We start from the raw sequence: 84267 nt of genomic DNA, 5'->3' as shown, positions 1-84267 counted from the left end.
ATATATTCAGTGGTGTTCAAAATATTATATCGGGCAATGTCCTTGAAACCATAAATTTAGTATCTAACAACGAAAGATAGCATCTGACGATGCTCCTTTCTAACCATTAGCAACCATACAAATTTGAATTAAAATGAGAAAGTATAAGTACACCAAAGAAACATTGGATGTCGCACTGGAAGAATTACAATCTGAAAGTGTAGTGCAACGAAAGAAATGTGTAAAATTTATATCTATGGCATCTCGTAGCGAGTTGTTCGGAAAGACATGTGACACATTAAGTGCGCAAACGTGGTTTTTATCTCCGGATAACCGAGAAAAGTTAATTCGGGTTTTACATCAAGAAACCGAAGAAAAGTTACTTTGGGAGTATTTACTAATATTGCTTATGGTGTGTGAAAGATATATAGATCACGCCTGTTATGACAAAGATTTTGCAAAAGAATCCTCTTGTGTTGAATTTAAGCAACGAGCTTATGAGATTGCAAAACAATATGCACATCATTCAAGTGCGATAGTCCGTCAAATGTCAGGTTCTATAATGGGATATATGGGGGATAATGATGTATGGGACATATTCTGTAATGTAATGTCAAAGAAAAGAGATCGACTTACTATAAGTCACATTACATTGGGGATAAGAAGGTATTGCACCAGAGTTGCTAATGGTGACAATCTTTTCTTTGGTGGTACTATGACAGAAAATCAACGAATGGATATTCTAAACAGTTTGCGTTTAGTCTATCAGAAATCCTCAAACAAAAGCATTAAAGGAATGTGTTTGAGAACTATTGAAGAATTGGAAAATACAAAAGAGGTAGCTAACAAAGCGTGATAACACCTAACGGTGTTTCCCGCCAAACCATTACCAACAAATAGCGTACATATATGAATAATACAACAAAAGTAAGAATTGTATATGAATGTAGCATAATAGGCATTGTTTTGCTGACATTCTTAAAAAGTATGTTCCCATACATGGGGGCATGGTGGCAAGTAGCTATTATCGCTTCACTTGTAGGGCTATGGTTCTCGTTGTCTTATCTGAAACGTCATAATTATAAATGGGGTTTCAGCTACATAGAAAATCACTTATACATTGACCTGTTATTGAAAGTACAGAAATGGTTTCAGAACGCTACAATCATAGCCCTATTGATACCTGTCTTCTTAACAGACCTCATGTATAATCATTTTTGTTTTGTAGCATATATATTGCTTGTAGGCATGTTCTTAGGTGTGAAGCTGGCTACTTACACTGTAGAGTACGCCATATATAAAAGCAAATTCATTGGAAACAAAGGAAGATAACCCCTGAACGGGTGTTCCTTTCCAAGCCATTATCGTCAATATGCATAAAATATGAAAGATGAAATACAACAATATATAGACAACAACATTGTTGAAAATCCAAATATTGACTTAAGCAAGTTGTCTGTATTAACACAACCTGACGAACTACACTACCTCGCAAGTGTTGTGAATTGGGATATTCACATGCCAATATTAGAATGGATTGTGAAGCAAGCTATATGTAGCGAAGCCACTGCTTTAATGATTTTTTGGCAGGCACAACCGCAAGACTTTACTGTTTATAGGTGGAATGAAACCCCAATAAAAGAGGACATCACTGTGTTCCACCTTATAAAGATTATCATCATCAACTATACTAATGGATTTTATCTTAAAACAGATATACATTACAATCCGGCAAACGACAAAAAGGATATTTTTGTTATTCCCAATTTTATGTATAAAGACGTTAAAGGAGAAGAACCATATAGTATTTATGATGAACAAGACGTGAAGTCTTGGTTTGGCGAATATCTGTATAAGCAGATAAATTCTTGTTCATCAACTATGGATTTATATGGTATAGCTTGTAATCTTCCCATTCTTGGAAATATAGATACAGTCTTTCATATTTTAAGGCATCCATTATGTGATAAAGGTATAGCTTTTATGTTGTTTTGGCGATTTGAGCCTATTGTCAGTGAAGATATTCTCAAACAATTTATTTCAGAAATCTGCCAAAAGAATTATCCCGAAATAATTGAATACAAACATGATTGGAATAATTCAAAAGCTATGTGGAATATTCCTGAAATAATGATGAAACCTGTATAATATGACGATAACAAGCACCTGTGCCGCCTAACGGCAGCAAGCTGCATCCCATTAACATCAAAAAGCAGTGTACCATAATGGAAACAAGAGATAAACTTTTTACAGAAGAACAGTATTTGAAGCAACTGAAAATGTATGATGAAGATATTAGTTATTATGAACAAATGCATCTTTCAGGAAAACATATAGGTTACGATTCTTTGTTCAATTATAGGCTTCGTTATTTATTAGTACAGTATTCTATGGGACAGGATATTGATAAGCTGAAAAACAATTATGTGAAAGCCCTCAAAACAATGCCGAGATTTTGGACGGACAACGGATTTTATATTGAAATGTTGTGGCTTCTGTCAATAGGCATTATGTTGGATTACGAAGACGACCTTATACATGGTCTGGTGCAACTGATAAAAGACAGAGAAGCTAAAGACTATATTTATGATACATTGATTAGATACAGATTTCCTGATTGGGAAAGGACAACAAACCAAGTATTATATCCGTCACCCTATCGAATTGCTATCACTGTTACAGAGTTGGCTGAACAAGACAAAGCAGAAGCGGTGAAACGATTGGAAAAATACCTCAAAAAAGAATGGTATCGAGGACATTCTGATTTATCTTGGCATGACGACCATAAATATGGTATCAACCATGACGGTTATTGGTGTTTTGAAAGCGGTGCATTGGTCAAGGTCTTGGGGCTGGATGATAGCAGCCTGAAAGGGTTGCCCTACTATCCATACGACATGGTACACTGGAATGATAATATTAAATGAAGAAAAGGTATGAGTTACTCTGTTTGTGCATATTTGACAGAAGCCGATAAGGTAAAGTCTGTTTATGGAACTTGTGATAATCAGCTTATAAACCAATTAAAGGTTGCGTTGAAGCAGGAACTTGACACTCTGAACGATTATTTCAGCGATAGTCTGAACACGGATAAAGATGCTTATGCAGCGTTGGCAGATATAGTGAACGGAGAAATCCGTTATCCCGAAATTGCTTTCATGTACGGGTATGTATATGAAAAGATTTGCAACCATTATGGAACGCAAATCTACTGTGCGGAAAACCTTTGGCAATTGGATAGCCAAAGTACATTCATCCCTATTCCATTGAGCAGTGATTTTCCCTATATCATCAGCATACCCGTTTCAGACTTGGAGAGCAAGCGGACGGAATACACCTCACTACAAGAGGGTAACGGTATCGGAGATTATGATTACGAGCAGGAAATGGACGACTTGAATTTCATTTTCGATGAAGCCGTTGAAGCGCAAAAAGACCTTGTTATTATGGTGTATTGATATGGTACACTGGACTGAGAATAAAATATGATGTTAACGAAGCAGGATAACGGACAAGCCGTTCCCTGCTGAACCATTAGTCGCAATTAATTGACTTAAAAATGAAAGAATATGAGCAAGAAGAACATTACTTATTTCGGTGAAGTAGATAATAAGGAAGAAGACTATTTTGAAGGTCATGTAATGATTTGTAACAAGGATGCCGAATTGGATTTGGACTTCTGCAATTATGAAGGCAACCCCAAGGATTGGTCGGCAGAACTGGAAGGCTATCTTTCCAACCTTCTTAAATACAAGACAGAAATAGATAAATCCATATTAAAGGATTATGAAGATGGTGGCACAACGAATGAATATGTCCGTTGGCATCTTGACGAATGGGGTGATAATGTTGATGATTTATTGCCAAATGCTGATTCCACAAAAACAAGGGAAGAACAGTTTCTATCCTTGTTGCTACAGAGGGTGGAGAGAATTAGTTTTTATCCCGGCGATAATCACTATGCTGTTTGGGATTACATGATTGATAGTGAAAATTCCGATGAAATAGTCGTAGTACATACAGACAATAAAGGAAAAATATTAGATATTACTTGGGAAAGTTAAATATGCGACTAACATGCACCTGTGCCGCCTATAACGGCGGCAAGCTGCATCCCATTACCGATAACGACTAAAGTTATAGATATGAAGCGTCTACAATTCATAACAATGGTGTGCATACTTTATGTAACCGCAAGTTGTACAACGCAAAAGCCTGTATATAGAGAACGGCTTGAAGAAGCAAAAGGATATGCCCTTTATGCTTGTATCGCACACATGAACAAGTTTGTTGATAGTACGTCAGTTATCAACAAAGATTATTCCGGCGAATATTTTGTTCAATTAAGCAGCTTATCGCCGGAAGAAGTCATTACAATTAAGAATTATGTAGATAAAGAATGTATGAATTACTGGAGTGTATCTCAAAATCCAGAAGGTAATATGATTGCATATTCATCATGGAAATTCTATAAGTCCAAAGAATTAGATAACTTTATTCGTAAGACATTAAGAAAAAATACCGGTAACGACGAAAGATAGCATCTGACGATGCTCCTTTCTAACCATTAGTATAAAGACATGAGAATATTTGTATTATATAGTTTGCTCCTTTTCCCACTTTGCTGTGTTATAGCGAAAAACGGCTATGTGGAACAAAATCCAGCCAAGTATAGTTCTTTGACTGAACAAGATACCCTTTATATAGAAACAGAAGAAACAGAATTTGAAATTCTATATAGGCTGTGTTTTAATCAACAAGGTAAAAAGCGTGTTGTTTTTGAGTTAGAAGCGGTAGATGATAGCAGTATTGACTTTATGCAAAGCTATACAATCAATGGAGTAAGAAAGTTTGATTGCTTTGCCGTGTATGATAATGTGGCAGACGGAAATCGCTTCTTATTCTTTGATTATGAAAGTCAAATTGCTTACATAACGTCCACTTGTTTTTCCGGTTTCTATCCGATATACAGTTCTGTGGACTTTTCAAAAGCGGAAGTCTTGTTGCGAAATGAGCATTCCCATTTGAAGCAGCTAAGTGATACGTTAAGTATTGATAGCAAGGTGGATTATGTGCCATTTAACTGTAATAATCAAATTATAAAGGCAACTTTTGTTCCATGCTCCCAAGTGGGAAAGGACAATAAATATCTAACAACGAAAGATAGCATCTGACGATGCTCCTTTCTAACCATAAGTTGCAATATGAGAATGATAATAATACTTCATATTTTATTCTTGCTTTCACCTTATACTTTTGCACAAAACTATAAGGAAACTATTCAAGCAGAGATTGATGCAATAAACGAGATGTCTTTGTGGATTGCATACCTTGTTCCTTTGGATAGTCTGGGAGAAGTGATAAGTGATGAATATATGGATTTTAATCAAGTTCATTCGTATAAAATTTTAGATGATGGTCAAATAAAGAATGCCAATATATTGTTCACTATGTATTTCGATAGAGATAATAAAATAAGAAAAATATTTAAGCGATGGGCTGACGGAGGTGACTTGCATAGTATTGCATATTATAATTCCGATGGGCGATTAATATATGGAGTATATAATAAAGGCGATGAAACTCACGGAAAATTGTATGCTGACGCTTCTGGTTTTCATATCGAGCATTTTCCTAAAGAGAATGAATGTAAGGATTGTTTTGAAGCATACTTATTCCCATCTACTAAATGCATAGAAACACAATATGATATAATGTTACAGAGTCCCCAAAATGCTAAAAGGACGAACTTTACGCCACAAGTTGGAGATAATGCCATACTATGCAGCACCCACGTTTATTCTTTACCTAATGGAGAAAAAACTACCAAAGGTGAAGATGGCGTAGCAGTCCGATTTGGAATGCCTGTTGTCATAAGTGCATTAACAAATGGTTGGTGCAGAGTAAATTCTATTTTCAATGCTCCTTTTGGTTATATACCTATTCAAGACATTGAAGTCATTAAGTAAATTAAGTAACTTACAATAGTTGAATGCTATTCTTCACCAACCCGCTTAGCCATCAAAATCATGCTAAAGTTATTGGAGAAATATTACAATATAAATTATTACTGCACTTATAAGCTGCTGTTTTTCATTTTCGAGAGGATGCTAAACCCTTTCTATTGGCTAAGCCTCTCGAAATGGGACAACCGCTATATAAAACGGGGCATTTCGATGGCTCAGAAACAAGAAGCAGCCGAAATGCATAAAGGCATCAATGGTTCTATCATAATTTGGTCGACTAACACCCCATGCATCATCAGCTTTTGGATGCTCTGTCTTGTCTGCCTTGCCTGCATCAAGATTTTCAGGGTGGAATTATTGAGCGTTTTGAATATGATTGTTGGGAACATCTTCCTCTGTATTTTGTGTTTCGCAATCATCGTGCTGTTCTTGTATTATGCCAATCGTATATTCCTGTTCAAGAACGACAAATACAAGAAGTATTTCGCCAAGTTTGACAAAGAGAAAAAGTATCTGCTCTATTACGGCATCTATGTCGTTTCTCTGATAGTCCAGTTCGCGACTTTCTACCTGCTGCTAAGTAGCGCATGAGGCGATGGCGAGATAACGCTTATATCAGACTGAAACATAACCCATAACGCAGGATAAGGTCGAACTGTTTCCTGCTGAATCATTGGCAACCAAAATGGAGAATATGACTATCCGATTGAAACAACATAAAGGATTGGTAAAGACAATAGCCGTTATAGCTGCCCTTGTGCTGTCGGGGTGGCTATATCGTGAGCTTCATCCGACCATTATCTTCCATACTCCACAAGAGAGCAAGTATTTGGGAAAAATAGTTTGCACGGCAGATGGGGATTTGGAGAAACTGTATATCGAAAATCATACTGTCCGCTACAGGTTGCCCTACCTTTGGAGTTGGAAAGAGGAGGACGAGGTGGCTGTTTTCATAGATAACTACGGCGATGTCATCCGCAAAGAGGATTTGGACTTTTGGAAGTTGGATATTTATTTAGATGAAGATAATTGCTACCAGAGCCACAGCAAGACGGAATACCGTTGGGGCTTATGGCATATCTTACAATCAAAGACTGATAAATAAGTTGATATGTATGCTAAACCCAAGTTGCCCATGAAAAAGCGAACCATACTTATCCTGACCATCCTCGCAGCAGGGTTGCTGATGTGGAAATGGCTGGCTTGCGGGTACAATCCTGACAAACCGACGGAGTTTTATCCGATTCTCACAAGACTGAACGATGGCATGAAACACGAAGCCTTTGTAGTAAGCAATGCTCCGTGCGACACCTGCGAGTTGCGCAAGGTGGTGGAGAAATACGACATTGAGACATTGCCGCTGGACACTTTGGAGAAATACGAATCCATATCCCGCACCTATTATAAAGAAACAAAGTATATGACGAAGAATTTCAAGGAGGGCGAGGAATACGACCCGGTGTTCTCCACTTGGGACAACATCCAAGATTTCAGGAACCACATTGACGACATTTTAATGGAAACGCACCACTATTCGGTGGACACGAACCAGAAATACCACACGGTTTGGGTACATTGGGATTGGGACTACAAGAAAGGCAACAAATATGTGAACCGCATCAAAGAACTTTTCCAGGATTGGAATTCTTTTGTCTGCGCCAAAAAGAAGCTGTACGGTATTGAATGACATGAAAATACTTGTCCCTGTCATATTGAATATAATCTGCTGTGCGGCATATTGCGTATGCCTCAATCAAATCAATGTATGCAAACCGATTGCGCACATGGACGTTTCGATAGGCATCCTCTTCCGGTTCAGCATTGTCATCCTGTTCTTGACTTTGCTGGCGGGCATGTTCATCCTACGGCTTACCCGAAGAAAATTCCTGATAGCACTCCCGGTGATAATGCCTGTGCTGCTATGGAGCAATCATCTGGATATATTCCCTCATCGGGCATTTGTCTATATGGGATTGTCTATTGTAATTTATGGAATCTACCTATTCATTTGCGGGTATTTAACCAATCGGTATGGATAATTCATAAAAAAATCCGGCCGTATGGTCAGTCTCTCCATTATTTTCCGTAATTTTAGACGGTGGATTAGGATTGCCAACTTGAAATACAAATTCAATGAGAAAAGCCAATGCTATAAAGTTCACGATATACTTCTTGCTTTTCGCTGTCATTCTATACTTTGAATATTATGCAATAGAAATGCAAGAGGGGGAATGGATTGTCCATGACGACCGCAGACCTTTGACAAGCATGATGGCACTAATTGGCATTTGTCCCATTTATATATTGTATGATATAGCGATACGCAATACGTTGTGTCGGTTGTCCGCTCTTCTGCTGCAAGCTGTTTTTAACCTTTGGAGCCTATTATGGTTTAGCGCACTGCCGACACTTGGCACCTACGAAGCGGAATATGAACGCACAGGGGTACTGCCGGAGAATATGATACCGTCTGATGAAAACAACTTCTACTTTTGTTGGATTGTTGGTGCAATCATCATGACTTATCTTACGGTGGTAATGATTATTTCTTATGCTATGAAACTGTATGCCGGCAGCAAACGGCTTAATCACCCCAATAGTGATTAGTTGCCGGATATTATAAATTGGGACAAATGATTCATTGGCAAAAGATAGCAAGGACGATATGGGCGTTATGCTGCCTGTAGATGCTATGGGCAGGCATCAGTAATTACTTGCAGTTCACGAGGCATACGGAACTCTATCCCATAGGCGAAGGCTTCGGATGGATTTACGAATCCTCCTGCAATTACATCGTTTCCTGTTGGATAATCGTCTGTTGGGCAGTTGTCGGTATAGGCATATCTGCTTTATATCGGATGAGATATAATACGGTCTGCCTTTGGGCACACATCATCCTGACCGCCCTGACGATAATATATCGTTTTTTTTTCCATAATGTAAAGCAAGCATGAAAGCAATCAGACTGATAAAATTCTTCTTCGATGCAATGTATTATCAATTCTTCATATTCAACCGGGACAAATTTCGGTTGGAAAACCCGCATGAAAGAACTGTGATGCTATTTTGCGGACTATTATTTTTACCTGCAATAGTGTTGATTTATCCATTGGTCAAAGATAACTTCGATTATGATTTGCCGTTTATTTTCTTCATCCTAATCTATTGCATCATGTATCATTTCATGAGCAGGCATTACATCAAAAAGAAAAGGGGAATTGAAATAATGCGGGAAAAGCCATTGCTGTTTGGCAGTCAAAGGTTCTCCTGCATCATGTCCTGGGTGATTTATCCTCTTTGGGTCATATTGATTTATTTCATCATAACGCATCGCCATTGGCTGAGAATTGTATAACAGAGAATTCAGTAGTTGGCAGCAGAAAGACAGCATCTTACAATGCTCCTTTCAAAGTATTGCAGGGAATCGGATTTCGGAATATACGAAAGGAATGTACAGTTGAAAGATTTAAGCCGTATGTTGAGAAGGCATCAACGGCACGTAGGGTGTCGGTAGATTTCAATGCTGAATATCAGGCGATTTACACAAAGAGGCTTCATTTCCTTTGCTCTTTACTGAAGGTCTGAAAGCAGATTTCCGGTAAAAACCATATCCGTAAATCATCCTTCTTATAAGTTTTAACACAATAAAACAGACCGGTCAGTTTGTTTTTGCAATCCTTTTGCTATATTTGCGCATATGAATTTAGTTTCGGCAACATGGATAAGATTCAGAAACAAAGAGGAAGCATCCTTCTGTACATGGAAGAAAAACATGATGCGTATTACATCCGGATAGAGCATCCGGGAATGGCCTGCTGTGTGTTCCGGGCAGGTCGGTCAGAATGTGTCGAATACCGGAAGACCCGAAAGCGAAGTACCGGCACTATTCCGATTGCAGGAGGAATCGTATGAGCGAACGGATATATCAAAATGCCTTTTATGATGGCTGCTGTCAAGAACAGCTACATCGAGGCTCTGGCATGAAAATCAAATTTTCGTAAAATCACGCCGGAAGATACAGAAATACTTCGTATGCGGAGGTGCTTCAACCCAATGGCGTTTCTACAAACAATATATATATGAATAATACAACAAAAGTAAGAATAGTCTATGAATGCAGCATCATTGGCATTGTTCTGCTGACATTCTTAAAAAGCATGTTCCCATACATGGATGCATGGTGGTATGTAGCCCTTATCGCTTCACTTACAGGACTATGGTTCTCGTTGTCTTACCTGAAACGACATAATTACAGATGGGGGTTCAGCTACATAGAGAATCACTTGTACATTGACCTGTTATTGAAAGTACAGAAATGGTTTCAGAACGCTACAATCACGGCCCTGCTGATACCTATATTCTTGACAGACCTCCTGTATAATCATTTTTGTTTTGTAGCATATATATTGCTTGTTGGCATGTTCTTAGGCGTGAAACTGGCTGTTTATACGGTAGAGTATGCCATATACAAAAGCAAGTTCATCGGCTGCAAGGAAAGGTAGCCCCAACCGGTGTTCCTTTTCAAACCATAAAACTCATTCTCAAATAACACTTAAAACAAGAACAATGAATCATATCAAGAAGCTGGCAATTGCTTTATTGGGAAGAAAAAGAGAATATGCGATAAAAGGCTTGGGAGTTTTTCATTCCAAAGTTTGCGATTGGTGGCCGAACGAGCGATGCGGCTGGTGGTGTACATTACAGTTGCCATCATATTCGGCTGAAACAGTGATTTGGCTGGATGGAGACACTTCGGCTCCATTACCCCGGCAGATATTAGATTTACAGGTGTTGATGGAAAACTGGAAATCAGTGAATGAGCGAGTGGGAAGCCGCTTGCCTGATGAAAGCCGGTTGGCACATAAGGAAGAAATATATGCCTCGTGGCAAAACAGATTCTATCCTGAAGAAATCAAATTATCCGAGAAATACAACAATAGTTGGGAAATCACCTTCACCACATATGATTTGGATTATAGCTTCAGCTTTATATGGAAAAATAATACAATACAGTATTTAATCTTAGATCATTAAATCAACAAAATGTGGCAGGCAGCATGGCTACTTAATAAAAGTCATTTATAAATTCCAATAAACTTTCTGATATGACACAGTTTGCAAATACCCCAGGCATACCTAAAGAAGATGCGGACAAGCTGTTCGCTGCAGGAGTTTCATTCCTAAGCAACAAAGCTTTTTCTTCCGCCTATGTATGCTTTGACCGTCTTCCGGTCAAGGATTTCAGGCTACTGTACAACAAAGCCCTCTGCTGTTTCATGGTGGGATGGTACGATGAGTGCCATAGGCTGCTTTGTGAAGCCGAACGCCTTGTGCCCATGAATGCCGACCACGGCACGGAGAGACTCCCCGAAGCGTTTCTCCGTTACCTGCATGATGAAGAATCTCCCTGCTGTCCCATGCCGCAGGGGACTCCGGAACATCTGGCATACATCCGGATTCTGCGACTCAAGGCGGAAGCCGCTTGCAAACAGCATCTGTACGGAGAACTTAAGGCCATTTCCTTCCGGCTGGGCGGGAAATACAAACATATTGAAACGTTAATCAATACTTCATGCAACAATGATGACCAATAAAGAAATCTACAATCTGCACACTTCCCATGATTCGGAACCTTCCGAATTATACGAAGCATACCAGGATGTCCCGCTTGACAGCCTGGACGAAAGCCGCAAGAACAATACCCCTCTGCATACGGCCTGCCATTTTGCAGACATGACAGCCGTAGGTATCCTGCTGGACAGGGGCGCGGACCCCAATGTGAAAAACGATGACGGCGACACGCCGCTGTGCGTCATGGCGCGGCGCGGTCCCCGACCGGACGATGCCGACATTGCCGGCCTGCTCCTGTCCAAAGGGGCGAGAGTGCCCCGTTCCGGCAAAGACACGACCGCCCTCATCGAAGCCGTGCGCAACCGCAATTTCCAGATGGCCGATGCCCTTCTGACGACGGGGAACCGCATTGATTCTACAGACAGGAGCGGCAGAAACGTGCTGCACGTCATCTGCTTGTCTGCCGGACTTATTGCGGACGATATCAGGCGCACGGAAGGACGGATAGCAGATTTTTCCCAGCGGTGGTACTCGGACAAATCCAAGCAGGAAGCGTATGCCGAACTGGAAAACCTGCGGGAATCGGACAGACAGTGCTGCCACACCGCAAAGCTCATTCTGGAAAGCGGACAGATAGACCCTGAAGAAAAGGACAGCATCGGGAAAACCGCCTTTGACATAGCCGTGGAAAGCGGTGCGCGTAAAATCGGGGCATTGCTGTCGGGACAGGACCCCGAAACGGACGGTCTGGCCGCCCTCGCCGGAGGGCTGGACATCTTCCAGGCATTATGGCACAATGACATGACAGCCCTGGATGCCCTGTTGCGTTCCGGAGTAGATACCCAAAGCATCTGCGAGGATAAAAACATGACCGACTTCAAGGGCAAATCCCCGTTGGGTTGCGCCCTTGCATGGGAGAACTTCACCGCAGCGGAAATGCTGCTCAGAGGTGGTGCCGACCCGAATTTCGGGGATGCTGAAGAACGGACGGCCTTTGCCGTATGGATGAGCAACAGAGGACACGAGCACGAGGACAAGGAAGAATGTCTGCATTTCCTTCAATGCCTGACGGAATGTGGATGGGACCCGGAAAGCCCTGCCGACAAAGAGGGGAACACGGCCCTGTCCGTTGCCTGCCGCGGGGCAGGATATGATACGGGTATCTGGGCTGTACGTTATCTTGTGGAGAACGGGGCGGATGTAAATGCCGCCAACATGCAGGGACAGACCCCTGCGATGAATCTCTACGGGGGACGGTACTGGGACGGCAACATACCGCGTTTCGCGGCCATGCCGAGGTCATATCCATACGACGGGCGTTCCTGCACGGAACAGGATGCAGAGACACTTGAAATACTGCTTGAAGCCGGAGCGGACATCAACGCCAGGGACAAATGGGGCAATACCCTGCTGCATTACATCGCAGCCAGCTCGATGAGAGGCTCGAAGGAAGCCGCCGCCCTCGTGATGGACTTCGGTACCCCGGACGTGAACGCCGTGAACAATGAGGGGCTGACAGCCCTGGACATTGCGGCGAAGAAGAACGACGAATCCCTTGTGAAATTTTTATTGAAATACAGCTGAGAATCGTATGGACAACAACATGACTTTTTTGAATGCCTGCCGGAACGGACAGAAAGGCATCGTGCTGATATTCCTGAAGAAAGGCGGCATCGACGTGAACAAGCGGGACGCCGAGGGCAATACGCCGCTGCATTACGCTTGTCTGAAAGGTTACAGGGACATCGTGAACCTGCTGCTTGACAGCGAGGCGGATGCGACCATCGCCAACAACCTGTCGGAAACACCCTTGCACGCCGCTTCCCGGAGCGGGAACAAGGAGATAATCGGGAAACTGTTACAATACGGAGCGGACATTGATGCAACGGACAGCGATGGCCGTACCCCGTTGATCCGTCTGCTTGACAACAGGCGTACAGACGCCGCCCTGTTCCTGATAGAACAGGGAGCGGACACGGAAATAGCCGACAACACGGGGCACAAGGCGATAGACTACGCCACTGCACAAGGATTGCGTACAGTGGTGGAACGTCTGTCCGTAGAAAGCACGACCGATACACATGGCAACACACCGCTTCATCAGGCGGCTTTCAACGGCCAGTCGGAAATCGTCCGCTCGCTACTTTCTGCATACCCCGACATGATAGATACGGCGAACGACGTAGGGGAAACCCCGTTAATCATCGCCTGCATGAAAGGAAACCTTGCCGTTGCCAGGCTTCTGATCGGTGCCGGAGCTGATGTAAACAAGGCCCAATTGGACGGAAACAGCTCGCTACATTTTGCCGCATGGTCCGGGAACAAGTTTATCGGCAACGACCTGATAGCAGCCCACGCACAGGCAGATGCGCAGAACGGGAACGGGGAAACGCCCCTAATCCTTGCCGCCAGAGAAGGGAACAACGAATTTGTCTCACTCCTTGTGGAGCATGGGGCGAACGTGAACCTTGCGGACAATCTCCAGCATACGGCATTGTATTATGCCAGTGAGCGGGGTTACAACGAAATAACGGAAATCCTGCTGACGGCAGGAGCCGAAGGATAGAGTATCACATTTTTAATAATCAAGATGATATGACAAAAGAAAAAGCAAATCCTCAAAGTCCGGAGGAAATGGCAAAGGCGGCACAGGAAGCCGCAGTAAAGGCGGCAATGGAACAGGCACAGTCCATGTTCGGGAATATCCCGGGATTCCAGATGCCCGGCGGCATGGAGGAACAACTCATGGCACAGATGGGCGCGGGAATGCCCGACATGGCAGCAGCACAGGCACAGCAGGAAGCTATGCTGAAAGCGGCGGGCATAGACCCGGAGACGGTGGCGCAGGCAGGCCGTCAGAACATGGCATACGCCCAGCAGATGATGCAGGGAATGATGGACGGCACACTCGGAGAGGAACTGTCCTCATCCGATGCAATGGCACAGATGATGGACGCCTTCGGTAGTGATGGGTGGACCATTAACAAAGCCGACGACGGCAAACTGGATACGGCACAGCTCCGGCTGCTGGCTTTCGGTGCGCCCATGTTAGTGTATAATGACGAGAATGTGGATTCGATTGACTGTCCTGAGGAAGATGTCGAAAGCATCAGGAGCACGATTGAGAGCTGGTGGAATGTGACTGACCGCGAGAGTACACTGGAGATTGTGAAGTGGCTGCTTGAAGAAGGGCATCATGCCGAGGCCGACGAAGCCCTTGAAAAAGTCCGGAAACGGGGAATCGAAAACATATCACAGGAAGAGCGAGACGACGAGGAAAGCAAGATAGGAGATGTCTGCCTGATAGCGGAGAGCATGGAAGAAAACGGATGGTGTCCCGGAGGGAAGATGCCGGGCAGCGTCATCGCATGGGATCTGGTGCGTCTGGTAAACCTCGGACGCTGGGCATACCTTTGCGGCTATGTGAACGAGGGTGAAATGTGGCAAATCATGCAGGCGGCGGCAGATACGGCACTTGAGCATTTCTCTTCATGGGAGGAATACGGAATGAGTTTCGTCATGGGCAGGGGCGTATGGCACGGTGACCCGGATGACAGTGAAACGGCATACGAGATAGTAAGCCTGCTGCTGGAGGATGACGAATCACCCTGGAAAAAATCAAATTTCAATATAGGATAAAAAAACAGAGAAAAATGAAACTGGAAGAAGAAAAAATTATGGATGAGGGAAAACATTTTCCCAGCCATTTCGGAGAGGTCTATGATGCCATGCCGGAGAAATTCGAGAAACGGAAAGACAAAGTAAAACCGATGATTTACTGGGGACTGACGGCAGTATGTGTGCTGCTTGTCATTTTTCCCGGGTGGCTGCCATTCATCCCCTCATGGCTGGTACGGACAGCCGGTGTTATCGGGGCGGTTTTCTGTGTCCTTACCGCGTTGGCCGCAGGCCTTAAAATCTATAACCGTACAAGTGGCGGCGAGGTGAAGCGTTACAAGACCAAGAAGTTCATCAGCAGCATGACAGACAAGGACGACATAGTAGCAGCCTTCAACCGCCATGATTTCGAGTACCTGTGCGATTTACCCAGCGGCAACGACCAACCGGTGCAGTTGCAAGTGGAAAAGGATGAAAAAGGGCGTGAGCTTTATTGCATCCTGGTTACATATACCAAGGGGTACAAGATTGTAGGGCTTGCAGACCCCGTTATCCTCACCGGGGTGGAATACGAGAAGAACGAGGCATTTATCCGGCACATGTGCGATAACGACGCCGACTGACAACCGGCAAGGTTCAAGGACCGATAATCTTTGATGTTGGGACACAGGAAACGGATTTACTGTGTCCCAACCTGTTCAGTACAAACTCATATCCACCAAACATAACCTGGAATATATTATAAAATGGAGTGCTAATATGGTATTCAACAACGATATATGACAAAAAGAACAAGTAAAACAAAATACTGCTTCATCAGAAGCCGAATGTTCGTCTGCCTGTTATTGCTATCTGCATTTTTGCCGGTAGCCCATACGCATGCTTCGGAGACTGCAGACTCCGTATATTTTCATGCGGAGCTTGATACGGTTGGCGGTCTCCGTGTCGGGCGGGTACTGCGGCTGACGTATGCACTGGTTAATTCCCGATTCGACACGGCTTCCTACCCAGTGTTCAATGACAGCATTAAAGTGTTGAACGGTCCGAAGCCGCATAAGAGAGAGAGCTGTTCCATTATAAACGGTGTGAAAAGCAATAGCTATGAAACAGGTTTCTATTATCTTGTACAGTTCAAAAACAGTGGGGAAGCCAGAATCCCTGTCGCATCCGTGACGGCCGATGGCAAGACATATACCACGCCGGAATACCGGGTGTCCGTACATCCTACCGAAGTGGACATGAGCAAGTTGGAATGTCATCTGGAGGTGGAGCAACTGAAGAGCGATTACGTCAAGTACCGTGCAATACTGACTTGCAACGCCCGTCCCGACCAGAATCCCCCCTTGTTGACCATTAACGGGAAAACGGTACCGCCAAACAGCAACTCATATTCGAGTTCCAAGAACAAGGAGGAATACACTTACACTTATTACTTTACCAGCGAGGGTTATGATGTGTCCTGCGAGGAACTGACCTTTGGCGGGGTTCCTTATTCCATCAAACCCAGGGAGAGCAAGCTGGACGAAGCGGATTATATTGTTGCAATCCTGATTATAGGTGCATTGTTCGAACTGATATGGTGGCTTGCCTACCGGATTCGCTACCGTGAGGAAAAGAATGCTCCCCTTGCCGCCTTTGTATTGGAAAAGAAGACGCTTCCCCTGATTATCAGCTGGGCGTACACCCACTACGGCGCATCGCATATGTTGATGCTTTATGCCGCAATGTTTATTTCCATAAGCGGAGTGATGCATTATTCGAGCAATATTGATATAGAGGGTCTTTTATGGCTCGGTATCATTCCCGGACTGCTTGCCTTTATACTTTACCGGCACCAACGGCGCAAGCTGGATTTCCAGAGCATACCGACCTCATTGGACAAACAGGCGATTTATGACCAGATATACAAGTTGTCGGTAACTTATGACTGGGACGTAGACCATTACGGCGAGGACTGCATCGTGGCTCATACCAATCCTTCCCTTTGGGGTATGACATGGGGAGAACAGATTTTTGTCGTGTTCGACAAAGGTCAGGTATGGGTCAATAGCGTAAACGACCTGAACAAGCGTACCTCGATATGTTCTTTCGGACATAACAAACGGAATATTCGAAGAATAAGGGAGGCACTTGCCGGTGCTGCCGGGCAAGAAGGGCATCTTTTTGCCGGGGGTGAATGCACATCCGGACAATCTGCTAATTGGGGTAAGGTCAGGTATAATCAGGAAAAAACCATATCAACTGTCCATACTGTTGATACAGATGATACAGAGAGAAAGAATAACCCTGCAGGCTCTGAGGAATATAACTTTCCTGTCGATAAGGAGACAAATGGAAAGGATAACAAAGATCTGTCATTCTGGTCACTAATAACTCCAAGAAAAGGAAATATCGCAACCCCCTTACTTATTTATATAAATGTGGCATTGTTTATAGTGATGTCTATATGTGGGGTAAGCCTTATAGAACCGACAGGCATTTCTTTGATGAAATGGGGTGCAGATTTTGGCCCGCTCACACTTACCGGTGATTGGTGGAGAACCGTGACCTGCAATTTTATCCATATCGGGATAATCCATTTGCTGATGAATATGTATGCTCTATTATACATCGGGATATTCTTGGAACAGATTATCGGAAGCAGAAAGTTGATGACCGCCTATCTCCTGACCGGATTATTCTCGGCATTGGCAAGCCTTACTGCTCATCCCGAAACGATAAGCGCAGGGGCTTCCGGTTCTATTTTCGGACTTTACGGCATCTTCCTTTCTTACCTGATCTTCAATCACAAGATAGAAAAACACCAGCGAAAATCTCTTTTGTTTAGCATAGGTTTCTTTGTAATCTACAATCTTTTGCTTGGAACTAAGGAAGAAGGAATAGATAATGCGGCACATATAGGAGGCCTTGTCTCAGGAGTTATATTGGGTATAACTTATCTTTTGGCAGACAAGTATAGCTCTAAAAGGGCCTCACGATATATCGCATATATTGCTGAAATGACATTTCTGATAATGTTCGCATTCCTTTTTACGGGACTGACAAAATCCGTACCTTCGGATTTTAGGGAAATAAGGAACATGTGGGAATACGGTACATTAGAGAAATACGCACAGGAAAGTGAATCTGAAGGCAGAATACAGGAAAGTGAAACAGATCATACCAATTATATACCCAACCAAGGGGATAATCCTGCAACATTTAGCGGCAGCGATGAAAGCATAGGAGACGGCAGGAGAGAGTATGTGAATAAAGCATGCGGACTGAGGTGTACATATCCCACAGGATGGAATGCTGTAGTAAAATCAGATGACAACTGTGTTTTACAGCTTATGGGCAATGCCGGTAATACCATTGTCTTCAACTACAAAAAGTTCTCTTCGACCGAGGAAATCGACAATGCACGCAATCTGTTGTTGAAATCTATGAGCGGGACCGCTCCCGAAAGTGTAAATATCAACGGAATACCGTTTGAACGGATTTCGGGCAGAAGGGAATATCCATTGGAAAGAGGTGGCAGCATGAACTTTAATCAGAGTATAATTTTTTATCTGAATAAAAAGGCGTTGGACGGTTTCATTATCGTTTCAATGACAGCGACCGAGACCCATGAATCCGAAGCCCATGATATAATCGGTTCTGTCAGAATATTACCATCCAACTCACAATGAAAATAAAAGAATACGCTACCGATGAGCTTTTGATGATGGCCAACAATGTAACCGGAGAATATACGGACAAGGAAGTGAGACAGGCCAAGCTGGAACTGTACAGACGCGGTGTAAACTACAAGTTGATAGCCGACATCATGGAAGAAAAGGAGGAAACCTTCATGAGAAGACTGGATGCCGCAGCCCGTGCTGAGCAGGAACGCCTTGACAAGGAGAGAGAGAAGAACAGGAACGTGAGTTACCGGTGGTGGGAACTGATACCGATGTTCCTGTTCGCCCCATTTTACATGTTCGGAGAAATGAGGTATTTTGTAGGCTCTATCATTTTGCTGCCTGTCCACCTGCTAAGCCGGACTCCCGTTGACTTCAGTTATATGTTCAGGGAACTGCGAAGGCTGAAGGAGGAAAAGTGTGACCTGAAATTCAAACAGCGGCTTACTGTCTTGATTGCCGGAGATCTGTTTTATCTATCGGTATGCTGGTATAACTTTTTGAGATTCTGTTTCTAACGGGAATGAAGTACGATATATTTTTGGAAACATACATAATTGCATCTATGAAGGCAACATTCAAAAAATTATCCTGTACCTGTCGGCTATCCTGTTCCTGCCGGCATTGCACGCCCCAACAAGGGCATATATTTCCAAGGAAACAGGCTCTGTTTGCCAGTACCCTGCGGACTGGAAGCATTGCACGGCAAATGAATATCCGGAAATGCGGGATAAAGGCCTGCTGGTTTTTGTGAAATCATTAACATACAAGTTGATTTTATATAGCAATGAAAAAAACAACGAATTTACCCAAGTTTAATAGCCAGGACGGGCGCTGTTACTGGATGAAGCCCGAGGTACAGGAGGAATTGCAGCCGCTCTTTGACCAGTGCATCCAGGATGCTATTGACGGGAGAATCACGCGGCTTGATTCTCTCTGGCCGCCGGTAGTGGTCAGCAGTCAAGGTGCGCCCTTTGAGGTGTGGCAACTGCTTAGGGCGTGGACCGAAATACAGCGGGCCGAGACCCTGGATGCGGAACAGGCCATCGCCTTCAGCGAAAACCTGCGCCGCCAGAGCCGGTGGGGTGAAATTGACCACCATCTACTTGATATGCTCAAACGGGAGCTGCAGGAAAAGTATTTTGTTGCAACAGACAATGAAGATGATCGCTTCTGGAATCGGGAGTATTCCCTGAAACCAGGTATCCATGCAGAGCAAGTTCCGGAGCCGCTGCTGCGCTTTGCCTGCTATGTGGCGGTAAACTATAAGGTATATGGCATGAGCTTCCAGTATTTGGACACCAATTACCTGTTGGGATTGGTCGGGAAAGTCCGACCGGATATAGTGGAAAAGCTGAAGGAAAACGGAACCGGCAGGTTGCCGTTCAACCTGCAAAAGAGAAAAACAGTGCACTTCACCGCATCGGCCAACGATGCCTTTGCCGTCATCCGTATTACTGCCAGGGATAATACGGAGGAATGCTGTCATGAAGTGCTGAACTACCTGTGTGAGCTTCTGGAGCAGGATGATTTTCCCCGCAGCTATGCTGTGGAGTTCAAAGGACCGGAAAAGAAGTATCTGCCCATTACAGGACTGCCCCAAAAGGGAGTAAACCAACTTTTTGCCTGTGCCGTGCAATACCCCAGCCTCCACCACTTGATGGAACGGTACGCCCGGCTTGCCATGCGGCAATATGAACAATACACCAATCTCAGCGATGAGCTGTGTGCCCTTCCCGGCAGTTTTGCCGTGTTTGCCTTGGGAATGCTGGGGCAAGAGTGGCGGCAGTTGGTGTGGGATTATCTTGACCTCTGCGATGATGAGCACTCCCGCTTACAGGAAAAATTCCTCCGGGAGTATGTGAAACAGTTCGGCTTTACCGCCGATACAGTCCCCGTTTTTGTCCGGGGGGTGCTGTCCATGCAGGACATGAAATATTCCAAGGACTATGCCGCATGGATGGCAAACGCCGAAAGCCTGGGTGCTCTGCTGGAGACAAAATCCCGTCTGTCTGAAATCGTCCCAAGCGGTTTTTCCTCCGACGAGGATGATGACGAGGATGATACCCCCAGTCAGGAAACAGAAGCCAGCCCGGAAGAAGTGCTGCAATACGCATGGGAAACAGTTTGCTATGTAATATGGGGCAAAAACAGCGCCAAGGGTGGTCAGAAAGTGGTGGACGCAGCTCCGGAGGAACTGAAAGAGATGTATCGACAAGTTTTCATTAACATAAAAAAAGAGAGAATACAGAGAAAATGATAAAAGAAACCATAGAGAAACTGAAAGGCATTATCGCCCAAAGTGACACGGGGCACCTGCCGCTGTCCTGCCGTATCGAACTGATGAAACAGGTCGGCGATGTACTCACCGTGCAGAAAATCATGTGCGAATGCTGCAAGAAAGCCTGTTCTGTCACGGGGCGACAGATTATGGACAATGTACATCTGCTTTCCCGCATAAACGAGCATCTTTACAGAAAGCCGGACTCGGTGGAAGACATCGAGAAGGAGTCGGGCGAACTGTGGCTTCATGTGCAGAACAATCCTGACGAGGCGACCACAACCGTGAGCTGGGCCATCGCCAGCCTCGGGTATTTTGTCTGCGGTGATGCGGCCTCCATGCTGAACCCGGAAGATTACGAAGGAGAGGATGATGACAGTTTTGACCCTGAGAGCATGGACATCGATTTCATAGTGTCGCTGGTCTGCTCCGGTGGAAGTCCCTTTTCCGATAACTGGAAAGGTGACGTGGAAAAACGTAGGGAGTATTGGAACTGGTACCTGGACATGACTCTCGCCATGTATGAAAACCCGCAGCAGGAGGTCATACCCTTCCATGCAGTCAACGACCGTAACACACTCCACATACCTGTGCCGCCCGGGTGCGACCCGGCATTGTCCGGAAAGATAGAGCGGCTGAACTCCGCCCTCGATTCATACATCCATGCTCCCACGAACAGGAAAGAGACGGAGCGGATGAAACCTTATGCGGAGGACAGCTCCCTTGTCCGTATCGTGGCCGATGTCATCCGGGGGTATTCCTGCATACCCTCCACACCGCAGGAAAAGGAGGATTACCGCATAACCGGAATCTACAACTATGATGTCATCCGGTTCTGGTACTGCGTGGCCCTGCTCGCCCAGTCCCCGGACGAATGTGCGGTTGCCTGCCTGTCGGGACTTGCCCGTACCCTCATGGAGCAGGGACCGGGAGAACTTGGCATATTGTACCGCATCCTGCTTCTGCTGCCGGAGCGGGAACACCTGCACGGGCTGACAGACGAGCTTGCTAACTACTACCGGAAAATCATCCCAGACCTTGAAGCGGCGAAATGGCTTGCAGAGGCAGGCATCCCGTACCCAGACACTTTCGAGTGGTCCGTATCGTTCCGTTTCACTTCCAACGGGGAAACGGTCCTCCTGTCGGGGAACGAAACGGAAAGGAAAGCGTGGTTCACGCTGAGTGTCGAACTGTTCGGCCCTCAGGCTTTATACGGCGACTACACGAGGTTCACGAGCTACCACATCCATGTACGCAACGGGGACAACTACGTTCACGGGCATTGGAATGAAAAGGACGGCTATCTCCTGCGTGATAACGAATACCTGATAAAAGATGAACACTACACTCCCAGACAGCTTGTCATACTGATGCACAAACTTTCGGGGGTAGGTATCCGTTTTTCAAAAGTCCCGGCCGGTGTTTCCGCTTCTAAAGGAATATCCGGCAAAGCCGTGAAGGAATGGATAAGGGAGATGATGGAGGCATACGAGCATGACTGCATGGAGGAGGTACGGGATCAGGCCCTCGACATACGCAAGGACGAGGGGGATGTTGGCGACACACTCAACGAGATAAGGAAAAAATGGGGAGAAGAGATACCGGTATTGAAAGAGGGCCGTTTCGACGAAGTCGTGATGCAGTATTCCTGCTTCTCGCACGAAATGGGCATTACAGCCCTGGGACAGGAACTTTCCTCATACGGGTACGCATTATATGACCTGAACGGAGATGACATTTACCTGTTGGCATTGGTTCCGCAGGCGGAAATGCAGGCTTTTGAGGAGAAATGCCGCAAGTACGGGCAGTATTGCAAACTGCTGAAACAATCCCGCTATGACTTCGGCATGAAGGCAAGAACCATAAAACTGCGAAGGCAGATGCCCCGTGAAAGGATGGCATGGCCTGATGACGGGAACAGATATATCACAAGAGGTTTTGCGGGTTATTTCGCTTATGGGGAATGGCGACAGGCGGATGTTGAGAAATGGCAGGGTACATTCGTTGCGGATCTACGTGTCACACCGCTTCAGCCGGTGAAGATGAAGACGAAAAAAATCCACCATTTCATATACTCGGAAGAACTGGATTTCTATGCGGCATTGTACCCGATCTCTTTGGGAGAAATGGTCATAGGAGGCAAGAATCCGTTGGAGGCGGAAAAATGGCCGCGCATGTGCAATATGGCCGTTGACGAAAAGTATGAGTTCCGGTGGTGCGGGCGTTATCTGTGTCTGGGCGATGTCCATAGCGCCATCATACACACCATGACACCACGGGGTGTGAAACATGTAAGCCGGCTCATACTGCCTGATAACCTGATGTATGCCCCCAGTTTCGGTACAGACGGCAAAGGAACGCTGTATATCATTCCGGGAGAGTTTTGCAATTCTCCGGTTATCCGTTATGACGGCAACGGGAAATATTACGGAATGCCGTTCAAAATGTCCGGACATGACAGATTCGATGAAGGCTGTATTCCTGTGCCGGACACATCCCGCCTCCTTCTGTTGGGAAGCTACACGGCAAGAAGCTGCAGCGGGATATGGATAGAACCGGGTCTGCTCGACCTGGACATGGCGACACAGAATTGCCGCATCGCCCCGCTCCGCATAGGGGACGGCTCTTTCCGTTTGCGTGTGTTCTACAAGGAGTGGGTGCTGGTGGAGAGCCAATCGAACGGCAACCGAACCGACTATGCCCGTCTCTGGAACCGGAAGACGGACGAAGTGCTACGCCTCCGTCCCGGCGTGTTGGGCAACGAATCCTTCAAATCCATCCATGCGATGCCTGACGGAACTGTCATCGTGAATACCCTTAATAAAGGAGATGCATTGTACCGGGCGGAAGATTTCTGGAATTTCCTGCGCACGTCAAGCCGAGCGAAGAAACTGGGATACTGGCTCAACTATCCGAAGCCTTACCCGGACAGGGAATACGAGCTGCCTCCCTTGTCGGAAGACGTGACCCTGATGTTTGCACCTCCGTTCGTTGAATCTCAGCCAACCATTTCTCCTGTTGCAAAGCCGCAACCGACAAGAAGCGTCAAAACAGGACCTGCAGAAGCCTCCGAGACACAAGCCACAGACGGAGTAGAAATTACAGAGGGCCGGTTGAAAATAAACGGCCGGCAGATGTCCATGCCTTTATCCTACACGGTTATGGTGCAGATTTTTGGCAAGGAGAGAATTGTGATCACCCATAAGACTATGCAGGATGACAGAGGCAGGACCATACAATACGACAGACGGAGTTTCCTCGTGTGGGACGATGCCGGAGTGACTGCTGTCCGGAACGAAGAGAATGCCTATAATATTTCGGCCATTTATTTACAGGTAAAAGAAAACAAGGAGCCGGTATCAGCCATTCCCGCACCAACCGGAATATACGGCAGTGAAATCATAGTGGATGGCATCATGTGGGACAGGACATCCGACATGACTGTATGCAGCGGAGAATTGGAAATAGCGTCATCTGCATCCGGCGGCTATATGGAAATCACATTCGCAGGCAGCCGTGACAGGAGAGACACATGGCAGCACTACCGTGACATCATGGCTGAAAATATGCAGGCCGCACTCGTGGAAAGAGACCGTGTAAGGCTGATGGCAAGAAACCATCCTGCGGGCAAGCCCTCGGACGACCAACCGGATAGCGCCACTTCACTGGCTCAATCCTGCGAATCATTCCTTACCTATTCAGTCAATGCCCTCCATGCCGGTTATTCTATGGGCAGAAGCGTGCGTTATCTGAAAACCAACCTGCTCCCGCTTTTGACAGAGGCAGCGGAAAAGTGCAGCGAATACGGTTCCGTCAGGTTTTCAGATCTGCTGTCCGTATATTCCGGATGCGTGCTTCTCGGCTATGAAAAGGTAAATATGAAGCGGTTTTGCGAAAAGCTGGTTAAAAACGGTATCCGTGATTTCGTGTTCGATACCCTCACACGGTGTCTCGTCCCCGAATGGGATCTCACGGAAGACACGGTGTTTCCGAAAATAAAGGAGTGGATTGTTTCCCGGCATGGAAACACAATCGCGCCGGAAGCAGTGACTGCATTAAAAGAATTATCCAGCATATCCGGAAATGTCCTGATTTTAGATGCGATAATGAAAAGCATCCCAAATTAATAATCCGTAAAGGAGAATGCCGGAAATCAGGCAAAAACGGCTCTGAACCTGTAACATGAATAAGCCCCGAAGGTCTTTGCCTGACCTCCGGGGTTATCCTTTTCCCCTATGTCTTTATTTGTACCATCTGAGCGACATCGCCGTCTGTTCGCAGAAACGGGCATATTCCTCCTTGTCCGTCCCGCTTTCGATGCGGCGGTCAATTAGCTCTCCCAGTTCATCGAAACAGACTTCATCACTGATGCACTCCACCCCCGTACCGTCCCGAAGATACACCTCGTAATAGTCCGAGCCGTTCAGACATATAAGCACATCGCCCTGAAATAGTCTTCCGTTCACATGGAATTTCAGACCCGGCAAATCCTTGAATATGGCAGGCGTGAATTGTCCGATACCCCAAGACATGAGGATTTCCATGCGGGTCGTTGCTATCAGTTGTTCTCTAACGGTCTGTGCGACCTGTACCACATATTTTTTGTCCATCATCTTGATTTTTGATTGATTTATACTCTTTTCATTCGAACCAATCCGGGTTGCTTTCCTTCAAGACTTCAATCAGTTCCTTGTCCGGCAGAAGAAGATTCTGCGGTTCTGTAAAGTAGAATACCTCGTCGTATAGGTCTTCCGCTTCCTTACTGGCAAAACCTTCGTTCACATCCTCGAAACTGCCCGGCTGCAAGGCGTCAAGCAGTTCGGTTGAACCAATCAACAATTCTTCTCCGTCAATTGAATCGACGATACGGCAGATGTATGTCTTGCCGTCAAATTCCAATTCTTTTGTTCTCATATTCGATTTATTTTAATGGTATATACTTTCCGTGTTCATTGAGATATTCCATGATGCACTTCGCCTCCTCATGCGATGCCCTGTTGCGGTCATCGTAACGGCGGCTGTCGTCTGCCATGACCTTGATGCACTCCCGGATAAGCCGGTAAAGGCTCTGCTGATTTGTCGGGTGCATGCCCGGGATAGCCGCAGCGAATTTTCTGGGGTCGAAACTGTAGCTGTTCACCGCCATCTCCCACTCCTTTGCGAGTCTGTACTCTTTCGATTCCTGAATATTTCTGTCCATAGTTTTGATTTTTAATAATTCTCATTACATATCCCATCAAGTTCCTTGACTATGCTTGATACACTTTCTCCTGTCAATCCTTCAATGTCATACAGCAAATCCAACAGAAAGCGATATGCCTTGTCTCCAGCTTCTGTAAATTCTCCTGTACTGTCGAATGCGTCACCGACACATCCAAGCTCTTGTAACAATTCTTCCAATGTTTTCATCTTTTTGAATTTAAGTTTTTTCTTTTCCCTCTGTTCGGCATCCTGCAACCGGAGCCGCTTCGGGTTTTACGGTGCAGGGAGAGGCCGCCGGATAAGCCATTCCCGATGTTTTTTCCTGCCAATTACTCTTGCCCCGGCAAGGAAGAATTTGCAGGAAATGCACTTCAAAACGGAGGGGACAGGCGCGGCAGCCTACATTCGCACCGTAGAAAACCTGCGGCGGTGACGGCATGGAGGCGGAAACATGGGAAGCCCCCAAACGGTATAAAGGGAATGAGCCTTGTGAGGCAAGGCTTTGGAAAAGGTCGGCAGGCGGTTAGAAAGGGATAGCAGCGGCATGGTGCCGCCGTCGCACCTTGTGGCTTTCACTAAAAAAGGCATGACCGACGCACCACATAACACAACAGTATGCAGGACGGATTTCTCCGCCCTGCTTCTGAACTGAATTATGGAAAGGTCAAGCCGCTACATCTTCGGCTTGTGGCGTTTCATCGGGTTGCGGTTCTTCCTGCTGCTCCGCTTCCTGCCTGGCCTTGTCCTGCACCATGAGGACTGCTTTCTTTTCCTCGATGCGCTGGTGGCGTTTCTCATAGACTTCATCATAACCCTTTCGGATTTCGGCAAGCGTTTCGGGCATGTGCTTCTCCGCAAATCGGAGCAAGAGGGTGGCTGCGGCATCGCTGGCCGGTGCGTCTTGGAACTCGGAAATCAAGAAGTCCCTGCGGATAACGGCTTTCGCCTTGCCATTCAGGTTTTCAATGATGCGCAACTTGTCCTTGTCGGAAAGGTAGTACACATTCTCGTCCTCAATGCCTACGGCTGCGTAATGCTCCCTGCGGAGATATGAAAGGAGGAAGTAATAAATCATCTTGTCCTCGTCAGCTCCGAACTTGGTTTCGGCGGTGTCCACCTCTAATATCCGCTTCTTGGTGTCCGCAACCGTCTTTTCAAGGGCGATTTCCTTATTGCGCTTGTCCTGCTTTTCCAGTTTCTCAAGCGGAGTAAGTTCTTTCTCCTTTGTCGATAACGTGCCGTTTGCCGTATTCGTTGCGGAGTTCTCCACATAACCGAGAAAGAGGTCTTTGTTACCGATAAGAACATAGAGCGATATTTCCCCCTCTTCACTTCGTCGTAATATGTCCTCGCATTCAGCCTTGTAATCTTCCTGCTCCTGCTCGAAGTCCCTTTGGGCTTCTTCGTATTCTTCCGTGGTCTCGTAATCTGCCGCTTCGGGTGCTTCGGGCAGTTCGGGATAGTCCTCATGGCGGCATGATAATCTCTCCACCTCGTAGCCAAGTTCCTCAAGCCGCTTGACAGTCGTGTCGTTGTAGGTGTAAAAGATAGAATAAGCAAGCGAAGCGGTAGGATGGTCTGCCAACATCTGCATGGCCTTTTCCACAAGATAGGCTGCATTCATGTCCTCAAGGCATTTCCTGTTGGCACACTTTCCGCAACTGCCCTCACAGAACAACATCATGTTGTTGGTGTTGTGCGGGCAGGACTTGCAGAGGGTCTTGTCAAAGGAATAGCGGTCAAGGTCAGTCGTATAATCACTTTCTATGCGTTTCGCCACATCTACGGCTTTCATGCCACGCCAACTGCCGTATATGACTCCCTCTTTCAGATGCCTGCCGTACACCTCACTCTGTATGTCCTCACCATATCGGCAGATTTCACTTGCCACACTGATTGTGATTTCGTCCGTTTCCAAAAGGGCTGCGATTTCGGGAATCAAAGTCGTGAATTTGAGCCGTGTGCGAATATAGTCTTCCGACTTGCCGAACTGAACAGCCAATGAATGCACATCGTGCCGTCCGCTCTCTATCAGTTTCTGATAGGCGTTTGCTTCCTCTATGGGTGTAACGTCCTTGCGCTGCAGGTTCTCCGTGACCGCCATTTCCTCGGCTACCTCGTCCGACACTTCGTATATGACTGCCGGAACGGTTTCCAGTCCTGCCATGAGCGATGCACGGTATCTGCGTTCGCCAAAGACAACCTCGAAGCGGTTTTCATCAATGGAGCGTACACCTATGGGCTGCAAGACACCCTGTTGCCGTATGCTCTCGGCAAGTTCGGCAAGGCTCGCCTCGTCAAAGGTCTTGCGAGGGTTGTAGTTACTCGGCTGAATGTCTGCCAATGCTACCGATGCGATGTTCTTCTCTACTGACTTCATGTTTGTTGCTTCCATAATTCAAAAAAATTAATTTGTTAATAACTTGTTTTTTTATTTTCCCTCTTGTCGGTTCTTTTCTGCCGAACCGCCTTTGGGGTTTTATGGATGCAGGTTCCGGCCGTCGGAACAGCTTCATACGGCGGCTTTTCTTGCCAAATTACTCTTTCACGGAAAGGAAGAATTTTGCAAGAAATGCACTTCAAGCCGACGGATCAAGCGCGACTGCCGACCTTTGCATCTGATAAAACCAATGGCCGGTGACAGCAGGAATGACCAGGAGAGGATAAAGGCCCGGCCGTATAGAAAAGGGAAACGGGTTTGCCGGAGATGGAAACGGTGTGGATGAACGCTATAAATGGGTATAAAAGAATGTGATATTTGACAAATACAAAAGGTAAATTTTCCACAAATCGTATAAAAGGATTGGCGGAACAGGCAGCATATCGGGCAACTCCGATATGCCACCTGAAGAAAATCACAGCGGCGACAGTTCCGCTGCGAATACTTCCGCCTCCGAATAGCCCGAGGCTATCAAAATGATACTGTCCTCTTCGATTTCCTCCGGGACATCCACCACCTGATACACACCGTCCGACAAACCGCCGTCCGGGTCATGCCAGAAAACCTTGCTTCCAGCCTTTATAAAATCGTAATTACTCATATCTCTATCATTTCGGGTCGTTCTTATTTCTGTCTGTGGTGTAAACTGAAACCGGCATACACCATACCGGCAGCGGGTCGATCCCCCTGACTGCCGGATACGGCATATACCATAGTCCAGTCCATACCGTCACCGGTGATGCCTTTGTCAGAACGGCAGGTCGTCCTTGTCGTCCTGCGGCATATCGGCAGGGAGTACGGGTGTGCTGTCCGTTGTGGCCGCCATGTTGTCCGGGCTGCCAGCCGAGCTGTCCTTCTTGCCTGTATTGATGAATGCGATGCTCTCCGCCGTAATGGAAAGCTGAATCTGGCTCTCCCCGTTTTTGTCCGTCCACAGGGAAGATGAGAGCGTGCCTTCAACAAGCACCAGCCGTCCTTTGGTGAGGTATTCAGCCAACCGGATGTGGTTCTCCTTGTTGCTTCTTACCTTTACCCATGTGGTGACGTTCTGTCCCTTTGCATAATCGTCAACGGCTATGTTCATGGCCATGAATGAGCCGTGGGCTCCTGCAATCACCTGGCAGTCTTTGCCGATGCGTCCGATAGTGTGTACATGTAACATAATATAAAATGTTTTGTGGCAAGGTGGTTGGTCCTGCCGTTACCTTTTTTTATTTTCCCTCTTTTCGGTTCCTTTCTGTCTGAACCGCTGTCGGGATTTTATGCTGCAACCAAAGGCTGTCGGCAAAGCCGCACACGTCGTTTTTTTTGCCAATTACTCTTGTCAGCCCCGGCTGTCAAGGAAGAATTTGCAAGAAATGCACTTCAAAACGTAAGGGACAGGCGCGACGGCCTATATTTGCAGCGGTAAAACCAGACCGGTGACTGCCAGAAAGCATCCGGAGAAAGCATAAAGTCGCACCGATTATAACTGTACGGACGGCCCTGCCGGGGATAAAAGCAGAGGGAAAGGGTGATATAACGGGAGAAACGGCTTGGGCGGGTAGAGAGCAGTGGTCTGCCGGGCAAACAGAAAGGGGACTCTTTCCGCCTTGAGATCTGCCGGAATATATGGAGGCCGGCGCAAAGCGGGATGTGTCACCGTTTGCCCATGACACTGACGGCCCGGAAAGAAAAGATACGGATTAAAGGCGGAATGTGCCAGAGCAAGATCCGGCAGGAAGCCTTGCATAGCGGAATACCGTGTTGTTTCGACATCCGTCGAAGCTCCGGCATGGAGCGGCATGAAGCGGACTGCCGTTGCTCCGGCACAGCCTTCCGTACCTTGGATTGCAGAGCGGACTGTGGCACAGACCTCCTACCTTGCTTCATGGGCGGGAAAAGCCGGGTAGAAAAGGGATGAAATGCCGGGACGGTATGCCATAAAAAGGGAATTGCCGGCAATGAAGGCAGCCCAATATGACTGCCCTCCCCTGCCTGTCAGCCGACGAAGTTGAAATGCCTGTCGCAAAATTCTTTCTGACGCATGAAGCGCTCGCTCCGGTAGAAGTCCACTTCGGGATACATGCAATGGCCGGAAGCGGCGTATCTGCCAGTCGGTACACCTAACTCATAAAGCACGAGCCAGTCCAGCACCGCTTCTCCGTTGTTGTTCGTGTCGATGAACTGGCAGCCGGCATTACGCTCCACGCCCGGAAGATTGACGGTTATGACTGCTTCCGGCTCGAAACCGTTGCTGTCTTCTTTATATTCAAGCAATTCCAGACAGATTGGGCTGCCCAGTCCGTGCTGGTAGTAGGTAACAAACGGGAAGACCCATTTTTCATCCTTACGCAGAAGTTTTAACGTCAAACCGTCAACGACCACTTTTTTCTCACTGTTTTTTTCCATACTTCAAATTTTTAATTTCGTTTTTTTATTTTCCCTGCGTTCGGTCCTTAAAGACCTTCGCCGGATTTATTTTTCCGCACCACGAAAGTGATAACGGCAACCGGACAAATCTGGCGACAGAAATACGCTTCTCCCCGAGAAGGAAGATTTCCGTCGGCCACCGCAGGCCGTGAGGATTTGCAAGGTGCAGCTGTTATCCGTTACTTTCGCGGAACAATAAGCCGGAAGGTCAGGACGGACTGCAAGGACAAAGATATAAAAGGATTGAAAGACAGATATAAAGGGAGACGATAAAAAGGCTCTCAAACCTATACATTCAAGAAATATCATAAAATTTCTAATCATTGATAATGTCAATGCAAAATTGCGTCAGGAAGTTGCCAAGCGTGATAAAGAAATTGATGAATTAAAAGTTAAGATGCAACAAATGCAGAAACAGCACGGAAAACAGATACGCGATCTTTAAGAATACACAGTCAAGAGCTTGAAGCCAAAGACAGGGAAATTTCCTGGCTGAACTCTCTTTATTTGAAAAAACGCATAAATGGTTTTCTCATGTTCAAAGAACAGTTTGATAAATTACGGCATAGTTTACGAAGACCGACAGAAGAGCCAAGCAAAAGTAGAGAATTTAAGTTATAAATCCGTTCTATATAATACTCAAACATCAATATAATAACTAATTTTGTATTCGGATAGAGGTAACTCTTCCCAAGACATAAGAAAAAAGAAGCGTTATGCTCATCTTGTAATTTGTGAACGTAGGAATTTCAGAAACTGATGCAAGAATAGAATAGTGACTATTACGCACATAGCGTGGGTTATTATTGTCACATTTGTATCAAAGGTTTCCTACAAACTAAGTGTTGCGTTGCAGTCCACGCTTCTGCATTTAATAATCCGCTCTGTTGGGCTGAGGAGCGAGATAAACAATAGAATATGAGCAACGAGATTCTTTTGCGATTAAGAAAATTCCATCCTGATGATGCAAATATTATTGCCGGATGGCTGAAAAGCGAGTATCAAATGCGTCAATGGTGTGCCGACAGGTATTCGCGTTATCCTGTCACAGCAGATGATATTAACTCACATCATGACAAATACATAGACGGACATTCATCAATTGCTCTTACTATGGTTGATGCTGCGGAAGTCATTGGTTATATAACACTCAGAAAGCCAACCCCTGAAAATTCAGAATGGCGACTTGGATTCGTAATAGTTGATGATGAAAAGCGAGGTCTCGGTCTGGGCAAAAAGCTTGTCGGTATGGCTATTGATTATGCCCACAAAGAATTAGGCGCAACTAAAGTAACGCTTGGTGTATTTGAAAATAATCCATCTGCAATACATTGTTATGAAGCCGCAGGGCTCAAGCAAGTTCAAAGAGAAGAGACAGAAAGCTACACTTGCCTCGGTGAGATTTGGAATTGCATAGAAATGGAGTTAATCATATGATGGATTCAAAAACAGTATATTACCATGTGCCCGCCATACGCAGAGGATGGTTTTAAGAATCGGTGGAAATAATAAAACACTCAACTTAACATTCTTGGATGTAAAACAGGGTGATTCTCTTGCAATTTGATGATTTTCAGTGCTTATTACAGATAAAAAGGGAAAAGGAGGATAAAAAAGGCAGATGCCGGCCTATAAAGGCAGGGCGGGCCGCACAGGGCATACCATACAGAAAAACCTGCCCGGCCATCACGACCGGACAGGGAGTAAAGGTTAAAATATGAATTACGGTCAGGCAGCTTTGTCGATGTCCTCCTGTGCCGGATGCGGTTTCTGTTCCGCTTCCTTGAGGGCTTCGTCTATCCGCCGCTGCAAGTCCCTGCATTCCTGCCGGAGCCTTGCCAGTTCGTCCGACTTGCTCCACTTGCGGCTGACGATTTCCTGCAAGGTGGGAAGCTCGCTTTGCAGTTTTTCGATTTTCTTGCGCTGATTGTCGATGATGCCCGGCAGTTTGTCTAATGTGGTTTTGGGATATTGCGCCGACTCGACAAACCCCAGCGGCAACGCACCCGACACGCCGCAACGGTATTTCAATCCGCTTCTGCCCTCGACATAGAACGTGTTGCGGTCGAATGTCCCGGAAAAGTCGTATTCGCTGCGTACCAGCAGGTTCATCCCCATATAGCTGCCAATGGTGGCGTATGCCTCGCTGCGGTATGTTTTCGCCATGCGGTGCAGTTCACGCCCGGTTTCTTCTGCCGTGGCTTGCGGCAGGTTCAACAGCAGGGTCGTCCGCTCTCCGGTGTAAGCCGTGATGTATTTCCTATCGGCATTGACCTGGGCGATGAACCGTTCCGCCTTTTCGATGTCCTGCCTGTTGGCGGAAATCTTGTGCTCGGCACGGATGCGCTCTTTCTTGAAAATCGCCTGTTCCTTTTCCAACTGCATAATCCTGTTGTCGAGTTTCGCCTTGTTCAACAGGTCGGTATTCCCGGAAAGGATGGCCACGAACTCTGCGAAGTTCATGCCGTTGTCCTCGTCTATGCTGTCCTCGTCAATGCGGCGCACGGCAATCGTGCCGTTGTTAATCTGATTGATGAACATCTGTTTGTTACGCAAGAGGTTGAACTTGTAGGCATCCAACGTCTTCTCCGTGCCGTAGATGACTATATCCACCACATTGCCGCCCCAGAGCTTGACGGTGTTTCCCTTGCGTACCGCCCTGCCGTTGCGCTGTTCCAAGTCAGCAGGCCTCCAGGGAACCTCAAGATGATGCACCGCTACCGCCCGTTGCTGGGCGTTCACACCTGTGCCGAGCATGGAAGTCGAGCCGAACAGCACACGCACCCTGCCGCTGTTCATGTCCGCAAAGAGCTTCTTTCTCGCCCTCTCGGTCTGGGCGCACTGGATAAACTGTATCTCGTCCGCCGGAATACCGAGCCGCACCAGTTTGTCCTTGATGTCGGTGTAGATGTTCCACTCATTCGGCTTGTAGGTGGAAAGGTCGCTGAATATGAACTGCGTACCACGGTTGGCATTGGAACGCACATAATAGTCATATACCGTCCTTGCACAGACAGAAGCCTTGTTGTCCGCATCGTCATGGAACTTGTCTCCGAGCAGTCTCATGTCGAGAGCCATCTTGCGTGCCACATTGGTAGCAACGAGCATCTTCGCTTTGTCGAGGTTGTCCGGTTCGGGGATGTCAAGTCCCAAATCCTCCCATTGTCCGCTATGCGCAAAGGAGACCAGCCGCCCAATCATTTCCTCCTGCTCGATGGTCGGGGCGTATGACAGGAAACGCACATTCTTTTGCGGCACATCGAGGTTAATCATGTCGGCGGTGCGGAAGTCGGTAATCTCACGCAGGAACATCGCCAGTTCCGGTACCTTGATATAGGTACGGAAACGCTCTTTGCGCTTGATTGAGCCTGTCACGTTCAGCTCGTAATCAGCGGTTTTCTTCGTGAATATCGCCGCCCACGCATCAAAACAACTGATGGACTGCCGTCTCAACTCATGAGGACGCAGGTACTTGAACATCACATACAGCTCGGTAAGCGCATTGACGACCACCGTGCCGGAGAGGAATGTCGCACCGAGGTCATGGCCTGTACGGTGCTGTATGTCACGGATGGCAAAAAGCAAATTCATCGCCCTTTGCGAGCCTTTGGTGTTGCCGATGCCCGCTACCCTCGTGTGCCGTGTCTGAAACATGAGGTTCTTGAACATGTGCGATTCGTCCACAAAAATATGGTCTATGCCCATTGAATGGAAATCCACGGTATCATCTTTCCGCTCATTGATTTTCATCCGCAATTCGGCGAGTTTCGCTTTCAGATTCTCCTGCCGCTTCTCCAGTCCTTTCTGCATCTGCCTGCTGCGGTAGCGCATGGTGGAGTTCTCCAATACCTCAAGGCTGCGCTCCACATCGGCAAGTTCTTCGGAGAAAATCTCCATCATGGTTATTTCCGACTGCGGTATCTTTGCGAACTGGTCGTGTGTCAGGATGATGCAGTCCCAGTTATTGTTTTTGATTTTAGCAAACACCTCTTTCCGGTTGGCAGGCGTGAAGTCCTCCTTGCCCGGATAGAGTAGTTTGGCAGACGGATAAGCCTTGCGGAACGTGTCGGCTATCTCGTGCACGTTGGCTTTCAATCCGACAATAAGCGGCTTCCTAATTAGTCCGAGACGCTTCATTTCGTAAGCCGCCACGCACATTATCATCGTCTTGCCCGTGCCCACCTCGTGCCAGCAGATACCGCCGCCATTCTGCTTAATCATCCAGATAGCATCTTTCTGCGAGGGATAAAGCTCCTTGTAGGCGAAGTGCTCGAATGAAAGCCCCGGAAAGGTCTGCGCCGAACCGTCATAGTGCGGCCTTACAAAACAGTTGAAACGCTCGTTATAGACCCTTACCAGTTCGTCCCGGACTTCCAACGGTTGCCTGTCGAGCCATTCGTTGAACCGCTCCCTAATCTCCTGTATCTTGGTGGCGGCTTCCTGTATGGCTTCCTCGTCCGGCACACGCACCTTGTCGCCGTTGCGATCAATCTCTTTCGTTATCTCCGGCACGGTATCGTGCAAGGCATGGACGAACAGGTCTTCACCGTTGTAATTCCGCACGGAATAGGTGTTGTACGCCGCCGGAGAATAGCCTTTCAGCCTCACAAGGTAGGTGTCGTTCACATCGAAATACATCACCTCGGCTTCCACGCCGAACAGCTCCGCCGCAAAATCGGCGTATATCTTTGTGTCAATCCACCGCTCGCCCATGTTGATGTCAAGCTCCTCGTAAGGTATCGTTTCGGGTATGGCTTCCTCCAACGCCCTCACGGATGCCTCCGTCCATTCCTTTTCGGTGTTGCATAAAGAGGGAATATATGAAGCCATTTCCTTGTGCTTGGCTACGACATTCCCGGCAAGAAACTTTCCTTTATGCTCCCAACATCCGGCAACGGGATTGTAGAAAATCTCCCCTTTGAGAGCTTCCATGACTTCTTCCCAATCCGTGCCTGTGGACTGCATAATGTAGCCCATATCCACCCTGCCGTAGAAATTGAGGCTGCTTGCCAATGCCTCGAACGGTGCCAGTCTTACACCTGTGTCTATCTTTTTGAAAGCCACAGGCTCACGCATGATGTCTGACTTGAAGATGTTGTCGCCGACCTGCATTTCAATGGTATAGACCTCCATGCCCAGACTGTCCTGCATGATGAAATCCCTGTTGTCGTTCTCGTGGAAATATCCCCACTTGGTGACAAAGGCATCATACAGGGTGTTCAGCCTTTCACGCAAAGCCGCCTGTTCCTTTTCTTGCTCCCTCTCTTTCGTTGAAAGTTCGAAATACGCCTCACGGAGCGGCAAGTAGTCCGCTGCCCTCTCCACATTGACCTTGCCTTCGTCCAACGGCACGAAATCCACCGCCGTTTCCTCGTAGTGGCTTGACCTGCGGAACCGGAGCGTTCCTACCTGTCCCTCGAACAGCACTATCGCCCCCTCTTTCATCCATCCGGGCATATCCCCGGTGTATGCCCTCCTGCCTTTGTCCGGCACGGCGGCAACCGCCCCACCGAAAAGCGACATCTGTACAGGCGCATCGTCCTGTCCGATGAAAAGGCTCTTGTGGAAATATCTGTCAAAGTCATATTTAACCAAAGCGGAAAGGTATTGTGCCATTGCCGTATCAGAGCCGAGCCAGTGATGTTTGCGTACATATTTGCCGTATTGGTTCTTCACGATGCGGCTGTCTGTTGCCAGCACGGTTTTCGGCATGGAAAACAGTTTGTTGGCATATTCCGTCATCGCACCGTCCGCATTTACATTTTCCTTTGTGACTTGCAGGAAATATTTCTCCCGGAGCGAGAGGGATGCCTTGTGCATGTGCTTCTGGAATATGAGCAGGTCGCTGCCCACCTCGATACCGCTCGTCTGCATGAAAAGCGTGTCGGGAAGCCTTACCGCACTGATAAGGTCGGCATGGCTGACAAGGTATTCTCTCACGAATTTGTTGCCCGGCGTGTCGGCTACGCCCCTTGAAGTGACGAAAGCCAGCAGTCCGCCCTCGTTAAGCAGTTCCATCGCCTTGACGAAAAAGTAGTTGTGTATGGTCTTGGTGGCCTGTTCGTAAATACCGCCTTTCTTCCAAAATTCCGTATCGAACACACGGAAATTGCCGAATGGAATGTTGGATGCAATGACATCGAATTTCCGATGCTCCAGCTCCTGCCTGTCTATTGCTTCAAACCCTCCTGTCACGGTGGTTGCTTCATCATGCAAAAGAGAAAGCACAAGCCCGGTAATTATGTCCTTTTCAATGGCGTAGCTGTGTGTGCCGCCCATAGCCACAGGCAGGAAACCTCCGATGCCTGCGCTCGGTTCGAGGAAGCTGCGCATCTGCAGTCCGTTCTCCCTGAATGTGGTGTGTATCTGACCTGCGACGGCTTCAATGAGGAAATCCGGCGTATAGAACGCAGTCAGCACGGAAGCCTTTATACTGTTCATCAGCAGGTCGTAATCCCCCTCGCTCCCTCCTGCAAGAGTTCTCAAAACCTCCTGCAAGCGGTTTGTCTGCTCCGCCAGTTCTTCGGGCATGGGGATTTGCGTTCCGATAGTCAGCACTTCCTTGACACCTCCAAAGCCCGAATACTGCGCCAATACCTGTTTCTCTTCCTGTGTGGCTTTCCTGCGTTGTTTGTGGACAGTCACCGCTGTTTCTATGGCGGCCACATTTGCCGCCAGTGATTTCAATCTGTTGTAACTCATAGCTTAACCTTTTATTTTTCTTCCCTCTGTTCGGCCTGTTTGCGGCCGCCGGGAATTATTTTTCTGCTCCGAAAAGTCGGCAGGAACACCCGGCCAAGGCTGGACGGGAAAATACGCTCGACAGCGGAGAGGAAGATTTTCCCGGCTCACCCCTGCGGCGGCTTGCCGGCATTGGCAAAGGCTGGGACTGTCGGTTACTTTTGCAGCAAAATAGTTCCCCAGGAGGTCGCACGGCTGAATGGGGCGGAAACGCCGGAATAGAAAAGGGAGGATGCCCGGCAGGTAGAAAAGGGAATGGAAAAGTATAAAGGCCATTGCTGTCGGCAGACCGGAAAGATAAAAAGCCGTACCGGGCCATTCTGCCCGACACGGCTTAGCTTTGTTCCGACGGATTAGTCGATGTCGTACCCAATCATGAACTTGTCATTGATAAGCAAATAGTAATAACCGTTTCCACAATCCCGGTATTCCTTGCTGAAGCCAGCCTTCATGCCTCCCTCACCATCCGGTTCGCACCAAAGCGTACCGTCATAACCGCAAAAATCAAAACGACTGGTAGAGAAAGTTTTGCCATCTTTCAATGCCTTTCTGAAAAGGGCCATGCTCGTGCTGCCGCAATACTTTTCAATTCTTGCCAGACTGATGCACATTCCGTCAATTACTGTTCCTGTCGTAATATGGTTCTCATACAGGGACTTTTCCGGGTCGGCTGCGGCAATTTTCCGGAGCCAGTTGTTGGTATGTGTGGCAAGGCGTGCGAGCCGCTGGTATTTAAGGAGTAGTTTCCTGTTCCTGTCCTTTTCATTATCCTGTGAGGGGGCGTAGATTTTTTCGATGTTGTCCCAGTCTGTAAAGATGTAGCCACGCTTGCGCTTTCCCTTGGCAATGATACCGATGGCATTTTCACCACCCCGGTTGATAAATAATTTCCTACGCTCCCCGTAAATCCTGATATACAAAAACGATGGGTTCTGTTCGTTACGGAGATAGGCTTCTGCCGGATGAATATTAGTCAATTCCATATTTATAAAGTTATTTGTTTATGATTTAATGGTCATTCGTTATTAAAAACATGGGTCAGAATTTGGGGATGTAGCCAGACTTCAATAGTTCTCCATCCCTGTAAAGTTCGATACGTCCGGGTTTGAAGCCCATCTCACCGAGTGCTATATACCGGATATAGTCCCGGTATTCCTTGCCCGAAAAGTTCTTCCCGCACAGATTGTTGAAAATCATAGGGATTGCGTGTTCGCTGCAACTTGCCAGCACCGTGCAGCCGTTCTGCCTGATTTCTTCCGTCATAATCTTTCAATTTTAATGTTCAACATCAGTTTGTTTCTTTCCCTCTGCTCGCCCTATGTGCGACCGTCGGGGTTATTTTTCTGCATCGGAAAGGCGGCAAGAAGCAACCGGACAAGGCCCGGACGGGAAAATACGCTCGACAACGGAGAGGAAGATTTTCACGCCCCAGCGGTATGCCGGCATTGGCAGGATTGTGACGGCCGGATACTTTCGCAGCAAAATAAGTCCCTGAAGGTTGCAGGGCTGAATGGGTGCAACACGTGGTAAAAGAGTATAATTAGGCAAGAAGCTTTCTCAAAAAAATATTCTAACCAAAAAATGTGTCATCAATGACAGTTTTTCCGATTAGGATTTTGCCGTGCGAATGAAAACAGTTATTTTTGTAGTCGAAAAACCGGTCATAAACTGACATAAAATTCGATTAGCATGGCACATATAGAAAGGAATAAATATTTGGATGAACTTGTTTCCCTGCGACATAACGGTATGATCAAGGTCATAACGGGTATGCGCAGATGCGGCAAGTCCTATCTTCTTTTTGAGATATTCGCTTCATGGCTTGAAAATGAGGGCATTGCTTCAGACCATATCATAAAAGTGGATCTGGAAGACTATAAGAATCGGGAAATGAGAAATCCCGATAATCTGTACGCATACATGGAAAGCCGCATTGCGGATGACGCCATGTATTATCTTCTGCTTGACGAGGTACAGATGCTCGATAAGTTTGAGGATGTCCTGAATGGCTTTTTAAGGATGCGGAATGTAGATGTGTATGTAACAGGCAGTAATGCAAAGTTTCTCTCCAAGGATATAGCCACAGAGTTCAGGGGGCGTGGTTTTGAAGTGAAAATGTACCCTTTGAGTTTCGGTGAATACATGTCTGTTTATCCGGGCAGTATCCAGGCCGGCTTCAATGAATATATGCTATATGGCGGTCTTCCGCAGATATTGTCATATAATACGGAAGAACAGAAAGCGAAATTCCTGAAATCCTTGTTCGACGAGACCTATATCAAAGACATCAAAGACCGCTATGAGATACGCAAGGACGATGACCTGGAGGAACTTATCAACATCATGGCTTCCGGTATCGGAGCGTTGACAAACCCGAACAAACTGGCGAACACTTTCCGGAGCGAGAAGAAGTCAAGCATCTCTTATGATACGGTCAAAGAATATATCGATTACCTGATCGATTCGTTTTTGGTTGAAAAGTCCACCCGCTATGACATCAAAGGAAAGCGATATATCAACTCCCCTTACAAATATTACTTCATGGATTTGGGATTGCGCAACGCCCGCATCAATTTCCGTCAATCAGAAAGGAGTCATCTGATGGAGAATATGGTTTACAATGAATTACGGATACGTGGGTTCAATGTGGATGTAGGTACCGTTCCGGTTGTTGTGACTGATGAAAACGGCAGGCAGCAGCGTTCCAGCCTTGAAGTCGATTTCGTCTGCAACTTGGGAAGCAGGCGGTACTACATACAGTCGGCTTACCGAATGGAGTCTGATGAGAAGATAAAACAGGAACGGGCATCCCTACTGAAAGTGGACGATTCGTTCAAGAAAATTATTGTCATCGGTGAAGAAAGTCCTGTAACAAGAGATGAAGTAGGTATTACAACCATCAGTATTTATGATTTCCTGCTGAAGGACAATTCACTTGAATTGTAATGGAACCGAGGCTGCTCTTCCTGATACTGGTCGGCATAGCGATAGGCTTGTCCTGTCTGGCCGGGTACTGGCGGAAGAAAGCCGGGGAAGCCGCTTTTGCCGCTGCCCTGCTCGCCGATAAAGCCGAGGACCGTGACCGCCACTGCCGTCTGGCTGTGATGGCCGGACACAGGGATGCCTGCCGTATGTTCTGCTTCGCCCATCCCGATTTTTACGAGGACAGGCATCCGCTCAAGCCTTTCCGTTTCCGTGGCATAAGCGTGACGTTCTACGGCCATTATTATCCGTCACGCTACAAAAGGCTGCTTGACGAAGAACAGCGTGGGTTCTGCCGTACTCTCTATGCCTTCAAAGAGGGAGAGAACCACGGCATCGACTTCTTCAAGGCTTGTATGGCCGCCCTGCCGGTGGACACCGCTTCCTGTCATGTCATGTTCATGCCATGCAGCAACTGGATAAAATACGGCCAGCGGTTCAAGCGGCTCGACTGGTACATCACGACCCACCGGAAGGAACTCACCTCCGGACTGTATGATGTCGATGTACACAGTGAACGCGAGAGCCTGCACGAGTGCAAGGGCAGCGAACGCATCCTTGAAAGAAACTACAATATTACAGGCGACATCAAGGGAAAAAGAATCATCATCGTGGACGATGTGTTCACGAGCGGCCAGAGCCTTACCGACTACAAGGAAGAGATAGAGCGGTGCGGCGGCGAAGTGGTGGCCGCCATCTTCTACGGAAAGACCGTTACGGTTCCGCCGCTGTTCCTGATAAAGGCCCATGTATGGGGCGGACATATCGTCCGCGCCATCACGCACGAGCCATAGGTCTTATGACATTTCTGCCAATGCCGCCAGGCATTTCTCCCGTGTGGTTTTGATGTAATTGAAAATCTTAGCCGGATTCACACTCTTCCCGTTGCGCCTGCAAGTGATGTGCAGATGCTCGCCGGTGCTGCGTCCCGTGTTTCCCGTAATGCCGACCGCATCCCTCGGACGGACAACAGCCCCTTTGCCGACCAGTATCCGCGAGAGATGGCAGTAGCTGACGGTGAACTCACCGTGCCGCAACACCACATATTTTCCCGAAGCCCTGTCCTGTCCGACCTTGATCACCGTGCCCTCCATCATGGCCAGCACCTTGTCACCCCGCGCGTGCAGGTCTATGCCGTTGTGGAACTTCCTCTTTCCGGTAAATGGATCCGTCCGGTACCCGTATGGCGAATTGACCTTCATCTTACGGAGCGGATAGCACACGCTCAGATAGCGTTGCACCCATTTCTCCTTTCCGGCTTCGCCTGACGATGCCGGTGCGCTTTTTTCCTCAGACAGGCATCCTTCCATAAAAGCCTTTCCCTGCCGGTTCCCCATATCGTCGTCTTTCAGCGATACAGATTCCGATACACCTGTCGTCCTACCGGGCATGACCGTATTGAACTGTGCAAAAAGCGGTGTCGTGGTCATAATGACACCGGCAGCCAGCATCATCCATTTTTTTGTTTTCATGCTGCAAAGGTAACAAGGCGTATCCACCCTGTGCAAATATCCTAATCCATTTCTTATCAGAATATGATTATTTAACTGTTTAGAATATGATTTTTAAGCCGAAATCATATTCTAATCATAAAAATAGTATATTTCAACTACTTATTATTCCATATATTTGCCTGTCACAATAAATTCAATCTATCTTTGCAAAGTATGATTTAGAATTTGATTTTATAATATGAAGCAAGTACGATTTGATTTGACGGAACTGCCGTTTGGAACACTGTCCAAATTCGGGCTTACACAAGAAATGATAGAGGATCTCCCCATGTATGTCCTTGAGGACATTTGCCAAGGAAAGCATTCGCCTGTGCTTCCTGTCCGGGTGACCGGTGAGAACGGTGAGACTTTTGAAAGTCGCACACGCATCGCCTTTATCCGCAGGGACGACGGTCAGGCGGACGTGGTATTCTATCCGGTGCTGAAATCCTCCCCGCTGGAGAAATACAGCGAGGCGCAACAGAAACAGCTACTCGACGGCAAGGCTGTCATCGTTGACGTGGAGACCTCCGACGGACGCCACAGCAAGGCATTCGTGCAGATAGACCCGGAGACGAAGCAGGTGCTTTCCGTGCCTACCCCCATCATCGGGCGCAATCTGCAGGTGGCCGCAGAGGAACTTCACCTCGGCACGGCAGAGGTCAACAGCCTGCAACACGGAGAACCGCTGACCATTGTCGTTGATGACGAGCCTGTCACCGTGGGCATCGACCTCAATACAAGGACGGGTATCCGCTTCTGCCACGGCGATGGAGAGAAATGGCGCGAGCAGACCAGACGGGAATGGGATAAATACACCTTCGGCTGCTACGGGTGCTGGGTCATGGACGATGACGGCAACCTCAATTATGTCTCCGAAGACGACTATACTGAAGAAATGTGGAACGAACAGAAGAAAAGCGCCGAGCGCAACCGTGCCGCAGCCCTTCACAAATAACCCTTATAACCGTCACGACCATGCACAAAGAACAGTATTATCCGGAGGACATCCTTATAGAGAAGCTGGAGAGCGGCGAATACGGCTGGCTCGATTTTGTCAATCACCACTCGGCCGAATGGCAGGAAGAGTATCTTCTTTACTGCAAGGAAAACGACTTCTTAGTCGGAGACCCGTCGGCGGAAGAGTTTGTCCATTTCAAGGACAGGGAACTTGAATATGCCCTCGAAAACGGAGACGCTTAATCTATCACAGACAATCCAAATCATCAGACAATGGCGATACGAAAGAATACCAACCCACGGGCGATGGATCTGCAGCCGGAGATGCGCGACATCCTGATGCGCAACGGTATGCAGGCCCATATCGTGCCTGACGGCGCAGGCTACAGCCTGGTCGTGCAGGGGCATGACTCGCCTTTGCTTGCCTATCCCATCACGGAGCGGCAGATGCTGGCACTGACCGACTGGGGTACGAATACGGCCAACAAGAAAGCCTACAATGTGTTTACCAGCATTGTCGGCAATGACTTTTATATGCCCAAAGATTTCGTCCATGCCCGGAACGCCAACGGCCGTGTCGCGATGGGACTTCACGGATACCGCATCGGTATCGGCGAATACGGACGCACCGGGTGGAGGGGGCTGCCACCCCCGTTCCTCGGATGGACGCCCCGCCAGCAATGGGGCTTTCACCTGCGCAGGGTCGGTGGGCAGTTGTTTTATCCCGGCCCCGTTGTCGCCGAACGCTGGGACGGACGGATGAAGCCCGGAGAGCTGCAATCCGGCGGTTACGGATTCTATTATAAAGGTGACCAAAGGGAGATTGCGGCGCAACCTGCGGATGTCTTACAGAACCTGCAAAGCGTTATCACGCCGCTTGTCACCCGGGAACGGAGCAGCGAGCCGGCCAAGCCCTACAAGGAACTGGTCAGCTCGCCCGTGTACTTCTCCAACGAGAAATGGCAGGAGTGCCTGTCCTCGCACGGCCTTATCGTGGATGCGGAGCAGCGGACGCTGACCGTGCAGTCGGAGTCGGTTTCCGCCGATTTCGTCTATGACCTGACAGCGGAAGAGACGGCGGTGCTGACCTCCAACTCCATTGAAGAACATCCGGTAGAGAAACGCATCGAGCTTCTCAATAACATCATCGCAGCGGACTACCGGGACAAGGTGACGATGGAAGCCCTGGACAGCGACCGGCGCATCAGTATCGGCCTGCATCCGGAAGTGCAGGAAGACCTGGCACGGCACCAACAGCAGGAACAAACGCTTTTTGAAGAACAACCGCAACAGGGACTTGCCGAGGAACAGATGTCCGAAGGAGCCGTGATTGACGGCAGGGATCTCTACTATCTCAACGAGAACCGGGGCTGGTATAAGGAAGGACGTCATGGGCGCGAAGTGGAAGTAAGCGAGATAGCCGTCTATCCGGCAGAGGCTGAGGGCAAGTACAGGATGACCGCCGTCATCGACGGGCAGGTCGTCAGCCACGAAATCAGCCAGAAGGACTATGACAAATTCCTGGCGGTCGATGACTACCACCGCATGAAGCTCTTTTCGAAGATATTCAGCGAAGTGGACATGAAGATGCGCCCCGAAGCCCGGAAAGACCTCGGTGTGAAGATATTCGCCGCCCTGACAGCCGGAGCCGTCGTCACGACCGGTGTCGTACACGGGATAAAGCACAGTCATCATGCGCCGGAGTTCTACGGCGAACGGTTCGGCGGTCCGCCCAGACCTTATTTCAAACCGGGTGTGGACACGCCAAGGGATGTGGCGATACGCAATTTCGAGGCCGAGATGAACCGGGAGATAAGTGACTTGCGTATGGGGAGGTAGGCCTATGAACGGAAACGAATTGACATACGATGACTTTCTGCGGCGCTTGACCATACAGGACGTGCTCATTGACGCGGGCTACCGGCTGAACAGGCGGGACGGCCTGCGTTATCCGTCATACGTCCGGACAGACAGCGACGGCAGGCGTGTGCGCGGTGACAAATTCATCGTCACGGCCAACGGCCAGTGCTGTTTCCAGCCGCCCCAGCAAAAGTTGTACAACATCATCTCCTTCATCAAGGAACATCCGCAGTTCTTTGCTGAATACCGGGCGGGCATATCCGGCGACAGGCTGGTGAACCTCGTTTGCAACCGCCTGCTGAACCAGCCCATCCCCGAGAGGGAGACACGCATCATACAGCCCAGACGGGGCATCAGGCCCTTCAATATAGACGACTACGACATCCACAAGTTCAACCCCCAGGACAAAGAGACACAGAAGAAATTCTACTTTTTCTTCAAACATAGGGGCATAGACCTGTACACCCAATATGCCTTTCATAGAGATTTCTGTCTGGCCACGCGGAAAAGGCCGGACGGGTCGTCCTATACCAACCTTGCATTCCCGCTCCGCCTGCCCAAAGAGCCGGAAAAGGTCGTGGGATTCGAGGAACGGGGCCGGGCAAGGATGGACGGCAGCGGCAGCTACAAAGGCAAGGCCGAAGGAAGCAATTCGAGTGCGGGTCTGTGGATTGGCAGTCCTGCCGGGACAGCCCTGGGTGATGCCACCCACATTTACTGGTTCGAGAGCGGCTATGATGCCATGTCCTACTACCAGCTATACCAGAAAGAAAACAAGGATTTGAGAAAAGCCGTGTTCGTCTCCACCGGTGGAACTCCTACCGTGGAGCAGATGCGTGGGGTAATCTCCCGTACCCGTTCCGCCCGGCAGCATATCTGTTTCGACACCGATGCGGCAGGCCGGGAATTTACCGACAATCTCAAGAAAGAGATTCACCGGATAGTCAAGTCTGGCATCGAGTCCACGCCGGAGCGAAAAGCCTATCTCGAAACCATACCTGCCGGAGGCGGTATTGACGGAGGCAATGCCGACCTGTTGCCTGACACCCTGCGGTCATGTTACGGGAAATACGAAGCCGCATGGGAAGAGGTCATGTCCATGCGCTCAAGCGGGCTGTGCCATCCGGATGACATAAAGGAACAGGAAAGCCTGATGAACAGACAATACAGGGATTTCCGGAATGGGCTGCGGGATTTTCTCGGTCTGGACGAAAAGGATGACACCCGGTTCGTGCGGGAAGAGCCGAAAGCTCCCTGCAAGGACTGGAACGACGAGCTGCTGGCAGGCATAAGACAGGAAACATCCGCCCGAGAGAACCGTCCCAGAGAAGAAGATACGGAACAGGAACGAAAAACAGGCTTCCACCGATGAGAACGACACCATCCATATCACAGCCGGAAAGTCTCGTATTGAGACCACACAAGATGCAGTTCGTCATCGACGAGCTGCCGTCCCTTGCCGTGTGCTGTGCCGGTGGCATCTACGGCGGCATGGAAGGCGTGCCATACCCGGTTGCCGGGGTTGCTGTCTTCTTTTTCCTGTCGCTTGTCCTGCTGTACCGCTTCATCTACCTGTGCAGGATACACTACCACATCGGCATCGAGCAGCTTGTCTGTGAACAGGGTGTGTTCGTCCGAAAGGTGGACTATATGGAATTGTACCGTATCGTGGACTTCCAGGAACATCAGAGCCTGATGCAGCAGCTCTGCGGACTGAAGACGGTGCGCATTTTCTCTACGGACCGGAACACGCCCCGGCTCGACCTTACAGGCATGAGACGGAAGGACGACATCGTTCCGCTCATCCGGGGACGGGTGGAATACAACAAACGAAAAAAGGGAATATATGAAATCACGAACCATTAGCATCATCCTTGCCGCCGTGCTCGCATTCCTGCTGCCGCAGCTTGCGCAGGCGCAGATAGCGGCCTCCAACCCGTTGGAATGGGTGGCTCTTGCCGAAGGGAACGAGCTGATAAACGGCCAGATTGACAAACAGATAAAGGGACAAACCCAGACGGCGGTACTGCAGAACAGCATTGCTGCGGAGTTCAACCGGATACATCAATGGGAGAAAGAATACAACAACTACCTTAAGACGGCCAGCGGCTTCGCTTCGTCACTGAAAGCCTGCACGCACCTGTACAACGACGGCGTGAGGATATTCCTCACCCTCGGCAAACTGGGCAAGGCCATCAAAAACAACCCGCAGGGCATCATCGCCAGCATAAGCATGAACAACCTCTATATCGAGACGGCCACGGAACTGGTCTCCGTGTTCACGCTGCTGAACGATGCCGTGGCGAAAGGAGGCACGGAAAACATGCTGACAGGCGCAGAACGCAGCAAGACCTTGTGGGCGTTGAACGACAAACTGTCGGCTTTCAGCCGGAAACTGCACCTGCTCTACCTGAGCATACGGTACTATACGCTGAACGACGTATGGAACAATGTGACAGCCGGGATGTTGGACCGTGATAATGGAGAGGTGGCACGGCTGGCCATGACCCGATGGCGCAGGGCAGCCGCACTCGCACATTAAAAAGGATGAAAAGATGAAGAAGCTGACGATGACATTGACCTGTATTCTACTGCTGTGTGCCGCTTCTCCGAAAGTCCGGGCACAGAACGACCCGGTACTGGCAGGCATGATCCTGCTCTATACCGACAAGGCGCAGAAAGAACTGAAAAGCCAGGAAAAGGTGATGCTATTGCAGACTACCGGTCACATTTGGACAAAGGAGGAGATAGAGGGTACCACCGACCTGCAGCGGGAGTTCAACAATTATCTGGACTCGTTCCGCTCGATTGTCTGCTATGCTGCCCAGACCTACGGCTTCTACCATGAGATAAGCCGGCTGACGGACAATTTAGGCGACTTCTCGCAGCAGCTTGCGAGACATCCGTCCAACGCCCTTGCCGTCGCCCTCTCGTCACGCCGGAACAAAATATACCGGGAACTGATACTCGGCAGCGTGGAAATCGTGAACGACATCCGTACCGCCTGCCTGTCGGACAACAAGATGACGGAGAAAGAACGGATGGAAGTTGTGTTCGGCATCCGTCCGAAACTCAAATTGATGAACAAGAAACTGCAACGCCTGACCATAGCGGTGAAATACACCACGATGGGCGACATCTGGATAGAGATTGACGGCGGTTCGCTTCCCGTTGCGGACAAGCGCGACATCGTGGAAGCCGCCCGACGCAGATGGAAGCAGAACGGAAGGAAAGTAAGACCTTAAATATATAGAACAGATATGGGATTCTGGGACGCATTATTGAAAGCAGGCGGCAAGGCCGCCAAGAACATGGGCAAGGCCGCCGCAGCCACAGGGAGGAGTGCGGGACAAGCCGTGTTGCATCCCTCGCAGACCCTGCGCGGAGCGGGTCAGGCGATGAAGACCGCCGCCATAGGCAGTGCGGCCGGTTATGTGGCGTGGGAAAAGCTGACCACGGACAAAAGCGTGGCGAGGATTGTGGGCGATACCGTCATCGGCGAATCGGCCACGAATGCCCTTGCCGGTACGACGGAGGATATACAAGAACTGAAAGGAAAGGCCGGAGAAGCAGCCGAGGCGGTGGGCGGTGCGGCGGCAAGCATCAGCTCCAGCCTGAATGGAGTGTCGAACTTCATAGGCCAGGCCACCGGAGGCGGACTTGGGAACATGATCGGCGGTTTTTTCAGCAACCTCGGACGCGGTAACGTGTCCGGGCTGAGCATAGCGGGACTTATCGCCGCCGCATTCCTGGTCTTCGGGCGCACCGGCTGGCTCGGCAAGATAGCCGGGCTGTTTCTGAGCATGATGCTCATCGGCAACAATGCCGGGCTTGTCCGCACGGAAGTTCCGGAGAGCGCACAGAGAAATTCCGCACAGGGCCTTTCCACAGAAGAGGGACAGGCGCAAGGCGGAGGCATGAGAAGATAGGACATCAAACAAATAAGAAAATGAAATATACCGAAGAAATGATACTGCACTCCGACAGCGGCTACTGCATGCCGTTCGCAGAACCTGACGGCAGGGATGTGAGCCTGTCGCTCGGCTACGGCGAGCAGAACCATCCGGAGAGCGGCGAGAAGTTTTTCCACCACGGCATCGACTTCGACGTGCGGCGTTACCTGCTGTCCGCCGTGGCCAGCGGTGTCGTGTCGGGTGTAGGCAACGACCCCACACACGGCATCTGCCAGACCATCCGCTACGGACAATATGAAGTGACATACGGACACCTGTCCAATGTGTTCGCCCAATTCGGCAGGCAAGTGAAAGCCGGGCAGACGGTAGCGATGAGCGGCGACCTGTTGCATGTCGGGGTCAAGTTCAAAGGCGAGGAAATGGATCCGCTGGAGTTCCTCGCCATGCTGTACGGCAACATCAAGGCCATGCAGGAAGCGGGCGGCGACAGTGCTGACGGCTTCTACGATGGCGCACCGGAAACCGACTATGAACGGGACAGGGAGGAAATAGAACGGCTGATGTTCCGTTTCCTGCCGCTCTACATGGATGACCTTCGGCTGGGAAGATACACGGTGCCGGAACATACGGAGCAATCGCTTCGCAACATCTTCACGACCGGTGCGATGAAAGCATATTTTTATGAGCGGATGCCGAGCATGGCAAACCCGCTCGGTCTGGGACAGAAAGCGTTGCCTCTGGTGTGCAAGGTACAGAACCTGCTGATAGCGGACTTCCTGAACTACCTCGCCCTGCGGCATGAGGTGTACCTTTCGACAATGGGCGGCGGGAACTTAAAAAAAAACTTCGTGCCGAAGCAGTAGCCTCCAGCGGCATCATCGACCCGCTGGCGGAACTGGACATCGACATCCAGAGTTTCGACATACCGAGGGCGGTCACCGTCTATCCCGACCGTGCCGGCATCCGGTGGTGGACCAAAGCCTGGTTCAACAACCGGGAGGAAGGCGAGGCATCGGTGGAAATCGAGCGGACACAGGCCGTGGACTTCATCCACGACCGCATCAGAAAGGACGCATGGCTCGAAGCGTTCTTCCCCAAGCAGATGGAGGTGTACCGCAACGCCATCGAACAGACAAAGGAACAGTTACTGAAACAGGTGAACTTGATATGATATGACAACATAATGGAAGGAATAAAACATAGCAGACAGTTTGCGGAGACGGAATCCCTTATGGACAACTATTTCGTCTGCCACATAGTTCCCGTCATGAAACAGACGCAGGCGTACCTGAACGAGAAACAGGGCGAGGAGATGAAGGAATACTCCACCTCCATCGGCGGCATACTCAGCATGATGGCGACGGCGGGTCAGCCGCTCGGCGACCCTTACCAGACCCTCAAGGTCACGGGAGAATGGAACTCGAAAACCACCGAGGACTACATCGCGATGTGCCGGGAGAAAATCGTCTCGTCCGACGAGATGCAGCATGACCTTGCCTGTATCGCCGGACAATGGCGTCATGCCGTCGTGCAGGAAATCGGCAGGGAGCGGTACGACGAACTGTCGAAGGAACTGGGCTGTGACCTTGCCTATGCCTATGTGGACTACCGCGTGGAGCAGCTGATGGTAGACAGGCTGGTCAAGGAACGGATGCCCAAATCGTCCGCAGAATACATCATCCGCAAGGCGGCGGAGTCGAGCCTGCTGGGACTGCCGCAGGTGTTGGGTCGATCGCCGCTTGCCGAAGAGATAGAAGCCCGAGGAGAGGCAGCCTACCGTCCGGGCAAGGTAGAGAAAGGTGCAGCCTGGGCATTGGGGGTTTCTGTGGACACTCTCATGCTGGGCGGCGCTGGGTCGTGGACGACATTCGCCAAGTTCATTGGAGCGGATGCCGCCGTTTCCGCCGTTGCCGGACATCTCGATAAGGACAAGCCGGAAGGCCCTACGGTGGAAACGTGCATCAGCAAGGGCGTGTTCGGCATTGACGGCAATGTTTTCACCACGTTCCGGAAGGAAGCCGCAGCCATTTCTCCCCAAGAAAACGTCACCCTTGCCGCTGCAAACAATGTGCTGCGCAAGAAAATACCTGTATGCGAATTTGACTTCACGAAATGGATGCAAGTGGGAAACACACAGTGGTGGCCCGATTTCGGGGCAACAGAACATGACCGGAAGGAAAAATACAAGGATGTTCCGTTGATTGTAGCTCCCGGCCAGGAAGAAGCCTACCTGCGGGATCTGGAAAGGCAGAAAGCGGAGGACAAGAACGGGCAGGCTGTAGTGCAAGAGGAGCAGAGGGAAGAAAACAGGACAGAATCACAAACCCAAATTCACGGCGACGAAGAAACTGCGACTGTCGGGCAGGAGAATCCATCTGCATCAGCCATCCAAAGCAACGAAAACGGCTGGAACGGGCTGTTACGGTCAGTGGGACTGGACGGGCTGGGTGAAATCACCGGCAACCTCGGTTACATCATGGCCATGCTTCCGGACATCCTGTTGGGAGCATTCACGGGAAAGACACAATCCTTGCGACTGAAAGACAACCTGCTGCCGATGGCAAGCATCGTGGCGGGCCTGTTTGTCCGTAATCCGCTGTTGAAGATGCTCCTTATCGGCCTGGGCGGGGCAAACCTGCTGAACAAAGCCGGACATGAGGCATTGGAACGCAAGCAGTCGGAAGGGCTGACCGCCGGAAACAGGGAAACCGAATACAAGCGTTATCCTGACGAGCCGCTCAATCCCCGCATCGTCAATCCGGTGCTGCAAGGCTGTACGCTGGTGGCCACGATAGACCATGTGCCGTGCACCGTCCAGCTCAGTCCGGTGGTGGCCGATGCCTACAGGAAAGGTGCCCTGCCGCTGAACACGCTGGCCAACGCCGTGCTTGCCCAAAGTGACCGGATGAATCAGATGGCTTCCCAGAATTACGACAACAACCGTCCTGAAACCATCGTTCGGACGCGGGGCATCCAATAACCGACCATTAAAACAGCATACGGAGTATGAAAGAAAAATCACCCATAGAGAAAAATGCAGAGAGGAAGCAGATAGACTTGCTTTCCGAAGCCTTGAACGGAGCCTCGAACGCAAACGGGTATTGGCTGAACGCATCCGGCAAAGGCTATCCCAAGTTCCATCCGCGCGGCGTGTCCGTCAGTCCGTTCAATGCCCTTTTCATGGCTTTGCACTCGGACAAGAACGGCTGCGGGTCAAATCTTTTCATTCACTATAATGAAGCCAAAGCGATGGGTATGTCCGTCCGGGAGCATGAGCGGGGCGTGCCTTTCCTTTTCTACAACTGGAACAGATATGTCAACCGGAACAATCCGGAAGAGATCATCAGCCGCACAGCCTATCTCGGACTGGACGAACAGGACAGGAAACATTACAAAGGCGTGCATAACCGGGAAGTGCGCACCCTCTTCAACATAGACCAGACCACCCTGCAGGATGTGGACAGACCATCCTATGAAGCCGCACTGAGGCAATACGGCGGTGTGGCGGAAAGGGGCTATACGGAAGCGGACAACCGGAAGCTGCATATCCGCTTCAATGATTTTCTGCTGAAGATGAAAGACAGCCTTGTCCCCGTCCGTTACGACGGCAGCGGAATGCCCCATTACGAAACGGACAAGGATGCCGTCTATATGCCCCGGCAGCGGAATTTCGACCACTATCACGATTATATACAGGAAACCCTTCGGCAGATTGTCAGCGCCACCGGTCACCAGCAGCGTCTGGCACGTGAAGGCATGGTGATGAAAAACGGCATGGCACCCTCGGAGGACGCATTGAAACAGGAACGGCTGATTGTGGAAGTGGCTTCCGGCATCAAGATGCTGGAACTCGGCCTGCCGGCAAGACTGTCGGAAGAGAGTCTGAAGACGGTGGAATACTGGAACAGGGAACTTCAGGAGAATCCGCTCATGATGGCCGCCATCGAAAGCGACGTGAATAACGCCCTTGAAGTGATACGCAAGGCGGAACGCGGCGAGAAGATTGAATACGCCACCATCCGCAACCGGAGACAGACATCAGACATGAGGGCGGAACTTCCGAAACACCATGCCATAGCGGACGAAATAGCCCGACATCCGGACAAGGACAAGAAAACCATCATTGTGGTCAGGGACAACGCCGCGAAAACGGCGGATGTGGTTCTGCCGGCCGGTGCTTCGACGGAAGTGGACAACGAGGTGCCGGGAATGAACAAGAGCCGCATCGAAAGAGCCTTGCGTAAAGAGGGCTTCGAGCAGATACGGTTTTTCAATCCGGACGGGGCATTGGGATTCAGGCCCGACGACAGCTATTTCTCCGGCAAGGAGGTATCTCTGGCCCGGCTGAAAAACTGGGAGATACAGGAACTGTCCACGTTGGATGTAGCTCCTGCGGTGAAGCAGGCCTGCGAGGTAAGTTTCGACCGGGTGCAGATGATACAGGACGACAAGAACCGCTGGGCACTCTACATCAAGCCGGAGAACGAGAACGGTTACAGCGTCTATCCGGACAAGGAGGACGTGAACCGTTTTTTCTCCACCCTCAAACAGGCGATGAACAACATTGACAAAGTGCGCATGGAACTGGCACACAAGTATTACGCCCTTGCGGAAACAAAACCCGACCTGAAGGTTGACCTGTTCAGTTGCGGGGAGAAGGATATAGACATGAGCCGGATCCAGCGCGTCAGTGTGTTCAAGACGAAGCAGGACGGCATCCTGTGCGCGGCGACCATCGACGGGCGAAGGCCGGAACCGAGAAGCGTCACGCAACAGCAATGGCAGCGGATGTGGCTTGCCGAGGACAGGGACGATTACAAGCTGAACCTGGCGGCCGCTCTCTTTGCCGATGTGCTGCGCAAAGGACAGGCACGGGACAATTCCGTGGAAACAGCGGCATCAGCCGAAAGGAAGCCGGAACAGAGTGAACAGGAAGAACAGAAAACAGGAATGAAACGATGAAGATTTATAAGAAATGAGCAAAAATCAAGAATACGCAGAGAAATATGCCGGATATGCGATGGAACAGATGCGGCGGTACGGGATTCCCGCCTCCGTGACGCTGGCACAAGGCATACTGGAAAGCAGCAACGGCCAGAGCCAACTGGCACAGAACGAGAACAACCATTTCGGCATCAAGGCCACGCCGTCATGGATTGACGAAGGCGGACGGTACGCCCTGTATTCGGATGACAGACCGGACGAGAAGTTCTGCAGCTATGACTCCGTGGGCGACTCCTACGAGCACCACTCCCGTTTCCTGAAAGAAAACAGCCGCTATGCCACCTGCTTCAATCTGTCGCCAGACGACTACAAGGGGTGGACGGAAGGCATCGCCCGGGCCGGATATGCCACGGGAAGCGGCTATGCCGCCAACCTGCAGAAAATCATCGAGCAGAACGGCCTTGACAGATATGACCGTCAGGTCATGCAGGAGATGGCGGCACAGGGACGGCATTTCGGCGTGGAGGAAAACCCTTTGGGAGAATCTGAAAGCACGGCCTATTCCTTTCCGGTCGAAAGGAAGGATTTCCTTTTTGTCACCACCCCGTTCGGTGTGGACGGCCGCATGGCCAACGGTGGCGAGAAAGTCCACAAAGGCATGGATATCCGGTGTGACGGGGATGCTGTCCTCGCCACGGAAAACGGAGGCAAGGTCGTCTCCGTGAAAGGAAGCGGTAGCGGGCAGTCCGTGACCGTGGAATACAGCCGGAAAGACGGCAGCAAGGTGCAGTGTACCTATATGCACCTCGGCGAAGTCTCCGTCAAGGCCGGGGATACTGTCAAGTCCGGGCAGCAGCTCGGAAAGACGGGCGGCGAACATCTGCATTTCGGGGTAAAAAACATCTATGCGGACGGCACGCAGCGGGACATCGACCCGGCGGCGTACCTCGCAGAGATCGCCCAGAAAGGCAGCATCCGGCAGCAGGTGCTGCACAACGGCAACGACTTGCTCGCCAGATACAGGAGTACGGAAAGCACCAGGGACGGAAAACCGCTCACCACCGAAGGATGGATGAAAAAGCTGCTCTCCTCGGAGGACAGCGGCGTGGGCCTGTCCGGATGCAGCGATCCTGTCGTGGAGATGGCCATGACCGCCTTCACCTCCCTGATGCTGCTGGCCGTGCAGATTGACAACAAGGAGGAAGAAAGGCAGAAAGCGGAAGTGTCCGCTGCGATGGACAGCGGGAGAATCGACCTCAAATCCCTGTTGCCGGGTATGAAAAGCTGCACCCTGACCATCAACGAAAACGGCAAGGCCGTGCTTCATGCCGACAACGGAAACATGCAGATGTCGAGGGAGCTTTCCTCTGCCGAACTCAGCCGCCTGTCGGCCACGCTGAACAACCGTTCTCTCTCCGAAGAGACCAGGCGTATGCGCGTGAGCGGACTGCTCAACACGGTCATCCTCTCCGAGACGGCTTCCCGCAACTTCGAGATGGGAATGGAACAACTGCAGGGACAGACAGAAGGACTGAAAAGATAGCAATGAAAATATGAAAAGCGTGATGATGCAATTATGTGTTTATGTACTCGGATTGTCCTCGTGCGTGCTGCATACCGTCATGTACCTTAAGCTGTTCGGATGGGTGGCGGCGCTTGTCATCATCGGGATACAGGTGCTGCTTGCCGCATGGATAATCTACATCCGTATCAGGGCGCCCGATTAGCAAAGGGAATTTCCGGTTCAACTTCAACAAGGCCGTTTCCGCTTTCCGGTGGAAATGTCACACATCAAAAAAAGACAAGCGATGATAAAATGCAATGTTACCCTATGCGGCACGATCAGCCGCGACGCCTCCGTCCGCACAGGCAAGGACGGCAAGGAGTTCGTAAGTTTTCCTCTCCAGGTCTCCATCCCCGGAAAGAACGGGAATGACGGGAACATGGAAGTCAGTGTCAGCAAAGACGGAGGACAGGACACCGTCCATGAATACCGGTACGGCTCCCGTGCCAAGGTCACGGGCACCCTTTTGCTGAAACGCAGGGGCGAGAAGCTCTATTTCAACCTGTCGGCAGATTCCGTGGATCTTTCCGATGCCGGGAACACGGATTCCGTCAAGGGGCAGATGGTCTTCCGTGGAAAGACCGGCAAGCACATAGAGGAACGCAAGGACAAGACCGGCAAGCCGTACCTGATGTTCTCCGCGTTCAGCACGGAGAAGGTCAATGACGGGTTCGAGTACCAATGGGTGCGCTTCTTCTGTTTCGGCAAGGAAAAGGAGGAGTGGCTGCAGCCGGGTGTCAAGGTGGACGCGAAAGGAGAAATGTCCCTCTCCCTATACGACGGCAAGCCGGACATCTCCTGCCGTGTGGAAGAACTCAACCAGTATGTGCCGGAGGCCGGCAACGATAACAGATGACGGATATGGCCGGTTACAGACGACAGAACGCGGACGGGCCGAACAGCGAGGAAAAGGCTCTCGACCTGTTCGCCGAGATGATGATTGAAAAGATAGAAAGCATCAATGAGGACTGGCGCAAGCCCTGGTTCACGGAAGGCGCATTGCAGTGGCCGCGCAACCTGTCCGGACGCGAATACAACGGCATGAACGCCTTCATGCTGATGCTGCACTGCGAGAAAGAGGGATACAAGATACCCCGCTTCTGTACCTTCGACTGCGTGCAGCGGATGAACAAGCCGGGAAAGGACGGACAGGAACTGCCGAGGGTCTCCGTGCTGCGCGGCGAGAAATCCTTCCCGGTGATGCTCACCACTTTCACCTGCATACACAAGGAGACGAAGGAGAAAATCAAGTATGACGACTACAAGAATCTCTCCGAGGATGAGAAGAAGGAGTACAATGTCTATCCGAGGATGCAGGTTTTCAGGGTGTTCAACGTACAGCAGACCAACCTGCGGGAAGCGCGTCCGGAATTGTGGGAAAAGCTGGAAAAGGAAAACGGCCGTCCTGAAGTCAAAGCAGGCGAACAGTTCGACTTCGAGCCGGTGGACCGGATGATAAGCGAGAACCTGTGGATCTGTCCCATACGGCCCATGCATCAGGATAGTGCGTACTATTCCATTACGAAGAATGAAATCGTAGTGCCGGAAAAGAGGCAGTTCAAGGACGGGGAAGCGTTCTACGGCACCCTGTTCCACGAGATGACCCATTCCACCGGTGCGAAAGGCGTGCTCGACCGCCTCGAACCGACAGCCTTCGGTTCAAAGGAATATGCCAGGGAGGAACTGGTGGCCGAACTCGGCAGCGCATTGGTCTCACAGCGTTACGGCATGACCAAACACATCAAGGAAGACTGCTGCGCCTACCTCAAATCATGGCTCGACTCATTGAAAGAGTCCCCGCAGTTCATCAAGACAACCCTGATGGATGTAAAAAAGGCATCCTCTATAATCACGCAGAAGGTGGACAGGATTGCAAAGGGACTGGACGAAGACAATACGGAACGGATAGCAAACGGGACCTCTCCAAAGGGAAAGACATTCTATGCGTCCGTGGCTTACCTGCAAACCACCGATGACAGGAGCCAACTTGACGAACTGAGGGAAAAAGGAGACTACGAAGGACTGCTGGCCTGCGCCAAGGAATATTATGACGGGAACGGCATGGATGAACAATACACCTACCAGACTCCCTTGCAGCACAGGGGCGATGACCTGCTTGTCGAGGATAAGGATTTTGCCGTGGTGTATAACGGGAGCGTGGGCGGCACCTATGAGGTGATGCTGAAATACTCGGAGCAGGAGGTACGCGACCACATCAACCGCTACGGCATTGACCGTGCGAGCGTGGATGTGAAAGAGCTTGCCAAGGATATGGTCGTTGAACAGTTTGCCAAACTGACGCATCAGAGAATGCCGGTATTCGAAATGCCGAACGGGGATATTCTGTATGCAGCGTACAACAGGGAGAAGGATGCGCTCGATGTGGGAGGTGTATGCAATGCGGGTCTTGCCGTGCGGCACAGCTTCCCATACGACTACAATTCGACGCTCGATGCCAACCTGCAGGCCGTAAACGAGAAGCTGAACGAACTCGACGAATACAGGGAGGAGCTACAAGAGGCGGAATATGGCGGCGGAATGCGGCGATAGACAAAAAGGAACACGGGGCCGGTGTGGATGCCAGCCCCGTGTCTTTGTCAGCTTTGTTGAAAATACTCCTGCCAATTTTCTTCATCAACAGTCAGTCTGCCCTTTTCCCAATCGTATTCTACTTCCGGCATATTAGCATAAGGGAAATACACGGTATAGCCTATCTGACCGTAAGAACTGTGCAAGGGTATAACACAAATCTCGTGGCCATAATAAGGCTGCGGCGTACAGTATTTCCGCCAGTCGAAACGGCCTGCCGCAATATTGCAGCAAAGTAACTTCAGAGCCATTATACCTTTCCAACCTTGAAAGTCTTTCTTGCAATTTCTTTCCATAATAATCTAATGAGCCAAGTTATAATAAATTTCGGGTTCGCTTGATACATTGTAAATCCACCTGCCGCACCGCACCAGAAGTGCATTCTTACCGTAGTACAGCCTTTTCATTCCGGCAATGCTACCGGACTTGTGGAAATTAGGGAAACGGCTGATGCCTATTCTTTCACCATCCCGCCTGTAAAGTGTCTTTGTTCTCATGTCAATGCTGTTTTTAATGAGTTATAAAAATCCGTGAAAAGTTTTTTCGCCTCTTCCATCTCATCCACAATGTCCTTGATATGGTAAGGTGCGCCACACTTTCCGTGCCCGTCATAGCCAATCCACCGGTAGGCTTCATAGTCGGGGTCAAAGTCCTCGCAATTCCGCTCCACCTCCCCAAGAAACCCGTCAAAGTTGTTTCCTGTCAGTTCGGCGCAAAATCCGTAATCCAGCCCGTGCTTTGTGTAATAGCGGAAATCGAATACTACAGTGTCTTCTTCCTCGTCTGTGCTTACTGTCCAGCCGAAATCGAAGGCGATGCTTTTGATTAGTTCTACTGTTGTCATAGCTTTGTTTTTTATTTTCCCTTTGTTCCGAGTCTTCCGACCCGCCGCAGGGATTGTTTTTATGTGCGGTTTCCACGGCGAAGACAAGGATGGCAGGCAAGGAATCAGCGGTGAAATTTTATGAAAAGCCGCTATCTGTGATTACGGAAAGTTTCCGTCAAATTTTATCCTGATAGGCAATGCGGTCCTTGACCGGCTATCCGTTCGCCGTACCTTTGCCGCATAAAAACAGCCTGTGGGGGTGTTGGCGGTACATGGAAATGAGCTTTATCCATTATTAAAAGGAGGGAGCCCATGACCTATGGGCATGTTATAACAGGCTCGGCCAGTCCCGTTGTGAGGCAGCCACCACCGGCTGGGATACCTCCTCTGCCGATGATGGCTGTCTTGTCATTCAAATCATATCTTATTTACAATGTCCTCCAGATATTCAATCCGCCTATATACGGCGGATGCTTCAGGATAGCATTCCGTCAATTCCGCCCATTCGAGGGTCTTATGCAGTTCGTCAAAAGTCAGTCTCAATTCTGCAAGTCCCTCCCGTAATTTCCGTTTTAAATCAATTCTTTCCTGTTCGTTCATAATCTTTTAATTTAGAGTCAGAAATGATAATCAATGACGCCTCCGATGTAGAGCAGCGTGCCGGGTTCATACCCACAAACCTCGCGCATAAACTCGTAAGACTGTTCGGCATAGGATTGCGCACCCTCCGTATCCGTGTAAAACCAATAAGCTGTTTCAAGCGGGTTCTTCAAGTATTTTTCAAGCTGATAGACCGGGCCAATCCAATCCTGTACAGTGTCGGGAGTAACGGCTTCCACCTTGTTACGCAAACCTGCGACAAATTCTTCCTTCCACTTTTCCACCCCACCGATGTAGCGGATTGTATCTTCATCGACAAGCTCGAACATCCCTTTGGGCAGGATATGGTTTACCAATACGTCAATGTGGTACTTGCGCTCCTCCTCGTCAATTTTATCGCAATAGTCAAAATAACTGTTATCGCCCTGCATAAGCGTGTCCTCGTTCAGATAGCATTCCTTGTCCACCTTTGTCGTTGTGATTTGAAAAATTTTGCTGTGCATAATCTTGAAATTTAATTTGTTGAACATTCTTTTTTCTTCCCTTTTCTCGAAAGCCTTCTTCGGCTTCCTTGTCGGGAAAGATTTTACATGCAAGCGTCACAGCGGGAAAAGGGACGGAAAGACAAGCAGGACATGGAGGAATTTAGCGGAATACCCAAATCTGGGATTTGCGGAAGGCTGCCGCCAAATTCTGAACATGTCAGTATAGCGGTGCTTGACATCCGTACCAACGCTGTACTTTTGCATGAGAAAATCACTCCGGCGGGGAATGCCGGAAGTGGAGGAACAGACTATGACCCATGATAAAAGTGGACAGAAGTTGCGAAATAAAAAGGCAGGACGGAAGGGACATACAAAAGGTTGCAGTGCCTTTCAAGGCATCCGGCTAAAACAGGGAGCAGGAACTGGAAAAAGGATTGTGATGACATGAAAAATCCCCCGAACTGACTTGCAGCCCGGGAGATATGCCCCTTTACCCGAGTCAACTTATCACCTCAAACTCATGCAGGTAGCAGAAAGCATCTTCGCACTTCTCACTCCATTCTGCATCAAGAGCTTCGACATCCTTTGCCGACCTTATTGGTTTCCCAGTCTCTTTCTCAATCCACTTGAACGCATCTTCCTGATTCTCGAAGTATTCGCTGATGTACTCTTCTTCGGGCGTACAGGCATCAAAAAAATACCTGTCGGGGAAATAGACACCCGAACTGTCGTTCGTTTCATAAATTCCCATGCCCGGCTCTTCCGCCTGAAAATAATAGTAAAGTGACGGATATTTTTCCCTCACAAGGTCAAACACCTCATTGCAGGGAGACCATGCCGTCTCGGTGTATAATCTTATCACTTCGCCGTCCACTTCAAGGCTGCTCCACTCACCACGACAATATACATCGTTCCAATCCTTGCCCAAGGCATCCACAAGGCATCCCAGCCATGTAGTCCCGAAGCCGTTTTTCACTGAAGGTTTTTCCATGTCTTCCAGTCTTTTCATTAACTCATAGAGGCTCTTGATTTCTTTTGCGTCGCCCTCTATTACATACGCACTTGAACACCAATTAGGCATAACTCTTAAATTTAATCCGTTAAACTTTTTCTTTATCTTTCCCTTTTCTCGGAGCCTTACGGCTTCCGGTCGGGAATGATTTTCGTGCGTGAAAAGACTGCGGGTCAGGGGCAATAAGGCAAGTGGACGGCAAAGTAGCTGATGAAATACCCAAATCTGTGATTTGCGGAAAGCTGTCATCCGGTACGCAGGCCTGTCAGCATGGCGGTACTTGACATTCGCCCTCCGCAGTACCTTTGCACGGAAAAACAGGGCTGACAGGCAGCCGATGAGTACGAGAATGAGTAAAAAGATGGATATTATCTGTAAAAAAGATGCTATACCTTTGCCTATCAATATAAAATCACTATTTTTGCACAAAATCACATCAATATGATTATGTGCAATAACGATGAATTTATAAAATTGGTGACAGACTATGTTCTCTCCGTCTTGGATGAGAAAGTAACTCTTGTCCCATTAGAAAAATGCATATCCGATACTATTCCCATTGCAGTAACACAGAGCTTCAATCTTTATAAAGTTGAATTGCTCGGTCACGCTGTTGTATTTGCCTTAACTCATGATGGGAATGAAATATCTCCTGCACAGCTGAAACGGACATTTAATCTAATAGAGCATAAATGTGAATGCCCGGTCGTACTTGTTACAGACAACATAGCATCCTATAATGTGGGAAGACTGACCTCACAAAGGTCAAATTTCATCATTCCGAAAAAACAGATGTTCATTCCATCTCTGCTGATTGACCTTAAAAAGGCAAAAGCAACAGGAATAGATATAAAGGAGACCATACCTCCTATGGCACAGTGCTTACTACTTTACAATCTGGAAATAAAGTCCATTGATAGATGTGAGACAAAAGATTTGATGGAAATCTTTCAAGTCTCATACGCGACCATCAATCGTTCATTACGGTGGCTGAGCGAAAACGGTTTGGTTTCACTTGAAGGGAAAAAGACAAAAGAAGTAAGATTGATTTACTACGGAAAGGAACTATGGGAGAAAGCCATGCCTTTCCTCGTGTCTCCGGTTGAAAAAATTGCTTTTTCCGATTTCCTTCCGAGCGGAAGCCTGAAATGCGGTATAAATGCTCTATCAGAATATACACTAATCAATGAGGAAAATTCGGATATGTATGCCATCAACAGGACTGATATGCATCAGTCCGATATTCCAATCAATAAAGAATATGGATTATTCCGTATTGAAATCTGGAAATATGACCCGAAACTGTTGAGCCATACGGGAACAGTTGACAAACTGTCATTGTATTTGTCTCTCAAAGACAATGACGACGAGCGAGTTCAAATTGAATTAGATAATCTATTAAACGACATACAATGGTAAAAGGTATTGAGAAGTTCAAGGAGTTCTTCAAGGGATTTGAAGATTCCTATGTTATAATTGGAGGCACGGCATGTGAAATTCACGAGGAACTATATGCGCAGACTCCAAGGGCAACCAAAGACATAGACATCATTCTCGTAGTAGAAGCCCTGTCCCACGAATTTGTCTCCCGGTTTTGGGAACTGGTAAAAGCCGCAGGATATGAGCAGCGCAATATAGGAACAAGTGAAGGCAATCAGCATAAACACGAGTATTATCGGTTTATGAAACCGGCAAGTATGGAGTTTCCCTATCAGATAGAGCTTTTCTCACGCAATATAGGACTGTTGGACTTTCCGGAAGACGCCCACATAACCCCCATCCCGACAGATGATGATTTGTCAAGCCTTTCTGCCATACTTATGGATGATGGCTATTACAATTTCACGATAAAACACAGCTATGTTGAAGATGGTGTTCACATTGCAAATGTAGAGAGCCTTATCTGCCTGAAATGCAAAGCATTTCTTGAAATGTCCGATAGAAAGGCGAAAGGGGAACAAGTGGACAGCAAGCATATACAGAAACACAAAAAGGATGTGTTCAGGCTTGCAGCCATGCTTGCTCCTTCCGACAGTTTCGAGGATGTACCACAAACATTAAAAGATGATGTGTCACATTTCTGTGATGAAGTTAAGGACGAACTTCCCAACCAGGATTTCTTCAAATCGGCCGGTTTGCGAAACATTACCGGAGAGCAGATGTTGGAGCAACTGAAAACCAGCTTTTTGTAAAATGACTCGATTACAATACGCATCCGACCTTCATCTGGAATTTGCGGAGAATGCCAGTTATATCAAGCATAATCCGCTGAAAGTTGCAGGAGATATTCTTGTATTGGCAGGTGACATAGGGTATTTCGGAGATGAGAACTACAGCCGCCATCCGTTTTGGGATTGGGCTTCCGACAATTACAAGCAAGTAATTGTTGTTCCAGGAAATCATGAGTTTTACAAAATGTTCAATCTTGACTCTTTATATAACGGTTGGACATCAAGAATACGGACTAATGTCATTTGTTATTATAATGCTGTTATTCCTTTGTCCGAACATACTGAAATAATAGCGACCACACTATGGTCTCATATAGAACGGCAGGATGCATTCCGGACAGAACTGGCTATATCGGATTTCCGGCGTATCAAATGTGGGGACAACGATTCTCTTAACTGGACGCGCTTCAATATGGAGCACGACAAATGCTTTAGATTTCTCAAAGAAAGCATATTCAAAAGCAATAAGGAACATATCATTGTAGTTACGCACCATGTACCGTCACTTGAATTGCTTGCGCCAGAGTTCACGGGAAGTCCGTTAAACGGAGCTTTTACAGTCGATCTTACCGATTATATTACAAACAATCCTATAGATTATTGGATATACGGTCATTCACATCGTAATATTGATAAAATTATCGGCGGGACAAAATGTGTCACAAACCAACTCGGCTATGTATTCTATAATGAACATTTGGCCTTCAACCCAAACAAATTCATAGAAATATATTAGCGAAAATGAGAGCCGATCCGTCACGGACAGGCTCTCAAAAAATGAAAAAGTTGTTTTCACTTATGAACAAAAAGACTACTTATCTGAAATAAAGTTCTACTTTCGTGTGTCTGTTGGCTTCGTTCGGTACATAATACGATATGCCGCCCTCGTACATTCTGGTAATGCTTTCTGCCGATAAGCCACGCTTGATGAGTTCACCGGCAATGTAATCGGCTCTGGCTGTGCTCAACGCATTGTTGATGGAAGCTGTGCCGGTTGCGCTATCTGCCGCTCCCGCAACTTTCACAGACAGTCCATACTTCTTGGCTACATGAGCGAGCGCGTCAAGATTGACCTTTTGCAGAGAGTCCGTAAGGTGGGCGGTGTTAAGGTCAAAGAAGAAATAGACCGGAGAGCCTATACATTCGTCTCCATGCTGCATGAGGGCGAAATAACCGGCTGCGGAAACAGTGTCCGGGCGGTTGATTGCCGCATTCCGTTTTCCGGGCAGGCTGTCCGTTCCCACTTTGCAGATGCTGTCCGTATTCATGCCCTGAAGACTGTCTGTACCCGTTTCTGTTACAAGGGGCGAGTTGCCGTCCCAATGACGGTTCTTCAACCGGGCTCGGAGGGAGTTCAGTCCGCTGTAATTGTTTACGGGAAACCTCCTGTCATCGGCTTCCATGTCTTCAAACAGATGTCCGTAAGTGTCAAGCAGCCCTTCTATTTCGAGAATCTTCTTCAGCTCGTCCAAAGTCCTTCTTTCCTTGTCCAGCTTTCCGGCATATTGCCTGTTCCGTTCTGTCAGGGTGTTCGCATAGCCGGTCAGCCACTCGTTGCGCCTTTCATACGGGCGATGGTCAACAGCGCGTTTCCAGCCGACCTTGCCGATGCTGAAAGAGAATCCCGCCGTCAGCGAGAGCATGTGGTCTCCGAGACGGTTCGCTTTCCCGTATCCGTCGAAGTCCTGGAATGTGGTCGTCCCGGAAAGTTCCATCAGGACGCTTACTCTCCTGGATATGCGGTACTGGCCCTGTATGCCGTATGATATGGCAAGAGGGTTGTGTCCGTTGTCCGCATTGTGCAGCAGTCCGAGACCCGCATACGGGGAAAGCCCCCAGCGAACCTCGTCTTGTTTTGCATACCTGTTTCCGAGCAGATTCCACATCAGATCCGCATGGACATGATGATATTCCTGTGTGGACAGTTGACTGTCCTTGAAATGCAGCCCGCTGTAATTGACACGGACGCCGACCGACGGTGTGAACCATTTGCCCACACCTATAGTGTACGAAGGCTTGAGTCTCCCGAAAAGGTCTTCACAGCCGAGCGGCGTGCCGAGAAACGCCGATGCCCCTCCGGACAGGCTGACAAACCAGTTGCCGCTTTTGCGTGTCGGGACTACCACTCCGTCAAGATAAGAGGGCTGCATCGGACGTAGCATTTCAATGCCGTTACTGAAACTTTCATATCGGACAGTATCGCTGTCCGACGGTGCAGCATTCGCATGGTTGTGCAGCGAACAAAGTGCCGCAAAGAACAAAATGATATGTTTCGTCATAATCTGATACTTTATTGGTTGATTCTTTTGATTTATGGGTCAGGGATGCCGGTCAACGCTTGGGCTTCCTGCCGATTGCAGGCTTCATCATGCGACTTGCCATCCTCATGCAGCGGAGAGCCCATGCACGGTTGTCCTCGTCTTCGTCCCGTCCCCATTTGAGGTCGCTCTTGCTTCCGCCTCCGCCATGTGTTTCGGCAAAGGTGGTGGCATCATCGACCATGCCCAGGAATAGCAAGGTGGCGCAGTGCATGACCTCTTTCCCTTGTTCCGCTATGGACTGTACAAGAGTGCCGTCAAACATCTGCCGTTCCGGGCCGGTCATCCGTGCCGAAAGGTCACGGAACTCATTCACCATATTTTCCAGCATCGCATCCTTGAGCAGACTGTCCACTTTGGAATGGACATCACGGGAGTATTTGTAGGCTTCTTCCTTGAGATGTTCTGTCCTCTCCTGAATGGCATCCATGTTCTCTTTGAGGTCGGACAGCTGTCGGTCAGCCAGCTTCAGCTTATCCTGTTTGTCTGCCAGTTTAAGCTGGATATAGGCAAGCTCCTTTTTCAGCTTGTCCGTCTCAGCTGATATGGCAGCGGCATCGCCCTTGTGCTCTTTCAATTCGTCCTCAAGAACGGCGAGCCTTGCCTCTTTCTCCGCTTGCTTCTTCAAAAGATTTTCCACCATAGAGGTCAGACCCTTAACCCTGCGCTCTGCCAGCCGGATGTCCGATTGGAGATCCGAAAGGACTTCCTTGTGTCGGGCTATCTGTTCCTCAATGGTCGTACATTCCTCCGACAGCATACGACGGTATTCCTCGGTTGTTCTGTGACGAGCACCTGTTTCTGAGACACTGCTGCCTCTGGAAAGTCCCCACTTCCTGTTTACTTCTGCAAAGTCGCTGTGCAGTTGTTTCATTCTTGCGCTGTACTCGTATTTGTCCTTTCCGGCAAATATCTCCTTGTATGCAAACTTGCCGTCCCTAATTGGCAGAAGTGTACAATGTATATGGGGATTCTGTTCATCGAGATGCGCAACAAACGCCGCTATATTCTGTTCGCCATACTTGTCACAGATGAATCTATAGGCATCCTTTGCCCACTGTTCAATTTCCGGCTTTCTGACGATTCGGCTGTTATCCGCTCCTTGCTCGAAATCCACATCCTGCTTTCCAAAGGCAAGCTGCCGCATCAGTTCGCGGGAGCCGCCGAGGATAATGTTGACCACCGTCCTGTACTTGGGTTCCACCAGTCCTTCGTTCGGGTCCTTAATACCCCGCTGACGGAGACTGTCGGCCATCCTATCCGGAATACTCCGGCTTTTGTCCACAGGACGCACCTTGCCGTTTACTATCTCAAAGTTCAGATGTTCCCTTGTCGGGTCGTAGTTACCTTTCTTCATGGCATATTCCGCCGCCTTCTCACTGCGGTTACGCAGATGTTCGTTACTTTGGGCGGTGGTGATGCCTTTGGAGACCTGAACGTCGAGAACCTGTTTTGCATTTGTCATACTGCTTCTTCTGTTGCATTGGATAATCTTTCATGTCCCAGCTTGCTGCCTGCCTGGACATCTCTCCCAATGGCTCCTGTCATTGGGGTATTAGGCTCCCCATCCCTTTGTTTGGTGGCAGACGGGCAAGCCCGGATGCCTGCTATAAACGGCAGGACGGCTACGCCGGCTGAAGGACGGATTATCCGTGGTTATACAATGGGGTTCGACAGTCCGCACCTGCGGATTTCTCCAGGGCTTTCGCCGCAGCCGACAGGAACGGGTCGTGAAGGTCGTCAAGGAGCAGCTGACGGTCGTCGTCGTGGTCGATGTCCTTTTCTTTCCCTGAGTTCAGAATTTGCTCTGCAAGGGTCTTTGACAGGTCAATGAATGACGGCCAGCTTGCTCCCAGATCAAAACAGAAGTGTTGCATGAGCTTCATGCTTTCTTCCGGCTTCGACCGGCGCAACACTTTCCGCAGGGCAGCAAGGACGATGCACTCCACAGCGGCGGTGTGGATTTCCAGCACTCGCGCGTTCATTCTCTCCGGCAACTTCTGCAAGGTGACACGGCAGTCGTCTTCCGGCAGTTCATACTTGAGTCCGGCATCGGTGATGGCCTGGTGTACAATCTGACCACACGCAATACCGGCGTCATCGGAAGTGATGCTGCCGTTTATCCATTCGGACAGGATTCCGTTCAACTGTCGGACAATGCCTGCGGTTCCCTGTACAATATCGGGTACGGCATGGCTGCCATCATGCAGGTGCATGGTGAGGACCATGCTTTTCGGCAGTTTCGTCCTTTCCAGCTGTCCGAATGATTCCAGCGTATCCAGAAAGGAACGGACAGTGGCCCTGTGCCACCGCCATTCGGTTGCGAGGTCTGAAACGGTCACATGGCACTGCCTCGGCCTGAGCTCGAAATCCTGATTTCTTAAAAAAGGGGAAACAAAGCCTGCCAGTGACTTGTCCAACAGGTCGCAATAGGCTTCCGTCCTTGTCTTGCGTTCACCGACCTTTTCCTTGAGGAAGTCGAACAGACCGATACATGTCGATATGGTTGCGGTCATTTCTTCTTTATTCTTCATCTTCATTCTGTTTTTTGTGATTGACTATTGTGCGGATAAAATAAGGCCGCTTCTGTCCGCATTATCATGGCAGCCTCGCGTGATGATTGCAATGGTAGATGTCGGACATCTCATCCGGATGTTCCGACAGGTAAAGTCTCCTGTCCCGGTCCTCCCATTCGGCCAGAACTCTGCCGGAGGGATAGAACAGGGCTGCCAGAAGGATATATGAGACGGTAGCGGACAGGGTGAACAACTGCGGCACGATACATACAGCCAGTGCGAAGACGCCGCAGGCGACAAATGCCTTCGGACGGTCGAGCAGCTTGCGGAGCCATCTGTCCGTCCTCCTGGCGGAGAACATGGCGGCACATACGATGGCAGACAATACCGTGCCGAACTGTCCGGGATGTCCGGTCGTATAGACATAATGGAAAAGGAGCAACAGGACCACAAGCACCTGCGTGTAGAATTTGCGGGCCTGGGCATTGTCTGTCATGGCACGGTAGAATACTGCCATGAAGGAACGGCGGCTCCTGTACAACGCCATCGGCAGAATGACAAGCAGTACTATGAATACAAATTGTAATAGAAGGCTGGTCATAGGTAGGATGGCTTTGATGTCAAATGTATGGGCTGTTCAAGCAGCTCCAAACGTACAATGCCGTGTGTGGCCAACAGTATGATGGCTTCTGCATCTGGAGCCGTGAGATACATGGCGGCTTTCTTGATTCGCTGACGGAACTGCCTGTCCTGCTTGCGCAATGTGGCCAACGCCCTGTCCAAATCGTGTTCGGGAATGTTCCACACGGTGCCTTCGGCACAGCCTCCGTTCGGCTTGAATGCCCGTAGGACCAGCGTGCGGGAAACGAGGTAGTCTGTCCTGTCGCTCCTTGCGATGACGTGCTCCCTGTAAAGGCTGGCATCGGCCACCTCAATCCATGTCCTGTGTGCATTGATCCAGTACACCATCTGTCGGTACAATGTATTTCTCATATAAAATCCATCAATAAGTCTTCCTTGTTCCTCCTGTATTTCAATGTGCCACTTTTCGAATGCAGTTTGAGATCAAGGCAAAGGTCGCCGTACATCAGATCGAGCGAATCGTAAATAGTGGCGAAAACGCAGCTGACCCTGCCATCGGCATCGGTCTTAGCGTTCATCTTGAACATCTGCCCGAATGCGGGATTGGAGTACGCACAGGTACTGTGCCCGTACTGCTCCGTCGGCATCGGGATATGGTGGTACAGCGTAATCAGTTCCATGTCGTCCTCGAACATGTCCATTACCTCTTCCAACTCGTAGGTGTCGCGTAGAGGAAATGTAAGCAGTACATAGTCTCCGTAGAACTGCGGTTCCTCCATTGTCGTCACATCGAGAAGCTGCGGCAACTGCAACGGGACGAAAGAAAGGAAATCGTTCAGAAAATGTCGTAGCATATTCATGTCTGTTTGTGTTTCGTTCATAATGTCCGGATGTATATCCCCATCAGCGTGCCGGGCAGTTCCGCCAGTCCGTTATTGTCCGACTGCAGAACATCTCCCAGCCGGGTAAAAGCCGCAGGCGTCTGTTCCGCAATGTGGCGCAACTTCTCTTTTTCGTATCCGGAAAGCAAGGCCATACAAATGCCGTCCATCGAGATGTAGGGCTGCAGTATCATGCACGCATATCCGAATGCCTGCGCCTTGGATTTTACTTTGTCCTCGCGGATGTCATCAAGGCAGGCAACCGCATTCTGTATAATCCGGCGGTTGGTACGCATGGCCATGTATATCATCGCATCCCGGTAGGATATTTCCTTTTTCTCCGCAGCGAGGAAAACCAACGAACAGCACCGTTCCGTGTCTTTTGTCAAATCCGACACATCCTCTTCGGTCTGACCGTCAAGGTGCGCAAGAAAGGTGCGGAACATGACATCCTCGTCCCTGATGAATGTTTTCAAGTCGGTAAGATTATGTATTCCGCCCTGCAATGTCCCGGCAAGCAACCGGCGGTACGCTGAACGAATGCCGTTGCCATCAATGGCAAGGGGCGGAATACTGTCAAGAGAAACAAAAAAAGGCCTTATACTGTCTGCCGCGTCTGCCAGTTCTTTGTCGTCGCAATAGGGAGAAGTCCTTTCCTTGAGCACAAACACGTCCTGATAGGAACGCGGTGCTGACCCTGCCAGACGGGTGAACTCCGTGTGGAGAGAATCGTGAACCTCGTTGCATTTACCGTACAGGTCGGAATGGGGATTGCCGGAAGTGTTCTGTGTCGCATAGAAAAAGACGGAATCCTTGAGGGACTGCCACCGGTTGATACTAATTGCCAGCTCTTCCGTCGAGAGGCTGTCCATGTTTCTGATTTCACTTAGGAACTTTCCGTATGTTCCGGCAGGATCTTCTTTCATTGACGATTCGGCACTGCCATTTCCGTTACTACAAGATACGGACAGGAACATGGCTACCGATGCGGCAACCAACCCGGCCAAAAGAGACCTTGATTTTGAATATGATTTTGTATCTATCATCTTGCAATTTCAGACTAAAAACGACACAAAACTATACAATATTTGCCATAAAACGCGATATAAAACCGCATTTTGATAATTATTTTTATTCATATTCAACAATATGATTTCCAATGAAAACAAGTGAAAGAAAAAGTAAGTTCAGAATACGATTTTTAGAATAAATATGTCGGAGTATGATTTCAGACAAACAAAAAACATTATCTTTGCATCGGTTATTATTTTCAGCATAAGACAATGGCAAAAGTTGGATACATATTCAAGGCTAATCACTATGACTCATACGAGGCCGATAAGGAATGGATGTTGAAATTCGGCTGTGTACAGGTGATTGAGGAAGAGACAGACCATGAACTGATGCGTCCGCAATGGAAACAGCTCATGAATGCCCTTGACCGGGGCGACGAGCTTGTGGTATCGAAGTTCAGTAACGCGGTTCGTGGGGTGCGGGAACTTGCCGTCTGCATAGAGATGTGCAGGATCAAGGTCGTGCGTCTGATTTCCATCCATGACCGAATTGACAGCCGTAATGAACTGTTCAAGGAAACTACGGCAGCGGAGGTTCTTGAAATGATTGGAGCCCTTCCGGAAGAAATAGCCGCATTGCGGAAATCTTCCAGCCATATCATGCTGCTCCAAAAGAACATCAAATCTCCGGCCAAGACGGTGAAGACTTTATCCCGGACTGAACGGGAAAGAACCATCGTAGATATGTACAATGCCGGTTATTCTATGGACGACATTGCCAATGTCAGCGGATTCAGCAGCAGAAGTTCGATATTTCGCATTCTTAACAAATACAACGTCGATTTGAACAGAGGCCGGACCAAAGGGCCGAGACGGAAAAAGGGGACAGAAGATGCAGGGTGAGTAATATAATACCAAATTATATGGAATTATCCGATTGGTTCAAAGGATTTGAGAAAGGCATCGCCAAACTGACGGAAGGGCAAAGGGAAACGTTCTTCCATGAGTGTGGTAAAAACTGTGTACAATGTGGCACGCTTCAAATTTATAAAGACTTGTATGAACAGGCGGCTGGAGACCTTGACCTGTTTTTCTCTAAAGCCAATAAATTGCCCGGTGTAAGATGCGAAACGATAGAGAAAGGTTCTGTTTATAACCTGTATTTTCTGGAATGTACCTGCGGCCTGCACAATCAAGGCTATGTTTCTACACCTATGCTCTGTGAATGCTCCCGGCAAAGCATTCTTTACGTCCTGCATTCATTATGGAAAGACAAGGCATTTCGGGTAACTATTTGCGAATCCATATTACAGGGAGGCCAACATTGCAAAATGCAAATTGAAGCAATAAACGACAATGGAAATTCATAATTTATTGGATGCCAAATCAAGAACAGAGCTGCGTGAATGGCTAATACAGAACCATAAAACGGAAAAAGAATGCTGGGTAGTCGTGAAACGTGGCAGACCTACAGATGACAATACTTTCTGGTATATTGATGCTGTAGAAGAAGCCCTATGCTTCGGCTGGATTGACAGCACAACTAAGAAAATATCAGATGATGTAACAGCCCAGAAACTTTGTCCCAGAAAACCGAAGAGCAATTGGTCCGAGCTTAACAAGGAAAGATGCCGTAGAATGGAGCGGTTAGGATTGATGACTGATGCCGGAAGAGCCGTTTTACCGGATATGTCGCCTGATGGTTTCATCATAGACGAGGAAATATTACAAAGGCTACAATCCGATCCGGTAGTGTGGAATAACTTCTGCCAATTTCCTGACTTATATAAGCGAATCAGAATTGATACTATCCAAATCAAGAAGAATCAACCCGAACTTTTTGAAAGTCGCCTGAACAAATTCATAGAAAATACCCGAAAAGGACTTCTCTACGGAGAATGGAATGATAACGGAAGATTATAAAAATACAGAAATGTATCGAACCATTTCTATTTTTACTACCTTTGTATTTGGATATTAAAAACAAAGATTGTTCAACCCGTATGAAATGGCAAGTGTGCATATAGCTGCGCTTAACGGATAGCATTTTGTCATAGCTATTCAGTAACGGACAGACTGATAACAGGTTTGTCCTATCTTGTTTTGCCATTATTCCAAATTCATAATTATGCGATGTATCATGCCGCCTTGTGCAGCAGGACTTGCCGCATCCTATCAAGTTGAACAATGAACTATACATATAAGCATATTTGGCTCATTAACTTTCCTGTAATGATGAGTATCCTTATCGAACAACTTATCAATATTACCGATGCCATTTTCTTAGGGCATGTGGGAGAAATAGAATTGGGGGCATCCGCCCTTGCCGGGATTTGGTATCTGGCTATCTATATGCTCGGCTTTGGTTTCAGTTTGGGTTTACAGGTTGTTATTGCACGGCGCAACGGCGAGCGGCATTATTCCGAAACAGGAAAAACATTCTTTCAAGGATTGTTTTTCCTGTCGGGACTTGCTGTCTTTTTATGTCTGTTTTCCAAACTGCTTTCTCCGATTATTCTAAGTAGGCTGATTACTTCTGCGGAAGTCTATCATGCCGTGATTGATTATTTGGACGGGCGAATTTGGGGACTGTTGTTCTCTTTTCCGTTCCTTGCCTTGCGCTCTTTCTTGGTCGGCATTACCCGTACAAAAGCCTTGAACATGGCGGCTCTGACAGCCGTATTGGTAAATATTCCGGGCAACTGGCTGCTCATATTTCATTGGGACATGGGGATAGCAGGTGCAGCCATCGCGTCATCTTTTGCCGAAGCGTGTTCGCTGGCGGTACTGGCAATTCACGCTTTACGTAAAATGGATAAACGGTTTTATGGCTTGTCTTGGAGCTTTGACAAAGCTGTATTGCTACATGTCTGCCGGGTGTCCGTTTGGAGCATGTTCCATTCGTTTATCGGAGTGGCCTCGTGGCTTGCTTTCTTCGTAGCTGTCGAGCATTTGGGAGAAATGGAACTGGCAGCTACCAATGTCATACGCAGTGTCTCGACGGTGTTCTTTGTCATCGTCAATTCGCTGGCGGCTACTACCGGTTCGCTGGTAAGCAATTTGTTGGGAGCCGGACAAAAGAGACAGGTCATCCCGCTATGTAACTGTGTTGTCCGTTTGGGATATGCCATCGGCTTTCCGCTGGTCATCCTTGCCGTGATTTTCTATCGTCCGATTATCGGTATTTATACGGAAAGCACAGCTCTGATGCAGATTGCCCATTTGCCGTTTGTGGTCATGTTGCTGAACTACATCTTTGCCTTGCCCGGCTATGTCTATATGAACAGCGTAACAGGTACGGGGGCGACACGCATGACGTTTATCTTCCAACTGATAACTATCGTGGCTTATCAAATTTATTTGTGGAGCATAAGCTGTTTCAGCACGTCATTGTCCGTTTATTGGACAGCAGAATATCTGTATGTGATATTACTCGGCTTGCTTTCTGTCATTTATCTGAAATATAAACACTATTAAAAACAGAACGTCATAATGAAAAAGATATATCCACGCGCAGGCGACACGCAGACCGTGTACCTGAATGCCGTCGTGAAAGACCCGTCTATCGAGGTGGGAGACTATACCATCTATAATGATTTTGTGTCCGACCCGTTGCTTTTCGAGCAAAATAATGTGCTTTACCATTACCCTATCAACCACGAGCGGCTGATAATCGGCAAGTTCTGTTCCATTGCCTGCGGCGCGAAATTCCTGTTCAACTGTGCCAACCATACCTTAAAATCCCTATCCACTTACACCTTCCCGCTCTTTTATGAAGACTGGGATTTGGAGAAATCGGACGTGGCAACGGCTTGGGACAACAAAGGTGACATCGTGATAGGCAACGATGTGTGGATAGGCTATGAAGCGGTGATTATGGCTGGTGTTCACATCGGCAATGGGGCAATCATAGCCGCCCGTGCCGTTGTTACGAAAGACGTGCCGCCCTATACGATAGTCGGCGGTGTTCCTGCCCGACCGATAAGGAAGCGTTTCGATGAAGAAGTGATACAGGAACTTGAAACGCTGCAATGGTGGAATTGGTCTGCCGAGAAGATACGGAGATGCTTGGCTTATATCGGGAATGGTGATGTGAACGGATTGCTTCAAATGCAAGGTGGTAAGTAGGAGCTGAATTACTACAACCTTGTTGAAAAGCCTTCAGACGGAAATGACTTCTATCGTGTGATTATATAATTATATATAAAATGAATTCAATCACCTTATATTCATTCTTGTACAATTTCACTATATGACATTCTTCATATTTGATATACAAATAGATACGAAATAGATGCAACTATATAATTATATAAATATATAAAATCATAAATATATAATTATTAACTGTTTTTCCTTTGCTGTGAGCCGATAATTTTGTATCTTTGTAGGTGAATTATATAGCATAAATTCGCATGGACATGAAAAACAAGATTGTCATATTCAGCAACATCAAAGGAGGCGTTGGCAAGACGACCCTCTGTGCCTTGTTCGCAAATCATCTTATAGAGCATGGCTTCCCCTCATTTGTGATAGATGCAGACCTTCAGGCATCGCTGTTCCGTCACCGCCAACGTGAAAAGGACGCCGCACCGGACGCGCAGATTCCGTGGAACGTGGAGATGCTTGACACGTCCGACCATAAGCGGCTCGTGCAGGTAATGGGCAAACTGAAAGAAGTGCCGGGTATCGTACTGATAGACTGTCCGGGAAACCTGAACGACCGCAACCTGGCATACATCTACCAATCAGCGGATACGGCAATAGTACCCATATCTTTCGACGCGGACACTGTGGACGCCACAGGCATATTCGTCAAGGCTTTGAAGTCTGTGTCATCAGCCGGCCTGATTTTCATCCCCAACCGAATCAACGCGGCCGAGAGGAAGGCGGAAGAGATACGGCAACGGGAACAGACCATCGGGTATCTCGGGCTGATCGGCACCGTTACACCGATGGTGAGGCAGAGCGTGGCCATAAAGAGATATTCCACGCTGTACCCATTGGAGAAAAACCAGACGGAACTGCTTGAACCGGCTTTCAATAAAATCATCGAGGAACTTGATCTTAAAAAATAAAGGCTATGGCAAAGAACAGCAGACCGGAAATAGACAACCCGCTTGCGAACATGGGACTGGACGACATCGTGCGGGGCATAACGACACCAGGCAAGGATAAAGAACCCGTCGTGGATGCGAACGGCGACCCTGCCGCAGAAAGGGAGACAAAACGCCGCAAGAGAGGCAAGAAAGCCTTTGAGGAAAACCTCGCAAAATATACCGGCATAAGCGAGCAGGGATTTGCCATCTGGCTTCCCAAAGAGGTAAAGAAACGGCTTGAACTAATCCGCCTCAATGCACACCGTAATATTCCTTTGAGGTCGCTTGCAGCCGCAATAATAATGACTTACATTGAGGAGAATGAGGAGAGCCTCAATGAGTTATAGAATTGATATTGTTATAATATATAATTATATAAAATCATAATTATATAAGTGCATAATTATATGGTTATATAAAAAGAGAAGAGTATGGAAATTCTGGTGATTATAGCCGTGTTCTGGGTAGTAGGCAAAATCCTTAAAGGGCTGTGGGGCGGATTCAGGAAGTCTGATTACCGGAGAGACCGATAACCCGTTGGCAAGACAGACATGCAGGACACAGGCAGGACATACATAGCTATTGACCTGAAGTCGTTCTACGCCTCGGTCGAGTGTGTGGAACGTGGGCTTGACCCGCTCACGACCAATCTCGTCGTGGCCGACAGGAGCCGGACGGAAAAGACCATCTGCCTTGCCGTCAGTCCTTCGCTAAAAGCATACGGCATTCCCGGCCGGGCCCGGCTGTTCGAGGTTGAGCAGAAATTAAGGGAAGTCAATGCCGGGCGCAGAAGAAACTCAAGGGGATACAGGCTGACAGGAAAATCTGTGTCGGACATTGATCTGAAAGCTCATCCGGACTGGGAGGTGGACTATATCGCCGCTACGCCCCGCATGGCTTATTACATCGAGCACAGCACGCGCATCTACAAGATATATCTCAACTATATTGCCCCGGAGGACATCCATGTATATTCAATAGACGAAGTGTTCATGGACGTAACGGATTATCTGTCCACCTACGGAGTCACGGCACACGAATTGGCAAGAAGAATGATCGGCGATGTACTGCGGCAGACTGGCATCACGGCAACCGCAGGGATTGGCACCAATCTGTACCTCTGCAAAGTAGCAATGGACATCGAGGCCAAGCATATCCCAGCGGACAAGGACGGTGTGCGCATAGCGGAACTGGATGAGATGACATACCGCAGGAAGCTGTGGACGCACCGACCGCTGACGGATTTCTGGCGTGTGGGAAAAGGCATAGCCAGCAAACTGGAGCAATACGGCATCTACACGATGGGAGACATCGCAAGGCAGTCCGTCAGGAACGAGGAGGTGCTGTATCAGCTGTTTGGCGTCAATGCAGAGCTGCTGATAGACCATGCCTGGGGATGGGAGCCTTGCACGATGGAATTTATAAAAGCCTATAAGCCGGCAACGAACTCGTTCAGCAGCGGGCAGGTGCTCCAGGAGCCATACACGGTACGGAAAGCCCGTGTGGTAGTCCGGGAAATGGCGGAAAGCGCCGCTCTCGACCTGCTTGACAAAAGGATGGTTACAGACCAGCTCGTGCTGACCATCGGCTATGATACAGCCAGTCTGTCCAATGAAGATGCACGGACAACATATAAGGGTGAAGTAACGACCGACTACTATGGCCGGAAAGTCCCGAAGCACGCACATGGCACGGCCAACCTTGAAAGCCCGACATCATCCGCCCGGCTCATATCAGAAGCCGTCATGGAACTTTTCGACCGGATTGTCAATCCCAAGCTGCTGGTGAGACGCATCAACCTGACCACGAACCATGTCGTCGATGAAGAAACGGCAGCCAAGAATCCGTCTCCGGTGCAGTATGACCTGTTCACAGACTATGAAGCGCTGGAAAGGAAACAGAGGGAAGAAAAGGAAAGGCTTGCCAAGGAGCGCCAAATACAGACGGCCATTCTGAACATCAAGAAACAGTTCGGTAAGAACGCCATTCTGAAAGGACTGAATTATGAAGAGGGCGCCACTGCCAAGGAACGTAATGAACAGATAGGAGGGCACAAAGCATGAATCACCCATACGACGACATCATCAACCTGCCGCACCATGTTTCCGAAAGACATCCGCAGATGTCCATGTATAACCGTGCTGCCCAGTTTGCTCCCTTTGCCGCATTGACCGGACATGATTCGGCCATCACAGAGGCCGCAAGGCTGACGGAGGCGGAAGAGGAACTGTCCGAAAGTGATGCTGAAGTGCTGAACAGGAAGCTGGCTTATCTGCAATCATTGGATGAAAAGCCGACTATTAGTGTTACTTATTTTGTGCCTGATGATAAGAAAGAGGGTGGAAGTTATCATACGGCGACCGGGATTGTCAAGAGTGTAGAGCCGGACAAAGGGGTTCTACAGTTCGAGGATGGCACGGGTATTCCTGTCATCCGTATTAAAGACATTGATGGGGAATGTTTTTTGACCGAATAGAAAATGTATTGTCAAATTATAAACGTGCAATGTTGCAATAAAAAACAGTAAAATGGATTACATAGACAAATATTCGATAAGTGTATGTACGAAAAAGCAGATTACGGCACAGGAGGTGTACGACATGATTTTCTCCGACTATCCTCCTCTTGTAAGGTTGCTTTTCAATATCCGGAATAAAATTGTAAAAAGGTTCGGGCTGAAAGCCAGTAACGGCTTTAACGACCTTATAACGGAAAACTCCACCAATCACATACAAATTGAAAAAGACGACAGGCATCTATTTCTTGAAATCAAGATTGAGTGTGGCGAGCTGGTAAAATCGGAGCAGGCAATCAGTATCTGCACATCCGTTAAATTTCACAATGCTTTGGGACGGATATACTTCTTTTTCATAAAACCTTTTCATAAATTATTATGCCGCATGGCATTGAATAAAATAAAAATGTCAGAAGTGAATGTCGGTGGCCGATAAAAAAGGAGTTGGGATAGACCTCAGCAAATGCCGCAGCCGCCACCATCAGGACGGCTGCAGCTACTTTTCGCATCAGGCGACAGGCTCAAGCATTCTCTTTTGATAGTCGATAATTTCATCCATTGTCAGCCATTGCGGTTTCTCATCCTCCTTGAAACTGTCATGCAACAGTATCATGTACTCGATTTGTCGCTGTTCATCGCCAGCCCACAGGCGTTTTGGATTCCTGTTGCCATAGTTCAGATAATACTCGCAATCTGACTGCATTCGGGACAGGAGCATATAGCGAAACTTCTTGTCATGCTGTAAAACTTCTTCTTTTGTCATATCTTTTCTATTTTAATATCTGTTTAATCCGTTACTTCAAAAAAATAATTCAACTCGTCATCTTTCAGATTTTCGACCGCGTATAGGTCTGCCTGCTTCCATAGGTCATTGTAAAGTGCTGCGACTTCGGGGTGGCTCTTGTGATGCTGCCAAATCTTGTGATTGAGAACCAATACCAATTCGGTCAGAAACTTGTAGTTCTCATTCCACTCCTTGAAAGCACGGTTGTATGTGTCCCGGATAGCCGAAAGCCCAAACCGGTCGGCTATTGTGAAATCTTCCCAAAAGGTTGTCTGTACCGTGTAGCCGTTCTCGCTCATAAATTCTCTGAATGTCATAATGCTTCAATTTTAAGTTTGATTTTTTTCCCTCTGATACAATCCTGTACCGGAAGGCTGTTTATTTTTCTGCCCGAGGATTGGCGACCAGTCCAAGAACAAGGATGCTGCGAAAAATACGCTCGCCAGCGGAGACGGTGAGGAAGATTTTTCGCCAGCAAACAAGGAGGTCCTTGAGCGGACTGACAGGCGGCAATCGAAATTTGCAGAAACAATAGACGGCTTACGGTCCGGATTATAGAGGTAGGTGTACAGAGAATAATAGAAAAGGGAAAGATATATAAAGGTTAGTCCGGATGAGTCAGAACAGGTTGCCCGGCCCGCAAAAGGGTCTTTCATGCAGAATGAAAGGAATATGCCGCAACACATCCCATAGACGGCTGCGGCATTCATTGCCATGTTTGTCATTCTCACGCGGACTTTTTACGGTTTCTGGTCTTCCAGCCGTAAACATCGGCGACATACGGATAGAGGGAGCGGGTTCTCCGGCGAAAGCCTTCCTCGTCGATTTCCCCACTGTAGATTTTGGCGGCAATGCGTTCCGCTTCGTCCCTGTCTTTGGCTATACGGTACAAAACATAGTTTGTTCCGTCATGGTGAATCATGCGCCCCCGAATGTTGTAACCATCACCGTACCACTCGGCTTCATCACATTGGGAGTGCAATATGTCGGCGATATTGCTGCCCAGTATTTGGTAGCCTTGCCTCCGGCCATACCACAGCCCTAAATCGGCAAACACCATGATAACGCCGTCAATGTGCTTGTTCAAGTTATGCCGTTCGTCATCCAAATAGCCGTACACCTCGTCCGCCCATTCTTCTTCACTGACAATGTAAGTGTTGTCATCTTGCACCTCACGCTGAAATTCCTGGTATCTTTCTCTTGCATTATCATCCAACCTGTCCTCGCTCGACCAAATAATCTGTTTCATGTCTTTTAATTTTATAAGTTAATATTCTTCCTGTGCGGCTCAATTTTAACGAAGTCCCTATAGACACATTCGTGCTCTTTCCGGCAAAGTAAGCCGTTGGGTAGAATGTCATTGCCGTATACACAAACATGCACCGCTATTCTACTCTCTGTGTCAAGTAGTTGACAAAACTCTTTCCAGTGTTCAAATTGCGCTTTCGCCATTTCGACCAGAGTCTTTTTCCCTATATTGCCGACCCCATTTTCTTCCAACTGACACAGAACTTCTGCGTTTTCATTGTCGATGATTGCTTTTACCCATCCTTTGAAGCTGTAAATTGTCTCCATTTGATATGATTTTAATTGTTTGTTTTTCTTCCCTCTCTTCGGAGGTTTCGCCTCGTCCGACGGGATTTGATTTTATGTGCAGGATACAAGCCGGAAAGGAGGGAACAAGGCAAGGAGGAAGCGGACAGTCCATGACGATTGCATTTGTGTTCAAGAAGTATTGACGAGCTTGCGAGTTGATGGTTGTTAACCACAAATGTAGCCGCGCCTTGACGGTTCCAGCCCGGCTTAACTTTGCACAGGAAAATCAATGGACGGCGGGACCGGCATGGATGCAGTATAAAAGGAACAGGCTCGAAGAGAATAACAATGAGCATAAGAAAAGCGACCCGAAGGCCGCTTTTGACCGGGAAGCAGGAGGTTATTTTTTGCCCCGTTTCGGTTTCGCTGCCGGTTCCGCAGGAGCTTCCTCCTTTTCCGCTGCCGGGTAGAACTTGACAGCTACCATCGTGATGCTATTATGCTCGATGCCGTCTTTGTCTGTCCATCTTTCGGGCTTGAAATAGCCCTCCACGGTAAGCAAGGTACCTTTGGCCAGGTAGTCGAAAGACCCTTTGTTCTCGTTTTTGCGCCACGCTTCAAAATTCAGGAAAGCGGATATCCGGCTGGTCTGATCACCGGACTTCTCCTGACGGCCTACGGCCAGGGAGAAACGTGCTACACTTGCGCTGGTGAAACTGCGGATTTCAGCGTCCTTACCTACGAAACCTGTCACTGTGAATGTGTTCTCAATCTTTTTCATAATTCAATGCTTTTAGAAGTTAAACAAATCAATTTTACGATGCCCCAAAAAGTAGGTGCCGCAAAGGGATGCACCAAGGACTGCCAGCAAATACTCTTTATTTTTGGTCTCCCAAAACCGCAGGCCCGATAAAGGAAGATTTGTACAGCTGTGCATTGGTCAAGGCTTGTCAAGCCGCTCCCGACCGCATACTATCTTTGCGGCGGAAAATGATTGTGACTTCGGCCAAAAGCAGTAGTGAAAAAGTAGAACACGAAGCGACGGGCTTCGGAAGGACGTGTCCGCAAGACACAAGCAGGCACACTCTCCCCGTAGTGCCGGCATGAAGTCGGCAGGCCAGCCACACCCTTGACATTGAAGCGGCAAAAAGGAGCCAATGGCAGGCCAAAAAGCCCTGCGTGGAGGGTCATGACCGGAAGTTCGACAGCCGGCTTTGCGTAAAGCAGCCGGCAGGCGTCTGTTCCGGCTGCAATGGGAAGCAGGAGGCAGGCAGGAAAGCGGGCAGGAATACCCCCCCTGCGGGCAAAAGCATGAGGGTCGCTCCGCAGCGAATGGAATGTGCTATAAAAGGGTGTGGTGCAGCCAAAAGAAAATAAAAAAGGAATCCCTGCCCCCGGAAAATAGCCATGATAAAAAGTATCGAAGGTACATATTCTCAATACGCCGTATTGAGAATATGACCTTGAATAATCCAGAAAATGCAATCCATCCTTACCTATACATATACAGCAAGGTCAGAAACGGGCAATCATGATGCGATGCTCGAAGACCTTGTTTTTATCGCTCGGTTTCCTCTGGCATATCCAAAGATGATGTGCCCCAAAGCCGTATGTGAAATACTCGTCAAACCTGGTCTTTTTCTTTAGACGTTCCATACTTGTGCGAAGTTCAGCTTCATTACACGAAAAGAGAATCGTGTTCATAATTATAAAATACAGGTTTATCACTTCGTCGCAATAGGGGCAGAAGATATGTTCTATCGTTATATTCATGGCTATTTATTTTGATTAAGACTTTTCAGGAGCATTGTTTATAATAGCTTTTCCTTTAGAATTATATACCTCGATTGTCGGACAGCCGCCATTTTCGTCCGGGAACATACATTCCGATGTGTCGGCCAACGCACGCCATTCGTCGTAACACAAACGGCTGTCAATGATATTAGAAACATCCTCACACTTCCATGAACGGACAATGGCTTCCGCATCTTTGTAGCTTGCCGCTTCCACCGTGAAATAATCACGTTCCCAACTTGTAACCTTACGGTCTTGATAAAATTGATATTTTCCCATTATTCCTGTCTTATTTTAATTCTACAATAGTTTCAATTCTGCCGTAAAGAGCTGAGCGCAAAGCTGTTTTATCGACGGCATAACACTCGAAAATATGGCCGTATTGTTTGACGAAATATCGTTTGAGCACATCAGAGAAGTTAAAGTAATAACCCCTTAATGCGATACCTCTATTGAAATAGGTTCCATTTCTTACTTCTCGTGTAATCCAATTCTTATCTTCACGGCTCAACTTGCCGCCATTATTGAGGCTCTCACGAAGTTTGTACGCACGACTGTTCTGCAATGTCTCCAGTGCAGGCACTTCCCACTGGACAAATTTTTTTGCTATCGGTGTCATAAGTATATTTTTAGGTTATTCATAAATGATTACTTCATCCCGGTACTCGGATATTTCTTTGCCACTGGTCAGGGAGACAATGATTCTATCACCATAATCGCCGACAACAGTTCCCTCCGTATAACCCTTGTACGGGTTAAGCAAGGTACAGCTCTTACCTATGATGTCGGACTGTTCTTCATTATTCTCGTACATAAGACTGTCTTTACTTGATTTTCCATTCATCGTTTGAAAATGTCCTAAAACTCACATACTCATTTGAAAGCTCATAAGAATGTATGCTAATGTAAATTTGCTTTGGAGCTTCCAATAAAGAAATAAGTTCATTCATCTCTTTTTCCGGACACTCCCATTTGGAGTAAAACTCGCTCTCGACACATTGTCCATGTCTCGCAATGTAGTTATCACAGAAATTCTCTTCTATGAACTGTTCAATCGTAATAAGGTCTTTTTCGTTCTCCGTCTGTGCGAAGAAATTGTTTGTTGCGTAATTTGCCATAATCTCAATATTTTAAGTTTTTTGTCTTCCCTCTGGTAGCATCCGCTACTTTCGGGCTTGATAAAATTTTGGCGCAACAAAAGGTGTCATGGAACATTCCGGCAAGGTTTCGCAGCAAAATACAACCTCAGTGAAACCGAGGTGGAGATTTTGGTAAGAATCGGCAGACTTGACCTTGTGAACAATGTGGCATGACATATACCTTCGCGACATAATTCTTATCAGGAAGGCCGAAAGTCGGTGTGCGGAGTATCGGAAGATGCTTCCCGTATAAAAGAGGGGTGCAGCGAAAAAATAAAAAGGGAAAAGAGAGTTTATTTCTTTTGGCTGCAAAAATCGTTTAGTTTAGAACTTGATAAGATATACAAAAACCAAACTAAACTTCTATTTTTTTCAATCAGATTTAAGTTTTGTCCCCAGGGACAAAATTAGTAATGAACGGGGGACAAAATTGCTTTAAGTAATATCAGAGATTTTTAACTTTACAAAAAAAATCAGTTGAATCAAACAGGACTGAAGAGCCAATTTCAATGTCTATACTTGTTCTTTTTTGCATTTTTTACCCCAATTTTTGTCCCCAGTTTGTCCCTTAACAAACACATATACATATATAAATCGTTGATATAAAATAAATTATTAAAATATAGCACTTTCTGCGTGGGAAAGTAACATTTTGTATTGTGAAATCGTGACAATTTCAAAGGGCTTCAAATTTTCACGCTCCCGATACTGTGAGACATGGAAAATAAGACAAGTAAATGGCTGCAGATTTGTATGGA

General features: G+C 48.3%; 97 protein-coding genes and 2 pseudogenes. 61 read left to right on the top strand and 38 right to left on the bottom strand.

What is annotated here, in order from left to right:
* The first annotated feature begins 133 nt into the window (after positions 1-133).
* From H6A27_RS06330 to H6A27_RS06265, 14 genes are all read left to right on the top strand, one after another.
* Positions 134-835 (top strand): hypothetical protein, encoded by a 702-nt coding sequence (locus H6A27_RS06330; protein ID WP_204508046.1) that lies wholly within the window; start codon positions 134-136, stop codon positions 833-835.
* A gap of 53 nt (positions 836-888) precedes the next feature.
* Complete coding sequence (locus H6A27_RS06325) at positions 889-1311, top strand: hypothetical protein (RefSeq protein ID WP_071150637.1); 423 nt, start codon at positions 889-891, stop codon at positions 1309-1311.
* Positions 1312-1362: 51 nt separating this feature from the next.
* The gene (locus H6A27_RS06320) at positions 1363-2127 is read left to right on the top strand and encodes a DUF4274 domain-containing protein (protein WP_204508045.1); all 765 of its coding nucleotides are present in this window, start codon (positions 1363-1365) and stop codon (positions 2125-2127) included.
* A gap of 77 nt (positions 2128-2204) precedes the next feature.
* Complete coding sequence (locus H6A27_RS06315; protein WP_007480240.1) at positions 2205-2906, top strand: PoNe immunity protein domain-containing protein; 702 nt, start codon at positions 2205-2207, stop codon at positions 2904-2906.
* A 9-nt stretch (positions 2907-2915) separates the two neighbouring features.
* Complete coding sequence (locus H6A27_RS06310) at positions 2916-3437, top strand: DUF7691 family protein (RefSeq protein WP_007480238.1); 522 nt, start codon at positions 2916-2918, stop codon at positions 3435-3437.
* A gap of 111 nt (positions 3438-3548) precedes the next feature.
* Positions 3549-4043: a DUF2004 domain-containing protein gene (locus H6A27_RS06305; protein ID WP_013619113.1), complete on the top strand. Its 495-nt coding sequence runs from the start codon at positions 3549-3551 to the stop codon at positions 4041-4043.
* Positions 4044-4124: 81 nt separating this feature from the next.
* Positions 4125-4520 (top strand): hypothetical protein, encoded by a 396-nt coding sequence (locus H6A27_RS06300; RefSeq protein ID WP_204483277.1) that lies wholly within the window; start codon positions 4125-4127, stop codon positions 4518-4520.
* 39 nt (positions 4521-4559) lie between these two features.
* The gene (locus H6A27_RS06295) at positions 4560-5153 is read left to right on the top strand and encodes a hypothetical protein (protein WP_087339420.1); all 594 of its coding nucleotides are present in this window, start codon (positions 4560-4562) and stop codon (positions 5151-5153) included.
* A gap of 30 nt (positions 5154-5183) precedes the next feature.
* Positions 5184-5948 (top strand): hypothetical protein, encoded by a 765-nt coding sequence (locus H6A27_RS06290; RefSeq protein WP_239469587.1) that lies wholly within the window; start codon positions 5184-5186, stop codon positions 5946-5948.
* Between the two features lie 60 nt (positions 5949-6008).
* Positions 6009-6536: a hypothetical protein gene (locus H6A27_RS06285; protein ID WP_204508044.1), complete on the top strand. Its 528-nt coding sequence runs from the start codon at positions 6009-6011 to the stop codon at positions 6534-6536.
* 103 nt (positions 6537-6639) lie between these two features.
* Positions 6640-7050, top strand: coding sequence for a hypothetical protein (locus H6A27_RS06280; RefSeq protein WP_087339514.1), 411 nt, complete (start codon positions 6640-6642; stop codon positions 7048-7050).
* A gap of 30 nt (positions 7051-7080) precedes the next feature.
* Positions 7081-7632, top strand: a complete 552-nt coding sequence (locus H6A27_RS06275; protein ID WP_087339512.1) for a hypothetical protein — start codon at positions 7081-7083, stop codon at positions 7630-7632.
* A gap of 97 nt (positions 7633-7729) precedes the next feature.
* On the top strand, positions 7730-7984 hold the full coding sequence (locus H6A27_RS06270; RefSeq protein WP_204508043.1) for a hypothetical protein: 255 nt from the start codon (positions 7730-7732) through the stop codon (positions 7982-7984).
* Between the two features lie 94 nt (positions 7985-8078).
* Positions 8079-8552, top strand: a complete 474-nt coding sequence (locus H6A27_RS06265) for a hypothetical protein (RefSeq protein ID WP_204508042.1) — start codon at positions 8079-8081, stop codon at positions 8550-8552.
* 550 nt (positions 8553-9102) lie between these two features.
* Here the strand turns inward: H6A27_RS06265 and H6A27_RS06260 are convergent.
* Positions 9103-9282, bottom strand: a complete 180-nt coding sequence (locus H6A27_RS06260; protein WP_204508041.1) for a hypothetical protein — start codon at positions 9280-9282, stop codon at positions 9103-9105.
* Here H6A27_RS06260 and H6A27_RS06255 point away from each other — a divergent pair.
* The 13 genes from H6A27_RS06255 (at position 9282) to H6A27_RS06195 (ending at position 25204) form a co-directional block, all read left to right on the top strand.
* Complete coding sequence (locus H6A27_RS06255) at positions 9282-9530, top strand: hypothetical protein (RefSeq protein WP_204508040.1); 249 nt, start codon at positions 9282-9284, stop codon at positions 9528-9530. The two genes, H6A27_RS06260 and H6A27_RS06255, sit on opposite strands and share 1 nt — an antisense overlap.
* A 132-nt stretch (positions 9531-9662) precedes the next feature.
* Positions 9663-9857: a hypothetical protein gene (locus tag H6A27_RS06250; RefSeq protein WP_144005170.1), complete on the top strand. Its 195-nt coding sequence runs from the start codon at positions 9663-9665 to the stop codon at positions 9855-9857.
* Positions 9858-10024: 167 nt separating this feature from the next.
* On the top strand, positions 10025-10447 hold the full coding sequence (locus H6A27_RS06245; RefSeq protein ID WP_013616505.1) for a hypothetical protein: 423 nt from the start codon (positions 10025-10027) through the stop codon (positions 10445-10447).
* Between the two features lie 64 nt (positions 10448-10511).
* Positions 10512-10979 carry a hypothetical protein gene (locus H6A27_RS06240; protein WP_204508039.1) on the top strand — a complete coding sequence of 156 codons (468 nt, stop codon included), beginning with the start codon at positions 10512-10514 and terminating at the stop codon, positions 10977-10979.
* 71 nt (positions 10980-11050) lie between these two features.
* The gene (locus H6A27_RS06235; protein ID WP_204508038.1) at positions 11051-11539 is read left to right on the top strand and encodes a hypothetical protein; all 489 of its coding nucleotides are present in this window, start codon (positions 11051-11053) and stop codon (positions 11537-11539) included.
* Positions 11526-13100, top strand: a complete 1575-nt coding sequence (locus H6A27_RS06230; RefSeq protein WP_083535624.1) for an ankyrin repeat domain-containing protein — start codon at positions 11526-11528, stop codon at positions 13098-13100. Before H6A27_RS06235 ends, H6A27_RS06230 begins: the two co-directional genes overlap by 14 nt.
* A gap of 7 nt (positions 13101-13107) precedes the next feature.
* Entirely contained in the window at positions 13108-14082 is a 975-nt protein-coding gene (locus H6A27_RS06225; RefSeq protein WP_072544695.1) for an ankyrin repeat domain-containing protein, read from the top strand.
* 29 nt (positions 14083-14111) lie between these two features.
* On the top strand, positions 14112-15155 hold the full coding sequence (locus H6A27_RS06220; protein ID WP_072544696.1) for a DUF1266 domain-containing protein: 1044 nt from the start codon (positions 14112-14114) through the stop codon (positions 15153-15155).
* A gap of 14 nt (positions 15156-15169) precedes the next feature.
* Positions 15170-15757 (top strand): hypothetical protein, encoded by a 588-nt coding sequence (locus H6A27_RS06215; protein WP_083535625.1) that lies wholly within the window; start codon positions 15170-15172, stop codon positions 15755-15757.
* Positions 15758-15913: 156 nt separating this feature from the next.
* The gene (locus H6A27_RS06210; protein WP_087340735.1) at positions 15914-18805 is read left to right on the top strand and encodes a rhomboid family intramembrane serine protease; all 2892 of its coding nucleotides are present in this window, start codon (positions 15914-15916) and stop codon (positions 18803-18805) included.
* Entirely contained in the window at positions 18802-19314 is a 513-nt protein-coding gene (locus H6A27_RS06205; RefSeq protein ID WP_072544698.1) for a transcription initiation factor IID, read from the top strand. Before H6A27_RS06210 ends, H6A27_RS06205 begins: the two co-directional genes overlap by 4 nt.
* 269 nt (positions 19315-19583) lie before the next feature.
* Positions 19584-21056, top strand: a complete 1473-nt coding sequence (locus H6A27_RS06200; protein WP_041583844.1) for a DUF6138 family protein — start codon at positions 19584-19586, stop codon at positions 21054-21056.
* On the top strand, positions 21053-25204 hold the full coding sequence (locus H6A27_RS06195) for an Imm5 family immunity protein (RefSeq protein ID WP_204508037.1): 4152 nt from the start codon (positions 21053-21055) through the stop codon (positions 25202-25204). The genes H6A27_RS06200 and H6A27_RS06195 overlap by 4 nt, the downstream gene beginning before the upstream one ends.
* Before the next feature lie 114 nt (positions 25205-25318).
* On the opposite strand, the gene H6A27_RS06190 is transcribed toward H6A27_RS06195, so the two are convergent.
* The 8 genes and pseudogenes from H6A27_RS06190 to H6A27_RS06155 all read right to left on the bottom strand — a co-directional run bounded on the left by H6A27_RS06190 (position 25319) and on the right by H6A27_RS06155 (position 31110).
* Positions 25319-25687, bottom strand: a complete 369-nt coding sequence (locus H6A27_RS06190; protein ID WP_013616493.1) for a hypothetical protein — start codon at positions 25685-25687, stop codon at positions 25319-25321.
* Between the two features lie 31 nt (positions 25688-25718).
* The gene (locus tag H6A27_RS06185; protein WP_013616492.1) at positions 25719-25991 is read right to left on the bottom strand and encodes a hypothetical protein; all 273 of its coding nucleotides are present in this window, start codon (positions 25989-25991) and stop codon (positions 25719-25721) included.
* A gap of 7 nt (positions 25992-25998) precedes the next feature.
* Positions 25999-26277 carry a hypothetical protein gene (locus H6A27_RS06180; RefSeq protein ID WP_072544701.1) on the bottom strand — a complete coding sequence of 93 codons (279 nt, stop codon included), beginning with the start codon at positions 26275-26277 and terminating at the stop codon, positions 25999-26001.
* Positions 26278-26288: 11 nt separating this feature from the next.
* Positions 26289-26486, bottom strand: a complete 198-nt coding sequence (locus tag H6A27_RS06175; protein WP_013616490.1) for a hypothetical protein — start codon at positions 26484-26486, stop codon at positions 26289-26291.
* A 457-nt stretch (positions 26487-26943) separates the two neighbouring features.
* Positions 26944-28674 (bottom strand): ParB/RepB/Spo0J family partition protein, encoded by a 1731-nt coding sequence (locus H6A27_RS06170; RefSeq protein WP_087397915.1) that lies wholly within the window; start codon positions 28672-28674, stop codon positions 26944-26946.
* A 463-nt stretch (positions 28675-29137) separates the two neighbouring features.
* Positions 29138-29320 (bottom strand): annotated as a pseudogene (locus tag H6A27_RS06165) (hypothetical protein); the annotation flags it as partial.
* A 147-nt stretch (positions 29321-29467) separates the two neighbouring features.
* Positions 29468-29881, bottom strand: a complete 414-nt coding sequence (locus tag H6A27_RS06160) for a single-stranded DNA-binding protein (protein WP_087397919.1) — start codon at positions 29879-29881, stop codon at positions 29468-29470.
* An 818-nt stretch (positions 29882-30699) separates the two neighbouring features.
* The gene (locus tag H6A27_RS06155; RefSeq protein WP_013616486.1) at positions 30700-31110 is read right to left on the bottom strand and encodes a DUF4313 domain-containing protein; all 411 of its coding nucleotides are present in this window, start codon (positions 31108-31110) and stop codon (positions 30700-30702) included.
* An 87-nt stretch (positions 31111-31197) separates the two neighbouring features.
* Between H6A27_RS06155 and H6A27_RS06150 the strand changes: the two genes are divergently transcribed.
* The 3 genes and pseudogenes from H6A27_RS06150 to H6A27_RS06145 all read left to right on the top strand — a co-directional run bounded on the left by H6A27_RS06150 (position 31198) and on the right by H6A27_RS06145 (position 32568).
* Positions 31198-31404: a hypothetical protein gene (locus tag H6A27_RS06150; RefSeq protein ID WP_008781605.1), complete on the top strand. Its 207-nt coding sequence runs from the start codon at positions 31198-31200 to the stop codon at positions 31402-31404.
* A 49-nt stretch (positions 31405-31453) separates the two neighbouring features.
* Positions 31454-31752, top strand: a pseudogene (locus H6A27_RS15130) (hypothetical protein); the annotation flags it as partial.
* Positions 31753-32049: 297 nt separating this feature from the next.
* Positions 32050-32568, top strand: coding sequence for a GNAT family N-acetyltransferase (locus tag H6A27_RS06145; RefSeq protein WP_013616485.1), 519 nt, complete (start codon positions 32050-32052; stop codon positions 32566-32568).
* 291 nt (positions 32569-32859) lie between these two features.
* Here H6A27_RS06145 and H6A27_RS06140 read toward each other — a convergent pair whose 3' ends face one another.
* The 3 genes from H6A27_RS06140 to H6A27_RS06130 all read right to left on the bottom strand — a co-directional run bounded on the left by H6A27_RS06140 (position 32860) and on the right by H6A27_RS06130 (position 39135).
* Positions 32860-37833, bottom strand: a complete 4974-nt coding sequence (locus tag H6A27_RS06140; RefSeq protein ID WP_204508035.1) for an N-6 DNA methylase — start codon at positions 37831-37833, stop codon at positions 32860-32862.
* Between the two features lie 392 nt (positions 37834-38225).
* Positions 38226-38855, bottom strand: coding sequence for a hypothetical protein (locus H6A27_RS06135; protein WP_072544706.1), 630 nt, complete (start codon positions 38853-38855; stop codon positions 38226-38228).
* Between the two features lie 55 nt (positions 38856-38910).
* On the bottom strand, positions 38911-39135 hold the full coding sequence (locus H6A27_RS06130; RefSeq protein ID WP_087340858.1) for a DUF7688 family protein: 225 nt from the start codon (positions 39133-39135) through the stop codon (positions 38911-38913).
* A gap of 426 nt (positions 39136-39561) precedes the next feature.
* On the opposite strand from H6A27_RS06130, the gene H6A27_RS06125 reads away from it, so the two are divergent.
* Entirely contained in the window at positions 39562-40818 is a 1257-nt protein-coding gene (locus H6A27_RS06125) for an ATP-binding protein (RefSeq protein ID WP_013616481.1), read from the top strand.
* Positions 40818-41648 carry a phosphoribosyltransferase family protein gene (locus tag H6A27_RS06120; protein ID WP_013616480.1) on the top strand — a complete coding sequence of 277 codons (831 nt, stop codon included), beginning with the start codon at positions 40818-40820 and terminating at the stop codon, positions 41646-41648. Before H6A27_RS06125 ends, H6A27_RS06120 begins: the two co-directional genes overlap by 1 nt.
* 3 nt (positions 41649-41651) lie before the next feature.
* Here H6A27_RS06120 and H6A27_RS06115 read toward each other — a convergent pair whose 3' ends face one another.
* The gene (locus H6A27_RS06115; protein ID WP_052306014.1) at positions 41652-42326 is read right to left on the bottom strand and encodes a M23 family metallopeptidase; all 675 of its coding nucleotides are present in this window, start codon (positions 42324-42326) and stop codon (positions 41652-41654) included.
* Positions 42327-42546: 220 nt separating this feature from the next.
* On the opposite strand from H6A27_RS06115, the gene H6A27_RS06110 reads away from it, so the two are divergent.
* Genes H6A27_RS06110 through H6A27_RS06050 form a run of 13 tightly spaced genes read left to right on the top strand, consistent with a single transcriptional unit; the run spans position 42547 to position 55568 of the window.
* The gene (locus H6A27_RS06110; protein WP_013616478.1) at positions 42547-43305 is read left to right on the top strand and encodes a DUF4099 domain-containing protein; all 759 of its coding nucleotides are present in this window, start codon (positions 42547-42549) and stop codon (positions 43303-43305) included.
* Between the two features lie 20 nt (positions 43306-43325).
* On the top strand, positions 43326-43550 hold the full coding sequence (locus H6A27_RS06105; protein WP_072544709.1) for a hypothetical protein: 225 nt from the start codon (positions 43326-43328) through the stop codon (positions 43548-43550).
* A gap of 30 nt (positions 43551-43580) precedes the next feature.
* A complete protein-coding gene (locus H6A27_RS06100; RefSeq protein ID WP_087397923.1) occupies positions 43581-45146 on the top strand; it encodes a hypothetical protein in 1566 nt (521 codons plus the stop codon).
* Between the two features lie 4 nt (positions 45147-45150).
* Entirely contained in the window at positions 45151-46539 is a 1389-nt protein-coding gene (locus H6A27_RS06095; protein WP_204508034.1) for a toprim domain-containing protein, read from the top strand.
* The gene (locus H6A27_RS06090) at positions 46536-47033 is read left to right on the top strand and encodes a PH domain-containing protein (protein WP_072544712.1); all 498 of its coding nucleotides are present in this window, start codon (positions 46536-46538) and stop codon (positions 47031-47033) included. The genes H6A27_RS06095 and H6A27_RS06090 overlap by 4 nt, the downstream gene beginning before the upstream one ends.
* A complete protein-coding gene (locus H6A27_RS06085; RefSeq protein WP_087397925.1) occupies positions 47014-47709 on the top strand; it encodes a hypothetical protein in 696 nt (231 codons plus the stop codon). Before H6A27_RS06090 ends, H6A27_RS06085 begins: the two co-directional genes overlap by 20 nt.
* A 13-nt stretch (positions 47710-47722) precedes the next feature.
* A complete protein-coding gene (locus tag H6A27_RS06080; protein WP_072544714.1) occupies positions 47723-48412 on the top strand; it encodes a hypothetical protein in 690 nt (229 codons plus the stop codon).
* Between the two features lie 15 nt (positions 48413-48427).
* A complete protein-coding gene (locus tag H6A27_RS06075; protein ID WP_204508033.1) occupies positions 48428-49096 on the top strand; it encodes a hypothetical protein in 669 nt (222 codons plus the stop codon).
* A gap of 20 nt (positions 49097-49116) precedes the next feature.
* Positions 49117-49944, top strand: a complete 828-nt coding sequence (locus H6A27_RS06070) for a M23 family metallopeptidase (protein ID WP_072544716.1) — start codon at positions 49117-49119, stop codon at positions 49942-49944.
* Positions 49945-49967: 23 nt separating this feature from the next.
* Entirely contained in the window at positions 49968-50252 is a 285-nt protein-coding gene (locus H6A27_RS06065; protein ID WP_087397926.1) for a hypothetical protein, read from the top strand.
* 12 nt (positions 50253-50264) lie between these two features.
* Positions 50265-52061 (top strand): hypothetical protein, encoded by a 1797-nt coding sequence (locus tag H6A27_RS06060; protein WP_087397927.1) that lies wholly within the window; start codon positions 50265-50267, stop codon positions 52059-52061.
* A 26-nt stretch (positions 52062-52087) separates the two neighbouring features.
* On the top strand, positions 52088-54043 hold the full coding sequence (locus H6A27_RS06055; protein WP_087397928.1) for a zincin-like metallopeptidase domain-containing protein: 1956 nt from the start codon (positions 52088-52090) through the stop codon (positions 54041-54043).
* Between the two features lie 13 nt (positions 54044-54056).
* Positions 54057-55568: a glucosaminidase domain-containing protein gene (locus H6A27_RS06050; RefSeq protein ID WP_087397929.1), complete on the top strand. Its 1512-nt coding sequence runs from the start codon at positions 54057-54059 to the stop codon at positions 55566-55568.
* A 31-nt stretch (positions 55569-55599) separates the two neighbouring features.
* Here H6A27_RS06050 and H6A27_RS06045 read toward each other — a convergent pair whose 3' ends face one another.
* A complete protein-coding gene (locus H6A27_RS06045) occupies positions 55600-55782 on the bottom strand; it encodes a hypothetical protein (protein WP_153880856.1) in 183 nt (60 codons plus the stop codon).
* 51 nt (positions 55783-55833) lie between these two features.
* On the opposite strand from H6A27_RS06045, the gene H6A27_RS06040 reads away from it, so the two are divergent.
* Positions 55834-56445 carry a hypothetical protein gene (locus H6A27_RS06040; RefSeq protein ID WP_013616464.1) on the top strand — a complete coding sequence of 204 codons (612 nt, stop codon included), beginning with the start codon at positions 55834-55836 and terminating at the stop codon, positions 56443-56445.
* Between the two features lie 5 nt (positions 56446-56450).
* Positions 56451-58139: a zincin-like metallopeptidase domain-containing protein gene (locus H6A27_RS06035; protein ID WP_087397971.1), complete on the top strand. Its 1689-nt coding sequence runs from the start codon at positions 56451-56453 to the stop codon at positions 58137-58139.
* Positions 58140-58186: 47 nt separating this feature from the next.
* Here the strand turns inward: H6A27_RS06035 and H6A27_RS06030 are convergent, their stop codons facing one another.
* The 5 genes from H6A27_RS06030 to H6A27_RS06010 all read right to left on the bottom strand — a co-directional run bounded on the left by H6A27_RS06030 (position 58187) and on the right by H6A27_RS06010 (position 60107).
* Positions 58187-58474 (bottom strand): hypothetical protein, encoded by a 288-nt coding sequence (locus H6A27_RS06030; RefSeq protein ID WP_087397930.1) that lies wholly within the window; start codon positions 58472-58474, stop codon positions 58187-58189.
* A gap of 6 nt (positions 58475-58480) precedes the next feature.
* Positions 58481-58675: a hypothetical protein gene (locus tag H6A27_RS06025; protein ID WP_087397931.1), complete on the bottom strand. Its 195-nt coding sequence runs from the start codon at positions 58673-58675 to the stop codon at positions 58481-58483.
* The gene (locus H6A27_RS06020) at positions 58672-59022 is read right to left on the bottom strand and encodes a hypothetical protein (RefSeq protein WP_087397932.1); all 351 of its coding nucleotides are present in this window, start codon (positions 59020-59022) and stop codon (positions 58672-58674) included. Before H6A27_RS06020 ends, H6A27_RS06025 begins: the two co-directional genes overlap by 4 nt.
* Positions 59023-59421: 399 nt before the next feature.
* The gene (locus tag H6A27_RS06015; RefSeq protein ID WP_072544723.1) at positions 59422-59604 is read right to left on the bottom strand and encodes a hypothetical protein; all 183 of its coding nucleotides are present in this window, start codon (positions 59602-59604) and stop codon (positions 59422-59424) included.
* Positions 59605-59621: 17 nt separating this feature from the next.
* Positions 59622-60107: a hypothetical protein gene (locus H6A27_RS06010; protein ID WP_072544959.1), complete on the bottom strand. Its 486-nt coding sequence runs from the start codon at positions 60105-60107 to the stop codon at positions 59622-59624.
* A gap of 87 nt (positions 60108-60194) precedes the next feature.
* Between H6A27_RS06010 and H6A27_RS06005 the strand changes: the two genes are divergently transcribed.
* A complete protein-coding gene (locus tag H6A27_RS06005) occupies positions 60195-60410 on the top strand; it encodes a hypothetical protein (RefSeq protein WP_041583837.1) in 216 nt (71 codons plus the stop codon).
* Between the two features lie 178 nt (positions 60411-60588).
* Here the strand turns inward: H6A27_RS06005 and H6A27_RS06000 are convergent, their stop codons facing one another.
* Positions 60589-61170: a hypothetical protein gene (locus H6A27_RS06000; RefSeq protein WP_087397933.1), complete on the bottom strand. Its 582-nt coding sequence runs from the start codon at positions 61168-61170 to the stop codon at positions 60589-60591.
* 372 nt (positions 61171-61542) lie between these two features.
* Here H6A27_RS06000 and H6A27_RS05995 point away from each other — a divergent pair, with 372 nt between their 5' ends.
* From H6A27_RS05995 to H6A27_RS05985, 3 genes are read left to right on the top strand one after another with little or no spacing between them, the layout of a single operon-like run.
* Positions 61543-62520, top strand: a complete 978-nt coding sequence (locus tag H6A27_RS05995) for a hypothetical protein (protein WP_087397934.1) — start codon at positions 61543-61545, stop codon at positions 62518-62520.
* On the top strand, positions 62514-63293 hold the full coding sequence (locus H6A27_RS05990; RefSeq protein WP_087397935.1) for a hypothetical protein: 780 nt from the start codon (positions 62514-62516) through the stop codon (positions 63291-63293). Before H6A27_RS05995 ends, H6A27_RS05990 begins: the two co-directional genes overlap by 7 nt.
* A gap of 1 nt (position 63294) precedes the next feature.
* On the top strand, positions 63295-64068 hold the full coding sequence (locus H6A27_RS05985) for a metallophosphoesterase (protein ID WP_087397936.1): 774 nt from the start codon (positions 63295-63297) through the stop codon (positions 64066-64068).
* A 79-nt stretch (positions 64069-64147) separates the two neighbouring features.
* On the opposite strand, the gene H6A27_RS05980 is transcribed toward H6A27_RS05985, so the two are convergent.
* From H6A27_RS05980 to H6A27_RS05950, 7 genes are all read right to left on the bottom strand, one after another.
* Positions 64148-65611, bottom strand: a complete 1464-nt coding sequence (locus H6A27_RS05980) for an OmpA family protein (protein ID WP_087397937.1) — start codon at positions 65609-65611, stop codon at positions 64148-64150.
* A 52-nt stretch (positions 65612-65663) separates the two neighbouring features.
* Positions 65664-67115 carry a MobV family relaxase gene (gene mobV / locus H6A27_RS05975; RefSeq protein ID WP_087397938.1) on the bottom strand — a complete coding sequence of 484 codons (1452 nt, stop codon included), beginning with the start codon at positions 67113-67115 and terminating at the stop codon, positions 65664-65666.
* Between the two features lie 181 nt (positions 67116-67296).
* On the bottom strand, positions 67297-68184 hold the full coding sequence (locus H6A27_RS05970; protein WP_087397972.1) for a hypothetical protein: 888 nt from the start codon (positions 68182-68184) through the stop codon (positions 67297-67299).
* Positions 68185-68248: 64 nt separating this feature from the next.
* On the bottom strand, positions 68249-68767 hold the full coding sequence (locus H6A27_RS05965) for a hypothetical protein (RefSeq protein WP_185150407.1): 519 nt from the start codon (positions 68765-68767) through the stop codon (positions 68249-68251).
* Positions 68764-69159: a hypothetical protein gene (locus H6A27_RS05960; RefSeq protein WP_013616450.1), complete on the bottom strand. Its 396-nt coding sequence runs from the start codon at positions 69157-69159 to the stop codon at positions 68764-68766. Before H6A27_RS05960 ends, H6A27_RS05965 begins: the two co-directional genes overlap by 4 nt.
* Complete coding sequence (locus H6A27_RS05955) at positions 69156-69608, bottom strand: hypothetical protein (protein WP_072544728.1); 453 nt, start codon at positions 69606-69608, stop codon at positions 69156-69158. The genes H6A27_RS05960 and H6A27_RS05955 overlap by 4 nt, the downstream gene beginning before the upstream one ends.
* Positions 69609-69625: 17 nt before the next feature.
* A complete protein-coding gene (locus H6A27_RS05950; protein WP_087397939.1) occupies positions 69626-70675 on the bottom strand; it encodes a hypothetical protein in 1050 nt (349 codons plus the stop codon).
* Positions 70676-70912: 237 nt separating this feature from the next.
* Here H6A27_RS05950 and H6A27_RS05945 point away from each other — a divergent pair, with 237 nt between their 5' ends.
* The 10 genes from H6A27_RS05945 (at position 70913) to H6A27_RS05900 (ending at position 78692) form a co-directional block, all read left to right on the top strand.
* Positions 70913-71545, top strand: coding sequence for a recombinase family protein (locus tag H6A27_RS05945; protein WP_087397940.1), 633 nt, complete (start codon positions 70913-70915; stop codon positions 71543-71545).
* Between the two features lie 20 nt (positions 71546-71565).
* Entirely contained in the window at positions 71566-72012 is a 447-nt protein-coding gene (locus H6A27_RS05940) for a hypothetical protein (RefSeq protein ID WP_087397941.1), read from the top strand.
* Entirely contained in the window at positions 71999-72565 is a 567-nt protein-coding gene (locus H6A27_RS05935; protein ID WP_087397942.1) for a YdeI/OmpD-associated family protein, read from the top strand. Before H6A27_RS05940 ends, H6A27_RS05935 begins: the two co-directional genes overlap by 14 nt.
* A 264-nt stretch (positions 72566-72829) precedes the next feature.
* Positions 72830-74119, top strand: coding sequence for an MATE family efflux transporter (locus H6A27_RS05930; RefSeq protein ID WP_087397943.1), 1290 nt, complete (start codon positions 72830-72832; stop codon positions 74117-74119).
* 15 nt (positions 74120-74134) lie between these two features.
* Entirely contained in the window at positions 74135-74770 is a 636-nt protein-coding gene (locus tag H6A27_RS05925) for a CatB-related O-acetyltransferase (protein ID WP_229057185.1), read from the top strand.
* Positions 74771-75063: 293 nt separating this feature from the next.
* Complete coding sequence (locus tag H6A27_RS05920; RefSeq protein WP_087397973.1) at positions 75064-75720, top strand: ParA family protein; 657 nt, start codon at positions 75064-75066, stop codon at positions 75718-75720.
* Between the two features lie 5 nt (positions 75721-75725).
* Positions 75726-76088 carry a hypothetical protein gene (locus H6A27_RS05915; protein WP_013616438.1) on the top strand — a complete coding sequence of 121 codons (363 nt, stop codon included), beginning with the start codon at positions 75726-75728 and terminating at the stop codon, positions 76086-76088.
* 204 nt (positions 76089-76292) lie between these two features.
* Positions 76293-77804: a Y-family DNA polymerase gene (locus H6A27_RS05910; protein WP_087397945.1), complete on the top strand. Its 1512-nt coding sequence runs from the start codon at positions 76293-76295 to the stop codon at positions 77802-77804.
* A complete protein-coding gene (locus tag H6A27_RS05905; protein ID WP_013616435.1) occupies positions 77801-78217 on the top strand; it encodes a hypothetical protein in 417 nt (138 codons plus the stop codon). Before H6A27_RS05910 ends, H6A27_RS05905 begins: the two co-directional genes overlap by 4 nt.
* 52 nt (positions 78218-78269) lie before the next feature.
* Positions 78270-78692, top strand: coding sequence for a DUF2867 domain-containing protein (locus tag H6A27_RS05900; RefSeq protein ID WP_013616434.1), 423 nt, complete (start codon positions 78270-78272; stop codon positions 78690-78692).
* A 72-nt stretch (positions 78693-78764) separates the two neighbouring features.
* Here the strand turns inward: H6A27_RS05900 and H6A27_RS05895 are convergent, their stop codons facing one another.
* The 11 genes from H6A27_RS05895 to H6A27_RS05845 form a co-directional block, all read right to left on the bottom strand.
* A complete protein-coding gene (locus H6A27_RS05895) occupies positions 78765-79019 on the bottom strand; it encodes an LPD11 domain-containing protein (RefSeq protein ID WP_013616433.1) in 255 nt (84 codons plus the stop codon).
* 23 nt (positions 79020-79042) lie between these two features.
* Entirely contained in the window at positions 79043-79357 is a 315-nt protein-coding gene (locus H6A27_RS05890; RefSeq protein WP_072544739.1) for a hypothetical protein, read from the bottom strand.
* Between the two features lie 12 nt (positions 79358-79369).
* Entirely contained in the window at positions 79370-79765 is a 396-nt protein-coding gene (locus H6A27_RS15125) for a hypothetical protein (RefSeq protein WP_087397946.1), read from the bottom strand.
* 2 nt (positions 79766-79767) lie between these two features.
* Positions 79768-80289 (bottom strand): hypothetical protein, encoded by a 522-nt coding sequence (locus H6A27_RS05880; protein ID WP_013616431.1) that lies wholly within the window; start codon positions 80287-80289, stop codon positions 79768-79770.
* Between the two features lie 11 nt (positions 80290-80300).
* Positions 80301-80615 (bottom strand): hypothetical protein, encoded by a 315-nt coding sequence (locus H6A27_RS05875; protein ID WP_087397947.1) that lies wholly within the window; start codon positions 80613-80615, stop codon positions 80301-80303.
* A gap of 361 nt (positions 80616-80976) precedes the next feature.
* On the bottom strand, positions 80977-81357 hold the full coding sequence (locus tag H6A27_RS05870; RefSeq protein WP_087397948.1) for a single-stranded DNA-binding protein: 381 nt from the start codon (positions 81355-81357) through the stop codon (positions 80977-80979).
* A gap of 734 nt (positions 81358-82091) precedes the next feature.
* Positions 82092-82349 carry a hypothetical protein gene (locus tag H6A27_RS05865; protein WP_130054488.1) on the bottom strand — a complete coding sequence of 86 codons (258 nt, stop codon included), beginning with the start codon at positions 82347-82349 and terminating at the stop codon, positions 82092-82094.
* Between the two features lie 15 nt (positions 82350-82364).
* On the bottom strand, positions 82365-82649 hold the full coding sequence (locus tag H6A27_RS05860) for a hypothetical protein (protein WP_087397952.1): 285 nt from the start codon (positions 82647-82649) through the stop codon (positions 82365-82367).
* A 10-nt stretch (positions 82650-82659) separates the two neighbouring features.
* Positions 82660-82989 carry a molybdenum ABC transporter ATP-binding protein gene (locus H6A27_RS05855; RefSeq protein WP_087397953.1) on the bottom strand — a complete coding sequence of 110 codons (330 nt, stop codon included), beginning with the start codon at positions 82987-82989 and terminating at the stop codon, positions 82660-82662.
* 15 nt (positions 82990-83004) lie between these two features.
* On the bottom strand, positions 83005-83184 hold the full coding sequence (locus tag H6A27_RS05850; protein ID WP_087334759.1) for a ribonuclease P: 180 nt from the start codon (positions 83182-83184) through the stop codon (positions 83005-83007).
* 10 nt (positions 83185-83194) lie between these two features.
* Positions 83195-83488: a hypothetical protein gene (locus H6A27_RS05845; protein ID WP_087397954.1), complete on the bottom strand. Its 294-nt coding sequence runs from the start codon at positions 83486-83488 to the stop codon at positions 83195-83197.
* Positions 83489-84267 lie beyond the last annotated feature (779 nt).

It is taken from the genome of Bacteroides caecigallinarum (assembly GCF_016902295.1).
Lineage (GTDB): Bacteria > Bacteroidota > Bacteroidia > Bacteroidales > Bacteroidaceae > Phocaeicola > Phocaeicola caecigallinarum_A.
Note: the sequence above shows the minus strand (reverse complement) of the source record. Positions and strands in the feature narration are given on the sequence as shown.

What these genes read in the sequence shown, in the direction of transcription:
- H6A27_RS06125 (WP_013616481.1), top strand. Translation starts at nt 39,562, where the DNA reads ATGGCACATATAGAAAGGAATAAATATTTGGATGAACTTGTTTCCCTG.
- H6A27_RS06250 (WP_144005170.1), top strand. Translation starts at nt 9,663, where the DNA reads ATGGATAAGATTCAGAAACAAAGAGGAAGCATCCTTCTGTACATGGAA.
- H6A27_RS06140 (WP_204508035.1), bottom strand. Translation starts at nt 37,833, where the DNA reads ATGAGTTACAACAGATTGAAATCACTGGCGGCAAATGTGGCCGCCATA.
- H6A27_RS06205 (WP_072544698.1), top strand. Translation starts at nt 18,802, where the DNA reads ATGAAAATAAAAGAATACGCTACCGATGAGCTTTTGATGATGGCCAAC.
- H6A27_RS05940 (WP_087397941.1), top strand. Translation starts at nt 71,566, where the DNA reads ATGGAATTATCCGATTGGTTCAAAGGATTTGAGAAAGGCATCGCCAAA.
- H6A27_RS05920 (WP_087397973.1), top strand. Translation starts at nt 75,064, where the DNA reads ATGAAAAACAAGATTGTCATATTCAGCAACATCAAAGGAGGCGTTGGC.
- H6A27_RS05995 (WP_087397934.1), top strand. Translation starts at nt 61,543, where the DNA reads ATGATTATGTGCAATAACGATGAATTTATAAAATTGGTGACAGACTAT.
- H6A27_RS06240 (WP_204508039.1), top strand. Translation starts at nt 10,512, where the DNA reads ATGAATCATATCAAGAAGCTGGCAATTGCTTTATTGGGAAGAAAAAGA.
- H6A27_RS06000 (WP_087397933.1), bottom strand. Translation starts at nt 61,170, where the DNA reads ATGCCTAATTGGTGTTCAAGTGCGTATGTAATAGAGGGCGACGCAAAA.
- H6A27_RS05955 (WP_072544728.1), bottom strand. Translation starts at nt 69,608, where the DNA reads ATGAATATGCTACGACATTTTCTGAACGATTTCCTTTCTTTCGTCCCG.
- H6A27_RS06120 (WP_013616480.1), top strand. Translation starts at nt 40,818, where the DNA reads ATGGAACCGAGGCTGCTCTTCCTGATACTGGTCGGCATAGCGATAGGC.
- H6A27_RS06280 (WP_087339514.1), top strand. Translation starts at nt 6,640, where the DNA reads ATGACTATCCGATTGAAACAACATAAAGGATTGGTAAAGACAATAGCC.
- H6A27_RS05910 (WP_087397945.1), top strand. Translation starts at nt 76,293, where the DNA reads ATGCAGGACACAGGCAGGACATACATAGCTATTGACCTGAAGTCGTTC.
- H6A27_RS15125 (WP_087397946.1), bottom strand. Translation starts at nt 79,765, where the DNA reads ATGACAAACATGGCAATGAATGCCGCAGCCGTCTATGGGATGTGTTGC.
- H6A27_RS06085 (WP_087397925.1), top strand. Translation starts at nt 47,014, where the DNA reads ATGAAATCACGAACCATTAGCATCATCCTTGCCGCCGTGCTCGCATTC.
- H6A27_RS06015 (WP_072544723.1), bottom strand. Translation starts at nt 59,604, where the DNA reads ATGAACGAACAGGAAAGAATTGATTTAAAACGGAAATTACGGGAGGGA.
- H6A27_RS05915 (WP_013616438.1), top strand. Translation starts at nt 75,726, where the DNA reads ATGGCAAAGAACAGCAGACCGGAAATAGACAACCCGCTTGCGAACATG.
- H6A27_RS06090 (WP_072544712.1), top strand. Translation starts at nt 46,536, where the DNA reads ATGAGAACGACACCATCCATATCACAGCCGGAAAGTCTCGTATTGAGA.
- H6A27_RS05880 (WP_013616431.1), bottom strand. Translation starts at nt 80,289, where the DNA reads ATGAAACAGATTATTTGGTCGAGCGAGGACAGGTTGGATGATAATGCA.
- H6A27_RS05985 (WP_087397936.1), top strand. Translation starts at nt 63,295, where the DNA reads ATGACTCGATTACAATACGCATCCGACCTTCATCTGGAATTTGCGGAG.
- H6A27_RS06005 (WP_041583837.1), top strand. Translation starts at nt 60,195, where the DNA reads ATGCAAGCGTCACAGCGGGAAAAGGGACGGAAAGACAAGCAGGACATG.
- H6A27_RS06275 (WP_087339512.1), top strand. Translation starts at nt 7,081, where the DNA reads ATGAAAAAGCGAACCATACTTATCCTGACCATCCTCGCAGCAGGGTTG.
- H6A27_RS06320 (WP_204508045.1), top strand. Translation starts at nt 1,363, where the DNA reads ATGAAAGATGAAATACAACAATATATAGACAACAACATTGTTGAAAAT.
- H6A27_RS05890 (WP_072544739.1), bottom strand. Translation starts at nt 79,357, where the DNA reads ATGACATTCAGAGAATTTATGAGCGAGAACGGCTACACGGTACAGACA.
- H6A27_RS06020 (WP_087397932.1), bottom strand. Translation starts at nt 59,022, where the DNA reads ATGACAACAGTAGAACTAATCAAAAGCATCGCCTTCGATTTCGGCTGG.
- H6A27_RS06160 (WP_087397919.1), bottom strand. Translation starts at nt 29,881, where the DNA reads ATGTTACATGTACACACTATCGGACGCATCGGCAAAGACTGCCAGGTG.
- H6A27_RS06050 (WP_087397929.1), top strand. Translation starts at nt 54,057, where the DNA reads ATGAGCAAAAATCAAGAATACGCAGAGAAATATGCCGGATATGCGATG.
- H6A27_RS05990 (WP_087397935.1), top strand. Translation starts at nt 62,514, where the DNA reads ATGGTAAAAGGTATTGAGAAGTTCAAGGAGTTCTTCAAGGGATTTGAA.
- H6A27_RS06055 (WP_087397928.1), top strand. Translation starts at nt 52,088, where the DNA reads ATGAAAGAAAAATCACCCATAGAGAAAAATGCAGAGAGGAAGCAGATA.
- H6A27_RS05950 (WP_087397939.1), bottom strand. Translation starts at nt 70,675, where the DNA reads ATGATAGATACAAAATCATATTCAAAATCAAGGTCTCTTTTGGCCGGG.
- H6A27_RS05960 (WP_013616450.1), bottom strand. Translation starts at nt 69,159, where the DNA reads ATGAGAAATACATTGTACCGACAGATGGTGTACTGGATCAATGCACAC.
- H6A27_RS05905 (WP_013616435.1), top strand. Translation starts at nt 77,801, where the DNA reads ATGAATCACCCATACGACGACATCATCAACCTGCCGCACCATGTTTCC.
- H6A27_RS06210 (WP_087340735.1), top strand. Translation starts at nt 15,914, where the DNA reads ATGACAAAAAGAACAAGTAAAACAAAATACTGCTTCATCAGAAGCCGA.
- H6A27_RS06285 (WP_204508044.1), top strand. Translation starts at nt 6,009, where the DNA reads ATGCTAAAGTTATTGGAGAAATATTACAATATAAATTATTACTGCACT.
- H6A27_RS06040 (WP_013616464.1), top strand. Translation starts at nt 55,834, where the DNA reads ATGATAAAATGCAATGTTACCCTATGCGGCACGATCAGCCGCGACGCC.
- H6A27_RS05965 (WP_185150407.1), bottom strand. Translation starts at nt 68,767, where the DNA reads ATGACCAGCCTTCTATTACAATTTGTATTCATAGTACTGCTTGTCATT.
- H6A27_RS05850 (WP_087334759.1), bottom strand. Translation starts at nt 83,184, where the DNA reads ATGTACGAGAATAATGAAGAACAGTCCGACATCATAGGTAAGAGCTGT.
- H6A27_RS06195 (WP_204508037.1), top strand. Translation starts at nt 21,053, where the DNA reads ATGATAAAAGAAACCATAGAGAAACTGAAAGGCATTATCGCCCAAAGT.
- H6A27_RS06265 (WP_204508042.1), top strand. Translation starts at nt 8,079, where the DNA reads ATGAGAAAAGCCAATGCTATAAAGTTCACGATATACTTCTTGCTTTTC.
- H6A27_RS06260 (WP_204508041.1), bottom strand. Translation starts at nt 9,282, where the DNA reads ATGGCGATGCGTTATGATGAAATAAATCAATATGACCCAAAGAGGATA.
- H6A27_RS06135 (WP_072544706.1), bottom strand. Translation starts at nt 38,855, where the DNA reads ATGGAATTGACTAATATTCATCCGGCAGAAGCCTATCTCCGTAACGAA.
- H6A27_RS06115 (WP_052306014.1), bottom strand. Translation starts at nt 42,326, where the DNA reads ATGAAAACAAAAAAATGGATGATGCTGGCTGCCGGTGTCATTATGACC.
- H6A27_RS06190 (WP_013616493.1), bottom strand. Translation starts at nt 25,687, where the DNA reads ATGGACAAAAAATATGTGGTACAGGTCGCACAGACCGTTAGAGAACAA.
- H6A27_RS06245 (WP_013616505.1), top strand. Translation starts at nt 10,025, where the DNA reads ATGAATAATACAACAAAAGTAAGAATAGTCTATGAATGCAGCATCATT.
- H6A27_RS06290 (WP_239469587.1), top strand. Translation starts at nt 5,184, where the DNA reads ATGAGAATGATAATAATACTTCATATTTTATTCTTGCTTTCACCTTAT.
- H6A27_RS05860 (WP_087397952.1), bottom strand. Translation starts at nt 82,649, where the DNA reads ATGGGAAAATATCAATTTTATCAAGACCGTAAGGTTACAAGTTGGGAA.
- mobV (WP_087397938.1), bottom strand. Translation starts at nt 67,115, where the DNA reads ATGACAAATGCAAAACAGGTTCTCGACGTTCAGGTCTCCAAAGGCATC.
- H6A27_RS06175 (WP_013616490.1), bottom strand. Translation starts at nt 26,486, where the DNA reads ATGAAAACATTGGAAGAATTGTTACAAGAGCTTGGATGTGTCGGTGAC.
- H6A27_RS05980 (WP_087397937.1), bottom strand. Translation starts at nt 65,611, where the DNA reads ATGACGAAACATATCATTTTGTTCTTTGCGGCACTTTGTTCGCTGCAC.
- H6A27_RS06130 (WP_087340858.1), bottom strand. Translation starts at nt 39,135, where the DNA reads ATGACGGAAGAAATCAGGCAGAACGGCTGCACGGTGCTGGCAAGTTGC.
- H6A27_RS06105 (WP_072544709.1), top strand. Translation starts at nt 43,326, where the DNA reads ATGCACAAAGAACAGTATTATCCGGAGGACATCCTTATAGAGAAGCTG.
- H6A27_RS06155 (WP_013616486.1), bottom strand. Translation starts at nt 31,110, where the DNA reads ATGGAAAAAAACAGTGAGAAAAAAGTGGTCGTTGACGGTTTGACGTTA.
- H6A27_RS05930 (WP_087397943.1), top strand. Translation starts at nt 72,830, where the DNA reads ATGAACTATACATATAAGCATATTTGGCTCATTAACTTTCCTGTAATG.
- H6A27_RS06080 (WP_072544714.1), top strand. Translation starts at nt 47,723, where the DNA reads ATGAAGAAGCTGACGATGACATTGACCTGTATTCTACTGCTGTGTGCC.
- H6A27_RS06075 (WP_204508033.1), top strand. Translation starts at nt 48,428, where the DNA reads ATGGGATTCTGGGACGCATTATTGAAAGCAGGCGGCAAGGCCGCCAAG.
- H6A27_RS06220 (WP_072544696.1), top strand. Translation starts at nt 14,112, where the DNA reads ATGACAAAAGAAAAAGCAAATCCTCAAAGTCCGGAGGAAATGGCAAAG.
- H6A27_RS06215 (WP_083535625.1), top strand. Translation starts at nt 15,170, where the DNA reads ATGAAACTGGAAGAAGAAAAAATTATGGATGAGGGAAAACATTTTCCC.
- H6A27_RS06035 (WP_087397971.1), top strand. Translation starts at nt 56,451, where the DNA reads ATGGCCGGTTACAGACGACAGAACGCGGACGGGCCGAACAGCGAGGAA.
- H6A27_RS06305 (WP_013619113.1), top strand. Translation starts at nt 3,549, where the DNA reads ATGAGCAAGAAGAACATTACTTATTTCGGTGAAGTAGATAATAAGGAA.
- H6A27_RS06025 (WP_087397931.1), bottom strand. Translation starts at nt 58,675, where the DNA reads ATGAGAACAAAGACACTTTACAGGCGGGATGGTGAAAGAATAGGCATC.
- H6A27_RS05935 (WP_087397942.1), top strand. Translation starts at nt 71,999, where the DNA reads ATGGAAATTCATAATTTATTGGATGCCAAATCAAGAACAGAGCTGCGT.
- H6A27_RS06230 (WP_083535624.1), top strand. Translation starts at nt 11,526, where the DNA reads ATGATGACCAATAAAGAAATCTACAATCTGCACACTTCCCATGATTCG.
- H6A27_RS05895 (WP_013616433.1), bottom strand. Translation starts at nt 79,019, where the DNA reads ATGACAAAAGAAGAAGTTTTACAGCATGACAAGAAGTTTCGCTATATG.
- H6A27_RS06170 (WP_087397915.1), bottom strand. Translation starts at nt 28,674, where the DNA reads ATGGAAGCAACAAACATGAAGTCAGTAGAGAAGAACATCGCATCGGTA.
- H6A27_RS06315 (WP_007480240.1), top strand. Translation starts at nt 2,205, where the DNA reads ATGGAAACAAGAGATAAACTTTTTACAGAAGAACAGTATTTGAAGCAA.
- H6A27_RS05925 (WP_229057185.1), top strand. Translation starts at nt 74,135, where the DNA reads ATGAAAAAGATATATCCACGCGCAGGCGACACGCAGACCGTGTACCTG.
- H6A27_RS05865 (WP_130054488.1), bottom strand. Translation starts at nt 82,349, where the DNA reads ATGAATATAACGATAGAACATATCTTCTGCCCCTATTGCGACGAAGTG.
- H6A27_RS06030 (WP_087397930.1), bottom strand. Translation starts at nt 58,474, where the DNA reads ATGGAAAGAAATTGCAAGAAAGACTTTCAAGGTTGGAAAGGTATAATG.
- H6A27_RS06330 (WP_204508046.1), top strand. Translation starts at nt 134, where the DNA reads ATGAGAAAGTATAAGTACACCAAAGAAACATTGGATGTCGCACTGGAA.
- H6A27_RS06300 (WP_204483277.1), top strand. Translation starts at nt 4,125, where the DNA reads ATGAAGCGTCTACAATTCATAACAATGGTGTGCATACTTTATGTAACC.
- H6A27_RS06325 (WP_071150637.1), top strand. Translation starts at nt 889, where the DNA reads ATGAATAATACAACAAAAGTAAGAATTGTATATGAATGTAGCATAATA.
- H6A27_RS05855 (WP_087397953.1), bottom strand. Translation starts at nt 82,989, where the DNA reads ATGACACCGATAGCAAAAAAATTTGTCCAGTGGGAAGTGCCTGCACTG.
- H6A27_RS06310 (WP_007480238.1), top strand. Translation starts at nt 2,916, where the DNA reads ATGAGTTACTCTGTTTGTGCATATTTGACAGAAGCCGATAAGGTAAAG.
- H6A27_RS06010 (WP_072544959.1), bottom strand. Translation starts at nt 60,107, where the DNA reads ATGCACAGCAAAATTTTTCAAATCACAACGACAAAGGTGGACAAGGAA.
- H6A27_RS06270 (WP_204508043.1), top strand. Translation starts at nt 7,730, where the DNA reads ATGGACGTTTCGATAGGCATCCTCTTCCGGTTCAGCATTGTCATCCTG.
- H6A27_RS05875 (WP_087397947.1), bottom strand. Translation starts at nt 80,615, where the DNA reads ATGGAGACAATTTACAGCTTCAAAGGATGGGTAAAAGCAATCATCGAC.
- H6A27_RS06185 (WP_013616492.1), bottom strand. Translation starts at nt 25,991, where the DNA reads ATGAGAACAAAAGAATTGGAATTTGACGGCAAGACATACATCTGCCGT.
- H6A27_RS06295 (WP_087339420.1), top strand. Translation starts at nt 4,560, where the DNA reads ATGAGAATATTTGTATTATATAGTTTGCTCCTTTTCCCACTTTGCTGT.
- H6A27_RS05945 (WP_087397940.1), top strand. Translation starts at nt 70,913, where the DNA reads ATGGCAAAAGTTGGATACATATTCAAGGCTAATCACTATGACTCATAC.
- H6A27_RS06060 (WP_087397927.1), top strand. Translation starts at nt 50,265, where the DNA reads ATGGAAGGAATAAAACATAGCAGACAGTTTGCGGAGACGGAATCCCTT.
- H6A27_RS05870 (WP_087397948.1), bottom strand. Translation starts at nt 81,357, where the DNA reads ATGAAAAAGATTGAGAACACATTCACAGTGACAGGTTTCGTAGGTAAG.
- H6A27_RS06110 (WP_013616478.1), top strand. Translation starts at nt 42,547, where the DNA reads ATGAAGCAAGTACGATTTGATTTGACGGAACTGCCGTTTGGAACACTG.
- H6A27_RS06095 (WP_204508034.1), top strand. Translation starts at nt 45,151, where the DNA reads ATGAACGGAAACGAATTGACATACGATGACTTTCTGCGGCGCTTGACC.
- H6A27_RS06100 (WP_087397923.1), top strand. Translation starts at nt 43,581, where the DNA reads ATGGCGATACGAAAGAATACCAACCCACGGGCGATGGATCTGCAGCCG.
- H6A27_RS06200 (WP_041583844.1), top strand. Translation starts at nt 19,584, where the DNA reads ATGAAAAAAACAACGAATTTACCCAAGTTTAATAGCCAGGACGGGCGC.
- H6A27_RS05845 (WP_087397954.1), bottom strand. Translation starts at nt 83,488, where the DNA reads ATGGCAAATTACGCAACAAACAATTTCTTCGCACAGACGGAGAACGAA.
- H6A27_RS06070 (WP_072544716.1), top strand. Translation starts at nt 49,117, where the DNA reads ATGAAATATACCGAAGAAATGATACTGCACTCCGACAGCGGCTACTGC.
- H6A27_RS05900 (WP_013616434.1), top strand. Translation starts at nt 78,270, where the DNA reads ATGGATTACATAGACAAATATTCGATAAGTGTATGTACGAAAAAGCAG.
- H6A27_RS06235 (WP_204508038.1), top strand. Translation starts at nt 11,051, where the DNA reads ATGACACAGTTTGCAAATACCCCAGGCATACCTAAAGAAGATGCGGAC.
- H6A27_RS06225 (WP_072544695.1), top strand. Translation starts at nt 13,108, where the DNA reads ATGGACAACAACATGACTTTTTTGAATGCCTGCCGGAACGGACAGAAA.
- H6A27_RS05970 (WP_087397972.1), bottom strand. Translation starts at nt 68,184, where the DNA reads ATGAAGAATAAAGAAGAAATGACCGCAACCATATCGACATGTATCGGT.
- H6A27_RS06145 (WP_013616485.1), top strand. Translation starts at nt 32,050, where the DNA reads ATGAGCAACGAGATTCTTTTGCGATTAAGAAAATTCCATCCTGATGAT.
- H6A27_RS06180 (WP_072544701.1), bottom strand. Translation starts at nt 26,277, where the DNA reads ATGGACAGAAATATTCAGGAATCGAAAGAGTACAGACTCGCAAAGGAG.